The 111,751-nt window shown below is 72.9% G+C and carries 107 protein-coding genes, 1 tRNA gene, 1 other RNA gene and 1 pseudogene (2 of these 110 only partly in view); 61 read left to right on the top strand and 49 right to left on the bottom strand.

Annotated elements, in window-relative coordinates; genetic code table 11:
* A protein-coding gene (locus ACZ6JS_RS06635) for an endonuclease/exonuclease/phosphatase family protein (protein WP_469296227.1) crosses the window boundary here: on the bottom strand, positions 1-947 show its 5' portion. 82 nt of this gene lie to the left of the window's left edge; only the first 947 of its 1,029 coding nucleotides appear in the window; its start codon is at positions 945-947; the stop codon falls past the left edge of the window.
* Positions 948-1,234: 287 nt separating this feature from the next.
* Here ACZ6JS_RS06635 and panB point away from each other — a divergent pair, with 287 nt between their 5' ends.
* The 3 genes from panB (at position 1,235) to ACZ6JS_RS06620 (ending at position 4,111) form a co-directional block, all read left to right on the top strand.
* Positions 1,235-2,104, top strand: a complete 870-nt coding sequence (gene panB / locus ACZ6JS_RS06630) for a 3-methyl-2-oxobutanoate hydroxymethyltransferase (protein WP_469296226.1) — start codon at positions 1,235-1,237, stop codon at positions 2,102-2,104.
* A gap of 136 nt (positions 2,105-2,240) precedes the next feature.
* Positions 2,241-3,263: an ATP-binding cassette domain-containing protein gene (locus tag ACZ6JS_RS06625; RefSeq protein ID WP_469296225.1), complete on the top strand. Its 1,023-nt coding sequence runs from the start codon at positions 2,241-2,243 to the stop codon at positions 3,261-3,263.
* Positions 3,260-4,111, top strand: a complete 852-nt coding sequence (locus ACZ6JS_RS06620) for an ABC transporter permease (protein ID WP_469296223.1) — start codon at positions 3,260-3,262, stop codon at positions 4,109-4,111. Before ACZ6JS_RS06625 ends, ACZ6JS_RS06620 begins: the two co-directional genes overlap by 4 nt.
* 57 nt (positions 4,112-4,168) lie before the next feature.
* Here the strand turns inward: ACZ6JS_RS06620 and ACZ6JS_RS06615 are convergent, their stop codons facing one another.
* On the bottom strand, positions 4,169-7,837 hold the full coding sequence (locus tag ACZ6JS_RS06615) for an AfsR/SARP family transcriptional regulator (RefSeq protein ID WP_469296221.1): 3,669 nt from the start codon (positions 7,835-7,837) through the stop codon (positions 4,169-4,171).
* Between the two features lie 73 nt (positions 7,838-7,910).
* Between ACZ6JS_RS06615 and ACZ6JS_RS06610 the strand changes: the two genes are divergently transcribed.
* Both ACZ6JS_RS06610 and ACZ6JS_RS06605 read left to right on the top strand, forming a co-directional pair.
* On the top strand, positions 7,911-8,711 hold the full coding sequence (locus ACZ6JS_RS06610) for a site-2 protease family protein (protein ID WP_469296220.1): 801 nt from the start codon (positions 7,911-7,913) through the stop codon (positions 8,709-8,711).
* A gap of 72 nt (positions 8,712-8,783) precedes the next feature.
* Positions 8,784-9,677, top strand: coding sequence for a S41 family peptidase (locus ACZ6JS_RS06605; protein WP_469296219.1), 894 nt, complete (start codon positions 8,784-8,786; stop codon positions 9,675-9,677).
* Positions 9,678-9,681: 4 nt separating this feature from the next.
* Here the strand turns inward: ACZ6JS_RS06605 and ACZ6JS_RS06600 are convergent, their stop codons facing one another.
* Both ACZ6JS_RS06600 and npdG read right to left on the bottom strand, forming a co-directional pair.
* Positions 9,682-9,870 (bottom strand): hypothetical protein, encoded by a 189-nt coding sequence (locus tag ACZ6JS_RS06600; RefSeq protein WP_030849047.1) that lies wholly within the window; start codon positions 9,868-9,870, stop codon positions 9,682-9,684.
* Positions 9,871-9,969: 99 nt separating this feature from the next.
* Entirely contained in the window at positions 9,970-10,674 is a 705-nt protein-coding gene (gene npdG, locus ACZ6JS_RS06595) for an NADPH-dependent F420 reductase (RefSeq protein ID WP_469296217.1), read from the bottom strand.
* 84 nt (positions 10,675-10,758) lie between these two features.
* Between npdG and ACZ6JS_RS06590 the strand changes: the two genes are divergently transcribed.
* The gene (locus ACZ6JS_RS06590) at positions 10,759-11,367 is read left to right on the top strand and encodes a hypothetical protein (protein ID WP_469296216.1); all 609 of its coding nucleotides are present in this window, start codon (positions 10,759-10,761) and stop codon (positions 11,365-11,367) included.
* Positions 11,368-11,385: 18 nt separating this feature from the next.
* On the opposite strand, the gene ACZ6JS_RS06585 is transcribed toward ACZ6JS_RS06590, so the two are convergent.
* On the bottom strand, positions 11,386-11,637 hold the full coding sequence (locus ACZ6JS_RS06585; protein WP_469296215.1) for a hypothetical protein: 252 nt from the start codon (positions 11,635-11,637) through the stop codon (positions 11,386-11,388).
* Between the two features lie 93 nt (positions 11,638-11,730).
* On the opposite strand from ACZ6JS_RS06585, the gene map reads away from it, so the two are divergent.
* Both map and ACZ6JS_RS06575 read left to right on the top strand, forming a co-directional pair.
* Complete coding sequence (map, locus tag ACZ6JS_RS06580; RefSeq protein WP_469296213.1) at positions 11,731-12,588, top strand: type I methionyl aminopeptidase; 858 nt, start codon at positions 11,731-11,733, stop codon at positions 12,586-12,588.
* 127 nt (positions 12,589-12,715) lie between these two features.
* Entirely contained in the window at positions 12,716-13,363 is a 648-nt protein-coding gene (locus tag ACZ6JS_RS06575; RefSeq protein ID WP_469296211.1) for a biliverdin-producing heme oxygenase, read from the top strand.
* A gap of 115 nt (positions 13,364-13,478) precedes the next feature.
* Here the strand turns inward: ACZ6JS_RS06575 and ACZ6JS_RS06570 are convergent, their stop codons facing one another.
* From ACZ6JS_RS06570 to ACZ6JS_RS06560, 3 genes and pseudogenes are all read right to left on the bottom strand, one after another.
* Positions 13,479-14,144 (bottom strand): PhzF family phenazine biosynthesis protein, encoded by a 666-nt coding sequence (locus ACZ6JS_RS06570; RefSeq protein ID WP_469296210.1) that lies wholly within the window; start codon positions 14,142-14,144, stop codon positions 13,479-13,481.
* Positions 14,145-14,163: 19 nt separating this feature from the next.
* The gene (locus tag ACZ6JS_RS06565) at positions 14,164-15,600 is read right to left on the bottom strand and encodes an HtaA domain-containing protein (RefSeq protein ID WP_469296209.1); all 1,437 of its coding nucleotides are present in this window, start codon (positions 15,598-15,600) and stop codon (positions 14,164-14,166) included.
* 317 nt (positions 15,601-15,917) lie between these two features.
* Positions 15,918-17,324: pseudogene (locus tag ACZ6JS_RS06560) on the bottom strand (HtaA domain-containing protein); the annotation flags it as partial.
* Between the two features lie 115 nt (positions 17,325-17,439).
* On the opposite strand from ACZ6JS_RS06560, the gene ACZ6JS_RS06555 reads away from it, so the two are divergent.
* From ACZ6JS_RS06555 to efeU, 6 genes are all read left to right on the top strand, one after another.
* A complete protein-coding gene (locus ACZ6JS_RS06555) occupies positions 17,440-18,456 on the top strand; it encodes a heme/hemin ABC transporter substrate-binding protein (RefSeq protein WP_469296208.1) in 1,017 nt (338 codons plus the stop codon).
* Between the two features lie 112 nt (positions 18,457-18,568).
* Entirely contained in the window at positions 18,569-19,828 is a 1,260-nt protein-coding gene (locus ACZ6JS_RS06550) for a FecCD family ABC transporter permease (protein ID WP_469296438.1), read from the top strand.
* A gap of 80 nt (positions 19,829-19,908) precedes the next feature.
* Positions 19,909-20,808 carry a heme ABC transporter ATP-binding protein gene (locus ACZ6JS_RS06545; RefSeq protein ID WP_469296437.1) on the top strand — a complete coding sequence of 300 codons (900 nt, stop codon included), beginning with the start codon at positions 19,909-19,911 and terminating at the stop codon, positions 20,806-20,808.
* 186 nt (positions 20,809-20,994) lie between these two features.
* A complete protein-coding gene (efeO, locus tag ACZ6JS_RS06540) occupies positions 20,995-22,146 on the top strand; it encodes an iron uptake system protein EfeO (protein WP_469296206.1) in 1,152 nt (383 codons plus the stop codon).
* Positions 22,147-22,177: 31 nt separating this feature from the next.
* Complete coding sequence (efeB, locus tag ACZ6JS_RS06535) at positions 22,178-23,467, top strand: iron uptake transporter deferrochelatase/peroxidase subunit (protein WP_469296205.1); 1,290 nt, start codon at positions 22,178-22,180, stop codon at positions 23,465-23,467.
* A gap of 23 nt (positions 23,468-23,490) precedes the next feature.
* Entirely contained in the window at positions 23,491-24,354 is an 864-nt protein-coding gene (efeU, locus tag ACZ6JS_RS06530; RefSeq protein WP_469296204.1) for an iron uptake transporter permease EfeU, read from the top strand.
* A gap of 3 nt (positions 24,355-24,357) precedes the next feature.
* Here efeU and ACZ6JS_RS06525 read toward each other — a convergent pair whose 3' ends face one another.
* The 3 genes from ACZ6JS_RS06525 to ACZ6JS_RS06515 all read right to left on the bottom strand — a co-directional run bounded on the left by ACZ6JS_RS06525 (position 24,358) and on the right by ACZ6JS_RS06515 (position 26,834).
* On the bottom strand, positions 24,358-24,933 hold the full coding sequence (locus ACZ6JS_RS06525) for a GNAT family N-acetyltransferase (protein WP_469296202.1): 576 nt from the start codon (positions 24,931-24,933) through the stop codon (positions 24,358-24,360).
* A gap of 220 nt (positions 24,934-25,153) precedes the next feature.
* On the bottom strand, positions 25,154-26,017 hold the full coding sequence (locus ACZ6JS_RS06520; RefSeq protein ID WP_469296199.1) for a PhzF family phenazine biosynthesis protein: 864 nt from the start codon (positions 26,015-26,017) through the stop codon (positions 25,154-25,156).
* 55 nt (positions 26,018-26,072) lie between these two features.
* Positions 26,073-26,834, bottom strand: coding sequence for an SDR family oxidoreductase (locus ACZ6JS_RS06515; RefSeq protein WP_469296198.1), 762 nt, complete (start codon positions 26,832-26,834; stop codon positions 26,073-26,075).
* Between the two features lie 109 nt (positions 26,835-26,943).
* Between ACZ6JS_RS06515 and ACZ6JS_RS06510 the strand changes: the two genes are divergently transcribed.
* On the top strand, positions 26,944-28,263 hold the full coding sequence (locus tag ACZ6JS_RS06510) for a Bcr/CflA family multidrug efflux MFS transporter (RefSeq protein WP_469296197.1): 1,320 nt from the start codon (positions 26,944-26,946) through the stop codon (positions 28,261-28,263).
* Between the two features lie 92 nt (positions 28,264-28,355).
* Positions 28,356-29,432: a small ribosomal subunit Rsm22 family protein gene (locus ACZ6JS_RS06505; RefSeq protein ID WP_469296195.1), complete on the top strand. Its 1,077-nt coding sequence runs from the start codon at positions 28,356-28,358 to the stop codon at positions 29,430-29,432.
* Here the strand turns inward: ACZ6JS_RS06505 and ddaH are convergent.
* Entirely contained in the window at positions 29,383-30,192 is an 810-nt protein-coding gene (ddaH, locus tag ACZ6JS_RS06500; RefSeq protein ID WP_469296194.1) for a dimethylargininase, read from the bottom strand. The genes ACZ6JS_RS06505 and ddaH overlap by 50 nt on opposite strands.
* A 150-nt stretch (positions 30,193-30,342) precedes the next feature.
* Here ddaH and ACZ6JS_RS06495 point away from each other — a divergent pair, with 150 nt between their 5' ends.
* Positions 30,343-30,954: a TetR/AcrR family transcriptional regulator gene (locus tag ACZ6JS_RS06495; protein ID WP_469296192.1), complete on the top strand. Its 612-nt coding sequence runs from the start codon at positions 30,343-30,345 to the stop codon at positions 30,952-30,954.
* Between the two features lie 170 nt (positions 30,955-31,124).
* Positions 31,125-31,874, top strand: a complete 750-nt coding sequence (locus ACZ6JS_RS06490; protein ID WP_469296191.1) for a bifunctional DNA primase/polymerase — start codon at positions 31,125-31,127, stop codon at positions 31,872-31,874.
* 40 nt (positions 31,875-31,914) lie between these two features.
* Here the strand turns inward: ACZ6JS_RS06490 and yaaA are convergent, their stop codons facing one another.
* From yaaA to ACZ6JS_RS06475, 3 genes are all read right to left on the bottom strand, one after another.
* On the bottom strand, positions 31,915-32,718 hold the full coding sequence (gene yaaA, locus ACZ6JS_RS06485; protein WP_469296190.1) for a peroxide stress protein YaaA: 804 nt from the start codon (positions 32,716-32,718) through the stop codon (positions 31,915-31,917).
* 99 nt (positions 32,719-32,817) lie between these two features.
* Complete coding sequence (locus ACZ6JS_RS06480) at positions 32,818-33,648, bottom strand: hypothetical protein (protein WP_469296188.1); 831 nt, start codon at positions 33,646-33,648, stop codon at positions 32,818-32,820.
* A complete protein-coding gene (locus tag ACZ6JS_RS06475) occupies positions 33,645-34,379 on the bottom strand; it encodes a MerR family transcriptional regulator (RefSeq protein ID WP_469296187.1) in 735 nt (244 codons plus the stop codon). Before ACZ6JS_RS06475 ends, ACZ6JS_RS06480 begins: the two co-directional genes overlap by 4 nt.
* 77 nt (positions 34,380-34,456) lie before the next feature.
* Here ACZ6JS_RS06475 and rnpB point away from each other — a divergent pair.
* Positions 34,457-34,858: RNase P RNA component class A (gene rnpB, locus ACZ6JS_RS06470), an RNA gene on the top strand.
* 279 nt (positions 34,859-35,137) lie between these two features.
* The gene (locus tag ACZ6JS_RS06465) at positions 35,138-35,485 is read left to right on the top strand and encodes a hypothetical protein (RefSeq protein WP_469296185.1); all 348 of its coding nucleotides are present in this window, start codon (positions 35,138-35,140) and stop codon (positions 35,483-35,485) included.
* A 60-nt stretch (positions 35,486-35,545) separates the two neighbouring features.
* Here ACZ6JS_RS06465 and ACZ6JS_RS06460 read toward each other — a convergent pair whose 3' ends face one another.
* The 3 genes from ACZ6JS_RS06460 to ACZ6JS_RS06450 are packed head-to-tail and all read right to left on the bottom strand — an operon-like array spanning position 35,546 to position 38,579.
* Entirely contained in the window at positions 35,546-36,973 is a 1,428-nt protein-coding gene (locus tag ACZ6JS_RS06460) for a bifunctional RNase H/acid phosphatase (RefSeq protein WP_469296184.1), read from the bottom strand.
* Positions 36,973-37,716, bottom strand: a complete 744-nt coding sequence (locus ACZ6JS_RS06455; RefSeq protein WP_469296435.1) for a zinc ribbon domain-containing protein — start codon at positions 37,714-37,716, stop codon at positions 36,973-36,975. Before ACZ6JS_RS06455 ends, ACZ6JS_RS06460 begins: the two co-directional genes overlap by 1 nt.
* Positions 37,713-38,579 carry a Nif3-like dinuclear metal center hexameric protein gene (locus ACZ6JS_RS06450; protein WP_469296182.1) on the bottom strand — a complete coding sequence of 289 codons (867 nt, stop codon included), beginning with the start codon at positions 38,577-38,579 and terminating at the stop codon, positions 37,713-37,715. The genes ACZ6JS_RS06455 and ACZ6JS_RS06450 overlap by 4 nt, the downstream gene beginning before the upstream one ends.
* Before the next feature lie 224 nt (positions 38,580-38,803).
* Between ACZ6JS_RS06450 and ACZ6JS_RS06445 the strand changes: the two genes are divergently transcribed.
* Positions 38,804-39,880 (top strand): hypothetical protein, encoded by a 1,077-nt coding sequence (locus tag ACZ6JS_RS06445; RefSeq protein WP_469296180.1) that lies wholly within the window; start codon positions 38,804-38,806, stop codon positions 39,878-39,880.
* 15 nt (positions 39,881-39,895) lie between these two features.
* Here the strand turns inward: ACZ6JS_RS06445 and ACZ6JS_RS06440 are convergent, their stop codons facing one another.
* The 3 genes from ACZ6JS_RS06440 to ACZ6JS_RS06430 form a co-directional block, all read right to left on the bottom strand.
* Complete coding sequence (locus tag ACZ6JS_RS06440) at positions 39,896-40,837, bottom strand: 3-oxoacyl-ACP reductase (protein WP_469296178.1); 942 nt, start codon at positions 40,835-40,837, stop codon at positions 39,896-39,898.
* Between the two features lie 80 nt (positions 40,838-40,917).
* Positions 40,918-41,994, bottom strand: a complete 1,077-nt coding sequence (locus tag ACZ6JS_RS06435) for a Zn-dependent alcohol dehydrogenase (RefSeq protein WP_469296177.1) — start codon at positions 41,992-41,994, stop codon at positions 40,918-40,920.
* Positions 41,995-42,026: 32 nt separating this feature from the next.
* A complete protein-coding gene (locus tag ACZ6JS_RS06430; RefSeq protein WP_469296176.1) occupies positions 42,027-42,881 on the bottom strand; it encodes a MaoC/PaaZ C-terminal domain-containing protein in 855 nt (284 codons plus the stop codon).
* 218 nt (positions 42,882-43,099) lie between these two features.
* Here ACZ6JS_RS06430 and ACZ6JS_RS06425 point away from each other — a divergent pair, with 218 nt between their 5' ends.
* The 4 genes from ACZ6JS_RS06425 (at position 43,100) to ACZ6JS_RS06410 (ending at position 44,980) form a co-directional block, all read left to right on the top strand.
* A complete protein-coding gene (locus tag ACZ6JS_RS06425; protein ID WP_469296434.1) occupies positions 43,100-43,453 on the top strand; it encodes a response regulator in 354 nt (117 codons plus the stop codon).
* 157 nt (positions 43,454-43,610) lie between these two features.
* Entirely contained in the window at positions 43,611-44,156 is a 546-nt protein-coding gene (locus tag ACZ6JS_RS06420) for an RNA polymerase sigma factor (RefSeq protein WP_136234515.1), read from the top strand.
* Positions 44,143-44,427 (top strand): hypothetical protein, encoded by a 285-nt coding sequence (locus tag ACZ6JS_RS06415; protein WP_469296175.1) that lies wholly within the window; start codon positions 44,143-44,145, stop codon positions 44,425-44,427. Before ACZ6JS_RS06420 ends, ACZ6JS_RS06415 begins: the two co-directional genes overlap by 14 nt.
* Before the next feature lie 124 nt (positions 44,428-44,551).
* Positions 44,552-44,980 carry a hypothetical protein gene (locus tag ACZ6JS_RS06410; RefSeq protein WP_469296174.1) on the top strand — a complete coding sequence of 143 codons (429 nt, stop codon included), beginning with the start codon at positions 44,552-44,554 and terminating at the stop codon, positions 44,978-44,980.
* Between the two features lie 217 nt (positions 44,981-45,197).
* On the opposite strand, the gene ACZ6JS_RS06405 is transcribed toward ACZ6JS_RS06410, so the two are convergent.
* The 5 genes from ACZ6JS_RS06405 to ACZ6JS_RS06385 all read right to left on the bottom strand — a co-directional run bounded on the left by ACZ6JS_RS06405 (position 45,198) and on the right by ACZ6JS_RS06385 (position 51,318).
* Positions 45,198-46,385 (bottom strand): lipid-transfer protein, encoded by a 1,188-nt coding sequence (locus ACZ6JS_RS06405; RefSeq protein WP_469296172.1) that lies wholly within the window; start codon positions 46,383-46,385, stop codon positions 45,198-45,200.
* Between the two features lie 15 nt (positions 46,386-46,400).
* Positions 46,401-48,533: an acyl-CoA dehydrogenase gene (locus tag ACZ6JS_RS06400; protein ID WP_469296170.1), complete on the bottom strand. Its 2,133-nt coding sequence runs from the start codon at positions 48,531-48,533 to the stop codon at positions 46,401-46,403.
* A 91-nt stretch (positions 48,534-48,624) separates the two neighbouring features.
* Positions 48,625-50,214, bottom strand: coding sequence for a serine/threonine-protein kinase (locus ACZ6JS_RS06395; protein WP_469296169.1), 1,590 nt, complete (start codon positions 50,212-50,214; stop codon positions 48,625-48,627).
* Positions 50,215-50,249: 35 nt separating this feature from the next.
* Positions 50,250-50,510, bottom strand: a complete 261-nt coding sequence (locus ACZ6JS_RS06390; protein ID WP_469296167.1) for a DUF397 domain-containing protein — start codon at positions 50,508-50,510, stop codon at positions 50,250-50,252.
* Complete coding sequence (locus tag ACZ6JS_RS06385; protein WP_469296166.1) at positions 50,470-51,318, bottom strand: helix-turn-helix domain-containing protein; 849 nt, start codon at positions 51,316-51,318, stop codon at positions 50,470-50,472. The genes ACZ6JS_RS06390 and ACZ6JS_RS06385 overlap by 41 nt, the downstream gene beginning before the upstream one ends.
* Before the next feature lie 200 nt (positions 51,319-51,518).
* Here ACZ6JS_RS06385 and ACZ6JS_RS06380 point away from each other — a divergent pair, with 200 nt between their 5' ends.
* The 5 genes from ACZ6JS_RS06380 (at position 51,519) to ACZ6JS_RS06360 (ending at position 58,081) form a co-directional block, all read left to right on the top strand.
* Positions 51,519-52,160, top strand: coding sequence for a class I SAM-dependent methyltransferase (locus tag ACZ6JS_RS06380; protein ID WP_469296164.1), 642 nt, complete (start codon positions 51,519-51,521; stop codon positions 52,158-52,160).
* Between the two features lie 83 nt (positions 52,161-52,243).
* Positions 52,244-53,245, top strand: a complete 1,002-nt coding sequence (locus ACZ6JS_RS06375; RefSeq protein ID WP_469296162.1) for an N-acetylmuramoyl-L-alanine amidase — start codon at positions 52,244-52,246, stop codon at positions 53,243-53,245.
* Between the two features lie 155 nt (positions 53,246-53,400).
* Positions 53,401-54,222, top strand: a complete 822-nt coding sequence (locus ACZ6JS_RS06370) for a hypothetical protein (protein ID WP_469296161.1) — start codon at positions 53,401-53,403, stop codon at positions 54,220-54,222.
* Positions 54,223-54,381: 159 nt separating this feature from the next.
* Positions 54,382-56,973: a peptidoglycan recognition protein family protein gene (locus ACZ6JS_RS06365; protein WP_469296159.1), complete on the top strand. Its 2,592-nt coding sequence runs from the start codon at positions 54,382-54,384 to the stop codon at positions 56,971-56,973.
* Between the two features lie 97 nt (positions 56,974-57,070).
* Positions 57,071-58,081 carry an LLM class F420-dependent oxidoreductase gene (locus tag ACZ6JS_RS06360; RefSeq protein WP_469296157.1) on the top strand — a complete coding sequence of 337 codons (1,011 nt, stop codon included), beginning with the start codon at positions 57,071-57,073 and terminating at the stop codon, positions 58,079-58,081.
* Between the two features lie 38 nt (positions 58,082-58,119).
* On the opposite strand, the gene ACZ6JS_RS06355 is transcribed toward ACZ6JS_RS06360, so the two are convergent.
* The 3 genes from ACZ6JS_RS06355 to ACZ6JS_RS06345 all read right to left on the bottom strand — a co-directional run bounded on the left by ACZ6JS_RS06355 (position 58,120) and on the right by ACZ6JS_RS06345 (position 59,769).
* The gene (locus tag ACZ6JS_RS06355; protein WP_469296155.1) at positions 58,120-58,557 is read right to left on the bottom strand and encodes a hypothetical protein; all 438 of its coding nucleotides are present in this window, start codon (positions 58,555-58,557) and stop codon (positions 58,120-58,122) included.
* A 141-nt stretch (positions 58,558-58,698) separates the two neighbouring features.
* On the bottom strand, positions 58,699-59,082 hold the full coding sequence (locus ACZ6JS_RS06350; protein ID WP_469296154.1) for a hypothetical protein: 384 nt from the start codon (positions 59,080-59,082) through the stop codon (positions 58,699-58,701).
* 57 nt (positions 59,083-59,139) lie between these two features.
* Positions 59,140-59,769: a hypothetical protein gene (locus ACZ6JS_RS06345; protein WP_469296153.1), complete on the bottom strand. Its 630-nt coding sequence runs from the start codon at positions 59,767-59,769 to the stop codon at positions 59,140-59,142.
* A gap of 118 nt (positions 59,770-59,887) precedes the next feature.
* Here ACZ6JS_RS06345 and ACZ6JS_RS06340 point away from each other — a divergent pair, with 118 nt between their 5' ends.
* Positions 59,888-60,190, top strand: coding sequence for a hypothetical protein (locus tag ACZ6JS_RS06340; protein ID WP_469296152.1), 303 nt, complete (start codon positions 59,888-59,890; stop codon positions 60,188-60,190).
* 106 nt (positions 60,191-60,296) lie between these two features.
* On the opposite strand, the gene ACZ6JS_RS06335 is transcribed toward ACZ6JS_RS06340, so the two are convergent.
* From ACZ6JS_RS06335 to ACZ6JS_RS06325, 3 genes are all read right to left on the bottom strand, one after another.
* Positions 60,297-61,379, bottom strand: coding sequence for a prenyltransferase/squalene oxidase repeat-containing protein (locus ACZ6JS_RS06335; protein ID WP_469296150.1), 1,083 nt, complete (start codon positions 61,377-61,379; stop codon positions 60,297-60,299).
* Positions 61,376-62,110, bottom strand: a complete 735-nt coding sequence (locus ACZ6JS_RS06330; protein WP_030852354.1) for a class I SAM-dependent methyltransferase — start codon at positions 62,108-62,110, stop codon at positions 61,376-61,378. The genes ACZ6JS_RS06335 and ACZ6JS_RS06330 overlap by 4 nt, the downstream gene beginning before the upstream one ends.
* Positions 62,111-62,174: 64 nt before the next feature.
* The gene (locus ACZ6JS_RS06325; RefSeq protein ID WP_469296149.1) at positions 62,175-63,494 is read right to left on the bottom strand and encodes a glycosyltransferase family 4 protein; all 1,320 of its coding nucleotides are present in this window, start codon (positions 63,492-63,494) and stop codon (positions 62,175-62,177) included.
* A gap of 217 nt (positions 63,495-63,711) precedes the next feature.
* Between ACZ6JS_RS06325 and ACZ6JS_RS06320 the strand changes: the two genes are divergently transcribed.
* Entirely contained in the window at positions 63,712-64,335 is a 624-nt protein-coding gene (locus tag ACZ6JS_RS06320) for a TetR family transcriptional regulator (RefSeq protein ID WP_030852348.1), read from the top strand.
* Between the two features lie 15 nt (positions 64,336-64,350).
* On the opposite strand, the gene ACZ6JS_RS06315 is transcribed toward ACZ6JS_RS06320, so the two are convergent.
* Both ACZ6JS_RS06315 and ACZ6JS_RS06310 read right to left on the bottom strand, forming a co-directional pair.
* Positions 64,351-65,574, bottom strand: a complete 1,224-nt coding sequence (locus ACZ6JS_RS06315) for an AfsR/SARP family transcriptional regulator (protein ID WP_469296147.1) — start codon at positions 65,572-65,574, stop codon at positions 64,351-64,353.
* Between the two features lie 408 nt (positions 65,575-65,982).
* A complete protein-coding gene (locus ACZ6JS_RS06310) occupies positions 65,983-66,396 on the bottom strand; it encodes a MarR family winged helix-turn-helix transcriptional regulator (RefSeq protein WP_158714688.1) in 414 nt (137 codons plus the stop codon).
* Positions 66,397-66,510: 114 nt separating this feature from the next.
* Between ACZ6JS_RS06310 and ACZ6JS_RS06305 the strand changes: the two genes are divergently transcribed.
* The 7 genes from ACZ6JS_RS06305 to ACZ6JS_RS06275 all read left to right on the top strand — a co-directional run bounded on the left by ACZ6JS_RS06305 (position 66,511) and on the right by ACZ6JS_RS06275 (position 73,453).
* Positions 66,511-67,971, top strand: coding sequence for an MFS transporter (locus ACZ6JS_RS06305; protein ID WP_469296146.1), 1,461 nt, complete (start codon positions 66,511-66,513; stop codon positions 67,969-67,971).
* A 471-nt stretch (positions 67,972-68,442) separates the two neighbouring features.
* A complete protein-coding gene (locus tag ACZ6JS_RS06300; RefSeq protein WP_031146072.1) occupies positions 68,443-68,763 on the top strand; it encodes a hypothetical protein in 321 nt (106 codons plus the stop codon).
* Between the two features lie 22 nt (positions 68,764-68,785).
* Complete coding sequence (locus ACZ6JS_RS06295; RefSeq protein WP_051892551.1) at positions 68,786-69,997, top strand: acyl-CoA dehydrogenase family protein; 1,212 nt, start codon at positions 68,786-68,788, stop codon at positions 69,995-69,997.
* Entirely contained in the window at positions 69,994-70,893 is a 900-nt protein-coding gene (locus ACZ6JS_RS06290) for a hypothetical protein (RefSeq protein ID WP_469296144.1), read from the top strand. The genes ACZ6JS_RS06295 and ACZ6JS_RS06290 overlap by 4 nt, the downstream gene beginning before the upstream one ends.
* Positions 70,890-71,891, top strand: a complete 1,002-nt coding sequence (locus tag ACZ6JS_RS06285) for a HesA/MoeB/ThiF family protein (protein WP_469296143.1) — start codon at positions 70,890-70,892, stop codon at positions 71,889-71,891. The genes ACZ6JS_RS06290 and ACZ6JS_RS06285 overlap by 4 nt, the downstream gene beginning before the upstream one ends.
* A gap of 30 nt (positions 71,892-71,921) precedes the next feature.
* The gene (locus ACZ6JS_RS06280) at positions 71,922-72,968 is read left to right on the top strand and encodes a TauD/TfdA family dioxygenase (RefSeq protein WP_469296142.1); all 1,047 of its coding nucleotides are present in this window, start codon (positions 71,922-71,924) and stop codon (positions 72,966-72,968) included.
* A 113-nt stretch (positions 72,969-73,081) separates the two neighbouring features.
* Positions 73,082-73,453 (top strand): VOC family protein, encoded by a 372-nt coding sequence (locus ACZ6JS_RS06275; protein WP_469296140.1) that lies wholly within the window; start codon positions 73,082-73,084, stop codon positions 73,451-73,453.
* A 49-nt stretch (positions 73,454-73,502) separates the two neighbouring features.
* Here ACZ6JS_RS06275 and ACZ6JS_RS06270 read toward each other — a convergent pair whose 3' ends face one another.
* Both ACZ6JS_RS06270 and ACZ6JS_RS06265 read right to left on the bottom strand, forming a co-directional pair.
* Positions 73,503-73,736, bottom strand: coding sequence for a ferredoxin (locus ACZ6JS_RS06270; protein WP_469296139.1), 234 nt, complete (start codon positions 73,734-73,736; stop codon positions 73,503-73,505).
* A complete protein-coding gene (locus ACZ6JS_RS06265; protein WP_469296137.1) occupies positions 73,736-75,199 on the bottom strand; it encodes an aldehyde dehydrogenase in 1,464 nt (487 codons plus the stop codon). Before ACZ6JS_RS06265 ends, ACZ6JS_RS06270 begins: the two co-directional genes overlap by 1 nt.
* A gap of 181 nt (positions 75,200-75,380) precedes the next feature.
* On the opposite strand from ACZ6JS_RS06265, the gene ACZ6JS_RS06260 reads away from it, so the two are divergent.
* The 7 genes from ACZ6JS_RS06260 to ACZ6JS_RS06230 all read left to right on the top strand — a co-directional run bounded on the left by ACZ6JS_RS06260 (position 75,381) and on the right by ACZ6JS_RS06230 (position 83,481).
* Complete coding sequence (locus tag ACZ6JS_RS06260) at positions 75,381-76,430, top strand: MBL fold metallo-hydrolase (RefSeq protein WP_469296136.1); 1,050 nt, start codon at positions 75,381-75,383, stop codon at positions 76,428-76,430.
* Between the two features lie 367 nt (positions 76,431-76,797).
* Positions 76,798-78,072 carry a prenyltransferase/squalene oxidase repeat-containing protein gene (locus ACZ6JS_RS06255; protein WP_469296135.1) on the top strand — a complete coding sequence of 425 codons (1,275 nt, stop codon included), beginning with the start codon at positions 76,798-76,800 and terminating at the stop codon, positions 78,070-78,072.
* A complete protein-coding gene (locus ACZ6JS_RS06250; protein WP_469296134.1) occupies positions 78,072-78,728 on the top strand; it encodes an SCO2322 family protein in 657 nt (218 codons plus the stop codon). Before ACZ6JS_RS06255 ends, ACZ6JS_RS06250 begins: the two co-directional genes overlap by 1 nt.
* A 50-nt stretch (positions 78,729-78,778) precedes the next feature.
* Positions 78,779-79,969, top strand: a complete 1,191-nt coding sequence (locus ACZ6JS_RS06245) for an energy-coupling factor transporter transmembrane component T (RefSeq protein ID WP_469296133.1) — start codon at positions 78,779-78,781, stop codon at positions 79,967-79,969.
* Positions 79,966-81,888 (top strand): ABC transporter ATP-binding protein, encoded by a 1,923-nt coding sequence (locus tag ACZ6JS_RS06240; RefSeq protein WP_469296131.1) that lies wholly within the window; start codon positions 79,966-79,968, stop codon positions 81,886-81,888. The genes ACZ6JS_RS06245 and ACZ6JS_RS06240 overlap by 4 nt, the downstream gene beginning before the upstream one ends.
* The gene (locus tag ACZ6JS_RS06235) at positions 81,885-82,760 is read left to right on the top strand and encodes an ECF transporter S component (RefSeq protein WP_469296130.1); all 876 of its coding nucleotides are present in this window, start codon (positions 81,885-81,887) and stop codon (positions 82,758-82,760) included. Before ACZ6JS_RS06240 ends, ACZ6JS_RS06235 begins: the two co-directional genes overlap by 4 nt.
* A gap of 316 nt (positions 82,761-83,076) precedes the next feature.
* Positions 83,077-83,481 carry an aggregation-promoting factor C-terminal-like domain-containing protein gene (locus ACZ6JS_RS06230; protein ID WP_469296129.1) on the top strand — a complete coding sequence of 135 codons (405 nt, stop codon included), beginning with the start codon at positions 83,077-83,079 and terminating at the stop codon, positions 83,479-83,481.
* A gap of 142 nt (positions 83,482-83,623) precedes the next feature.
* On the opposite strand, the gene ACZ6JS_RS06225 is transcribed toward ACZ6JS_RS06230, so the two are convergent.
* Positions 83,624-84,793 (bottom strand): steroid 3-ketoacyl-CoA thiolase, encoded by a 1,170-nt coding sequence (locus tag ACZ6JS_RS06225; protein WP_469296128.1) that lies wholly within the window; start codon positions 84,791-84,793, stop codon positions 83,624-83,626.
* Positions 84,794-85,034: 241 nt separating this feature from the next.
* Here ACZ6JS_RS06225 and ACZ6JS_RS06220 point away from each other — a divergent pair, with 241 nt between their 5' ends.
* Positions 85,035-86,279 carry a cytochrome P450 gene (locus tag ACZ6JS_RS06220; protein WP_469296127.1) on the top strand — a complete coding sequence of 415 codons (1,245 nt, stop codon included), beginning with the start codon at positions 85,035-85,037 and terminating at the stop codon, positions 86,277-86,279.
* A 206-nt stretch (positions 86,280-86,485) separates the two neighbouring features.
* Here the strand turns inward: ACZ6JS_RS06220 and ACZ6JS_RS06215 are convergent, their stop codons facing one another.
* Positions 86,486-87,070 (bottom strand): PaaI family thioesterase, encoded by a 585-nt coding sequence (locus ACZ6JS_RS06215; protein ID WP_469296126.1) that lies wholly within the window; start codon positions 87,068-87,070, stop codon positions 86,486-86,488.
* 107 nt (positions 87,071-87,177) lie between these two features.
* Between ACZ6JS_RS06215 and ACZ6JS_RS06210 the strand changes: the two genes are divergently transcribed.
* Positions 87,178-88,119 carry a GlxA family transcriptional regulator gene (locus tag ACZ6JS_RS06210; RefSeq protein ID WP_469296124.1) on the top strand — a complete coding sequence of 314 codons (942 nt, stop codon included), beginning with the start codon at positions 87,178-87,180 and terminating at the stop codon, positions 88,117-88,119.
* Between the two features lie 14 nt (positions 88,120-88,133).
* On the opposite strand, the gene ACZ6JS_RS06205 is transcribed toward ACZ6JS_RS06210, so the two are convergent.
* On the bottom strand, positions 88,134-90,221 hold the full coding sequence (locus tag ACZ6JS_RS06205; protein ID WP_469296123.1) for a bifunctional glycosyltransferase 87/phosphatase PAP2 family protein: 2,088 nt from the start codon (positions 90,219-90,221) through the stop codon (positions 88,134-88,136).
* A gap of 744 nt (positions 90,222-90,965) precedes the next feature.
* Here ACZ6JS_RS06205 and ACZ6JS_RS06200 point away from each other — a divergent pair.
* The gene (locus ACZ6JS_RS06200) at positions 90,966-91,310 is read left to right on the top strand and encodes an antibiotic biosynthesis monooxygenase family protein (RefSeq protein WP_469296122.1); all 345 of its coding nucleotides are present in this window, start codon (positions 90,966-90,968) and stop codon (positions 91,308-91,310) included.
* Positions 91,311-91,449: 139 nt separating this feature from the next.
* On the opposite strand, the gene ACZ6JS_RS06195 is transcribed toward ACZ6JS_RS06200, so the two are convergent.
* On the bottom strand, positions 91,450-91,845 hold the full coding sequence (locus ACZ6JS_RS06195) for a nuclear transport factor 2 family protein (protein WP_469296121.1): 396 nt from the start codon (positions 91,843-91,845) through the stop codon (positions 91,450-91,452).
* 191 nt (positions 91,846-92,036) lie between these two features.
* On the opposite strand from ACZ6JS_RS06195, the gene ACZ6JS_RS06190 reads away from it, so the two are divergent.
* The gene (locus ACZ6JS_RS06190; RefSeq protein ID WP_469296432.1) at positions 92,037-92,516 is read left to right on the top strand and encodes a GNAT family N-acetyltransferase; all 480 of its coding nucleotides are present in this window, start codon (positions 92,037-92,039) and stop codon (positions 92,514-92,516) included.
* Positions 92,517-92,538: 22 nt separating this feature from the next.
* On the opposite strand, the gene ACZ6JS_RS06185 is transcribed toward ACZ6JS_RS06190, so the two are convergent.
* Positions 92,539-94,608: a DHA2 family efflux MFS transporter permease subunit gene (locus ACZ6JS_RS06185; protein WP_469296120.1), complete on the bottom strand. Its 2,070-nt coding sequence runs from the start codon at positions 94,606-94,608 to the stop codon at positions 92,539-92,541.
* Between the two features lie 190 nt (positions 94,609-94,798).
* Here ACZ6JS_RS06185 and ACZ6JS_RS06180 point away from each other — a divergent pair, with 190 nt between their 5' ends.
* The gene (locus ACZ6JS_RS06180) at positions 94,799-95,686 is read left to right on the top strand and encodes a peptidoglycan-binding domain-containing protein (RefSeq protein ID WP_469296118.1); all 888 of its coding nucleotides are present in this window, start codon (positions 94,799-94,801) and stop codon (positions 95,684-95,686) included.
* 259 nt (positions 95,687-95,945) lie between these two features.
* Positions 95,946-96,653, top strand: coding sequence for an HAD-IA family hydrolase (locus ACZ6JS_RS06175; protein WP_469296117.1), 708 nt, complete (start codon positions 95,946-95,948; stop codon positions 96,651-96,653).
* 185 nt (positions 96,654-96,838) lie between these two features.
* Here the strand turns inward: ACZ6JS_RS06175 and ACZ6JS_RS06170 are convergent, their stop codons facing one another.
* Positions 96,839-97,360 (bottom strand): DinB family protein, encoded by a 522-nt coding sequence (locus tag ACZ6JS_RS06170; protein WP_469296430.1) that lies wholly within the window; start codon positions 97,358-97,360, stop codon positions 96,839-96,841.
* Positions 97,361-97,556: 196 nt separating this feature from the next.
* The gene (locus ACZ6JS_RS06165) at positions 97,557-98,174 is read right to left on the bottom strand and encodes a TMEM165/GDT1 family protein (RefSeq protein ID WP_469296116.1); all 618 of its coding nucleotides are present in this window, start codon (positions 98,172-98,174) and stop codon (positions 97,557-97,559) included.
* A gap of 497 nt (positions 98,175-98,671) precedes the next feature.
* Here ACZ6JS_RS06165 and ACZ6JS_RS06160 point away from each other — a divergent pair, with 497 nt between their 5' ends.
* The 4 genes from ACZ6JS_RS06160 to ACZ6JS_RS06145 all read left to right on the top strand — a co-directional run bounded on the left by ACZ6JS_RS06160 (position 98,672) and on the right by ACZ6JS_RS06145 (position 102,767).
* Positions 98,672-99,316 carry an HNH endonuclease family protein gene (locus tag ACZ6JS_RS06160; protein ID WP_469296428.1) on the top strand — a complete coding sequence of 215 codons (645 nt, stop codon included), beginning with the start codon at positions 98,672-98,674 and terminating at the stop codon, positions 99,314-99,316.
* Positions 99,317-99,492: 176 nt separating this feature from the next.
* The gene (locus ACZ6JS_RS06155) at positions 99,493-101,151 is read left to right on the top strand and encodes an alkaline phosphatase D family protein (RefSeq protein WP_469296114.1); all 1,659 of its coding nucleotides are present in this window, start codon (positions 99,493-99,495) and stop codon (positions 101,149-101,151) included.
* A gap of 241 nt (positions 101,152-101,392) precedes the next feature.
* On the top strand, positions 101,393-102,034 hold the full coding sequence (locus ACZ6JS_RS06150) for a DedA family protein (protein WP_469296113.1): 642 nt from the start codon (positions 101,393-101,395) through the stop codon (positions 102,032-102,034).
* A gap of 202 nt (positions 102,035-102,236) precedes the next feature.
* Positions 102,237-102,767, top strand: a complete 531-nt coding sequence (locus ACZ6JS_RS06145; RefSeq protein WP_469296112.1) for a hypothetical protein — start codon at positions 102,237-102,239, stop codon at positions 102,765-102,767.
* 28 nt (positions 102,768-102,795) lie between these two features.
* Here ACZ6JS_RS06145 and ACZ6JS_RS06140 read toward each other — a convergent pair whose 3' ends face one another.
* Both ACZ6JS_RS06140 and ACZ6JS_RS06135 read right to left on the bottom strand, forming a co-directional pair.
* Complete coding sequence (locus ACZ6JS_RS06140) at positions 102,796-103,020, bottom strand: DUF2277 domain-containing protein (protein WP_400744692.1); 225 nt, start codon at positions 103,018-103,020, stop codon at positions 102,796-102,798.
* Between the two features lie 16 nt (positions 103,021-103,036).
* The gene (locus ACZ6JS_RS06135; protein ID WP_469296111.1) at positions 103,037-103,693 is read right to left on the bottom strand and encodes a TRADD-N-associated membrane domain-containing protein; all 657 of its coding nucleotides are present in this window, start codon (positions 103,691-103,693) and stop codon (positions 103,037-103,039) included.
* A 124-nt stretch (positions 103,694-103,817) separates the two neighbouring features.
* On the opposite strand from ACZ6JS_RS06135, the gene ACZ6JS_RS06130 reads away from it, so the two are divergent.
* Both ACZ6JS_RS06130 and ACZ6JS_RS06125 read left to right on the top strand, forming a co-directional pair.
* Positions 103,818-103,892 (top strand): 50S ribosomal protein bL37, encoded by a 75-nt coding sequence (locus tag ACZ6JS_RS06130; protein WP_099895366.1) that lies wholly within the window; start codon positions 103,818-103,820, stop codon positions 103,890-103,892.
* Positions 103,893-104,089: 197 nt separating this feature from the next.
* Positions 104,090-104,752 (top strand): DUF4389 domain-containing protein, encoded by a 663-nt coding sequence (locus ACZ6JS_RS06125; RefSeq protein WP_469296110.1) that lies wholly within the window; start codon positions 104,090-104,092, stop codon positions 104,750-104,752.
* Positions 104,753-105,455: 703 nt separating this feature from the next.
* On the opposite strand, the gene ACZ6JS_RS06120 is transcribed toward ACZ6JS_RS06125, so the two are convergent.
* Positions 105,456-105,530, bottom strand: a tRNA-Val gene (locus ACZ6JS_RS06120).
* 65 nt (positions 105,531-105,595) lie between these two features.
* Here ACZ6JS_RS06120 and ACZ6JS_RS06115 point away from each other — a divergent pair.
* From ACZ6JS_RS06115 to ACZ6JS_RS06105, 3 genes are all read left to right on the top strand, one after another.
* Positions 105,596-106,879 (top strand): hypothetical protein, encoded by a 1,284-nt coding sequence (locus tag ACZ6JS_RS06115; RefSeq protein WP_469296109.1) that lies wholly within the window; start codon positions 105,596-105,598, stop codon positions 106,877-106,879.
* A gap of 196 nt (positions 106,880-107,075) precedes the next feature.
* A complete protein-coding gene (locus ACZ6JS_RS06110; protein ID WP_469296108.1) occupies positions 107,076-107,807 on the top strand; it encodes a DUF4383 domain-containing protein in 732 nt (243 codons plus the stop codon).
* A 53-nt stretch (positions 107,808-107,860) separates the two neighbouring features.
* A complete protein-coding gene (locus ACZ6JS_RS06105; RefSeq protein ID WP_031145967.1) occupies positions 107,861-108,085 on the top strand; it encodes an FmdB family zinc ribbon protein in 225 nt (74 codons plus the stop codon).
* A gap of 45 nt (positions 108,086-108,130) precedes the next feature.
* Here the strand turns inward: ACZ6JS_RS06105 and ACZ6JS_RS06100 are convergent, their stop codons facing one another.
* The 3 genes in view from ACZ6JS_RS06100 to ACZ6JS_RS06090 are tightly spaced (each overlapping or abutting the next) and all read right to left on the bottom strand, a layout consistent with a single transcriptional unit that may run on beyond the window.
* On the bottom strand, positions 108,131-108,790 hold the full coding sequence (locus tag ACZ6JS_RS06100) for an O-methyltransferase (protein WP_469296107.1): 660 nt from the start codon (positions 108,788-108,790) through the stop codon (positions 108,131-108,133).
* Positions 108,787-109,617 (bottom strand): HAD family hydrolase, encoded by an 831-nt coding sequence (locus ACZ6JS_RS06095; RefSeq protein WP_469296106.1) that lies wholly within the window; start codon positions 109,615-109,617, stop codon positions 108,787-108,789. Before ACZ6JS_RS06095 ends, ACZ6JS_RS06100 begins: the two co-directional genes overlap by 4 nt.
* Positions 109,614-111,751, bottom strand: the 3' portion of a protein-coding gene (locus ACZ6JS_RS06090) for a phosphoribosyltransferase (protein WP_469296104.1). Its footprint extends 397 nt past the window's final position; 2,138 of the gene's 2,535 nt are visible here — the last part of the coding sequence; its start codon lies off the right edge, out of view; it ends in the stop codon at positions 109,614-109,616. The genes ACZ6JS_RS06095 and ACZ6JS_RS06090 overlap by 4 nt, the downstream gene beginning before the upstream one ends.

The raw sequence follows: 111,751 nt of genomic DNA, 5'->3' as shown, positions 1-111,751 counted from the left end.
ATCCCGCGGACCATGATCTGGTCGATGCGGGCCATCGGGAACTGCGCCGGCCAGCTGAAGCCGAAGCCGTCGCCCGCCGCGCCCTGGGTGGAGCGCATCTGCGAGGTGACCTCGGACAGGGCGCGGTCGTTCATGGTGCCGTTCAGGTCGCCGAGGAGGACGACCTTCTTCAGGGGTTCGGCGGCGAGTGCGGCGCCCAGCGCGTCGGCGCTGTCGTCGCGCTGGTTGGCGGTGAAGCCCGCGTTCAGCTTGACCCGGACCGAGGGCAGGTGGGCGACGAAGGCCGCGACCTCGCCCTGCGGAGTGGCGACGGTGGCCCGCATGGCCCGGGTCCAGCCCATCCTGATGTCGACGGGCGCGCTGCCGCTCAGCGGGTACCTGCTCCACAGGCCGACGGTGCCCTCGACCGAGTGGTACTTGTACGTGCCCGCCAGGGCCTTCTCGTAGACGGGGACGGCACTGCCCTTGAGCTCGGTGAGGGCCAGGACGTCGGCCCCGGAGCGGGCGACCGACGCGGCGGTGCCGCGCGGGTCGGGGTTGTCGGCGTCGACGTTGTGGGTGGCGACGACGAGGTCGCCGCCGGTGCCGGACTTGTCGAAGACCAGGCCGCCGAAGAGGTTCAGCCACACCACCGCGGGCACCAGGACCGCGACCAGCGCGGTCGCGGACCGGCGCAGGACCGCGCCGGCCGCCAGAAGCGGAACGGCCAGGCCCAGCCAGGGCAGGAAGGTCTCGGTGAGGCTGCCGAGGTTGCCCACGTCGTTGGGCAGCTCGGCGTGGAGGATCATGACGAGCGACAGCAGTACGGCGATCGCGGCCAGGACCAGGCCCCGCCGCCAGATCCCCGGGTCCCTGCTCAGTTCGGCCAGCCGGCGCCGGAAGCGGGACTGGGAGGGCTCGGGCTCCGAGCCGCCGTTCCCCGGTTCCGTCCTGTACGCCTGTGCCATACCCTGCCCTCACTGCCGTGCTCGCGCTCCGTCCCCGCCCCTTGACCCTAGGCGATGAAACGGAGCCTTCCGTGCCGTACGTCACGACCGTCCGTCACGGTCGCATGTCCGGAAGGACGAACGCCCGTACGCGGGGGGTTCCGCTTGTCACGAAACGCGCACATTGGCGTGCCCGGTGCGGCGGGCCCCCCGCACCACTTCCGCCCACGGCCCCGGGGATGCCACCATGGTGGGTGAGTCCGGGGACACCGTGAGGGTGCCTCGAGATGACACAAGGAGCAGTTGCAATGACGCACGCCGTTTCGCCTGCCCGCGAACCCGCAGCCGCCGCCTCCCCCACCCTGTACGGAGGCACGGGCACCCGGCGCATCACCGTCCGCGACCTGACCCTCGCCAAGGAACGCGGCGAGAAGTGGCCCATGCTCACCGCCTACGACGCGATGACCGCTTCCGTCTTCGACGAGTCCGGCATCCCGGTCATCCTCGTCGGCGACTCGATGGGCAATTGCCACCTCGGTTTCGACTCCACCGTCCCGGTGACGATGGACCACATGACCATGCTGTCGGCAGCCGTCGTGCGCGGCACCAGCCGTGCGCTGGTCATCGGCGACATGCCGTTCGGCTCCTACCAGGAAGGCGCCGTGCAGGCTCTGCGCAGCGCGACCCGCCTGGTCAAGGAGGCCGGAGTGGGCGCCGTGAAGCTGGAGGGCGGCGAGCGTTCGCTGGCCCAGACGGAGCTGATCGTGCAGTCGGGCATCCCCGTGATGTCCCACCTGGGTCTGACCCCGCAGTCGGTCAACGCCATGGGCTACCGGGTCCAGGGCCGCGGCGACGAGGCAGCGCACCAGCTGCTGCGCGACGCGAAGGCCGCGCAGGACGCGGGCGCGTTCGCGGTGGTGCTGGAGCTCGTTCCCGCCGAGCTGGCTGCCGAGGTCACCCGGTCCCTGCACATCCCGACGGTCGGTATCGGGGCGGGCGCGGAGTGCGACGCGCAGGTGCTGGTGTGGACCGACATGATGGGTCTGACCGGCGGGAAGATGCCGAAGTTCGTCAAGCAGTACGCGAAACTCCGCGAGACCATGACGGACGCGGCGAAGGCCTTCGCCGAGGACGTCGTCGGCGGCACGTTCCCCCAGGAGCAGCACGCCTTCCACTGACCCCGGGCGGGCGCGCCCCGCTGATGTGAGGTGAGCCACTCCGACGGCCCGCCGACCCGCGCGTCGGCGGGCTGTCGTATGTCTGTCGTACCTTTGTCGGTCGGCTGTCGGTGCTTTGTCAGTGGCGGCTGGTCCCATGGTGGGCATGACGCGAAACGACAAGAACCCCAACGCCGTGGAGGTGCGGGGGCTGGTCAAGCACTACGGCGAGACCAAGGCCCTCGACGGTGTCGACCTGGATGTCCGTGAGGGCACGGTCCTCGGGGTCCTCGGGCCCAACGGCGCCGGCAAGACCACGCTGGTGCGCTGCCTCTCCACCCTGATCGTCCCGGACGCCGGGACGGCGACCGTCGCCGGCTTCGACGTGGTCCGCCAGCCGCGGCAGCTGCGCCGCACCATCGGCCTGACCGGCCAGTACGCCTCGGTCGACGAGAAGCTCTCCGGCTGGGAGAACCTCTACATGATCGGGCGGCTGCTCGACCTCTCCCGCAAGGACGCCCGAAGCCGCGCGGACGAGATGCTGGAGCGCTTCTCCCTGACCGAGGCGGCGAAGAAGGCCGCCATGAACTACTCCGGCGGCATGCGGCGCCGGCTCGACCTGGCCGCCTCGCTCATCGGCCGGCCGGCCGTGATCTACCTGGACGAGCCGACCACCGGGCTCGACCCGCGCACCCGCAACGAGGTGTGGGACGAGGTCCAGCGCCTGGTCGCGGAGGGCGCCACCGTGCTGCTCACCACGCAGTACATGGAGGAGGCCGAGCAGCTCGCGAGCGAGCTGACCGTCATCGACCGCGGCAAGGTCATCGCCAAGGGCAAGGTCGACGAGCTGAAGGCCCGCGTCGGCGGCCGCACCCTGAAGATCCGTCCCGTGTCCCCCGCGGACCTGCCGGGCATGGCCCGCGCGCTGGCCGAGGCCGGACTGGACGGCGTGGCCGGCTCCCAGGCCGTGCCGGACGAGGGCGTGCTCCTCGTCCCGATCCTGAGCGACGAGCAGCTGACCGCCGTGGTCGGCCTGCTGGCCGCCCGCGGGTACGCGATCGCCGACCTCGGCACCTACCTGCCCAGCCTCGACGAGGTGTTCCTGGCCATCACCGGCCAGCGGCCCACGCTCGTCGAGGACTCCGTCCCCACCGAGAAGACCGAGGAGGTCGCGGCATGAGCACCGTAACCACGACGAAGCCCGCTCCCGCCGCGTCCGGTCCGGCCCCGGTGGCCGCCGCCCGCGGTGAGGGACGGATCGGCCTGCGGGCCAACCTGCGGCACATCGGCGCCCTGGTGCGCCGCAACGCCCTGCAGATCAAGCAGGACCCGGAGTCGATGTTCGACGTCCTGTTCATGCCGATCATCTTCACGCTGCTGTTCGTGTTCGTCTTCGGCGGCGCGATCTCCGGCAAGGGCAACCAGGCGGACTACGTGAACTACGTGGTCCCGGGCCTCATGGCCATGATGGGCATGAACATCGCGATGGCGGTGGGCACCGGCGTCAACGACGACTTCAAGAAGGGCGTGATGGACCGGTTCCGGTCCATGCCGATCGCCCGGTCGTCCGTGCTCCTCGCCAAGATCGTCGTCGAGCTCGGCCGGATGATGGTGGCCATCGCGATCCTGCTGGGCGTGGGCTTCCTGCTCGGCCTGTCGATCAAGTCCTCGGTGCTGGACCTGTTCCTCGCCATCGGACTGTCGGCCGTCTTCGGCAGCGCACTGATGTGGATCTTCATCCTGCTCGGTCTCACCATGAAGACCGCCCAGGCCGTCCAGGGCATGGCGATGCTGGTCCTGATGCCGCTGCAGTTCGGCAGCTCGATCTTCGCCCCGCCGTCCACGATGCCGGGCTGGCTGCAGTCCTTCACGGACTACAACCCGCTGTCGAACCTGGCGGACGCCGCCCGTGCCCTGATCAACGGCACCCCCGTCGGCGACTCCGTGTGGATGACGCTGGTCTGGTCGCTGGCCATCACGGCAGTCACCATGCCCCTCGCGGTCCGCAAGTTCCGCCAGAAGACCTGACCCGCGGACCGGTCCACTCCGGATCGCGTCCCGGACGGACACCGGCCGGGGGCCGGGTCAGACCAGGGCGGTGGCCTCCTCCAGGGTGAGGCCGCCGCCCTCGGCGTACGCCGCCTCGTAGGCGGTGTCACCCAGCACCGATCGCGCCTGCTTCTCGGCGAAGGCGAAGTCCTCGCGCTCCGTGGTCACCGGGAAGTGGGCGGGCGGCAGCAGAGCGCGATAGGCGCCGAGCAGCCGGGCGCCGTCGTACTCCCGCTGCGGCCCGCCCGGCGACACCAGGGAGACGGCTGCCGTCAGCAGGAACGTGGCGGGCAGGTGCGGGGCGACCATCAGCGCCAGCGGGTGCCGGAAGGCGGCCGCCGCGTCGCGGATCCCCTGCAGGGCGTCCTCGTAGCGGCCGTCCCGGTTGTCCAGCCAGGCCGTCGTGGCCAGCAGGAACACGTCGAAGATGGCGTACGCCCCGAAGGCGAACTCCTCGCGCAGCACCCGGATCTGGACGCGGGCCTCGTCGATCCGCCCGGTACGGCCGAGGATGCCGGCAAGGAACATCCGGGCGGCGGGCATCGCCTCGTTGCCGAAGCGCTGCACCGTGGCGGTGATTGCCGTCAGGATCCGCTCGGCCTCCGCGATCTCGCCGTTCTCGGTGAGCGTGCCGGCCATCCGCACGCGCAACACCGTCACCTGCGCCTTCGCGCCGAGACGTTCGGCGTACGCGATCGCCTCGCGGTAGTCGCAAGCGGCCAGGGCGTGCTCGCCCCGCCGCTCCCGGGACTCGGCGCGGGCGGAGAGGGCCTCCGCGCAGCCCCAGTCGTCCCCGAGTTCGCGGAAGAGCTCCAGGCTCTCGTCGGCGTCGCGGGAGGCGTCGCCCGCCCAGTCGGCGCGGTTGGCGAGGATGTTGGCGCGCAGTTGGAGGGCGGAGGCCAGCTCCCAGCGGTGGCCGAGCGCACGGGCGGTGGCCACGGTGGCGTCGACGACCCGTTTGAGCAGCCCGGCGTCGCCCGCGATCATGACGGCGTAGATCCACAGGGAAGCCGGTGTGCGGCAGGTCTGCGGGAGTCCGGGCCTGTAGGTCGCGATCACCCCGTCGACCAGGGCGCGGACCTCGGGGTCGTCCCAGTCCTTGTTCGTCTGGTCCCGGGCCGCCAGCCGGACCAGGTGCAGGGCGCGCCAGGCCTCGGCGAGCACCTCGCCCCCGTAGGGCGGCGGGGAGTCCACGAGCTGCCCGTACACCGGCTCCGCCGGGACCACGGGCGCGACGAAGGGGTTGGGGCCGAGCGCCGCGACCGCCTCCGCCCAGTGCCGGGACTCGGCCCGCTGGTCGAGCAGGTGCCAGTACCAGCCCAGGGCGTGGACCAGGCAGAGCGCCTCGTCCGCGTCGCGGGTGGTGACGGCCCGGCGCAGGGCCGTACGGATGTTCTCGTACTCGGTGGCGAGCCGCTGCGCCGTCTCGCGCTGTCGCCGGCCTCGGAGCAGGGGGTCGCTGGTCCGGGCGAGCTCTCGGTAGTGGACGAGGTGGCGGCGGGCGGTGTCCTCGCGGTCGCCGCCGGCCTCGGTGAGGCGCTCGGCGGCGTATTCGCCGACCGTCTCCAGGAGGCGGTAGCGCATGCCGGAGCCGTCGGGTGCGGGAGCGGCGACGACGAGGGACTTGTCGACGAGGGAGCCGAGGGTGTCGGCGACGTCCCGGACGGCGTCGCCGGACGGGTCGGCGCAGACGGCTTCGGCGGCGGCGAGGTCGCAGCCGCCCGCGAAGACGGACATCCGGCGCAGGACGGTGCGCTCGGCCTCGTCGAGGAGGTCCCAGGACCAGTCGACGACCGCCCGCAGGGTCTGCTGTCGCGGCAGGACGGTACGGGCACCGCTGGTCAGCAGCCGGAAGCGGTCGTCCAGCCGGTCCGCGATCTGCCGCGGAGTCAGCAGCCTCAGCCGCGCCGCCGCCAGCTCGATCGCGAGCGGCAGCCCGTCGAGACGGCGGCAGATCTCCGCTGCGGCGCCCGGGTCCTCCTCGACGGTGAACCCGGCGCGGGCGGCCGCCCCGCGGTCGCCGAGCAGCCGCAGCGCGATCGGGTCGGGCAGGGGGTCGACGGGGCGGACGGTCTCCCCGGGCACGCCGAGGGGTTCGCGGCTGGTGGCCAGGATCTGGACGCCGGGGCAGTGGGTGAGGAGGCGCTCGGCGAGTTCGGCGGCGGCTTCGACGACGTGCTCGCAGTTGTCGAGGACCAGCAGCAGGCGGCGGTGGGCGCAGTGCTCGGTGAGCCGGTCGAGGGGGTCGTCGCCGTTGCGGTCGGTCAGCGCCCGCAGTTCCTCGGCGGCGGCGCCGCGCAGCTTTGTCTCCCGTGCGCCGACGGCGGCGAGGGTGGCTTCGGCGACGTCCTCCGGGTCGTCGACGGGAGCCAGCTCGACGAGCCACACGCCGTCGGGCCATCCGCCGCGGGGCTCGTGCGCCTCCGCGGCCTCCTGCGAGAGCCGGGTCTTGCCGGCCCCGCCGGGCCCGAGGAGCGTGACGAGCCGGGCCCGCGCGAGATCGTCGCCGATGACGCGGATGTCGTCCTCCCGGCCGACGAAGGTGGTCAGCCGTGCCCGCAGGTTGCCGCTGCCCGGGCCGGGCGGGGCCTGGACCGGGGCCTGTGCCGGAGCCCGCGCCGGGGCAGGGGCCGGAGCGGCCGGCGGCGAGAAGCCGGGGACGGACCCGCCCGCGCCGTGGCCATGGGCCGGGACCTGGCCATGCACCGGGGCGCCGGCACCGGCCGCGGACACGGCCTGCGCGTGGCCTGCGGCCGGGGCCGGGGCGTGGCCTGAGGCCGGGGCGTCGCCGTGGCCCGGGGACGAGCCGGGGGCCGGGGCCGGGGCGTGACCTGCGGGCATGGCCCGGGCGTGGCCTGCGGGCATGGCCTGGGCTTGGTCCGGGGACGAGCCGCGGGTCGGGGCGTGGCCCGGGCCGCCGGCCGGGTGTGCCCGGCCGCCGGGGGGCGAGAACCTCGGCCCGGCGGCCGCGGCCCGCGTTCCCGGACCGGAGTCCGCCGGGGCCAGGAGTTCGGCGTGCAGGGCGCGCAGGGTCGGGCCGGGGTCCGTGCCGAGCCGGTCGGCGAGGTCCCGCCGTACGCCGTCGTAGGCGGCCAGCGCCTCCGCCTGACGGCCCGCGTCGCGCAGGGCCCGGATCCGCAGCGCCTGGAGCGGCTCGTCCAGCGGCTGCTGCGCGCACAGGGCGGTCAGCTCGGGCAGGGCCTGCTCGGCCTCGCCCAGGGCGAGCGCCGCCGTGAGCCGGCCCCGGCGCGCGTCCATCCGTACGGCGTCCCAGCGCGCGGCCTCCGCGGCGGGGTCGGGCAGGTCCGCGAGGGCCGGGCCGCGCCACAGGGCGAGGGCCTCCTCGTACAGGGCGGCGGCCTCGGCCGGGTCCCGCGCCTCGGCAGCGGCCCGGGCCAGCCGTTCGAAGCGGTACAGGTCGACGTCCTCACGCTCGGCGGCCAGCCGGTACCCGCCGTCGGCGGACAGCACGGCGGTGTGCCCCAGCGCCCGGCGCAGCCGGGCCACCAGGGCCTGCAGTGCGGCCACCGCGTCGGCCGGCGGGGCGCCGTCCCACACCTCGTCGACCAGCAGACGGGCCGGCACCACCCGCCCCGGGCGCAGCGCGAGCGCCGTCAGGAGCGCGCGCAGGCGCGCCCCGCCGACGGCCACGGGGGTCCCGTCGTCGCGGAGGGCCTGGACGGAGCCGAGAATCGCGTAACGCACCGGCCCATTGTCCCCGGACCCCGGCGCGGACCCGAACCGTTTTCCCCGCGCGGCCCGGGATAGGTTTCCCCGCATGGGTCATCAGGGCACCCGCCACGAGCGGCGGATCAGTTCGGTATTCCTCGGCATCTTCGCCGTCATGGCCGTCACGGGATGGGCGGTGTGGACGGGGTACTCGACGAGCACCGGGCTCGCCGTGTTCCTCTTCGTGACGTCCGCGTGGATCGTCTCCCTGTGCCTCCACGAGTACGCGCACGCCCGCACCGCCCTGCACGGCGGCGACCTCACGGTCGGCGCCAAGGGCTACCTCACGCTGAACCCCCTCAAGTACACGCACGCGCTGCTCAGCATCGTCCTGCCGGTGGTCTTCGTGATCCTGGGCGGGATCGGCCTGCCCGGCGGTGCGGTCTTCATCGAGCGCGACCGGATCCGGGGCCGCTGGAAGCACAGCCTGATCTCGGCGGCCGGGCCGCTGACGAACGTGGCCTTCGCGATCGTCTGCACGGCCCCGTTCTGGCTGGACGCCCTGGAAGGGGTGCCGCTCGCCTTCCGCTATGCGCTCGGCTTCCTCGCGATGCTCCAGGTGACGGCTGCGATCCTGAACTCCCTGCCGGTACCGGGCCTCGACGGCTACGGGGTCGTCGAGCCGTGGCTGTCGTACCGGGTGCGTCGCGAGGTGGAGCCGCTGGCGCCGTTCGGCCTGATCGCCGTCTTCGCGCTGCTGTGGATCCCGTCGGTCAACGTCGTCTTCTTCGACGCGGTGTACGGCGTGCTCTCGGCGCTCGGCGTGTCCGGCCTGGAGACGGACTGCGGCCGCGAGCTGTACCGCTTCTGGCAGGAGGGCAGCGGCATCTGCGAGGTCCCGCAGGAGTAGGCCGTCCCCTCCCGACCGACCCGCGGGTAAAACGCTCGCCGGACGCCGTCCGCCCGCCTAGCATGGCCCGCCGTGCCTACACACGAAAAGATCATCGAGCGGGCCCTGGAGCGGATCGGCGCAGGGTACGTCTTCCCCGAGAAGGTCGTGGACATCGACGCCGCGCTCCGGCGCCGGCTCGCGGCCGGCGAGTACGACGGCCTGGACGAGCGGGCGCTGTGCGAGGCGGTCACGGCGCACGTCCAGGAGGTCTGCCCGGACAAGCACCTGCGGCTGCTGTGGGTCGAGGAGCCGCAGTCGCTGGAACCGGAGGACCAGGACGCCGGACGGGCCGCGTTCCTCGCACTGCTACGGGCCGAGAACCAGGGCGTGCGGCGCGTGGAGCGGCTGGACGGCGGCGTCACGCTCGTCGACGTCCGCCTGATAGCGACGGCCGACGAGGGCGCCGCCGTGATAGGCGCCGCCATGCAGCTGGCCGCACACGGCTCGGCACTCGTCCTGGACCTGCGCGAATGCCGCGGCGGCTCGCCCGAGGGGGCCGCCATGTGGTGCAGCTATTTCTTCCCCGACGACCAGGTGCACCTGAACGACATCTACGAACGCTCCACCGGCACCACCCGCCAGTACTGGACGTCGGCACACCTGCCCGCGCCCCGCTACCTCGACCGCCCCGTGTACGTGCTCACCAGCGCGCTCACCTTCTCCGGGGGCGAGGACGTCGCCTACACCCTCCAGGCGCACGGCCGGGCCGTCCTCGTCGGCGAGACCACGCGGGGCGGCGCGCACCCCACGGACCGGCACACGGTGAGCGAGCACGTCCTGGTGGCGGTGCCGGCGGCCCGGACGATCAACACGGTGACGGGCGGCAACTGGGAGGGCGTCGGTGTCGTCCCCGACGTGCCGGTCCCGGCCGATCAGGCGCTCGACACGGCACTCAAGGCCGCCAGGGCAGCGGTCGCAGGCTGATCCCTCAGGCGTTCCGGGCGGTCGCCGCCTTCTCGGCCTTGGCCTTGCGCATGTAGTACCAGGCCATGTTGGACGTGAGACCCGCCAGCAGCACCCACACGATCCCGAGGAAGCTGCCCTCCACGAAGGCGACGACGGCCGCGGCCACGGCTAGGACGCACACGACAACGGCGAAGACGGCAAGGCGGGGCATGGGAAGGGCTCCTCGGGGACATGGAAGGGGGTCGAGCCCCTCCAGTGTCCCCCATGCCCCGCAGTGCTGCCGTAAGGGACTCCGGCCGGGCGGGGGTGGTCAGACGTCCGTGGTGCGCAGGCCCGCGTGGGCCTTGTAGCGGCGGTTGGTGGAGATCAGGTTCGCGACGAGGGCCTCGACCTGGTGGGCGTTGCGCAGGCGGCCCGCGAAGATGCCGCGCATGCCCGGGATGCGGGCGGCCAGGGCCTGGACGATGTCGGTGTCGGCGCGGGATTCGCCGAGGACCATGACGTCGGTGTCGATCTCGTCGATCGACTCGTCCTGGAGGAGGACCGCCGAGAGGTGGTGGAAGGCGGCCGTGACGCGGGAGTCCGGGAGCAGGGCGGCGGCCTGCTGGGCGGCGCTGCCCTCTTCCACCCGGAGGGCGTAGGCGCCCTGCTTGTCGAAGCCGAGGGGGTTGACGCAGTCGACGACGAGCTTGCCCGCGAGGTCCTCGCGCAGCGCTTCGAGGGTCTTGGCGTGGCCCTCCCACGGCACCGCGATGATGACGATGTCGCTGCGGCGGGCGCACTCGGCGTTGTCCGCGCCCTCCACGCCGAGCCCCAGTTCGTCGGCGGCGGTGCGCGCGCGGTCGGCGGCACGGGAGCCGATGATCACCTTCTGGCCGGCGCGGGCGAGCCGGTAGGCGAGGCCCCGGCCCTGGTCGCCGGTGCCGCCGAGGACGCCGACGACGAGGCCGGACACGTCCGGCAGGTCCCAGGGGTCCTTGGCCGGCGGCTTCTGCGTGCTGTCTGAGGAAGTCATGGGGGCGAGGGTACTGCCGGGTAGCCCCCAGTCGAAGAGCCGGGAAGCGCCCCCCGTGTCGCCCCGATGCGGCAGGATGCGGGCATGGATGCCGTCAGGGTCGCCCTGCTGCGCGAGGTGCTCGCCGGTACGCAGTGGCCGGGCGACGCGCGCCGCTTCGCCGGCTCGCTGCGCCGGTCCGTCGCTCCGGCCGGCGGGAAGCTTCTCCTGGTGGGGACCGAGGGGTACGAGCCCTGGCACATGGCGGCCCACCTCGTGGACGAGGCAGCCTGGTCGGGCCAGCCGGAGCTGGCGCCGACACTCGTGCGCCACCGGGTGCAGCCCGGGGCGCCGCCGCACCTGTCGGTGGGGCTGGGCCGGCTGGCGGCGGCCGGGCGCGGGCACACGGTGCTGGTGGTGGCGCCCCGGGAGCCCGACGAGGGACTGCTGGAGCGGGTGCACGACGCCCGGCGGGCGGGGGCGACCGTACTGTCCCTGGACGGCGGGGACCGGGACCTGGGCGCGCTCGCGCACGACGCGCTGTCGGTGCCGGACGGCGGCGCCGAGCTGGATCTGGACACCGTGCAGCACCTGGTCAGCGCGGCGGCCGGGGAGAACGGTCCGCCGGCTCAGCGCGGGTCCCGCCGGCGGTTGCGGGACCTGCTGGCGGGGTTGGCCGACCGGCTGACCGCTCCGCCGCCCAGCCGCTGGTAGTGCGCGCCCACCGGCCCGTCAGCCGGCCGCGCCCGTGCCCGACGTGCCCTCTTCCTCCTCGCGGGTCTTGTCGTTCCACTTCGGGTCGTTCTGCCACTCGAGGTTGCGCTCCTGCGCCGTCTCCATGGCGTGGGCGGCCTCCTCGGGCGTTCCGTAGGGACCGAACCGGTCCTTCGCCGGGCACTCGGGGCCTTCCTCGACCTTGTGGTGGACCAGGCAGTAGTACCACTCGCCGGGTTTGCCCACTTGGCGCTTCTTGAACAGGGCCATCGTCGTCCGGGCTCCTCTCGATGCCTCCGCAAGCCGCTGTGTGCCGCTCTGTCCCGCCATGCTGCCCCATCCCCGCTGGATACACTCGCTTGCATGTCCGGTCAGTCGCTGCTCGTACCAGGCGAGCTCTCTCCCGCCCGTTCCGTTCCCGGAAACATCCGCCGGCCCGAGTACGTCGGCAAGCCCGCGCCCGCTCCGTACACCGGACCGGAGGTGCAGTCGGCCGAGACCATCGAGGCCATGCGCATCGCCGGCCGGATCGCCGCCCAGGCGATGGAAGAGGCCGCCAAGCTGATCGCGCCGGGGGTGACCACCGACGAGCTCGACCGTGTCGCCCACGAGTACATGTGCGACCACGGCGCCTACCCCTCGACGCTCGGCTACCGCGGCTACCCGAAGTCGCTGTGCTCCTCGGTCAACGAGGTCATCTGCCACGGCATCCCCGACTCCACCGTCCTGCGCGACGGCGACATCGTGAACCTCGACGTGACGGCGTACATCGGCGGGGTGCACGGCGACAACAACGCCACCTACCTGTGCGGGGACGTGGACGAGGAGTCGCGGCTGCTGGTGGAACGCACCCGTGAGGCGCTGAACCGGGCGATCAAGGCCGTGAAGCCGGGCCGCCAGATCAACGTGATCGGCCGGGTCATCGAGTCGTACGCCAAGCGCTTCGGCTACGGAGTGGTCCGGGACTTCACCGGCCACGGCATCAACTCGTCCTTCCACTCCGGCCTGATCATCCCGCACTACGACAGCCCGCACGCGACCACCGTCATCGAGCCGGGGATGACCTTCACGATCGAGCCGATGCTGACCCTGGGCACCCACGACTACGACATGTGGGACGACGGCTGGACGGTCGTCACGAAGGACCGCAAGCGCACCGCGCAGTTCGAGCACACGCTGGTGGTGACGGACTCCGGGGCGGACATCCTGACGCTCCCCTAGCCGGTCCCCGACCGGGTTCTTTTACCGACAGAGCGTCGGGAACGCATTGACTTAGGCAAGCCTAAGTAGGAGTATCGGGCGTGGCGGCAATGCCGCCACGCCCGTTTCCTCTTCCTGGAGGTCCGCCTTGGACGCCTTCTCTACGGTCATCCGCGTCGCGTCGCACGAGCAGCACACCGAGGCCGAGACGTCGACCTTCATGAGCGACCTGCTGGGCGGCCGGCTGGGGGTGGACGCGTACACGCGCTACACGGAACAGCTGTGGTTCGTGTACCGGGCCCTGGAGGAGGCGGCCGAATCCCTCAAGGACGACCCGGTGGCGGGACCGTTCATCCGGCCCGAGCTGATGCGCGTCGCGGAGATCGAGCGGGACCTCGCGCACCTGCTGGGCCCGCAGTGGCGCGAGACCGTGGTGGCGCTGCCCTCGACCGAGGCCTACGCCGCACGGGTGGCCCAGTGTGCGGCCGAGTGGCCTGGCGGGTACGTCGCGCACCACTACACCCGCTACCTGGGCGACCTCTCCGGCGGGCAGATCATCCGCGACAAGGCGGAGCGCACGTGGGGCTTCGAGCGCAAGGGCGACGGCGTCCGCTTCTACGTCTTCGCGGACATCTCCAACCCCGCGGCCTTCAAGCGGACCTACCGCGAGCTGCTGGACGCGATCGACGCGGACGACCTGGAGAAGCAGCGCATCATCGACGAGTGCAAGCGCGCCTTCGACTTCAACGGCGCGGTCTTCCGCGAGCTGGGCGAGGAGTTCCGCCTCAGCGCGTGACCGCGTGCCACGGCAGAGTACGGGGCCGGGCCCGGGTGCACAGTGCACCCGGACCCGGCCCCCGGCCGTTTCGGCAGGCCGTGGGCACGGGGCCGGTCGGGGAACTGCGACACACCTACGCCGGAGCCGTGGGCGGGGCGAAGCGGACGCGGCCGCCGACCTCGATCGTGCCGTCGGCGCCGGGGGCGGTGAGGATCTGGGAGCCGGCGCCCTGGGTGATGTTCAGTGCGCGGTCCAGCTGGGCCGTCAGCAGGATCGCCGCCGATCCGGTGGCCTCGTCCTCGGCGATGACGCCGTCGGGGCGGCGCGGGAAGCCCCGGGCCCGGACGCGGCCTGCGGCCTCGTCCTCCCACGCCCAGGCGTACAGCCAGCCCTCCCCGGGCGGCGGCGCCGGGAGCGCCTCGACCTCGGCGACGCTCTCGTACTGCTGGGTGCGCTTGCCCTCGACCCACTCGGGCCGGGCCGTGATCCAGGTGAACTCCCCGTCGTCACGGGCCCATACGGATCCGACAGGCGGCTGGAGCTCCTCGACGTCCAGCAACCACGCGACCCCGACCAGCGGGTGTCCCGCGAAGGACATCCGCGTGCCGGGGGTGCGGATGTCGACGACCCCGCGCTCGGGGTCGTCGACGAACACCGTCTCGCTGTAGCCGAGTTCGGCGGCCAGCGCCTGCCGCGACGCGTCGTCGGGGCAGGTCCGGCCGTCGCGCACGACACCGAGCAGGTTGCCGTACCGGCCGTCACCCGCGCAGAAGACCTTCAGGACATCGAGATCGTTCACGCGGGAATTCAAGCACGGTTCAGACCTGGGCCGTACGGCGCCTGCGCGCCAGGCAGACGGCGCCGACGCCGGCCGCGATGACGACACCGGAGGTGGTGAGCAGCGCCCCGGCCGGTATCTCGGCGCCGGTGTTGGCGAGGTTGCCGCCGACGGAGCCGCCGCCGACCGAACCGCCGCCCGAACCGCCGCCCGCAGTGCCGCCCGTACCGCCGGTGGTTGCGCCCGTCGACCCGCCGGTGGTGGTACCGCCCGTGGAGGGCGGCAGGGTGGCGTCCTTGTCCACCGCCACGGAGAAGGTGAGCGGGTCGATCGGATCGCCCGCCCGGTACATGGAGCCGGTCGTGTCGTTGGCGAAGGCGGCCGCGCCGTCGGCGGTGAAGGCCGCCGGCACGCCGTTCAGCGCCAGCACGCCGTTCTTGGTCCTGTAGTCGGTCTTCGACAGGTCGAGCGTGGCGAAGGCGACGCCCGTCTTGCCGCCGGCGGCGTTCTTGACGTCGACGTACAGGGTGCCGGTCTTGCCGGTGGCGTCGATACGGGGGTTGCCGAAGGTCATGTCGATGCCGTGAGCCGCGTACTGGAAGCGGAGATTGCCCTCGAAGGAGGCGTTCAGCTTCTGCTTCTTCACGTCCAGCTCACCCTTGCCGAAGGCGAAGTCGAAGAGTTCGCCGTTCTTGGCGGCACCGCCGGCCGGGGTGATCGAGCCCGCGCCCAGCACGTACCGGCGGAAGGACTCCTTCACGCCCCACGTCAGCTTGCCGTTCAGGACCTTCTGCGCTCCGTCGGCCGGAGCGGTGGGGCTGGGGTCCTTGGTGGGGCTGGGGTCCTTGGTGGGGGTCGGCTTCGTCGGGGTCGGCTCGGGGGCCGGCTCCTCGAACTTCAGGTTCGCGGTGAACGGGTCGCCGGCCTTGTTCTCGTAGCCGGCGGAACCGAGCGCCTCCGCGGCCTCCTTGGTGAGGGTCGTCGCCAGGCCGGTCATCGACTGGCCGGCGAAGGCGACGGTGGCCAGCGGAACGTCCTGGGCGGTGGCACCGGACTTGGTGACGTCCGCGGTCAGCTTCTTGGTGCCGGTGTCGATACGGATGTCCGAGAGCTTGACCTCGAAGCCGTGGCCGGTCGGCGGGGCGGGCGAGGAGAAGGTGACGCTGCCCTTGAAGGCCGCCTTCACCACGTGGCCGCCGGCCGGGTCGTACTGGCCGGTCGCCTCGACGAACCGCAGGGTGCCGTCGGCGTTCTGCTGGGCGCCGTCGGCGACGGTGATGGTGCCCTTGGCCATGCCGGTCACATAGGCGCGGTAGCTTGCGAGGACGCCCCAGTCGAGGGTACCGCCGACGATCTTCACGGGCCCGGTCGGCGGGCCCCCCGCGGCGATGGCCGGCAGGGAGAAGGCGGTGGTGCCGAAAGCGGCGGCGGTCAGGACGGCGGCCGCGAGGGAGATCGGGCGGCGGAGGGACGACATGGCGGGGAACTCCTGGGAGACGGAAGGGGAAAGGGGACGGGGGTGGGGCACTACTTCGACCCGTCGGCATCCGCCGCGGGCCCGGCCGTGTCGGCGGACGCCTCCGCCGCCGAGCCCGACTCCTCACCCGGAGCCGGCTCCACGGTCGCCGGCGCGGCGGAAGGCCGGGCCGCGGCCGAAGCCGAGGCCTGGGCCTGGGCCAGGCCCGAGGCCGTAGCGGGCTCCGGAGCGGTGTCCGCAACAACCGGGGCGCCCGCCCTCACGGAAGACGGTGCCGCCTGCGCGGCAGCGGCCTGAGCTGACGCCCGGGCCGGGGCCGGGGCGGGCGCCGAGGCCGCGGCGGCGGTCGCATCCGTGCGCCGTCTGCGCACCGCAAGGAAGGCTCCGCCGCCGGCCAGGAGCAGGACGGCCGCGGCAAGGCCCGCGTAGAGCTTGGTGTTCGAGGACTTCCCTGATTCCGCGGCGGGGGCGGCTTCACCCGCCGACGGGGCGGGAGCGGGAGCCGCCGACGGCGGAGCCGTGGAGCCCAGGTCGGGCAGGGCCGGCAGCTTCGCGCCGGCGTCGAGGGCAACGGCCAGCGAGACGGGATCCATCTCGGTGCCGGCCTTGTACATGGAGTTGAAAGCCTGGGAACCGCCCTCGGTGAGGGTGGCCGGGGCCTCGGTCAGGGTGACCAGCGCACCCTCGGTCTTCAGGGCCTTGGCGTCGAACTCGACCAGCGGGACGGCGTTCTTCGTCGTGCCCGCCGCGGTGACGTCCGCGGACAGCACGCCTTTGCCGTTCTCCACCTTCACGCCCACTTTGCCGAGCGTCAGGTCCAGGTGCGCTCCGGTGAACTGCACGGTGCCGGCGAAGGCCGCGTCAAGTGTGCCTTTCCGGCCGTCGTACGCGCCCTTGCCCTGCGAGAAGCGGAACAGCGCGCCACCGTCCTGGGCGCCTTCGGCCAGGGTCCACTTGCCCTGGCCGATCGAACCGGTGACGTACTCGCGGAACGTGCGGCGCACCCCCCAGTCGACGGCTGCGTCGGCGAACGCGCCGGGCGCCTGCGGCGCCTCGGCCGTGGCGCTCGGCTGTGCGGTCGCCGGCTGCGAGGCCCCCGCGGCCGGGGCGGTCTTCACGTCGGCCGAGAGCGAGAGCGGGTCGAGCTGCGTGCCGGCCGGGTAGTAGCCGGCGAACGCCTGGGCCCCCTGAGAGGTGAGGGTGGCCGGGATGTTCGTGAGGGTCAGCGGGGTGGCGCCGCCCTTCATCTCGATCCCGCCGACACCGAGCGTCGCGAAGGGCACCTGGCTCTGGTTGCTGACCGTTCCGGTGTCCTTGGCCTTGCTGGAGACGTCCACGTACAGCGTCCCACGACCGCCGCTGATCCTGACGGTGGGGCGGCTGACGGTCATGTCCAACTCGTGGACGCCGTCGGGCTTCTGGTGGCCCTGGAAGGTCACGCCGCCGGAGTAGGAGGCCTCGAAGGCGCCCGTCCCCGGGTCGTAGGAGCCGGTCGCCGAGTGGAAGCGAAACAGGCTTCCGCCGGCCGTGGCCGCTCCGCTCTTCAGCTTGAATCCGCCTTTTGCCACCGGACCGGTGACATAACTCTGGAAGGACGATTTGATGCCCCAGTCGAGCCGGCCCCCCTGCACGGTCCCCGCGTGAGCGGCGGTCGCCGGAAGCAGAGCCCCCAGCAGGCCGGCCAACAGGGCGATGGCGAGCGTACGGATGGGTCTCGCGGGCATGAATGCCCCCTCCAGGGTCTAGCAAGCAAGGTTAGGCTAACCTAAGCTACATCCAGGCCGGATGGAAACCCCCCGGTCCCCAGAACCTCAGTCGGACGATCAGGACGGTGCCTTCGTGCCTACGCCCGCCGCGTCACACCGCTTTCCCCGTCTCGCAGTCGCCGTGGCAGCACTGGCACTCGCGCTGACGGGCTGCGGAGGTACGGCCACCCCTCCGGGCTCATCCGCCCCCGCCGCGGCCGCTGTTCCGGACCGGGTGGAGCCGCTCGCCGCGAGGCCGCAGCCCGCCCTGCCGGTGACCGTGCCCTCGGCCGACGGCACCCGGGTGACCGTCACCTCGACCGACCGGGTGATCCCGCTGACCGGCAGCCTCAACGAGATCGTCCACACACTGGGGCTCGGCGGGCAGGTCGTCGCCCGCGACATCACGGCCACCTTCGAACAGGCCGCCCGACTGCCGGTGGTGACACGTGGCCACGACGTCTCGGCCGAGAGCGTGCTGTCCCTGCGCCCCACGCTGGTGCTCGCGGAGACCACCACCGGTCCCGCCGAAGCGGTCCAGCAGATCCGCGACGCCGGCATCCCGGTCCTCGTCGTCGCTCCCGCCAAAGGGCTGGACGACGTTCCGAAGCGGATCGACGCCGTCGCCGCCGCGCTGGGCGTCACGGACGCCGGCGCACTGTTGAACCAGCGCACGGCCGATCGGATCGCCGCCGCCCGCAAGAACGTTCCTGCGGCCGGGGGCAAGCAGCCCCGGGTCGCCTTCCTCTACCTGCGGGGCACCGCCTCCGTCTATCTGCTGGGCGGTTCGGACTCCGGCGCCGCCTCGCTGCTGGAAGCGGCCGGCGCGATCGACACCGGCAAGGAGTCCGGCCTCGGCAAGGACTTCACCCCGATCACCAGCGAGGCACTGGCGGCGGCCGCCCCCGACGCGATCCTGGTCATGTCCAAGGGTCTCGAATCGGTCGGCGGCATCGACGGCCTGGTGAAGATCCCGGGCGTCGCCCAGACCCCGGCCGGCATGGACCGCCGCGTGGTCACGGTCGACGACGGCGTCCTGCTCAACTACGGCCCCCGCACGGACCAGGTCCTGTCCTCACTGATCACCCAGCTCTACGGCAAGGGAGCCTGAGGTGGCCCTCTCCTACGACTCCGCCGCGGACGGCGGTGTCCTTTCCGACCCCGCCGGGGAGGGGTGTGTGACGGGCCGCTCCCCGCAGGGCGCCGAACGCACCGCCGCCTCACTGTCCGACACCGTGAACCGTTCGGCGCCCGAGGAGACTCCCCGGCGCGCACCCGACCCCACCGAAGCCCCCGCCCCCGGCGAGACCCCCGGCACGGCAGCCGCCGCCCCGGGCAGCGAAGCCCCCGGCACGGAAGGCGCAGCCCCCGGCACGGAAGGCGCAGCCCCCGGCACGGAAGGCGCAGCCCCCACAAGCGCACCCGACCCCGCCAAGCCCGCCGCAGGCGAACGGCGCGGCCGAAGGGCCCTGCTCCTCACCATCGCCCTGGTCGCGACCCTGCTCCTCCTCGCCCTGATCTCCGCCGGCACCGGCGCCTACCGCATCCCCACGGCGGACGTGCTCGCCTCCGTCCAGCACCGCCTGGGTCTCGGCGGTGCACCGCTGGACCGGGTCGGCGAGAGCGTGCTGTGGAACGTACGCCTCCCCCGCGTCGTGCTCGCCCTGCTCGTCGGCGCCGGCCTCGGCTGCGCGGGCGCGCTCATGCAGGGCGTCTTCGGCAACCCGCTCGCCGAGCCGGGAGTCATCGGCATCTCGGCGGGCGCCGCCGTCGGCGCGGTCGCCGCCATCGGCCTCGGGCTCAGCTTCTTCGGCAACTGGACCATCACCGTCTGCGCGTTCCTCGCGGGACTGGCCACCGTCAGCGCCGTCTACCTCCTCTCCCGCAACGGCGGGAAGACGGAGGTCGTCACGCTCATCCTCACCGGCATCGCGGTCAACGCCTTCGCCGGCGCCCTCATCGGCCTGTTCGTGTTCTTCGCGGACAGCGGCCAGGTCAACCAGATCACCTTCTGGCAGCTGGGTTCCCTCGCCCAGGCCACCTGGCCCAAGGTGCTCGCGGTCCTGCCCTGCGCCCTCGTCGGCCTGCTCATCGCCCCCTTCTACGCCCGCCGGCTCGACCTGCTCTCGCTCGGCGAGCGGCCCGCCCGCCACCTCGGCATCGACGTCGAACGGCTGCGCCTGGCCCTCATCCTGGTCGTCGCGCTGCTCACCGCGGCCGCCGTGGCCGTCGCCGGCATCATCACCTTCGTCGGCCTGCTCGTCCCGCACCTGCTGCGCATGGCCAATGGCCCCGGCCACCGCTTCCTGGTGCCGGGCAGCGCCCTGGCCGGCGCCGTGGTTCTGGTCGCCGGGGACCTCGCCGCCCGGACCCTCGCCCAGCCGGCCGAACTGCCGCTCGGCGTCCTGACCGCCCTGATCGGCAGCCCCTTCTTCTTCTGGCTGCTGCGTCGCACCCGCCGCAAGCAAGGAGGCTGGGCGTGACCCGCGCAACCACCGCCACGACCACCGGCACCACCGCCACCGGCACCGGCACCGGCACCGGCACGACAAGACCCGGCGCGCTGTCCCGGCTGTTCGCCCGCGGCCGCCGCGCCGTCCCGGCCCGGCCGGCCCCCGGCACGGCCCTCGCCGAAGCCGTGGACCTGCACGTCCGGCTCGGGCAGCGCGAGGTGCTCGCCGGCATCGAACTGTCCGCACGGGCCGGGGAGGTGCTGGCCCTGGTCGGCCCGAACGGCGCGGGCAAATCCACCCTCCTCGGCGCCCTCGCCGCGGACCTGCCCGCCGCCTCCGGCGAAGTCCGCATCCACGGCCGTCCGGTGGGCGACTGGAGCGCTCCGGACCTCGCGATGCGCCGCTCGGTGCTGCCCCAGTCGGCCGCGCTGTCCTTCCCCTTCCCGGTGGAGGACGTCGTACGGATGGGCCGCGCGCCGTGGGCCGGCACCCCCTTCGCCGAAGCGGACGAGGAGGCCGTCGCCACCGCGATGGCCGCCGCCGAGGTCGGCGAATTCGCCGCGCGCCCCTTCTCAGCTCTCTCCGGCGGCGAGCGGGCCCGGGTCGCGCTGGCCCGCGTACTGGCCCAGCGGGCCCCGCTGCTGCTGCTCGACGAGCCCACGGCCGCCCTCGACCTGCGCCACCAGGAACTGGTGCTGCGCATCTGCCGGGAGCGGGCCGCGGCCGGTGACGCGGTCGTCGTCGTCCTGCACGACCTGGGGCTGGCCGCCGCCTATGCGGACCGGGCCGCCGTGCTGCACGACGGGCGGATCGCCGCGGCCGGCCCGCCGGCGGAGGTGTTCGAGGCCGCTCTCCTCAGCCGCGTGTACCGGCAGCCCGTCGAGGTGCTCCCGCACCCCCGCACGGGAGCCCCGCTGGTGGTCCCCGTACGAGCCGCGCGACGAGCCGCGCAGCGAGCCGCGGAACGTCCCGCCGAGGGCCCCGACATACCGCGCGGTACGCCTTCTTGACCCCTGCTTGACCGGGCCATGGGCTTGCCATGGAGGGCCCGTGACGACCCCGTGTCCCAGGCCGGAAACGTGAGAGCCGAATCACTGCACGACGGGGTATGGGCGAAGTAAGGCTCGGTTAAGTTAGGTCCGCCTCACTGGCCTCTCCCCCTCGGGACGGCCCTCGCCCGACGCCCAGGAGCCCCTATGCGCCCCGCCCGCCTCACCGTCGCCGCCGCCTCCGTGGCGGCCGCCCTGACCGTCGCCACCGGGTGCTCCCAGAAGGGCGACGCGGGCGACGACGCGATCCGCGTGGCGGCCTCCGACAGCGCCTGCGACGTGTCGAGGACGGAGTTCCCGGCGGGCAAGGTGCAGATCGACGTCGAGAACAAGGGCTCCAAGGTCACCGAGGTCTACGTCCTCTTCCCGGACGCCCGCATCGTCACCGAGCGCGAGAACATCGGCCCGGGTACCAAGGCGTCCATCACCGCCGAGATCAAGGCGGGCGACTACGAGATCGTCTGCAAGCCCGGCATGAAGGGCGACGGCATCGCCCAGAAGGTCAAGGCGACCGGCGCCGAGGGCGCCGCCGAGGAGAAGCGCAGCCCGGAGGCCGACGCCGCCGTCGCCGCGTACCGCGCCTACGTGGTCGCGCAGGCCGAGGAGACCCTCCCCAAGGCGCAGGCCTTCGCGGACGCGGTCAAGGCCGGTGACGTCGAGGCCGCCAAGAAGGCGTACGCGCCCTCCCGCATCGGCTGGGAGCGCACCGAGCCGGTCGCCGAGTCCTTCGGCGACATCGACCCGAAGGTCGACGTGCGCGAGGACGGTCTGGAGGCCGGCCAGGACCCGGCGAAGGACTGGACGGGCTGGCACCGCCTGGAGAAGTCCCTGTGGGCCGAGAACAAGATCGACGACAACGACAAGAAGCTCGCCGACACCCTGATCGCTGACCTGACCGACTGGCAGAAGAAGGTCGGTCAGGCGGAGATAACCCCCACCTCGATCGCCAACGGTGCCAAGGAGCTCCTCGACGAGGTCGCCACGGGCAAGGTCACGGGTGAGGAGGAGCGCTACTCCCACACCGACCTCGTCGACTTCAAGGCCAACGTCGAGGGCGCGCAGAAGGCGTACGAGCTGCTCAAGCCGATCGCCGAGAAGAACGACCCTGAGCTGTCCAAGCAGCTCGACGCCCAGTTCGCAGCCCTGAACACCCTTCTGGACAAGTACCGGGCCGACAAGGCCTCCTACGAGTTCACCTCCTACGACAAGGTCGGCGAGGCGGAGCGCAAGGAGCTCTCGGACGGTGTGAACGCGCTCGCCGAGCCGCTGTCCAAGCTCGCCGCCGCGGTCGCGAAGTAACGGACGGAACGGAAGCGGAGAGGAGCCGGCGATGACCGAGTCCCAAGGGGCAGCGGAGCAGCCGAAGCAGGAAGCCGACGGCGCGACCGCCCCTGGGGCCGCGCCCTCCCGTCGCGCGGTGCTCGGCTGGGGCGGGGCCGGGCTCGCGCTCGGCGCCGCCGCGGCCGGCGGTGCGGCCGTGGCGTTCGGCGGCGGCTCGGACATGGTCTCGGCGGCGGCCGCCGGCGCGGCCGTGCCCTTCCACGGCGAGCACCAGGCCGGGATCGCGAGCGCCGTGCAGGACCGCCTGCACTTCGCGGCCTTCGACGTGAAGACGAAGGACCGCGCCGAGCTGGTCGGGCTCCTGAAGGAGTGGACCGCGGCGGCGCGTCTGATGACGGCGGGCCTGCCGGTCGGCGACGTGTACGAGGGCCGGCCGGAGGCGCCGCCGACCGACACCGGCGAGGCACTGGGCCTGAAGGCCTCCCGGCTGACCCTGACCATCGGTTTCGGTCCGGGCCTGTTCGCCAGGGACCGGTTCGGGTTGGAGGGCAGGCGCCCCGAAGCGCTGGTGGACCTGGAGCTGTTCCCCGGCGACAACCTGGATCCGGCCCGCTCCGGCGGCGACCTCTGCGTCCAGGCGTGCGCCGACGATCCGCAGGTCGCCGTGCACGCCATCCGGCAGCTGGCCCGGATCGGCTTCGGCCGGGTCGCGGTGCGCTGGTCGCAGCTCGGCTTCGGCAAGACGTCCTCGACGACGCCCGACGAGCAGACGCCGCGCAACATGATGGGCTTCAAGGACGGCACCCGGAACATCTCGGGCACCGACAAGGCGGCCCTGGACAAGCACGTGTGGGTCGGCGCGGGCGACGGCAGCGACTGGCTGACGGGCGGCTCGTACCTGGTGGCGCGCCGGATCCGGATGAACATCGAGACCTGGGACCGGACCCCGCTCCAGGAGCAGGAGGACATCTTCGGCCGCGACAAGGGCGAGGGTGCCCCCGTGGGCAGGTCCAGGGAACGGGACGAGCCCTTCCTGAAGGCGATGAAGCCGCAGGCGCACGTGCGTCTCGCGCACCCGGACACCAACAGCGGTGCGACGATCCTGCGGCGCGGCTACTCCTTCACCGACGGCACGGACGGCCTGGGCCGCCTCGACGCCGGCCTGTTCTTCCTCGCCTACCAGCGCGACGTCCGCACGGGCTTCGTCCCGATCCAGCGCAGCCTGGCGAAGTCCGACGTCCTCAACGAATACATCCAGCACGTGGGTTCGGCCGTCTTCGCCGTCCCGCCGGGCGTCCGCGACAAGGACGACTGGTGGGGCCGGACGCTGTTCGCGTAGTCCCCGCCGGAGAGGAAGAGCCCGTGTTCGGCAACTATCTGATCGGCCTGCGCGAGGGGCTGGAGGCCAGCCTGGTCGTGTGCATCCTCGTCGCGTACCTGGTGAAGACGGACCGCCGGGACGCCCTGCGTCCGGTGTGGCTCGGCATCGGGATCGCCTGCGCGCTCTCGCTCGCCTTCGGTGCGCTCCTCGAATTCGGCTCCCAGGAGCTGACCTTCGAGGCGCAGGAGCTGCTGGGCGGCAGCCTGTCGATCATCTCGGTGGGTCTGGTGACGTGGATGGTCTTCTGGATGAAGCGCACCGCGCGGCACCTGAGGGCCGAGCTGCACGGCCGGCTCGACTCGGCGCTCGCCATGGGCACCGGAGCGCTGGTCGCGACCGCTTTCCTGGCGGTCGGCCGGGAGGGCCTGGAGACCGCGCTGTTCGTGTGGGCGTCGGTACGGGCCAGCGGCGAGGGCTCCTCGGCGCCGCTGGCCGGTGTGCTGCTGGGCATCGCGACGGCGATCGTGCTCGGGTACCTCTTCTACCGGGGCGCCGTGCGGATCAACCTGGCGAGGTTCTTCCGGTGGACCGGCGCGATGCTGGTGGTCGTGGCCGCGGGCGTGCTCGCGTACGGGGTCCACGATCTGCAGGAAGCCCGCTTCCTGGGCGGTCTGAACGACAAGGCCTTCGACGTCGGCTCGGCCGTCCCGCCGGACAGCTGGTACGGGACCCTGCTCAAGGGCGTCTTCAACTTCCAGCCGGACCCGACCGTCATCCAGCTGACGGTGTGGGTGCTGTACCTGGTCCCCGTGCTGGTGCTGTTCTTCGCCGAACGCGGGCGCGGCGGGGCGGCGGGCACCCCGGCACGGACCTCCGGCGCTTCGCAGACCACGTCCGCCGGCTGACGGTCACCAGAGCCTGTCGACGCTGCCGGGGTAGAGCGGGACGCGCACGGCGGTGAAGGCCGCCCGGTCCGCGTCCGGGGTGTCGGTGAAGAAGGCGGCCGGCACCACCTTGTCGAAGCCCGGGGCGTCGGTGGCCAGCGGCTCCCCGGGGGTGCCGCCCACGAGGACCGTGCCGGGCAGCGCTGCGAAGCCGGCCGCCTCGTAGAACGGCGCGAGGGCCCGGTCGCAGCTGAACAGCGCCAGGTCCACGGCCGGGTCCGCGGCGAGTTCCGCGCGGGCGGCCGCCACCAGCCGCCCGCCGAACCCCTGCCCGCGCAGCGCGCTCCGCGTCACGACGGAGCTCAGCCCGGCCGCCCGGTACGTGCGCCCCGCGAGCGGGATCGCCTTGTACAGCAGCGCCAGCGCGGCGGCCACCGCCCCCTCGTCGTCGACGAGCAGGAGGGTGCGCGGCGCCAGCGCCGGGTCGTGCCCCGGGGTGGAACCGGGCCAGGCCTCTCCTTCCAGGTCGGCCACCTGCCGGGCCAGCCACCCGGGTACCTGCGGCTCGGCAAAGCCCAGCACCCGCGGAGCCGCGCTCACCGGGCGGCCCCCCGCACGACCGGCGGGCGCTCCGCCCCCGTCGGGGCTCCTCCCCGGACCCCGCTCCCCGAGCGCCGGTGGGGCCGGGGAGGGCGGGCGACCGCCTCGCGGCGGTTCCAGCCCCGCCAGGGGGCACCTCCCAGCAGTGGCCTCGGGAGCCCGGGGCTCGGGGATGCGGGGCTCGGGGATGCGGGGGCAGCGACCCCCGCAGCGGTGCCGCTCACGCGATGCGGACCCCCGCGCCGCCGACGCGGACGCGGGGGTCGCCCTCGCGCAGTTCGACCGTGAGCACACCGGGGCGGCCCATGTCCGCGCCCTGGTGGAGGGTCAGCACGGCGTCCGGCGGGACCAGGCCGAGTTCGCGGGCGTACGCGCCGAACGCGGCCGCCGCGGCCCCGGTCGCCGGGTCCTCGACGACGCCGCCGACCGGGAAGGGGTCGCGTACGTGGAACTCGCGCGGGCCGGCCCGGTACACCAGCTGGAGCGTGATGACGTCCAGGCGCCGCATCAGGGCCTCGAGCCGGGCGAAGTCGTAGTCGAGGTCCGCGAGCCGGGCCCGGGTGGCGGCGCCGATCACCAGGTGGCGGGCTCCGGCGTAGGCGATCCTCGGGGGGAACGCCGGGTCGAGGTCGGCCTGCGGCCAGTCCAGCGCGGCGAGCGCCTCGGCGAGGTCGGCGGCGGCGATCTCCTCGGTGTGCGGCTCGACGCTGGTCAGAGTGGCCCGCAGGCGGCCGTCCTCGGCGGTGACGGACACCGGGACGGTTCCCGCGCGGGTGGCGAGGAGGAGCTCACCGGGTCCGATCCGCTCCGCGAGCGCGACGGCCGTGGCGACCGTGGCGTGGCCGCAGAAGGGGACCTCCGCCTTCGGGCTGAAGTAGCGCACGGTGAAGGAGCGGCCCTCCTGGCCGCCGAGCCCCTCGGGCGGGTCGGTGAGGAAGGCCGTCTCGCTGTAGCCCAGCCCCGCGGCGATCTCCAGCATCGCGTTCTCGTCCAGCCCGGAGGCGTTCAGCACGACCCCGGCGGGGTTGCCGCCCTCCGGGTCGTCGGAGAACGCGGTGTAGCGCAGTACCTCGGTATCGGTCATGCGTTCATGATCGGCGCCGTCGGCGCGACGTGGCAATGGGGGCCGGGCGGGCGGTTCAGCCGCGGCCGATGTACGGCATGGAGGTCGCCATCACCGTCGCGAACTGCACGTTCGCCTCCAGCGGGAGCTCGGCCATGTGCAGGACCGTGCGGGCCACGTCGGCGGCGTCCATGACGGGTTCGACGGCCAGCTGTCCGTTGGCCTGGAGGATGCCGTTCTGCATCCGCTCGGTCATCTCGGTCGCCGCGTTTCCGATGTCGATCTGGCCGCAGGCGATCCGGTACGGCCGCCCGTCGAGCGACAGGGACTTCGTCAGGCCGGTCATGGCGTGCTTGGTCGCCGTGTAGGCGATCGAGTTCGGACGGGGTACATGGGCGGAGATGGAGCCGTTGTTGACGATGCGGCCGCCCTGCGGGTCCTGCCCCTTCATCTGCCGGAAGGCGGCCTGCGCGCAGAGGAAGGCACCGGTGAGGTTGACGTCGACGACCGAGCGCCAGGCCTCGTAGGTGATGTCCTCCAGCGGGACTCCGGCGGGCCCGAAGGTGCCCGCGTTGTTGAAGAGCAGGTCGAGGCGCCCGTAGCGGGCCCGCACCGACTCGAACAGCCGATTCACCTCGTCCGGGTCGCTGACGTCGGCCGGCACGCACAGCACGTCGGCGTCGGCCCCGGCCGCGGCGGCGGTCTCCTCCAGTGGTTCGGCACGGCGGCCGGCCAGGGCCACGGCCCATCCCGCCGCGGCCAGGGTCAGGGCCACCGAGCGGCCGATGCCGGAGCCGGCGCCGGTCACCACGGCGATCTTCTTCGTAGGTTCGTCCATGGGCCCGCAGGCTACGTCACAGCACGCTCCGGTCCCGGGACGTTCCGATTGCTGAGAGCATGGGTCGGTCAGGGGTGCATGAAAGCTGATGAGAAGACTGGAGTTCTGCATGTCGGAGAGAGGCCCCGCGACGGCACCCTCGCACGACTCGTCGCCCGAATCGCCCTCCGCTCCCAGCACCACCGCGTCCCTGACGCGCGCCCGCCGCACGAGCCTGCTCGTCACCTTCATCCTCGGTGGGCTCACCGCCCTCCCCCCGCTGTCCATGGACATGTACCTGCCGGCCCTGCCGCAGGTCACCGATGCCCTGAACAGCCCCGCCGCGACCATTCAGCTGACCCTCACCGCCTGCCTCGCGGGCATGGCCCTGGGCCAGCTCGTCATCGGGCCGATGAGCGACAAGTGGGGCCGCCGCCGGCCGCTGCTCGTCGGCATGGTGGTGTACGTCCTGGCCACGGCGATCTGCGCCCTCGCCCCGACCGCCGAGCTGCTGATCTCCTTCCGGCTGCTCCAGGGCCTGGCCGGGGCCGCCGGCGTCGTCATCGCGCGCGCCGTCGTGCGCGACCTGTACGACGGTGACGAGATGGCCCGCTTCTTCTCCACCCTGATGCTCATATCCGGGGCCGCCCCGATCGTCGCGCCGCTCATCGGCGGCCAGGTGCTGCGCTTCGCCGACTGGCGGGGCGTCTTCGTCGTGCTCACCGGTGTCGGCACGGTCCTCACCCTGATGGTCTGGCGCGGCCTCGGCGAGACCCTGCCGCCCGAACGCCGGCACACCGGCGGCGTCGGCTCCGCCCTGCGGACCATGCGCGGTCTGCTCGGCGACCGGGTCTTCACCGGCTACACCCTGACCGGCGGCTTCGCCTTCGCCGTCCTCTTCTCCTACATCTCCGCCTCCCCCTTCGTGGTGCAGGAGATCTACGGGGCCTCGCCCCAGACCTTCTCCCTCCTCTTCGGGCTGAACTCGGTCGGCCTCATCCTCGTCGGGCAGGTCAACGGCAAACTGCTGGTCGGCCGGGTGCGCCTGGACAAGGTGCTGGCCGTCGGCCTCGCGGTCGTCCTGGCCTCCGCGGTGTCCCTGCTGCTGATGGCGACGGGCGTCTTCGGCGAGGTCGGGCTGACCCCCATCGCCACGGCGCTGTTCGTCCTCATGTCGGCGATGGGCATCGTGCTGCCGAACACCAACGCGCAGGCGCTGATGCGGACCCCGCACGCGGCCGGATCGGCCTCCGCGCTGCTCGGGACCTCCTCCTTCCTGGTCGGCGCGATCGCGTCGCCGCTGGTGGGCATCGCGGGCGAGGACACGGCGGTTCCGATGGCACTGGTCCAGCTGGTGTGCGCGGTACTTTCGGCGAGCTGCTTCCTGGCCCTGTGCCGGCCCTGGCGGAAGCGGGAGGCCCAGACCGCGCCCGCCTCGGCCCAGGACTGAGCCGACCCGGCGGGACGGGGGCCGGGACGAGCCGGGACGCGGGCCGGGGGCTCGCGGACGGCCGCGGCCCCGGCTCGCCGTAAACTCGGCAGGTGAACGTCTCCGCCCCCACCACCGCCGAGACCCTCCGCAGCACGCTCGGCGGGCTGCTCGACGGTCTTCCGCCCAAGCAGGCCTCGGCCGCCGTCGAGCGGCTCATCGCCAACTACCGCGGGCGGACCCCCACCGACGCACCCGTACTGCGCGACCGCTCGGACGTCGCGGCGTACGCGGCGTACCGCATGCCCGCCACCTTCGAGGCCGTACGGTCCGCCCTGGACGCTCTGGCCGAGGCGGCGCCCGACTGGGCGCCCGCCTCGCACGTGGACGTGGGCGGCGGCACGGGGGCGGCGACCTGGGCGGTGGACGCCACCTGGGACGGCCCGCGGCAGACCACCGTGCTGGACTGGGCCGAGCCCGCGCTGGCCCTCGGCCGGGAACTCGCGGCGGCCTCGGGCTCACAGGTGCTGCGCGGCGCCGAGTGGCGGCGGGCCGTCATCGGCGCCGGACTGGCGATCCCCGACGCCGACCTGGTGACGGTGTCGTACGTGCTCGGTGAACTGACCCCGCAGGCCCGCACGGCCGTCGTCGCCGAGGCGGCGCGGGCCGGCCGGGCGGTGGTGCTGATCGAGCCGGGCACGCCCGAGGGGTACCTGCGCGTCCGAGAGGCCCGCGACCAGCTGATCGCGGCGGGGCTGCGGGTCGCCGCGCCGTGCCCGCACGACGGGACCTGCCCCATCGAGGTCGGCAAGGACTGGTGCCACTTCTCGGCGCGGGTCAGCCGCTCCTCCCTGCACCGACAGGTCAAGGGCGGCTCGCTCCCGTACGAGGACGAAAAATTCAGCTACGTCGCAGCGACCCGCTTCCCGGTGGAGCCGGCCGCCTCCCGGATCACGCGCAAGCCGCAGATCCGCAAGGGGCTCGTCCTGCTGGAGCTCTGCGGCCCCGAGGAGGGCGACGGCGCGGGCCTGACCCGGGTCAACGTGACCAAGCGCCACGGCGACCTCTACAAGGCCGCGCGGGACACCGAATGGGGCCGGGCCTGGCCGCCGCCCTCCGAGGACCAGGCGGCGCCGAGCCCTACGGACGCAGCTCCTGGGTGCAGCACTTCACGCTGCCGCCGCCCTTGAGCAGTTCCCCGAGGTCCATCGGGATCGGTTCGAATCCCCGCTCGCGCAGCGGGCCGAACAGCCCGGTCGCCGCCTGCGGGAGCAGCACGTGCCGGCCGTCGGACACCGCGTTCAGGCCGAGGGCGGCGGCGTCCCGGCCGTCGGCGATCAGCGCGTCGGGGAAGAGCCGCCTGAGCACGCCCCGGCTCCCGGGTGAGAAGGCCTCCGGGTAGTACATGACCTCGTCGCCGTCGAGGACGCTGAGCGCCGTGTCCAGGTGGTAGTAGCGCGGGTCCACCAGGTCGAGCCCGATGACGGGCCGGCCGAAGAACTCCTGGGCCTCGTCGTGCGAGAGCGGGCTGGAGCGGAAGCCGCGACCGGCGAGGATGAAGCTCGCCGTGACGGCGAAGTCGCCCTCGCCCTCGTTGACGTGGGAGGGCTCGCGGATGTCCCGGTAGCCGTGGCCGCGGAACCAGTCGAGGTGGATCCCGGCCTCGGGACCCCGTTCCGGATGGGCGAACCGGGCCCCGAGGACCCGGCCGTCGACCACCAGGGCACCGTTCGCCGCGAACACCATGTCGGGCAGCTCGGGATCCGGTACCAGGGTCTCGACGGTGTGGCCCAGGGACAGGTACCGGTCCCTGAGGTCCTCCCACTGGGTCTGGGCGAGGGGCAGGTCCACCGGTTTCGTGGGATCCATCCACGGATTGATGGAGTACGTGACCTTGAAGTGTGCGGGTGGGCACATCAGATAGCGCCGGGGTGTGGCGTCTCTGCGCAAAGAAGGCTCCTCACGGCTTTCACGACTCGGGACGAGTGCTGGAGAGCATCGTCCCTCCTGGACCGGGACGACGCAGTGGACCGATGGGGTGGTTTACCGAAATAATGAGAGACGAAGAGACGAGACGTCTCGCTTTGATAGTTTCGGGGCATGACCAAGACCCCTGACGCCACACGCCGCAGCGACCGCTCCCGGCGCGCCATCCTCGACGCCGCGCTCGCCCTGGTCGGGGAGGTCGGCTACAACAAGCTGACCATCGAGGCCATCGCCGCCCGCGCCGGCGTCGGCAAGCAGACCATCTACCGCTGGTGGCCCTCGAAGGCCGACGTCCTCCTGGAGGCCTCCCTCGCCCTCGCCGGGGACGCGGAGGCGGACGCCGAGTGGGCCGGCTTCCCCGACACCGGGGACCTCGCCGCCGACCTGAAGTTCGTACTGCGGGCGACCGTCGACGAGTTCAACGACGAGAGGTACGAGGCCCCCGCGCGCGCCCTGACGGCGGCCGGAGCCACCGACCCCGAGCTCGGCGCCCGGTTCACCGAGCAGTTGCTGGAGCCGCAGCTCGCCCTCTACGAGGCCCGGTTGCGCACGGCCCGCGAGGCCGGCCAGCTCGCACCCGACACGGACCTGCGGCTGACGGTGGAGATGCTGCTCGGGCCGCTGACGTACCGCTGGCTGCTGCGCACCGCGCCGCTCACGCACGCGTACACCGACGCGCTGGTGGACAGGGTGCTCGGCGGGGTGGCAAACGTCACCGCCCGCTAGGCGCCCGACAACCTGCGTTCACCCGGGAATGTCTGCCCTGATTCTGTGGGTATGTTGGGGTTGGCGCTCACCCGTCCCCGGCCCCCCGGTCTCACAGAGCGGTCACCCGGGGCGCAGGATGGTGGGACCATGTGAAGGTCTGCCGGGGCAACGGTGAGGTGAGGGGATAGATGGGGTCTGAGTCCGGCCGCGTCAAACGCGGCGAGCAGAGCAGGATTTCCCAGTGGCTGCGCCGGCGGCAGAAACCCACCGCCGAGGACCCCGCACGCGAGCGCGAGGCGCTCCTCCTGGCCGTCGCCGCCGCCGGTCTCCCCCTCGCCCCCGCCGCGCATCCCGTCGGCTATCGATGTTCGTGCGACCGCATCGGCTGCCCGACCCCCGCACGACATCCCGTCTCCTTCGCCTGGCAGACCCAGTCGACCACCGACCGCGCCCAGATCGAGCGGTGGGCACGCAACCAGCCCCAGGCCAACTTCATCACCGCGACCGGCATGGTCCACGACGTGCTCGACGTGCCGTTGGAAGCCGGCGCCGCCGCCCTGACGCGGCTCCTGGAGGCCGGCATCAGGGTCGGCCCGGTCGCCGAATCGGCCGGCACCGGCGACCAGGCCCGGATGCTCTTCTTCACCGCCACCCGCGGCACCCCCGAGGACGAGGACGAGTGGTGGCCGTGCGCGCTGGACTGCCACCCCGAGACCATGGACGAACACCCGGGCCTGCGCTGGCACTGCCGCGGCAGCTACGTCCTGGTCCCGCCGGCGGCCCTCCCCGGCGACCAGGCGGTGTCCTGGGTCCGCGGCATGGAGCACCCCCTCCCGGACCCGCTCACCCTCCTGGAAACCCTGACGGACGCCTGCGCCGCGTACGCCGACACCTCCGACCGCACCCCGGCGACGGTGGCCTGGCCGCTCGGCCGTTGAGACGTGGAGCGCCGGGGGCGGCGCCCCCGGCCACGGCGCGTCAGTGGTGGATCTGCGTCACGACCACGTCGAGGGACCAGGCCCGGCCCGCCTTCGCGGGAGCCTGCGTCTCGACCACGTAGCCGAGGTCCCGCAGGGCCGTCACCAACTCGGCGGGCGAGCCGGGCACCGCGCCGGCCACCAGCAGGTCCCGGACCAGCCGGCCCTTCGTCGCCTTGTTGAAGTGGCTCACCACGGACCGCTTCTCCACACCGTCGACGATCTGCGAGTGCAGCACCCGCACGGTCGCGGTCCGGTCCGCGACCTCGCCCTTGGGCTTCCACGCGGTCGCGTACGCCGCCGAACGAAGGTCCAGCACCAGCCCGTCGCCGGCCGCCGCGGGCAGCACCTCGGCCAGCGGGGCGCGCCAGTACGCGCCGAGCGCGCCCAGCCCCGGCAGCTTCACGCCCATCGAGCAGCGGTAGGAGGGGATGCGGTCGGTGACGCGCACCGCGCCCCACAGCCCCGAGAAGACGAGCAGCGTCTCCTCGGCGATGGCCCGCGCCGACGCGGGCAGGTCGGCCAGGCCCAGCGCGTCGTAGAGCACGCCGGTGTAGACCTCCCCCGCCGGGCGGGCCGCCGCCGAGCGCAGCTCCGCGTTCTTCGTGACCTCGCCCCGCAGGCCCTCGCTCAGGCCCAGCACCTCACGGGCCTTCAGCTCGTCGCCCGTACACAGGTCGACCAGTTCCTCCAGGACCGCCGCCCGGGCCTGCGCCAGGCCGGGCAGCGACAGCTCCTGCGGCTCCAGCGGTGCGCCGGAGCCGCCGGCGGCCTTTCCCTCGGAGGGCGGCAGCAGCACGAGCACGGTGGTTCTCCTTCAGTACGACACGTCGCAGGGGATGCGGCCCCCCGGCCAGGGTAGACGCCCCGCCGGACCCGCCCGGCCCCACCGGCGTCGCACCCCCTATGCCGGCCGGCGCAGGGCCGAGACCAGGGCGCGGGGGTCGTCGGCGTGGAAGCGGATGGTGCGGGCCGACGCGCGGGCGCCGAGCGGACGGACGAAGGCGAGCGGGCGGTTCAGCTCCAGGGTCACCGTGGTCTGGCTGCCGACGGCGAGGTCGAGCACCCCGTCCTCGGAGAGCGTGACCAGCCGCCCTTCGGGACAGCGGCGGTCCACCCGTACGGAGGCCACCGCGTCCGGCGGGACGGCGAGGTCGAAGAGGGCGCCGTAGCGGATCCGCAGCGAGCCGTCGGCGCCGACCACGTGCGGCCTGGTGACACAGGCGGCGTGCAGGGCGATCACCAGCACGATCCCGTACACGTCCAGCACGAGCACCACCCGGTGGACGGCCGGCCAGGGGATGAGGAGGGCGAGCGCGACGGTCTCGATCACCGACACGAAGACCATCCCGTACATCATGGCCGTCTGCGGTCCGGTGTACGCGGCGGCGAGGTCGCCGGGGCGCACCCCGTGCTTGCGACGCAGCACCCACCAGCCGAGGGAGGCACCGGCGCGCAGCTCGTGCCGCAGCAGCCGCCGGACCCGGACCGGGACCACGGCACGGACCGCCGTCCGCAGGGCGGCCCGGGGTCCCTCGCCGGCCGTGCGGGCGGCGGCGTACAGCCGGTGCAGCACCCACGCCTCCAGCACGAGCACCCCGAACACCACGGCCTCGGCTGCGGCCAGGGCCGCCGCGGGCGGCCGTACCCCGGCCGCGGCGCACACCACGAGCGCCAGTTCCGCCGGCAGCACCGCGGCCACCCCGATCCGTGCCGCCCGCACTCCGCGGGTCATCGCCGCCCCCTCTCCATGAAGGCCTCCATCACGCGGCGGACGACCTCCGCCTGCGCGGGCGCGTACTCGGCGAGCAGCGCCTCCCTGAACCCGGGTACGACCGCCCCGTCCCGGGGGATCGCGGCGAACACCTCGTCGGGGACCGCCGCCACCAGCTCCGCGGCCAGGCCCGGGATCCTCGGGTCGTCCGCGGGGGCGTCCGCGAGTTCGTCCAGCCGCTCGTACAGGGCGAGCACGCCCGGGTCGGCGGCCAGCGGTCCGAGCGCGGCGTAGACCTCCTCGCCGCCCGCGCCCGAGGCGTCGAGGAGCGTCAGGTGCTCGCGGTCCTTCGCCGCGGTCGGGGAGGTGGTGCGCGGCGCCTTCGCCAGGAGCTCGGCGAGCGCGGGCGAGATCGGCTCGCCCTCCCCGGGCTCTGCGGCCAGGAGCACGCCGAGCCGTCGCCGCCGCTCCTTGATCTCGGCCTCCTGCCGGGCGAGGTCGGCGTCGAGCTCCTCCAGTACGTCGGCCAGGTCGCGCCCGGCGTCGTCCGCGAGGACGTCGCGCACCTCGTCGAGGCTGAGCCCGAGCTCGGTGAGCCGCCGTACGCGGGCCAGCAGGACGGCGTCCCGGACGGTGTAGGCCCGGTATCCGTTGGGGCGCCGCTCCGGTTCCGGGAGCAGCCCGACATGGTGGTAGTGCCGGATCGCCCGGGTGGTGACCCCGACGACCGCGGCGATCTCTCCGATCCGCATGCCCCCAGTAGAGACCCTGCCGTTGCGGCAAGGTCAAGCGCCGACGGCACAGCCGGTAACATGGTCGCCACGGCAGACGAGTCGGCCGGGCGGCCGCGTCGGGATCCTCGGATCCCGCCGAGGAACGTCCGGGCTCCACAGGGCAGGGTGGTGGGTAACGCCCACCCGGGGTGACCCGCGGGACAGTGCCACAGAAAACAGACCGCCGGGGGCTTCGGCCCTCGGTAAGGGTGAAACGGTGGTGTAAGAGACCACCAGCGCCTGGGGCGACCCAGGCGGCTAGGTAAACCCCACCTGGAGCAAGGTCAAGAGGATCCGTCCCCGGACGGGTCTGCGCGAACGCTTGAGGGCTGCCCGCCCGAGTTCGCGGGTAGACCGCACGAGGCCGGCGGCAACGCCGGTCCTAGATGGATGGCCGTCTCCCCGGCGACCGCGAGGTCACCGGGCGACAGAACCCGGCGTACAGGCCGGCTCGTCTGCCGCTTCCACTCCCGTTCGGGGAAGCGGTTCTCCCTCCCGGTCCGGGGTGTTCTGCCCTGCGACGGCGCCCTCGGCCTCCCCGCCGGGGGTGGACTGCCGGCCGGCGGTGCCGGGGCTCCGCCCGGGCCCCGCCCCTCGATCGCCGGCGAGACCGGGTTCCGCTGCGCGCGCCAGGTGGCTGCGTCAGGCCCCAGGCAGATCCCGCCACCCCCGCCAGAGGCACGGGCGGTCGGTGCCGACGTCTATCGGTGGTCGGGAAGGTGCGGCACTCTCGGGTCATGAGCGACCACCCTGCCCGCGCGGCCGCGGCCGCCGAGCACATACGCGACCTCGCCGCAGCGACCACCGATCCCCACAACGCCTATGCGAGCCCCGCCGAGATCACCGCCGTGACCGGGAACCTGCGCGAACTCGCCCGCCATCTCGAAGACGCCCTGCGCCAGCTGGAGGTCCACGTCGGACGGCGCGACGACGGCGACTGGGCCGCGCCGGGGACGGGACGGCCCCGCCCGAATCCGCGACAGGTACGCGGCGCCGTCCAGTCCGCCCAGGCCGACGCCCGGAACATGGTCCGCGCCCTCGACCGGGCACTGGAGGCCCTCGGCCGCCCCGATCCCGCGCGGTAGCAGTGGCGGTCCGCCCCCGCCGACGCGTGGCGGTGGGCGGGGGCGGACCGCCGGCAGGGCCTACCGCAGGTGCGAGGTGTCGTTCAGGAGCCGCACGGAGGCGTTGCCGTCGGCGTAGTAGGCCACCGCCGAGAGGGAAGCCGCGGAGAGCTCCATCCGGAACAGGGATTCCGGCGGGGCGCCGAGGGCGAGGCGGACCAGGATCTTGACCGGGGTCACGTGGGTGACGATCAGGACGGTGCGGCCCGCGTGCGCGGCCAGCAGCCGGTCACGGGTGGCCGAGATCCGGCGGGTGGCGGCCGCGAAGCTCTCCCCGCCGCCGGTGGGGGCGGCCTTCGGGGAGTCCAGCCACGCCTGGAGGTCGTCCGGGAAGCGCTCCTGCACCTCGGCGAAGGTCAGGCCCTCCCAGGCGCCGAAGTCCACCTCGCGCAGGCCTTCTTCGACGATCACGCCGAGGCCGAGGCGGTCCGCGACGGCCCGGGCGGTCTCGCGGCAGCGGAGCAGCGGGGAGCTGACGACCGTCTGGACGGTGCCGCGGGCGGCGAGCGCCTCCGCGGCGGCCGCCGCCTGGCGGCGGCCGGCCGGGGACAGCTCGGGGTCGCTCCCCCCGCTCCCGGAGAACCGCTTCTGCGGGGTGAGCGCGGTCTCGCCGTGGCGCAGCAGCACGAAGGTGGCCGGGGCGCCTATGTCGGGACCCCAGCCCTGGCCCGCTGCGGGGGACTCCGTCGTCGCGTGACCGGCCCGGTCGGGCGCCGGTGCCGCGGACGGGATCGATCCGCCCCTGTCGGAGCCGGGCTCAGCCCAGAGCGTGCCGGCCCCTGCCTCCGCGGGCGCCGGCGCGGGGGCCGACGTACGGGACGTCGCGGGGGCCGCGGCCCAGGCCTCCGCGGCCCCTGCAGAGGGCGCGCCGAACAGCGTGTCGGGGTCGGCGGCGATGCCGCGGGCGGCCGCGGTGTCCGCGGCGCCGCGGGCCGCGGCCAGGGCCGCTCGCGCCGCCGCCGCGCCGGCGGCGGCGTCCCCGGGCGGACCCGACGGGGGCGTGAAGACGGCGGAGGAGGCCGACGGCTCCCACTGCCCGCCACGCCTGCCCGCGTCCATCGCCTCGTTGGCGAGCCGGTCCGCGTGCTTGTTGCGCTCGCGCGGGATCCACTCGTACGTCACCTGTGCGCGCGGCAGGATCCGCGCGGCCTCGGCCGCGAGCGGCTTCATGTCCGGGTGCTTGATCTTCCAGCGGCCCGACATCTGCTCGACGACGAGCTTGGAGTCCATCCGGACCAGGACCTCGGCGTCCATCGCGAGGTCACGGGCCGCCGTGAGTCCGGCGATCAGGCCTCTGTACTCCGCCACGTTGTTCGTCGCGACGCCGATGAACTCGGCGCGCTCGGCCAGCGTCTCGCCCGAGGCCGGGTCGAGGACGACGGCGCCGTAGCCGGCCGGCCCCGGGTTGCCCCGGGACCCGCCGTCCGCCTCGACGACGAAACGCGGCATCAGATGCCCGAGTCGGCCGTACGGACGAGGATGCGGCCGCAGTTCTCGTGACGGACGACCTGGTCGCGGGCCGCGGCCTTGATCTCGTTGACCTCGGCCATGTCGAGCTCCAGTCGGCAGCCCTCGCAGCGGCGCTGGTAGAGCCGCGCGGCGCCGACCCCGCCCTGCTTGACGCGGATCTTCTCGTACAGGGCCATCAGGTCGGCCGGCATGGACGTGACGATCACCTCGCGGTCCTTGGTGACCTTGGCGACCTCGGCGTCGATCTCGGCGGTGGCCGCGTCACGGCGGGTGGTGGCGTCGGCCACCTTGGCCTCCAGGGCGGAGACCCGCTCGGTGAGCTCGGAGACGCGCTCCTGCGCGGCCTCGAGGCGCTCCATGACCTCCAGGACCACGTCCTCCAGGTCGCCCTGGCGCTTGGCGAGGGAGACGACCTCGCTCTGCAGGTTCGCCAGGTCCCGGGCCGAGATGCCCACGCCCGAGTCCAGCCGCTGCTGGTCGCGCACCGCGCGCTGGCGCACCTGGTCGACGTCCTGCTCCGCCTTGGTCTGCTCGCGCGCCGTGTCGCTGGCCTGGGTCTGGGCGGCGACCAGCAGGTCGCGCTGCTGCGTCAGGTCCTTGGTGAGCGTGTCGAGCTCGGCGTGCTCGGGCAGCGACTTGCGCTTGTGGGCGAGCTGAGACAGCCGGACGTCCAGCGCCTGGACATCGAGAAGTCGGATCTGGTCGGCGGGCTCGGCGTTCAGTTGGGGGCTCCTGAGATAGAAGAGGGAGTTGAAGAGACGGCGGACGGCGCGTGCACCGTCCACGGGTCGGTGACCGTGCGCGAGACGTGGGTGCGCAGACCCCATCCGTGACGCTCGGAGATCGCGTCGAGCTGCGCGGCGGCCTGCTCGCACCAGGGCCACTCGGTGGCCCAGTGGGCTGCGTCGACGAGAGCCAGCGGGCTCTGCTCGCGGGCCTCGGACACCGGGTGGTGACGCAGGTCGGAGGTCACGAAGGCGTCCACGCCCGCGGCGCGGACCTCGGCGAAGAGGCTGTCGCCGGAGCCGCCGCTGACGGCGACGCGCTCGATCATCGCGTCCGGGTCGCCGGCGACCCGGATGCCCTGGGCGGTCGGCGGCAGCCAGGCCGCGCAGCGGGCGGCGAACTCGCGCAGGGTCTCGGGACGGTCCAGTTCGCAGATCCGGCCGAGGCCTCGGCGGCCGGCCGGGTCGGTCGGGTCCGGGACCAGCGGACCGGTGATCCGAAGGTCCAGGGCGCCGGCGAGGGCGTCGGAGACGCCCGGGTCGGCGGTGTCTGCGTTGGTGTGGGCGACGTGCAGCGCGATGTCGTTCTTGATCAGGGTGTGCACGACGCGGCCCTTGAAGGTGCCGGCCTCGACCGTGGTGGTACCCCGCAGGTAGAGGGGGTGGTGGGTGACGATCAGGTCGACACCCAGGTCCACGGCTTCGTCGGCGATCTCCTGGACGGGGTCCACCGCGAACAGGACCCGGGTGACCTCGGCATCGGGTTCGCCGCACACGGTTCCGACCGCGTCCCACTGCTCGGCCCGCGAGGGGGGCCACAGAGCGTCCAGCGCGGCGATGACTTCAGAGAGACGGGGCACGGGCCAAGGCTACCGTCCGTGGCGGCCGGCCCGGTCAGCGCCGGTTCCGGCGGAGCTGCCCGCCGGACGCCCGCCGCGCCTGCCTTTCGATACCTCACAGCACAATTACACCGCCCATCACAGACGAATCGCCGCCCGGACACCCTTACGTGTGAAGCCGCCTTGGTCGTGTTGTTCGGCAGGAATCCCGAAAACTAGCTTCCTCACCGGAGGTGACGGCCCGGATGACTGTCTGTGCCATCGAGATGACGACCACGGCCCCGTTCACGATCTCCGCGGACGGGTCGTACGCCGCCCGGCTCGCCGGAGAAGGCGAGGCACGCTACGCGGAACGCTGGACCCTCGCCGGTCCCGAGCCGTACGCGGTGCCGCTGCCCCTCGCACAGCCCGAAGAAGCGGACAGCGAGCTCCTCCCGCTGGCCGACGGGCGCGTGCTGATCCACCGGCGGGTCGCGGACCGCCACGCCTTCGCCCTGCTCTACCCGACGGGCGCCGCGGCCGGGCCTCGCACCGGGGAGCTCCAGCTGGGCGGGGTGGAGGCGGAGGAGGGCGTACGGGTCTTCCTGCTCCCGCCGGCCCCGGACGGCTCCGGTGCCTTCGCCGTGGCCGCGTCGGACACCGTGACCACGTTGTGGCAGGTGGCCGGGTGCTCGTTCGGGCCGCAGCGGGTCGCCCGGATCCCGGGGCGCTGTTCGGGCGGCGTGTGGCTGGACCGGACGGGCCGGCTGCTGGCCCTGGACCGCGAACTGGACGGCGCCGTCAAGGCCGTCGCGGTGGACCTGGGGCGCGACGGCGAGGTCTCCCCGCTGCTCCAGATCACCGAGGACAGCGACGACAGGCTGCTGCTGGCCGAGCCGGACAGCGGGCTGCTGCTGATCCGCTCCGACGCCCCGGGCGAACCGCGCCTGGGCTGGGGGGTGCTGGGCAGCTCGCGGCCGGTCCGCTTCCCGGAGTGCCTGCGGCTCGGGGAGGCACTGCCCTTCGCTGTCCAGCCGGGCCAGGCCCTGATGCCGGAGACCTGCGGGGTGGCGTTGTGGCTGCCCGAGGGGGACATCGGCCTGTGGCGCCCGGCGGACCGCCACGTCTTCCGGCTGGCCGCCCCGGCGGGGTGGCTCGGCGGCGCGGGGATGTGGAGCCCGCAGGGCCGCCTGCACCTGCCGTGCACGACGGCTGAGATGCCCTGCGGGATCGTCGGGATGAACCTTCCTGCTCCGCCTCCCCCGCCGGTCCGCCTGGACCCGCCGCCGCCGTCGCCCCGCCCCGTCCCCCTCCAGCAGGCACCCCTGGCGGGGAGGCAGTAGCGGTGCGGCAGGGGCTCAGCCGTGCTTGAGGCCGAGGACCTCCGGTGCGGCGAAGGTCTCGTTCGCCGGGCGGGAGTCGTAGTGCGGGGTGAGGACCTCGTCGAGCTCCTCGTAGGAGAAGGACTCCTTGCCCGTGTCGAACTTGGCCGCCGCCTTGGGGCGTTCCATGATGACGACGATGCCGCCGTGCACGACGAAGAGCTGCCCGTTGGCCTTGGCGGAGGCGGGTGAGGCAAGGTAGCCGACGAGCGGGGCCACGTGCTCGGGGGCGAGGGCGTCCAGCTTGCCGTCCTCGGGGACCTCGAAGCCGGCGAAGACGTCCTCCGTCATCCGCGTGCGGGCGCGTGGGCAGATGGCGTTGGCCGTCACCCCGTACTTGGCCAGGGCCAGGGCCGTCGAGGTCGTGAGGCCCACGATGCCGCCCTTCGCCGCAGCGTAGTTCGGCTGGCCGGCCGAGCCGCCCAGGAAGGCCTCGGAGGAGGTGTTGACGATCCGCCCGTAGACCGGGCCGCCGGCGGCCTTGGAGCGTTCGCGCCAGTGGGCGGACGCGAAGCGGGTGGTGTTGAAGTGGCCCTTGAGGTGGACCCGGATCACCGAGTCCCATTCCTCCTCCGATATGGAGAAGATCATCCGGTCGCGGAGGATGCCCGCGTTGTTGACCAGGATGTCGAGCTTGCCGTACGTGCCCACGGCCAGCTCGACCAGTTCGCGCGCCTGCTCGAAGTCGGCCACGTCGCCGAGGTGGGCGACGGCCTGGCCGCCCGCGGCCCGGATCTCCTCGGCCACCTCCTGTGCCGGTGCGGCCGAGGCCTCCCCCGAGCCGTCGCGGCCGGGCTGGCCGAAGTCGTTGACGACCACGCTCGCGCCCAGCCGCGCGAGCTCGATCGCCTCGGCCCGGCCGAGCCCGCGGCCCGCCCCCGTGACGATGGCGGCGAGTCCCTCAAGTGGCAGTGACATCCGTACGGTTCCCCTCGGAGATCGGATCTGCGGAACGGGTCGGTGACCGGGTCGGCCGGTGAGCGGGTCGGCCGGTGAGGTCAGAGTTCGATGCAGGTGCGCAGGGCGACGCCGGTGCGCATCTGGTCGAGGGCGTCGTTGACCTCGGCCAGGCTCACCCGGTGCGTGATCAGGTTGGACAGGTCGATGCGGCCGGCCCGCCACAGGGCGATGGTGCGCTCGTAGGAGCGGAGCACGTCGCCGCCGCCGTACATGGACGGCAGGATCTTCTTCTCGTCGAAGAACAGCGAGAACATGTTGATCTGGAAGTTGTCGTCGAGGGCGCCGGCCCCGACCACGACGACGGAGCCGCCGCGACGCGTCATCTCGTACGCCTTCTGCGCGGTCGCGGACTTGCCGACGACCTCGAAGACGTAGTCGAAGCCCTCGCCGGCGGTGATCCGGTTCTTGGCGTCGGCGAACTCCTCCGGGGAGACCGCCTCGGTGGCCCCGAAGCGCAGGGCCGCCTCGCGGCGGGATTCGACCGGGTCGACGGCGACGATCTGGGCCGCGCCCTGCACCTTGGCGCCCTGGATGACGGATATGCCGACGCCGCCGCAGCCGATGACGGCCACCGAGGAACCGGCCTCCACCTGGGCGGTGTTGATGGCCGCGCCGAGGCCGGTGGTGACGCCGCAGCCGATCAGCGCCGCGATGTCGAAGGGCAGGTCGTCGGGGATCGGGACGGCGCAGGCGGCGGGGACGACCATCTCCTCGGAGAAGGTGCCCGTGCCGGCGAAGCCGAAGATGTCGCTCGACGCCCGTTTGAAGTTGGGGGTGGCGACGTTCCCGAACGCCTCCAGGCACAGGTGGCCCTGGCCGCGCCTGCAGGAGGGACAGTGGCCGCACGGCGGCAGCCAGCAGACGAGGACGCGGTCGCCGATCCTGTGGGTGGTCACTCCGTCGCCGACGTCGATGATCACGCCGGAGCCCTCGTGGCCGGGGACGAAGGGGGCGGGCTGCGGCAGGACGCCGCTCATCGCGGAGAGGTCCGAGTGGCACAGGCCGGTGGCCTTGACGCGGATCCTGACCTTGCCGGGGCCGAAGCCCACGGCCTCCATGTCGTCGACGACCTCCAGCTTGTCCTGGCCGATCTCGCTCTGCAGTGCTGCGCGCACGGTGCGGCTCCTTAGGGGGTGTCCTGCGGGTGCTACGAGTGTTCGACGACGGTGTCGGCGAGGACCGGCGCATCGTCCCGTTCGGCGGCGGTCACCGAAACCAGGACGCGGCCGGGCTCCTGCCACATCCGGATGCGCAGCGTCTCGCCCGGGAAGACGATCCCGGCGAAGCGCGTGCGGTAGGCGCGGACTCGGGAGACGTCCCCGCCGAGGGCCGTGTCGACGACGGCCTTGAGCGTCATGCCGTACGAGCACAGGCCGTGCAGGATCGGCTTGTCGAAGCCGGCCAGTTTGGCGAACTCGGGGTCGGCATGCAGCGGGTTCCAGTCGCCGGAGAGGCGGTAGAGGAGCCCCTGGTCCTCGCGGATGTGCCGCTCCTCGACCCGGTCGGGGCCGCGCCCGGGCAGCTCCTCCTTGGCGGAGGGGCCGCGCTCGCCGCCGAAGCCGCCCTCTCCCCGTACGAAGATCTGCGCGTCGCTCGTCCACAGCGGCCCGTCGGCGTCGCAGACCTCGGAGCGCAGCACGATCACGGCCGCCTTGCCCTTGTCGTAGACGGCGGCGACCTTGGAACTGGAGGTGGCCCGCCCCTTGACGGGGATGGGCCGGTGCAGCTCGATGGAGTGGCCGCCGTGCAGGACGTGGGCGAGGTCGACCTCGATGCCGGGGGCGGCCAGGCCGCCCAGCATGGCCATGCCCGCTCCGGCGACGGTCGCGAAGCTGGGCAGGACGTGGAGCTTGGATTCGAGGGTGTAGCGCAGCTCGTCCGGGTCGGTGGCCGGCAGGCCCGCGCCGAGGCCGAGGTGGTAGAGCTGGATGTCCTTGTGGTCCCAGCCGATGTCCCCCTGGCGGGGGTCTGCGGCGAGGGCCCTGGCGGCATCGATCGGCATGAGGATGCGGCTCCCTGTCGTCGGTGTGGCGGGAAAATCGCGGTCCTGGAAGACCTCGGCGCGGCCGTCCGCACCGTCGGCCGCACCGAGGTCGTATGCGGGGCCGGCCGGTTCTAGAACGCGTTCTAGGCTCGGCCGGTGAGGGAATGTATAACGCACGCCCCCGCACTTGGGAAGACTCTTGACTGCCCGTCAGATACGCTTCTCAGGTGGACGAAATGCCCGTGGAACACCGTCGGACCCGCACCCTGCGGGTCCTCCTGGAGCCGCAGAATCCGGCCCTGGCTCTCCAGCTCGGCCTCCAGCCGGACATCGACGTCGTGCGGGATGCGGCAGCCCGCCCGGAGGTTGCCCTGGTGGAGGATCTCGCGGCGGTGACCGCCCTGCTGGAGGACGATCCGGAGTGCCGGATCCTGGTCCTGACGGGCTCGGCCCGCCCGGGTCTGCGGGAGGCCGTGCTCGCCGCCGGCGCGGCGGGCCTGGTCGTCCGGGACGACCCGGTCGAGGACCTGGCGGACGCGATCCGCCGGGCCTCGACGGGCGAGACGGTGATCGATCCGGCCCTGGGGTGAATCCTTTCGGGGGGCCCGTGCCTCTTGTGTATGTTGCCGACGCCGAGGTCGGCACCTGACCTGGAGGTTGACGTGATCACTGTTGTCGTCGTTGCCGGCGCCGCCGTCCTGCTCTGCGCGTGCACCGTCGCCGTCCTGCGCAAGCGGGGCCGGGCCCGTGGCTGACCGTACGGACTGGCCCGGCGAGGCCCTGGTCGTCGCCGCGCAGGCCGGTGACCTCGATTCGCTCACCGCGCTGGTCGCCGGATCGCACCCGAACGTACGGCGCTTCGCGCACTCCCTGTGCGCCTCGCGCGAGGACGCCGAGGACGCGGCCCAGGAGGCACTGATCATCCTGTACCGCAGGATCGGGATGCTCAGGGCGTCCGGGGCCCTGGCGTCGTGGATGTTCCGCATCGTGCGCAACGAGTGCCTGCGCCGCGCCCGCCTGGTGCCGAGGGAGCGGGCGCCGCTGCCGGACACGGCCGTCATGTCCGCCGAGGACGAGGTACTGCGGCGCCTGGAGGCGGGACGGGTGGCGGAGGCCATTGCCGCGCTGCCGGCGGACCAGCGGCGCGTGCTGATCATGCGGGACGTCCAGGGCCACAGCGGGCGGACCGCCGCCGAGGCCCTCGGCCTGAGCACCGCCGCGATGAAGTCGCGGCTCCACCGCGCCCGCGCGGCGCTCCAGCACACCCTGGGAGACACCCGTGCCCACCACTGACACCGCGGCTACCTCCGGATCCGGCTTCGCCAGCACGTCCGTGCCCCGGCACCTGGCGCGCGGCGCGGTGGGCTTCGGCGCGCTGATCGCGGCCTTCGCCCTCATACCGGCCTTCGGCCCGGCCACCCTGCTCCTGGCACCGGTCGGTGTCGTCGCTCTGCGCGGCTGCCCCATGTGCTGGGCGATCGGCCTGGCCGAGACCGTCTCCCGGGGCCGGCTCCGAAAGGAGTGCACGAACGGCAGCTGCGAACTGAAGCCGGCGCCCCGCTGACCCCGGTCCGGCAGGGCCGCCCAACCGTTCGTTCCGGGCCACCGATTGACGGATTCCGGGGCAGCGCCCGCCCGCGTACTGGACCAGGATGAGGCCCTCAACCCGGTTCGTGGAAAGGTCGATCATGCGCTTGTCCGCCCTGCCCGCCGCCGCCGCGCTCGTGGCCGCGACCCTTGCCTCAGGCGCGGCCCCGGCCGCCGCCGACACCCCGGCCGGCCCGGTCCTCCAGGCCGACCTGGAGGCCGGCAAGGGCCGCCACCACAACACCGGAACGGTGCTCTACGAGCGCGTCGACGGCGCGGTGAACTCGGTCAGGATCAAGTCGGTGACGATCCACAGCGGCGAGCTCGACTGTGCCTGGGTGGCGTGGAACGATCCGCACGGCGCGGACGGCTGGTCCAATCTGACCACCGAGCCCTCCTGCCACGGCACCGGCCTGGGCGAGCACCCCGACATCATCATCAAGGCACCGGCAGGGCACCCCCTCAAGGTGCGCCTGGCCGCCGACCACCCCGGCTCCGACGTCGTGCACAAGGACATCCAGAAGCTCTGACCGGCCCGCGCGACCCGCTCACGGGGGCGGAGTCCGGCCCCCCGCCGCCGTGAGCCGGGCGTCGCCCCCGGCGCGGCGTCTTCCGGCGGCGAGCGCCGGCCGCGGGCTGCGGCCCCCGCGGCCGGGACGCGGGGCCGGGGCAGCGCCCCCGCAGCCCGGCACACGCCGGCGGACGGCCCCGGCACGGCAGCAGAGCCCAGGGCGGCAGGCCGCGCGGTCAACGGTGGAGCATCGTCACGACCGCCGCGCCGCCCAGGCCGATGTTGTGGGCCAGGCCGACCCTGGCCCCCGCGACCTGCCGCGCCCCCGCCTCGCCCCGCAACTGCCAGACCAGTTCGGCCGTCTGCGCCAGCCCGGTCGCGCCGAGCGGGTGGCCCTTGGATATGAGCCCGCCCGAGGGGTTGACCACCCACCGGCCCCCGTACGTCGTCGCCCCGCTCTCCACCAGCTTGCCCGCGGCGCCGTCCTCGCACATGCCCAGCGCCTCGTAGGTCAGCAGCTCGTTGATCGAGAAACAGTCGTGCAGCTCCACCACGTCCACGTCCTCGATGCCGAGCCCGGAGGCCTCGTACACCTGCCGGGCCGCCGCCGCGCTCATCGGCTTGCCGACCACGTCGATGCAGGAGCCCGACGCGAACGACTCCTCCGTGTCCGTCGTCATCGCCTGCCCGACGATCTCCACCGCCTTGTCGTGCAGCCCGTTCGCGACCAGGAACCGCTCGGACACCACCAGCGCCGCCGCCGCGCCGTCCGAGGTCGGCGAGCACTGGAGCTTCGTCAGCGGTGCGTGGATCTCCTTCGCCGCCAGGATCTCCTCCACCGAGTACACGTCCTGGAACTGCGCGTTCGGGTTGTTCACCGAGTGCCGGTGGTTCTTCGCGCCGACCGCCGCCAGTTGCGCGGGCGTGGTCCCGTGGCGCTCCATGTGCTCCCGCGCCGCGTTGCCGAAGATCTGCGCCGTGGGCGGGGACATCTCGAAGCCGTGCCCCGCCGCCATGATCCCGTAGTGCCGGGCCACCGGGGACGTCTTGAAGTCGCCGCCGTCCGCCCCACCGCCCAGCGCGCCCCGCTTCATCTTCTCGAAGCCCAGCGCCAGCACGCAGTCCGCGAGGCTGCCCTCCACGAACTGCCGCGCCATCATCAGCGCCGTCGCGCCGGTCGCGCAGTTGTTGTTGACGTTGTAGACCGGCACCCCGCTCAGCCCCAGCTCGTACGCCGCGCGCTGGCCGGCGGTGGAGGCCTGGAAGCAGTAGCCCACCGGCACCTGCTGCACCAGCCCGTAGTCCACGCCCGCGTCCGCGAGCGCCGCGGACCCGGCCTCCTTCGCCATGTCCCAGTACTGCCAGTCCCGCGACTCGGGCTTCTCGAACTTCGTCATGCCGACGCCCACGATGTACGACTTCATGCCCCTGGTGTCCCTTCAGTCCCTCGGGAGGCCGAGAATCCGCTCGGCGACGACGTTGAGCTGGACCTGCGTGGTGCCCCCGGCGATGGTCAGGCAGCGGGACATGAGCATCCCGTGGACCGCCCGCTCCCCCGCCCCCTCCCGCACCGCGCCCGCCGGCCCCAGCAGTTCGAGCGCCAGCTCGGCGGTCCGCTGCTGGTGCGGGGTCTGGACGAGTTTGCGTACGGACGCCCCCGCGCCCGGCTCCAGCCCCGACACCTGCTGCAGGGTGGTGCGCAGCCCGATGCAGGCCAGGGCGTGCGCCTCGGCGGCCAGTGCGCCGATCCGGGCCCGGTGGGCACCGTCGAGGTCGGCGGCGCGTGCGAGGAGGGCCTCCAGGCCGGTGTCGAAGGTCATCTGGTCGGCCATGTGCACCCGTTCGTTGCCGAGGGTGTTGCGGGCCACCTTCCAGCCGTCGTCGGCGGCGCCGACCAGCGCGTCCGCCGGGAGCTCGACGTCATCGAGGTACACCTCGTTGAAGAGGGCCTCGCCGGTGATCTCCTTCAGCGGCCGGACGTCGATGCCGGGGGTGTTCTTCATGTCGACGACGAAGTAGCCGAGCCCCTTGTGCTTGGGCGCGTCCGGGTCGGTGCGGGCCAGCAGGATCCCGAAGTCGGCGCTGTGCGCGGAACTCGTCCACACCTTCTGCCCGTTGACCAGCCAGGAGCCGTCCTCCCGCCGCTCGGCCCGGGTCCGCAGCGAGGCCAGGTCGGAGCCGGCGCCCGGCTCCGAGAAGAGCTGGCACCAGGTGATCTCCCCGCGCAGGGTGGGGAGCACGTAGGCGTCGCGCTGCGCCTGCGTGCCGTAGGCCAGCAGCGAGGGCACGATCCAGGTGGCGATGCCGAGGTCGGCGACCTTGACCCCGGCGGCAGCGAGCTCCTGCTGGACGACGAGCTGCTCGACGGGCCCGGCGCCGAGTCCGTAGGGCGGTGGCAGGTAGGGGGCGGCGTAGCCGGTGGGGGCCAGGATCCGCCGGGCGGCGGCCGGGTCGAGCCCGCGCGCGTCCTCGATGGCCGCGCGCGCCTTCGCCCGGTACGCCTCGGCCCGCGCGGGCAGCTCCAGGCGAAGCTCGCGCCGCGCCCCGCCCGCCGCGCACCGCACGGCCCGTACGCGGTGCCCGTCGCCAGGTCCGAGCAGTTGGCGGGCGACGACCGCCCGCCGCAGGTGGATGTGGGCGTCGTGCTCCCAGGTGAAGCCGATCCCGCCGAGGACCTGGATGCAGTCCTTGGCGCAGGAGTACGCCGCGTCCAGGGCGGTCCCGGCGGCGAGGGCCGCCACGAGCGAGCGGACGTCGGCGGGCTCGTCCATGGCCTGAGCTGCGTCCCAGGCCAGCGCCCGGGCCTGTTCCAGCCGGACGAGCATGTCGGCGCACAGGTGCTTGACGCCCTGGAACCGCCCGATGGGCCGGCCGAACTGCTCGCGCACCTTGGCGTACTCGGCGGCCGTGTGCAGCGCCCGGGCAGCGGTGCCGCACGCGTCTGCGGCGAACAGCGTGCAGGCGAGGTCGCGGACGAGGGCCGCGTCGAGCTCCAGCAGCCGCCCGGCGGGGACGACCACGCCGCGCGCCCGCACCTCGGCGGTGGGGCGGGTCGGGTCGGCGCTCTCGTGCGTACGGATGTCCAGCGCGACGGCGTCCACGGCGAACCAGCGGGTCCCGTGCGCGACCTCCGCGGCGAGGAGCACGAGGTCGGCCTCGCCCGCGCCGAGCACGGGCGGCGCAAGCCCGTCGAGCAGGTGCCCGCCGCCTTCGGTGGCCACTGCGGTCAGGGTCCCCGGCCCCAGTGCGACCGCCCCGACCCGGCCGGAGAGCGGCTCGGCCGCGGCCCGGTCCAGCAGTACGGAGGCCAGCACGCTCGGCAGGTACGCGCCCGGCAGCGCCCCCCGGGCCGCCTCCTCGACGACGACGGCCAGATCGAGCAGGGTCCCGCCCTCCAGGTGCGGCTCCAGGAGCCCCGACTCCACGAGCGCGTCCCAGTAACCGGGCCGCACCCCGGTCCGCGGAGGGGAGTCGAGCAGCTTGCGCACCTCTTCGGGAGGCACGACACGCGCCACCCAGCCGCGCACCGCCTCGGCCAACTCCCGCTGCTCCTGCGTGATTCCGATGCCCATGCGCGGCAGACTAGAACACGTTCCAATCTGACGGAAGGTCAGATGCAGGCGTTCTTCCCGGGCGGCCGGTCGGCGCGGCCGGTGTGACGGGTCAGCGTCGCGGGGCGGCCTTCAGTGCCGCCCGGGCGGCGTCCTTCGCCTTGGTCTCGCAGGCGCCCTTGGTGTACGGCTTGGCCCGGAGGCTCACCCAGACCGAGAGGTTGCCCTCTCTCACGCCGAGGACGCAGGTCCAGCCGGCACCGGCCGACCCCCAGTAGGCCTCGGTGCCGAACCCCAGACGGGACGCCGTGCGCTGACCGGCCCCCTCCGACTGGAACAGCCGTTTCTGCGCGACCGCGTTGGCGTCCGCGTCACCGCCCAGGCTCAGGTTCCACCGGACCAGGGCGGTCGGCGACACAGCGGTGTCGCCGCCGCCGTTGCAGCCCGCCTGCACGCCGTCGGCCGTCTCGGACCGGGTGTCCGCCGTCGACGGCCGCAGGTCCAGCGGCAGTTTCTCGCGCGCCTCCTGGCAGCGGGGGACGGCCGTGTAGGCGATGGGCGTGTTCATCCGGTCCCGTACGTACAGCGCGGTACCGGTACCGGCCACGAGGAGCGCGCCGGCCGCCACCAGCGCCGCGACCCTGCGCCGGCCCCGCCACGTACGGTCGGGGCGACTGGCATCGGGCGGCACGGTCGGCAGCGCAGGTGCCTGCGGGACGGGCATCGGGGTGCCCTGCGTCGCCGTCGCGGGCCGGGCCACGGGCCGCGATGCCGATACGGGCTCCGACTCCGGTTGCGGGGCGGCGGCCGCCGAGCGGTGCTCCAGCAGCCCGTCGATCCGGGTCCGCTGCGCGCCGAGCACCTCGTACACGGCCGACGGCCACTGACGGCCCGACGGGGTCACCGGACCGATCAGCTCGCGCAGCTCCGCCGGGGTCGGCCTGGCCTCGGGGTCCTTGGCCAGGCAGCGCGCCACCAGGCCGCGCAGCCCTGCCGGAACCCCGCTGAGGTCCGGCTCGCCGTGCGCCACCTCGTACAACGTCTTGAGCGTGGAGGTGCCGGCGAAGGGGCTGCTGCCCGTCAGCGCCATGACCAGCACCGAACCGAGGGAGAAGACGTCGCTGGCGGGCGTGAGCGGATGCCCCTCCGCCTGCTCGGGCGACATGTACGCGGGCGATCCGACGACGAACCCCGTACGCGTCAGCCCGGCCTCCCCCTCCGCGGCCCGCGCGATGCCGAGGTCGATGACGCGGACGCCGTCCTCGGCGAGGAGCACGTTGTCGGGCTTGAGGTCCCGGTGGACGAGTCCGGCCCGGTGGATCTCGGCCAGGGCGGAGGTGAGGCCCGCGGCGAGGCGGCGTACGGCGTCCTCCGGCAGCACCCCGACCGCCTTGACCACGTCCCCGAGGGAGGGCCCGGGGACGAAGACCGAGGCCAGCCAGGGCGTGGGCGCGTCCGGGTCGGCGTCGATCACGGCGGCCGTGTAGGCGCCGGACACCTTGCGCGAGGCGGTGACCTCACGGCGGAACCGCGCCCGGAAGCCCTCGTCGTCGGCGAAGTGCGCAAGGACCTGCTTGACGGCGACGAGCCGCCCGTCCGGGCCGGCCGCCAGCAGCACCCGGCCCATCCCGCCCTGCCCGAGCACGCCGAGGACCTCGAACGGCCCCACGTGCGTCGGGCCCCCCGGCCCCAGCTGCTCCATGCCCCTGCCCCTTCATCCCCCGAGTCGGGAGCGGATCATACAGAGGCGGCCCTCACGAACGCGGCGAAAGCCGTGGGGCGAACGGTGAGCACGGGCCCCCCGGGGTTCTTGGAGTCCCGCACGGCGACGAGGCAGGGCTGCGCGGCCACCTCGACGCACTCCCCGCCGGTGGTACCGCTGTACGAGGACTTGCGCCAGGCCAGGGTCCCGAGCGGGGCGCACTCGACGCAGTTGCCTTCTGCGCTGTACGAGGACCTACGCCACCGCGTGCCCGTCAGGTTCTGGATGGTGTCCATAACGCTCCTCCATTACTCGGGCGATCAGCGCCGCCGAGTCCTCCAAAGAGAGCGCAGCAGCCTGCAAATGATCGTATCGGAGCGAACCCTCCCTGAAAGCTTGCGGATTGGCCGTCAAATGGCCCTGCACAAAGTCTTCGGTGTAAACGAGGTCCGGGTTGTCGTCAAAGCGCAGGAGGTTGAACTCGCCAGGCAGTCCCGCGTGGGCGCCCGCCGCGTAGGGCAGGACCTGCACCTGTACCCACTCCCGCCTCCGCAGCGCCGCCAGGTGCGCGAGCTGGTCTCGCATGACCTCACGGCCACCGATCTCCTGGTGCAGTACGGCCTCGCTCCTCACCACCCACATCAGTGGCGGGTTCTGACGGTCGAGGATGCGTTGGCGCTCCAACCGAGCAGCCACCTTGGCGTCGAGACCATCCTCGATCCACACGCCCAGGACCGCACGGGCGTAGGCTTCTGTCTGTAGCAGACCATGCACCAACTGCGGCTGGAATGAGGAGATGTACGCCGCCCGCGCCTCCATCTCCGCATACGCCTGGAACCACGTCGGCAGCTGATGCCGCAGCACCAGCCCCACCAGCCGCGAGAACACCCCGCCCGTCCCCAGCGCCGCGTCCACCCGCTCCGAGAAGTCCCGCGTCGGGACCCGCCGCGTGGTCTCGACCTGGCCGATCAGCGAGCCCGTGCAGAAGACGATGCTGCCGAGCTGCGCCTGGTTGAGGCCGGCCTCCTCCCTCAGGCGACGCAGTTCGGATCCGTAGTAGTCCAGCGGTGAGGCACTGGGATCGAGATCACGCACGCCGACCATGGACGGTCACCCCCAAGCCAGTTGCCGGTCCCGTAGCCGAGCGTAGTCATCCGACTCCGCAAAGGTGCCGGAACGGAGCAATCGGTCCGTGCGACGGACCGGCCGGGACGGGGCGGCCCGGTCACCCGGCCCCGGCATGGACCCCTACCCGGCGGTAGGGCAGCATGGGCCGCCACACGCAGCTCAGCAGGAGGAACAGCATGGCCACGCCCAAGCCGGAGACCCTCGCCGCCTTCGAGGCCGCCAAGGGGTTCATGCCCGTACGGGAGGGCCTGGCCCTGTACGAGGCCGCCGCCGCGGCCGGGGCGCTCGGTCTGCCGCTGCTGGAGGTCGGCACGTACTGCGGGCGGTCGACGATCCTGCTGGCGGACGCCGCCCGCGGGGCCGGCGTGGCCGCGATCACCGTGGACCACCACCGGGGCAGCGAGGAGCAGCAGCCGGGCTGGGAGTACCACGACCCGACGGTCGTGGACCCGGAGGTCGGCCTGATGGACACCCTGCCGACCTTCCGCCGCACCCTCCACAGGGCCGGGCTGGAGGAGCACGTGATCGCGATCGTCGGCCGCTCCCCGCAGGTCGCGGCGGCGTGGGGCGGCAAGCTCGGCTTCGTCTTCATCGACGGCGGCCACACCGACGAGCACGCGACCGGCGACTACGAGGGCTGGGCCCCGCACGTGGCCGAGGGCGGCACGCTCGTCATCCACGACGTGTTCCCGGACCCGGCCGACGGCGGCCAGGCCCCGTACCGGATCTACCTGCGGGCCCTGGCCTCCGGGGCCTTCGAGGAGGTGTCCGTCACGGACTCCCTGCGCGTGCTGCGCCGTACCGGGCCGGGCATCTGACACCGCCGTTCATATAAGCGCACCACGCCCCCGGATGGCCCAGTACCGGCCGGGCCGGCGGGCAGCCGTCTAGCATCGCGGACGTGCGCTACGACGACAGCCCCCCGCCCCCCGAGTCCGGCTCCTCGGCGAATCCGGACCGGCACTGGTTCACCCGACGCTCCACGCTCGTGGTCGGGATCGCCGCCCTCGCGCCGGCCTGCCTGGCGGGCTGGGTCCTGACCCAGGCACTGTCCGGGGCCGGGCCGGACGAGAGCCGGTCCGGCTCGGCGCCGCAGCCCGCCTCGCACTCGTCCCTGTCACCGGGCCAGCGGGACGCGAAGCCGGGCTCCACCCCGAGCGGAAGCACGAGCCCGACCCCGAGCCCGACCACGTCCGCGGCGGCCCCCGTACCGGCGCCCGCCAAGGGCCCGCTCACCGGCAAGACCGTGGTCGTGGACCCCGGGCACAACACCGGCAACTTCAAGCACACCGACGAGATCGACCAGCAGGTCGACATCGGCACCAACCGCAAGGAGTGCGACACCACCGGCACGACCACCAACTCCGGCTACATGGAAGCCGAGTTCACGATGGACGTGTCGAAGCGCCTGCGGACCGCGCTGGAGGCCCAGGGCGCGAAGGTGGTCCTCACGCACGAGACGGGCGGCCGCGCCTGGGGGCCGTGCATCACCGAGCGCGCCCGGATCGGCAACGAGGCGAACGCCGACGCGGTCGTGTCCGTCCACGCCGACGGCGTCTCGGCCGGCAACCGCGGCTTCCACATCATCCTTCCGGCGAAGGTCAAGAGCGGGGCCGCCGACACCGCGAAGATCGTCGGACCCTCGCGCGAGCTGGGCGAACGGATCGCCGGGAACTTCGCCCGCACCACCGGCTCGGCGCCCGCCAACTACCTGGGCGGCGGGACCGGCTTGGTGGTGCGCGACGATCTGGGCGGACTGAACCTGTCAACTCGGCCCAAGGTGTTCATCGAATGCGGCAACATGCGTGACGCCAAGGACGCGGCGCAGCTGACGAGTCCGCAGTGGCGGCAGAAGGCGGCCCAGGGCATCGCCGACGGCATCGTCGGCTTCCTCGGCGGGTAGTCCCTCTCGGGTGTCCCGCCGGGAGGCCCGCCGCCCCGATCCTCTCGGTTGCGGGATACATCCGTACCATGGTGCCGCCCGCCCTGCTGCAGGCACGATCTGCGCTGCGACCGCGGCACCACGAGACGACCGAGACCGAGAAGGACACCTAAGACGTGAACATCCGCTCCCTCACTCGAGGCGACGGCGTGGTGATCGGAGCAGCGGTGCTGCTGTTCATCGCCTCGTTCCTCGATTTCTACTCCACCACCGGTGGCGACCTGCCGAGCGCGTGGGACACCGATGCCTACCGCCTGGTGCTGCCCAGCGTCTTCCTGCTCGGCTTCATCGCCGCCGGTCTGCTGATCGCGGGCCGCTTCCAGCCGGAGAGCCGCAAGGTGCTCGGCATGCCGCTGTCGGCGTGGGGTACGGTCCTCGCCGTCTCGGCCGCCTGGTCCGCGCTGTGGGCGCTGATCACCTGCCCGAGCACGCTCGACCTGGGCGCGGGCGCCGTCATCGCCTTCCTCGCCACCCTGGCCCTGGCCGGTGTGGCCCTCTTCGGCGCGAAGGTCCCGGCGCTCGCCGGTGCGCTGGTGCCGGAGGCGCGTCCCGCCGCCCCGCAGCCGTACGGCGGCCAGCCGCAGCCGGGTGCCGGGTACGGCTACCCGGGCGGGCAGCAGCCCTACGGTTCCACCCCGCAGCCGGTCCCGCCGTACGGCGGCACGCCGACTCCGGCGCCGGGCCAGCACGACTCCGGTGCCGGCCACCAGGCGGCCCCGGCGCCCGCTCCGGCGGCGGACTTCAGCCCGTTCTGGTTCGCGGTGCCGGTGGCCCGTCCCCTCTTCGCGGAGGACGGGTCGTCCGCGCAGATCGCCGAACTCGCACCGGGCACCTGGTACCTGGCGGTCGAGCAGCGCGGTGCCTCCGCCCTGGTCGCGCAGACCCAGGACGGCCGTCGCGGCATCCTGAGCGACACCTCGGGCATCCAGCGCGGCTGATCCGCGGACGCGTTCACGGCTCCACCACGCGCCCCACCGTTCTCCGGTGGGGCGTCGTGCGTTTGCCGCCCTGTCGGTACGCGTCAGTAGCATCGACTCAACCAGTACTCATATTCGATGAGTTGAAAACGGGCGGGGAACTACGTGATAGCAAGTCGCATGCGCGGTACGGCTTTTGCCGCCGCGTTCGGCGTCGTGACGACGCTGTGCCTGCCGGGGGTGGCCGTGGCCGCCGGACCCGGTCCGGACCGGGCGGGCAGCAGTGCTTCCGCCGGGGCGGGCGGCCCGGTGCAGGGCACGGTCCGCAGGCTCGCGCTGGAGCCGAGGAGCGCCACGGAGGCGGCCGTCTCCGCGCGGGGCACCGAGCGCTTCGGGCTCATGGGCGTGTCCTGGAAGGACGCCTCCGCCGAGGTGCAGGGGAAGATCGAGGCCCGCAGCCGCAACGCCGTGACCGGGGCGTGGACGCCGTGGGTGGCGCTGGAGCCGCTCAAGGCCGGTCTCGACGGCGTCCGCCCGGGCGCGCGCGGTGCCACGGAGCCGGTGTGGGTCGGCTCCGCCGACGGGGCCGAGGTGCGGGTGAGCGGCGGCTCTGCCGCGCTGCCCGCGGGCCTGGAGCTGGACCTGGTGGACCCGGGCGAGGCCGGGCGCAGCAGTGCCGCGAAGTCCGCGCCGGCCTCGGGCGCGACGGCGGCCGCTGCCGCGGCGGCCCCGGGTCCGGAGTCGACGGCGCCGCGCCCGGACGTCGTCTCGCGCGCCCAGTGGGGTGCCGACGAGTCCCTGAACAACGAGGGCCCGATCTACCTCGCCGGCGGCAGGATCAAGGCCCTCTTCGTGCACCACACGGCGGCCACCGCCCCGTACGAGTGCACCGATTCCGCGGCCATCGTCCGCGGTCTGCACGTCTACCACGTGAAGACCAACGGCTGGCGCGACCTCGGCTACAACTTCCTCGTCGACAAGTGCGGCACCCTCTTCGAGGGCCGCCAGGGCGGCGTGGACCAGCCGGTGATGGGCGCCCACACCTATGGCTTCAACTCCGAGTCGACGAGCGTCGCGGTCCTCGGCGACCACACGACCGCCGGTGCCTCGCCCGCCGCGCTCGAGGGCATCTCCAGGATGGCCGCGTACAAGCTGGGCCAGTACGACGTCGACATGAACGGCTCGACGACGCTGACCGCGGGCGCCACGCAGAAGAACTACGCCGGTACCAGCTTCACCGCCGGGCAGCAGTACCCGTTCAGGACCGTCTCCGGTCACCGCGACGGCTTCAACACCGAGTGCCCGGGCCATCAGCTGTACCCGCAGCTGGACACGATCCGCACGTCGGGCCCGGCGGCCAGGCTGAAGATCGGCGCCGTGAACGGGCAGGCCGTCGTGCCGGGCGGCACCGCGAAGACGCCGGGGCCGCTGGTGGTCGACTTCTCCACCAGCACGGCCGCCTCACTGGTGAGCTCGTTCGAGCTGCTGGTCGACGGCACGCCGGTGGCCTCGGTCGCCGGTGACGCCACGCGTGTCGCCACCATGTTGAGCCTGGGCAGCCACCGGGTCCAGATCCGGGCGACCGCCAAGAACGGCAAGGTGTCCACGAGCCTCCCGGTCACCGTCGAGGCGGACGTCTCGGACGTCAAGTACGTGCCGGTCCTGCCCAAGCGTCTGATGGACACGCGTGAGGGGGTGGGCGTGCCGAAGGCGAAGGTCGGACCGGGCGAAGTGGCGACCCTGAAGGTCGCGGGCGTCCAGGGCATCCCCGCCTACGGTGTGACGTCGGTGGCGCTGAACGTGACGGCGACCAACCCGACGGAGGCCGGCCACGTGTCGGTCTACCCGAACGGCGTGGCCCGCCCCAGCACCTCCAACCTCAACTTCACCGCCGGACAGACCATCCCGAACCTGGTCGTCGTCCCCGTCCAGGACGGCATCATCCAGTTCTACAACAGCGCCGGCACCGTCGACCTGATCGCCGACATCAACGGCTACTTCCTCGCGAGCGGCGAGGGCGGCACGCACATGAACCTCGGTCCGAAGCGGATCCTGGACACCCGGGACGGCACGGGCGGCGCTCCCGTCGCCCCGGTGGGCCAGGGCCAGGTCCTGGACCTCCAGGTCTCGGGCCCCACGGGCGTAGAGGGCGTGCCGGCCGAGGGCGTCACCGCGGTGGTCCTCAACGTGACGGCGACCAACCCGACGACATCCAGCCACGTGTCGGTGTACCCGCACGGCACGACCCGCACGAGCGCCTCGAACCTCAACTTCACCGCCGGACAGACCATCCCCAACCTGGTCATCGTCCCGGTCGTGGACGGCAAGGTCAGCTTCTACAACAACGCCGGCACCGTCGACCTCATCGCCGACATCACCGGCTACTTCACCACGACCGGCGAGGGCGCCAAGCACTCCAACCTCGGCCCGAAGCGGCTGATGGACACCCGCTCCGGGCTCGGCGTCGCCAAGGCCCCCGTCGGTGCGGGCGGTGTCGTCACCCTGACCGTCGCGGGCGTCGCGGGTGTGCCGGCCGAGGGCGTCACCGCGGTGGTCCTCAACGTGACGGCGACCAACCCGACCACGGCCGGCCACGTGTCGGTCTATCCGAGCGGCACGACCCGCACGAGCGCCTCGAACCTCAACTTCACCGCCGGACAGACCATCCCCAACCTGGTCATCGTCCCGGTCGTGGACGGCAGGGTCAGCTTCTACAACAGCGCCGGCAGCGTCGACCTCATCGCCGACATCACCGGCTACTTCAGCAAGTAGCCCGGTCCGGCGCGACGGCCCCCCGCACTTCCGGGCCGGGGGGCCGTTGCCCTACAGTCACCTGACGCTTCGTCAGTTCCGGCTGGAGGGACCGCCCATGCGCCTCGGACTCGCACTCGGCTACTGGGGCCGCGGCCCCGACCCCGCCCACCTCGACCTCGCCACCGAGGCCGAAACCCTCGGCTACGACTCGGTGTGGACCGCCGAAGCCTGGGGCTCCGACGCCTTCACCCCCCTGACCTGGATCGCCGCACACACCTCGCGGATCCGCCTGGGCACCGCCATCGCGCAGATGGCCGCCCGCACCCCGACCGCCACCGCCATGCACGCCCTCACCCTGGACCACCTCTCCGGCGGCCGGATGATGCTGGGCCTGGGCCTGTCCGGCCCGCAGGTGGTCGAGGGCTGGTACGGCCGCCCGTTCCCCGCGAGCCCGCTGACCGCGACCCGCGAGTACGTCGACGTCGTCCGCCAGGTCCTGCGCCGCGAAGGGCCCGTCGCACTGGACGGCCGCTTCCACAGCCACCCGTACCGCGGCGAGGACGGGACCGGGATCGGCAAGCCCCTCAAGCCCATCACCCACCCACTGCGCGCCGGCCTGCCGCTCCTGCTGGGCGCCGAAGGCCCGAAGAACATCGCCCAGACCACCCGGATCGCGGACGGCTGGCTGCCCTTGTACTGGTCGCCGACCCGCACCGACGCCTACCGGGCCTCGCTGGCCGACCTCCCCGAAGACTTCATGATCGCGCCGATGGCGCGGGCCCACGTCTGCGACGACGTCGCCGAAGGACTGCTCCCGGTCAAGGCCATGCTCGGCTTCTACATCGGCGGCATGGGACACGCCGCCCGCAACTTCCACGCCGACCTCATGGCCCGCATGGGCTACGAGGAGGAAGCCCGCCGCATCCAGGAGCTCTTCCTCGCCGGCCGCAAGGAAGAGGCGGTACTCGCCGTCCCGGACACGTTCGCCGACGAGATCTCCCTGATCGGGCCGCGCGAGCGGATCGCGGAGCGGTTGGAGCTGTGGCGCAAGGGCCCGGTGACGGACCTCCTGGTGACGGCCCCGGACCCGCACACCCTGCGCGTACTGGCGGAGCTCAACGGCTGAGTACGGCGGGCGGGCGGGCCGCACAGCGTCGCGGGGGGTCAGCTGTAGCGGTGGAGCGGGGCCGGCCCCGCCATCCTGGTGCAGCCGCCGCCCGGGGAGTCGGCGCCCAGGTAGAGGGCGGCGTTGACCGCCGGCCCCTCGTAGTGAACGGGAGCGGTTCCGGGCCCGCATATCGTCCCCGCGCCGTGCACGGCGCTGAGGAAACCGAACACGAACTCCGCGACCACCGCGCCGCAACAGCCGGAGCCGGTGCCGGACAGGGTGCCGTCGACGGTGAGGGTCCGCGAGAGGATACAGCCGTCCTCCCGGGTGACGGTGGCCCAATGGCCGGCCCCGCTGCCGCTCGCGGTCCGGAGGTTCAGCGACCAGGGCAGAGGCGTGGTGGTGGTCACCGTGTCGGCGGCGGCCGAGGGGGCCAGTCCGTCGGCGGCGGCCGCGACGGCGGCGGGGGCGAGCGCCATGGTATGGATGCGCACGGGCGTACTCCTCCAGGCTCGGGGTGCGTTGCTCGGGCGACCATCGTGGGGCGGACACCCCACCCCCTCAAGGAAATCCCGGGCATCCACCCCCACAAGCACGGAATTCCGGCGTCCGGTGGACGGGACGCCGGAATTCGGTTATTCCGCCTGCGGCAGGGCCTCCAGCAGCTCGCGCACGTCCAGCGGCATCACGGCGATCTCGATGCTCCCGCCGCCGTCGTAGGCGCAGGTCACGATCCGCGAGCCGGGATTGATGGAGATCCCCTCCTTCAACGAAGGCACCCGCAGCCCGCTCGCCCGCCCCCCGGGCAGCGCCACGGCCTCCCCGCGCTCGGGAACCCAACGGGCCGCGCCCGCGTCGGCGTACAACCGCCCCGGCCGCCAGCGCCCCGCCCCGGCCGGCTGCCGCGCCATCCCGGGAATCCCCGGCACGGGCGCGGCGGCGCCCCGCGCCCGGTGCTTGCGCCGCACCAGCCACCCGACCCCGACGACCCCGCCGGCAAGCAACACGTACTCGATCACCCGCCCATTCAAACAGCCCCGCGGCCCAGGGGCGGTGCCGCACCGCGGTGGTGGCGGCTAGCCGCCGAGCTGGGAAGTGCTCGGAACCTTGTTGGTCACCTCGGCGCCCACGCTCCTGCCGGCTTCCTTCACACCGTTGATCACGTTGTCGAAGGACGAGATGTCGGCGTCACCCGCCTGGCCCTTGCGCAGCTTGCTGCCGAGACCCTTGAGCGACTCGATGCCCGCCGTCAGCGGGGCGATCGCCTTCGACAGCAGCGGGTCGCCCTTGGCGTTGTCGGCCGCCGCCTTGAGCCGGTTGTACGCGAACGCGCCCGCCAGGCCCGCCTTGATCAGTGCGAACGTCCGTCCCTTCGCGCCCTTCTTGAACTTCCCCTCGCGGTACGGCTTGACGATCCACTGGTACGTGGCGCCCGCCGCGAGCGACGCGTTGGCGACGAACCGCGTCTTCGCGAACTTCTGCTTCTCGGCGGACGTGCTCGGCGAAGGCGTCACCGCCGCCCGCTCGTCGGCCTCCGCCGCCGCCGGCTCCGCGGCGGCGAGCGCGGCCAGCTCACCCATCGAGGCGGCGGACAGCTCCTCCCGCGGGGCACTGCCGCCGCTGCCGCAGGCGGTGGCACCGGCGAGCAGCGCGGTCGACAGGACCACCGCCGTGAGGGCGCGACGGAATCGGACGGTCGTGGGCACGGACACGGTTTCCTCCGGGGACTCAGGCGTCTCCCGCAGCCTCACCCCGCCCCCGGGAACCCGCCACCCGGCGGACCCGTTCGGGTTTGCGACGCGCCCGGGCGGCAACACGCGCAGCATGACCTCACACACGCGAGTACGCAGCCGAGGAAGCAGTCAGGCAGGCCGGGCCGTCGCGCTGGTGGCGGACGTGCTTGCCTTCGTGATCGTCCTGTGGATCCTGCTCTGGTTCCTGGACGCCAACCAGGGCAACGAACTGGTCAACTTCATCCATGACACGGCCAGTTGGCTGGCCGGCTGGTCCTACGACCTGTTCACCTTCAGCCGCGAATGGGTCCAGGTCGTCATCGGCTACGGCCTGGCCGCCGTCGTCTACGTCCTGGTCGGCCATGCCATCGCCGGCTGGCTCTACCGCCGCTGACGCCGTGCCCCGGCGCCGCCCGCGCCTCCCGCGCAGCACGCGCGCACGCGAAGGGGCCCTCCCCGCCGACGGGCGGGAAGGGCCCCTGTTCGTCCGTCAGGCCGGCTCAGCCGCAGCAGTCCGGCTCCAGGCCGGCCGGCAGCGAACCCCCGCCGAACACCTCGGTGGTCGCCTCGTCGCCGCCCAGCGCCGCCACGGCCAGCAGCAGCGACCCGGCGGTCCACGTCGTCTGCTCCACCGGCCACACCGCCTCGTCCTGGAAGACGTACCCCGTCCAGTACATGCCGTTGTCCGCGCGCAGGTGCCCGATCGACCGCAGGATCTCCAGCGCCCGGTCCGACTCCCCCGTCGCCCACAGCGCGAGCGCCAGCTCGCAGGACTCGCCGCCCGTCACCCACGGGTTCGGCAGGACGCACCGCACCCCCAGCTCCGGGACCACGAACTCCTCCCAGCGCCCCTCGATCCGCGCCTTCGCCTCCGCGCCCGTCAGAGCGCCCCCCAGGACCGGGTAGTACCAGTCCATCGAGTAGTGGTCCTTGTCCAGGAACCGCTCGGGGTGCCGGCGTATCGCATGCCGCAGCGCGCCCGCCGCCAGCTCCCAGTCCGGCTGCGGCTCCTCGCGGTGCTCGGCGATGGCCAGCGCGCAGCGCAGCGCCTGGTGGATGGACGACGACCCGGTCAGCAGCGCGTCCGTGACCGGCGTGCCGTCCGCCTCCCGCTTCCAGCCGATCTCGCCACCCGGCTGCTGGAGGGTCAGGACGCACTCCACGGCCGAGTGGACGGCCGGCCACATACGATCGAGGAAGGTGTCGTCGCCGGTCGACAGGTAGTGGTGCCAGACACCGACGGCTATGTAGGCGGTGAAGTTGCTCTCGCGGCTCGCGTCCTGCGGCTCCGCGGTGTCCACCCCGTCGGGCCGGTCGGCGTAGGCCGCGTACCAGGAACCGTCCTGGTTCTGGTGCCGGGCCAGCCACGCGTACGCCCGCTCGGCGGCCTCGTGCTCACCGGCCGCGTCCAGCGCCATCGCCGCCTCGGTGTGGTCCCACGGGTCGAGGTGGTGACCGCGGAACCACGGGATGGCGCCGTCGGCGCGCTGCACGGCGAGGATGCCGGCGACCGTCTCGGCGGCCTGCTCCGCGGTCAGTACGCCGTCCAGGACGAGGTGCTCGGTACGGCCGGGCGAGCTCACTGGGCCGCGCCGACGGGAAGGTGCGGCTTGGTCGCGTAGGCCACGAAGCTCTTGCCGATGAGCGGGTTGAGCGCCTGCTCGGCGAGCCGCGTCGCGAGCGGCTTCTTCATGATGTCCCAGACCAGCAGCTTGTGGTACGCCTTCACCGGCAGCGCCTTGTCGTTGTCCACGCCGAAGGCGCACTTGAGCCACCAGTACGGGGAGTGCAGCCCGTGCGCGTGGTGCGTGCCGTACGGCTTGAGGCCCGCGGCCCGCATCTTGCCGAGCAGCTCGTCCGCCTTGTAGATGCGGATGTGGCCGCCCTCGACCTCGTGGTAGGCGTCGGACAGCGCCCAGCAGATCTTCTCCGGGCCGTAGCGCGGGACGGTTATGGCGATGCGCCCGCCGGGCTTGAGCACGCGGACCATCTCCGCGAGCACGCCCTTGTCGTCGTGGATGTGCTCCATCACCTCGGAGATGATCACGACGTCGAAGGAGTCGTCGGGGAAGGGCAGGGCCAGGGCGTCGCCCTCCATCGCGGTGGCGGTGGCACCGGCCGGCGCCTCACCGGCCTCCTTCATCGCGGCGAACCACTTGGCGACCTCGCGGATCTCCTCGCCGTTGCGGTCGACGGCGACCACCTGGGCGCCTCTCCGGTAGCACTCGAAGGCGTGACGGCCTGCGCCGCAGCCAAGGTCGAGCACGCGATCGCCTGCGGCGAGCGGGAACCGGGAGAAATCGACGGTCAGCACGGGGTCCTGCCTTCGCGGTCGCGGGGGTGTACGGGGGTGGGGACGGTGTGGATGAGGCGGAAGGTCACCGCGCGCGGCGGCTGCGGGCGACCCGCGACGCCTCGATGGCGGCACGGTAGTGCGCGGCGGTTCCCTCGGCGGCCGCGGCCCAGGTGAAACGGGTCAGGACCCGTTCACGTCCGGCCGCACCGAGGCGGGCCCGCAGCTGCGGGTCGCCCAGCACCCGGCCCAGCGCGGCGGCCAGCGCCCCGGCGTCGCCGGGCGGCACGGCGAGGCAGGTCTCGCCGTCGGGGCCGGCGACCTCGGGAATCGCACCGCCGGTGGTGGCGACGAGCGGGGTCCCGGTGGCCATGGCCTCGGCCGCCGGGAGCGAGAAGCCCTCGTACAGCGACGGCACGCACGCCACCTCGGCGCTGCGCACCAGGTCGACGAGCTCTGCGTCCGTGATGCCCTTCACGAAGCGGACGGCGTCCTGGAGGCCGTACGTCTCGATGGCGCGGGCCACGGGGCCCTGCTCGGCGCGCTTGCCGACCACCACCAGGTGGGCGTCGGGCTGCTCGGTGCGCAGCTTCGCGAGCGCCTCGACGAGGAACACGAGGCCCTTGAGCGGCACGTCGGCGCTGGAGGTCGTGACGATACGGCCGGGCACCTCGGCCACGGACGCGTCCGGCGACCACAGGTCGGTGTCGGCGCCGATGTGCACGACGTGGATGCGCTCGTCCCGGACACCGAGGTGGTCGGCGATCTCCTGCCGGGAGGACCCCGAGACGGTCAGCACGGACGGCAGCTTGCGGGCCACGCGGCCCTGCATGCGGGTGAAGGCGTACCAGCGGCGCACGGAGGCCCGCTTCACGCGGCCCTGCGCGGCATCGAGGTCGAGCTTGCGGTCGACGGTGATGGGGTGGTGGATCGTCGTCACGAGCGGAGCGCCGAGGTCGCCGAGCAGACCGTAGCCGAGGGTCTGGTTGTCGTGGATGACGTCGAACTCGCCCGCCCGCTTGCGCAGATGACGGCGGGCGCGCAGCGAGAACGTCAGCGGCTCGGGAAAGCCGCCGGTCCACATCGTCGCGACCTCGAGGGCGTCGATCCAGTCCCGGTACTCGTCACGCCCCGGCGTACGGAAGGGGTCGGGGCTGCGGTACAGGTCGAGGCTCGGGAGTTCGGTGAGCGTGGCACCCGTGTCGAGCACCGGGTAGGGCTGCGCGCCGATGACCTCGACGGAGTGCCCGAGGCGGACCAGCTCGCGCGAGAGGTGACGGACGTAGACGCCCTGACCGCCGCAGAACGGGTTCCCTTTATAGGTGAGGAGGGCGATGCGCAGCGGACGCTCGCCGTCGTCGGCGGGACCCGCGAAAGGGCTCGTCGCCACGGCCTCAGCGGTCACTCTCGGCCCCCTTCTCACTGCACTTCCGCCGGAGCGTAACCGCTCGGATAATGTAGAACAAGTTTCAGACTTGATCCGTCTAAGAGCATTGAATCTACCGGCCGGAAACCCCACCGTAAGAGGTGGAGCAGGTGATTCGCGCCACGACAGCGGCGCCTGAGATGCTGGCTGCGGCTCAGCCCCGGGCCAGCCCGCGCAACGACACGGAACGGGACACATGAGTGCGGAAGTGAAGGCCGTCACCACACCGGCGTCGCCTCCCCTGACGGAGCGCCAGGAGGCACGCCGCCGCCGGATCCTGCACGCGAGCGCCCAGTTGGCCAGCAGGGGCGGCTTCGACGCCGTCCAGATGCGCGAGGTCGCCGAGGCGGCCGGCGTGGCCCTGGGCACGCTCTACCGGTACTTCCCGTCCAAGGTGCACCTGCTGGTCGCCACCATGCAGGACCAGCTCCAGCACATGCACACCACGCTGCGCAAGCGGCCGCCCGCCGGGGACGAGCCGGCGGCCCGGGTCGCGGAGACCCTGATGCGCGCCTTCCGCGCCCTCCAGCGGGAGCCGCAGCTGGCCGACGCGATGGTGCGGGCGCTGACCTTCGCGGACCGCAGCGTGAGCCCCGAGGTCGACACCGTGTCCCGCCTGACCACGGCGATCATCCTGGACGCGATGGGCCTGGAGCACCCGCCGACCGCGGAACAGCTGTCGGCCGTCCGGGTCATCGAGCACACCTGGCACTCGGCACTGATCACCTGGCTGTCGGGCCGCGCCTCGATCGCCCAGGTGAAGATCGACATCGAAACGGTCTGCCGCCTGATCGACCTGACGTCGCCGGAAAAGTCCTGAACCGGACGGTTGGCGTCAGACCATGATGGTGGTCGACCAGGGGACGGCCGCGTTCCATCCGGGCCAGAGGCTCTCGGGTTCGGCTCGGGCGGTCAGCACCACGAGCAGGGGTGTGCGGCCCGCTGTACGGATCACCTCGCCGACGCATTCCGGCACGCCGCCGCCCACGTCGTGCAGGTTTTCGGCTACCACCACCAGCGGGCGGTACGGGGTGGCGCGGCGCAGGGCGGCGCGCAGGTCGTCGCCGAGCGCGGCGCCGTCCGGACCGGTGCGCACGTGCCAGACGGTGACCTGGCCGTCCTGGCGCAGCGTGCTCGCCAGTTCGGAGAGGAGCCAGCCCTGGCCTCCCCCCGGACCGCCGGCGAGGGTGACCACGTGCGGGCGCCGCTGGCGCTGCACCAGTGCCAGCAGGGCGAACAGCAGGTCCAGTTCGGGGTCGGACTGGGAGCTGAAGTCGAGGTCCGGGCCGCCGGACGGGAGCAGGGCGGGGTCCTGGTTGATGATCGCCTGGTGGAGGTCGCGCACCTCGCGACCGGGCTGGACGCCGAAGTCCTTGCTCAACTGCTGGTGGAGCCGCTCGTACGCCCGCAGGGCTTCGGCCTGGTGGCCGGCCCGGTAGAGGGCGAGCATGAGGAGGTGGCAGGAGCGCTCTCGGGAGGGCTCGGCGGCCGCCCCGGCCTCCAGGCCGCCGATCACCTCGTGGTGGCGCCCGTTGCGCAGTTCCGCGTCGCAGTAGTCCTCGAACGCCGCGGTGCGGGCGCTGTCCACCACGCCCAGCTGCGGCCACTCGACGCCGGATTCGGCGAGTTCCTGCGCAGCCCGGCCCCGCCACAGCCCCAGCGCGGCACGCAGCAGGCGGGCGGCGCTCTCCGGCTGCCCGGCAGCCAGCGCGTCGCGGCCCTGGTCCGCGAGGACCCGGAAGCGTTCGAGGTCGAGGACTCCCGGCGCCATCCGCAGCATGTAACCGGGAGCCTGGCTGACCAGTGAGGCGGCGTGGGCCGGTACGGCCCCCCGGGCGAGTACGCCGCGCAGCGCCGAGATGGTGTTCTGCAGCACCTTGCGCGCGGTGGCCGGGGCGTCCCCGTTCGGCCAGAGGACCTGCATGAGGTCGCCGGTGGCGACCACCTGGTTGGCGTGGAGCAGCAGGAAGGCGAGGATGGCGCGCTGGTTCATCCCCCGCAGCGGGAGCGGTCCGGCACCGGTGGTGATCTCCAGCGGTCCGAGGAGCCGGAAGGACACCCCCGGGTCCGCGGGGGCCGCAGCCCGGGGCCCGGGCCCGCCGGACGGATTCGATCGGACACCTGACAGTCCCGCGCCCCGGGACCCGGACTGCGGCGCCACGGGGCCGCGGGCCGCCGGAACGCGGCCGAGTGTTCGCGACATCGTCTGATTGAGCATGTCTCCCCCGAATTCAGCTGCCGTCGGCGAAGGCATCGTCGGCCGTTCACGGCTGAACGCCTCCGCCTTGTGTGGGGGAGTTTTGAAACGGGCCCGGCGTGACCACACGCCGGGCCCGTTCCCGTTGGCGCGATCGCGTGGCCTCCCCCCGGTAAGCCTTCTCCGCCGCCGTGAACGAATGCCCAGGCGGCTCGGAACTGCGATTGACCTGGGACGTTAGCAGACAGGTCAAAGGCGCGGACGATTACCCTACTCGCGAGTAACGGTTAGCCCCATAACGTCCCTCACCTCTGCGCTGTTTTCAGCCACCTCTCGCAGCACCGTTTCCATGGTGACGACGGACTGCGAGAAGAGCTCGCGGCCGGACGGCGTGAGCCGGACGTCGAACCCCCTCCGGTCACTCGTACACGGCTTGCGCTCGGCATATCCCGCGCCGACCATCTGGGCCAGCAGGCGCGAGACCTGCGGCTGGCTGCGGGAGGCGCGGGAGCTGAGCTCCCCCGCCCGGATCCAGCCATCCGCGTGTGCCATCACGTCCATGATCTCGAAGGCGCTGGCACACAGGCCGTGGCGCTCGGACAGGACGCGCTCGGCGGCCTGGTTGATCTGCGCACAGGCGCGGGTCACGGCCACCCAGCGGTCGGTGAGAGCTGTTTCAGTCACGGTGCTCATCGTAGGTTCACTACCTCCTCTTGTCGATGCATACGCATGCATGTACTGTGCGGCATCAAGATCGATGCATTCACATAGATCGTTAGCACAAACGAAGGAGACGTGGTGACCGAGCAGACGCTGGCACCCCAGACAGCCGAGCAAGACGCGCCAGGAACACCCGCACCGGCCCCCGGCAAGGCCCCCTGGACCACTCTGGTGGTGGTCGGCGTCGCCCAGCTGATGGTCATGCTGGACTCGACGGTCGTGAACGTGGCCCTTCCCTCCATCGGCGCCCAGCTGCCCGCGGATCAGACCGCCCTGCAGTGGACGATCAGCGGGTACGTCCTGATGCTCGGCAGCCTGCTGCTCTTCGGCGGCCGCGTCTCCGACGTCTTCGGACGCCGCCGCACCTTCCTCACCGGCCTCGGCGCCTTCGCCGTGGCCTCCGTGCTCTGCGGTATCGCGGGCAACCAGGAACTGCTCGTCGCGGGCCGCGCGGTGCAGGGCGCCGGCGCCGCACTGCTCTCCGCGGCCGCCCTGTCGATCATCCTGGAGGTCTACCAGGACGAGGAGCAGCGCAAGATCGCGCTGACCGCCTGGAGCGGCCTCGGTGTGATCGGCGCGACCATCGGCGTGGTGCTCGGCGGCCTGATCGTCACGGCGATCAGCTGGCGCTGGGCCTTCCTGATCAACATCCCGGTCAGCATCGCCGCCGGCTTCGGCGCCCTGCGCAGCATGCCCGCCCTCAACACGAGCAGCGGCCGAAAGCTGCGGCTGCCGTCGGCGATCGTGTCCACCGCCGGACTCGCCGCCCTGTCCTTCGGCCTCATCCGGCTGCACGAGGGGTTCGGCGACCCGACGGCCTGGATCAGCATCGGCGCCGCCGCCGTCCTGCTCGCCGCGGTCACGTTCATGGAGATCGGCCAGGCCGACCCGCTGCTCCCGCTCCACCTGCTGCGCAAGCCCACCTACTGGCTGTCCAGCGTCGGCCTGCTCCTGGTGGCCAGCGTGATGATCAGCAGCTCCTTCCTGGCCAGCATGTACTTCCAGCGGGTCCACGAGATGAGCGCCTTCGCCACCGGACTCTCCCTGCTCCCCATGGGCCTGGCCGCCCTCGTCGTCGCGCTGGTCGCCCCGTCGCTGGCGAACGCCCTGGGCCTGGGCGGGATGTACGCGGCCGGAGCCGCCCTCCAGCTGGTCGGCACGGGCATCCTGGCGACCGGTACCGACAGCGTCGCGCTCACCGTCGTCGCGCTGGCCGTGATCGGCGCCGGGCTGCCCGCCTGCTTCGTTCCGCTCTTCGGCATCGGCACCTCGCACGTCAAGGTGGAGGAGTCGGGCGTCGGCTCCGGCCTGCTCAACACCTTCAACGAGACCGGCGCCGCCCTCGGCATCGCCGTCATCGGCACCATCCTCGCGACCTCGGTCGACAGCCGGCTCGACGGCGGCGGCTCGGTCGCGGACGCGACCACCGAGGGCGTCGCCAACGGATTCCTGGCCCTGGCCGTCTGCTCCGGCGTCGCCATCGTGATCGCGCTCGCGCTGCGGTCGCTGACCCGCGCCCCGGCGGGCGCCGAGGCCTGACCGCCCCCGCGGGAACCGGCCTACGCACCCCGGTTCCCGCCGCGTACAACCACACATCCCCCCTGAACGTGGGCTTGCAGACACCTCGACTGCAAGCCCACTTCGCGTTTCCGGAAACCGTGCGGCACGACACCCCACGGTGGCCGCGCATTCCGCTCCACCAGCCGTTTCAAGCCTCCGATGGACGGCCGATTACCGCCCGCTGGACCGCCCGTTCCATTCACATGGAGCGGCAATTGAATTCTTGGACAAGGCGTCAGGCATATCTGTAGCTTGATGATCACCGAACGGCCGGCGCCGCGAACGAAGAAGCCCGAGCCGAATCCACTCGGCTCCCCTCCGGAAACACTTTCATCCCCTATGGATCAGGTTTCCGACGGTAACCCCGCGGATTCGCCGCACATTGCGCTCACCGGCCCGCCGTCCGGCACTCACACATCATTTCGACCCCGAACGCGAAGGAAATTCCGCATGGCCCTCTCGTCCGAAGAAATCCCGAACGCGCTGGCCGCCGCCGCGCAGGCCGCCCCCGCCTGGGAGGCCGCGGGTGCCACCGTCCGCTTCGTGGTCACCGAGCCCGCGGCCGAATTCACGCTGGACCCCCGGGGCGCCCTCACCGACGCGGAGCCCACCCACGTGTTCCGCATCGCCTCCGCGGACCTCGACGCCCTGACCGCGGGACGCCGCACCTTCCTGCGGACCGTCACCAGCCGCCGCGTCGCCGCCCATGGCCCGGTCATGCAGACGTTCGCCGTCGGGCAGGCCCTGACGACCTTCGCCATCCAGCACTGACCCCACCGGACAAGGAACCACCATGACGTACGCGCACAACCCCGCCGCCCACCCGCTGCTCGACTCCGTCGAGGCCGCCTTCCTGGAACAGGTCGTCGCCTTCGCCCGCGAGGAGATCGCCCCCGGTGCCGCCGAACGCGACCGCATCGAGAAGGGCCACGTCGACTGGGACACCGTCCGCAAGGGCCACGCGCTCGGCCTGCTGCGGATGGCCATCCCGCGCGACTTCGGCGGCCTCGGACTGAGCCAGCTCGCCATCGCACTGACCCTGGAGGAGCTGGCCTCCGCCGACCCGGGCATGGCGCTGGTCTTCGGTGCCACCGGCCTGTTCCAGACCCCGCTGCTGATCTGCGAGAACCCGCGCCTCCAGGAGAAGTACCTCCCCGCCTTCCTCGGCCCGGAGCCGGTCCTCGCCTGCAACGCGGTCGCCGAGGAGCGCAATGGCACCGACCTGGTCCTGCCGCAGCAGGCGGCCCACGCACAGGACATGACGGTCGCCCGCCGGTCCGGCGGCGAGTACCTGCTGACCGGCACCAAGCGCTACATCACCAACGCCCCCGTCGCCACGTACGCCACCGTCATGGCGAACCTGGACGGCGCCCCCGGTTCGACCGGACTGACCTGCTTCGTCACCGAGCTCGAACAGGACGGCGTCACCCGCGGCGAGATCCACGACAAGGTGGGCTACCGCACCGCCCCCGCCGGCGAACTGATCCTCGACAACGCCCGCGTGCCCGAAGAGAACGTCATAGGCGACGAGAACGGCGGCTGGGACCTCAACGTCGCCATCGGCAACCTCACCCGCGTCACCTGCGCCGCGGTCGCCACCGGCATCGCGCGCCACGCCCTCGACCGCGCCGTCGCGTGGGCGGGCACCCGCCGACAGGGCGGCCGGCTGCTCTTCGAGCACCAGATGTCCGCCCGCAAGCTCGCGGACATGTCCGCGCGGGTGTCCGCCGCGCGCGCCCTGTACCTGGACGCGGTGCTGAAGGCCGACACCGTCATCCCGACCCCTGCCTACGAACCCGCCGTCGCGAAGCTGGTGGCCGACCGCGCCGCGATCGACAACGCCGACGCCGCCATGAGCCTCATCGGCGCCGCGGCCTTCCAGCGGGAGGACGGGATGGACCGCGTCCTGCGCGACGCCTACGGCCCCCGCATCTACGAAGGAAGCCCGGAAGCGCTCGCGCTGGTCATCACCGGCGAGCTGTTCGGCGTCCCGGAGGTCCGGTGACCACCGCCACCCCCACGGGGTACGCCACCGCCTCCTATCGGGAGCGAGTCCTGCGGGACACCGCCGCGGTCCGGCTGCCCGACCTCGACAGCCGTGTGGACGGCGAACCGCTGTTCCGCTCCGCCAGCCCCGAGGGCCTGCTGACCCTCACCGTGCGGGGGGCGCAGCTGCCCCCCGCGTACCTCGACGACATCTACCGGTTCCGGCTGGCCCAGTACCTCAAGCGGGGCTGGCTCAACGAGGGGCTCGCCGCCGCCGCGGACCTCGCCGCCGAGCCGTACGACGCCCACGCCCTCCAGGACCAGCACACCCTGGTGGTGGAGGAGGACACCTGGCGGCTGCGCGGCTACGGCACCCTGGCCTGCACCCGCAGCCCCGAGCACACCCTCCTCGGTGACGACGCCCACCGGCCGTTCGTCGTGGAGCGCGACTACGGCCTGCGGCTCGCCGACGAACTCGGCCCGGCCACCCCGGCGGACCGGGTCTGGGAGGGCAAGCGGCTCATGCGCGACTACGCCATGGACCGTTCGCAGGCCGCCGTGTCCGTCCCCTGGTGGGTCTACCGGGGCTGGGCCGAGGGCTGTCTGCAGGCCCTGGCCGTTGACGGGGCGGCGATCGTCGGCGACGGCAAGCCGAACGGGGCCGTCCTGCAGTTGGCGATGCTCGGCTTCCGCACGCGGACCCTCGACGTACCCGCACTGCCGACCGACCCCACCGACCTGTTCGCACCCATGTGGGACCAGCAGCAGCGCTCATACCCCTTCATCCTCACCCACGGGGACGCGCTGCGCCCCACCATGAACCACCTCGACGCGATCCTCGCCTCCGGGGAGACCGGATCGGTCGCTGCCCGGCTGAGGGCGTTCCAGGAAGCACGGAAGGAGGCACGGACATGAGCACGGACCCGAGCACGAGCACGGACCCGAGCAGCCCGCCCGACGTGGGCACCCCCTCGGGAGCGCGCGAACTGGACGAGGAGCTCTTCTACGCCTCCCTCACCCAGCGCAACCGCGGCCTGATCACCGCGGCGCTCCAGGAGCAGATCCGGCACACCCCCCTGCTCATCGCGGGGTGCGGCTCCATCGGCGGCGCCACCGTGCAGCCCCTCGGCCGCATGGGGTACCGGGACTTCGTCCTCGCGGACGTCGGCACCTACGAGCTGAACAACCTCAACCGGCAGAACGCCACCGTCGACGACCTCGGCCGCAACAAGGCCGAGGTGGGCGCCGACGCCCTGCGCGCCATCAACCCGCACGTCCGGGCCGAGGTGGTGCCCGTCGGCATCACCCGGGACAACGTCCGGGAACTGGTCCGCCGGGCCGAGGTCGTCATCGACGGGGTCGACGTGACCACCCCGGCGGGGCTGCGCGCGAAGATCGCCCTGCACCAGGAGGCGTGCCGCCAGCGCAAGCCCCTGGTCACCGGCTGGGACATGGCCGGCATGCTGGCCGCCCAGTGCTTCGACTACCGGCTGGTCCGCAGGATCTTCGACGGCCAGCTGCTGGCCGAGGATGCCGACGTGCTGAGCACCTGGGAAGTGATCTTCCGCATCGCCCCCAGGTCGCACATCCCGGGCGAGATGTACCGCGAACTCCGCAGGGGTCTCGGACGTCCCGACTACAGCGTCCCGCAACTCACCGAGGCGGCGACCCAGTTCGGCTCACTCGCGGTCCACATGGTCAACCAGCTGGTGGCGGGCGAGGACGTGCCGCGCACCGTCGCCGTCGACGTCCACCACATCGCCCTGAAGCCGGGGCGCCGGGTCGTGGACCGGGTCGCCCGGCACTGGGAGCGGGCCCGCTTCCTGAACCACCTCCCGCGCGAACAGGCCTGGCGCGGCTTCAGCCCCGCCGCCGTCTACCGCCTCGGCCGCCGTTCCGCACCGGCCGCATAGCCGAGCCGACCCGCAGAAAGGAAAGCCCTCATGAGAAAAGAATTCTCGTACGCCGACGCACGCCCGTCCGGGATCGTGCTGAGCGAGACCGAGTCCGACATCATCGAGGCCGCCGCACTGAAGCTGGCCGCCCAGTACGCGGACTACTCACTGCACAGCACCGACCTCCTCCACGCCGTGGAACTCGCCGCCGCGGCCCTGCCCAGCCGGGTCCGGCGCGCGCTGATCGCCTTCCGCGACGAGAGCAACGCCGCCGGCACCCTCCTGCTGCGAGGCCTCCCGCTGGGCAGCCTGCCGGCCACCCCGGACCGCGTGGAGGACGAGCCGGCCTGGACCGAGGTCGCGGTGGCGACGCTCGGCCAGCTGATGGTGATGTCGGTCCTGGGCCGGTCGATCTCGTACAGCGACGAGAAGAGCGGCAACCTGGTGCAGGACGTCAGCCCCAAGCGCGGGGCCGAGAAACGCCAGGAGAACAGCGGCTCCATCCTGCTGGAACTCCACACGGAGGACGGCTTCCACCCGGCCGCCCCGCACTTCCTGAGCCTGATCTGCCTGCGCGGCGACCGCGACGGACGCGCCGCCACCGTGACCGGCGGGATCGGGGACGTGCTGCCGCACCTGGCCGGGGAAACCGTCGCCGCCCTGCGCCGACCGGAGTTCAGGACCAGGTTCAGCACCTCCTTCGTCCACGACACGGACGAGGAGGTACTGACCCCGCCCGTGCCGGTGCTCTCCGGCCCGGAGGGCCGGCCCGACCTCCGGGTGGACTTCCACGGCACGGTCGGCACCACCCCGGCGGCCCGGGCCGCGCTCTCCGAGCTGGAGGACGCCGTACTCGGATCCCTGCGCGGCATCGTGCTGCGACCCGGTGAACTGATCATCCTCGACAACCGCCGTACGGTGCACGGGCGGACGGGCTTCACCCCGCGCTACGACGGCGCGGACCGCTGGCTGCGCCGCTCCTTCGCCCTGGCCGACCTGCGCCCGGTCCTCGACGACCTCGGCGAGGGCCGCAGCCACAACGCGATCACCGCGCACCGGCCCGCCCGCGGGCTGGCAGCGGCGGCCGCGGCCTGACGGACGCCCGGGCTCCGGCCCGGCCTCCCCGGCCGGCCGGACCCGGACCGCCCTGCGGTCCGGACCCCGTTTTCGGTGGACAGCGGTCACCACCGCGTCCGATAGTGCGCCCCATGGCATCTCTCGTGCGACACATCACAGTTGACTGTTCCGACGCCTACCTGCTCGGCCAGTTCTGGGCCGCCGTCCTGGACGGCTCGCTCGCCGACGACGACTTCCCCGGGGACCCCGAGGCGCTGGTCACGGCGCCCGGTTCGGCGCTGCTCTTCGTGACCGTTCCCGACGCCAAGAGCGTCAAGAACCGTGTGCACGTGGACCTTCAGCCGCAGGACCGCACCCGCGACGAGGAGGTGGAGCGCATCCTCGCCCTGGGGGCGACCCTCGTCGGCGACCACCGCCGGCCCGACGGCACCGGGTGGGTGACGCTCGCCGACCCGGAGGGCAACGAGTTCTGTGTCGAGCGGAGCGCCGCCGAGCGGAAGTGACCCGTCGCGGCGGAGGGGCGGGGCGTCGGCACCGCCCCAGCGCGCTCCGCTACTCCTCCGGCGGGAAGACCGGTTCGCCGGTGCCGGCCAGGGTGATCATGATGGCTTCGACCGGGCAGCCCTCGGCCGCCGTGAGGACCGGTTCGCTCGCGTCCGACTGCGGGCTGCGGGGGTGGGCCTGGCGCGCCGCGTCCAGGACGAAGCTGTCCGGGGCATGGTTCACGCACATGCCCGAGCCGATGCAGACCCCCCGGTCCACCTCGACCAGCCAGCGGTCTCCCATCAGGCGCCCGCCTCGTAGCCCGCCGGCAGGTGGATCATCTTGTGCTCCAGGTACTCCCCCAGGCCCTCCGGGCCGAACTCCCGCCCGAAACCGCTGTTCTTGTAGCCGCCGAACGGCCCCAGCATGTCCAGGCTGAAGGTGTTCACGTTGAAGGTGCCGGTGCGGATCCGCCGGGCGAAGTCGATGCCGTGCTCGACGTCGCCGGTCCAGACGCTGCCGCTGAGGCCGAACTCGGAGTCGTTGGCGACCCGTACGGCCTCCGCCTCGTCCGCGTAGGGGATCAGGCAGACGACCGGGCCGAAGATCTCCTCGCGGGCGATCCGCATGGAGTTGTCGACGTCGCCGAAGAGCGTGGGCTCGACGTACCAGCCCCGGTCGAGGCCGGTCGGGCGGCCGCCACCCGCCAGGACCTTCGCGCCCTCCTCCTGGCCGAGCCGGATGTAGTCCAGGGAGCGCTGCTGCTGGCGGCGGGCGACGAGCGGGCCGATCTGCGTCGCAGGGTCGAGCGGGTCGCCGACGACCAGCGCGCCGGCCGCCGCCGCGAGTGCCTCGGCGACCTCCTCGTACCGGCTGCGGGGTGCGAGGATCCGGGTCTGGGCCACGCAGGCCTGGCCGTTGTTCATCCAGGCGGCGGGCACGATCCCGGCGACCGCGGTCTCCAGATCGGCGTCCGGGAGGACGACGGCGGCGGACTTGCCGCCGAGTTCGAGGGTGACGCGGGTGAGGTGGCGCGCGGCGACCTCCATCACGCGCTTGCCGGCGGCGACGGAGCCGGTGAAGGCCACCTTGTCGATGCCGGGGTGGCCGACGAGGTACTCGCTGACCTCGCGGTCGGCGGGCAGGATCGACAGCACGCCTTCCGGCACCCCGGCCTCGCGCGCGATGTCGGCGAGGATGTAGGAGTCCAGCGGCGCTTCCGGGGAGGGCTTGAGGATCACGGTGGAGCCGGACAGCAGGGCCGGGGCCAGCTTGGCGGCCGCTACGAACTGCGGGACGTTCCACGGGATGACGGCGGCGACGACCCCGACGGCCTCGCGGCGCACCAGGATCGGGCCGAGCACGCCCTGCCGGTGCTCCTCGTACGGGTACGCGCGGGCGACGGTGATCGCGGCGTCGTAGACCATCATCGGGCCGAGCGCCTGGGCCAGGACGCTCCAGGAGTACGGGGAGCCGTTCTGGGAGCTGATCGAGCGGGCGATCTCCTCATGGCGGACGGCGATGGCGTCCTTGATGCGGGAGACGACCGCGATGCGCTCCTCCAGCGCCATCCGGGGCCAGGGGCCTTCGTCGAAGGCCTTGCGCGCGAGCGCGACGGCGCGGTCGACGTCGGCTCGGGAGGCGTGCGGGACGGAGCCGATGACCTGCTCGGTGTGGGGGGAGACGATCCGGATGGTGTCGGTGCCCAGCGGATCCGTCCACTCTCCGCCGATGAACAGCTTTCCGTGTTCCACGAGCTCCGTCATGGCTGAGGCCTCCTGCGGCTTGGCGTTCCCGAACTGATACCAGTTCTAGTTCTAGGAGTCCACGGGCAGGACGGAAGAGGGGAGAAGATCCAACGGCTAGCCAGAAAGCCGCCCAGATGGTCGACTTGGGCGACTACTGGAACGCGTTCTCGTCCGAGGACGGCCGACAGGCGGAGGGCTCATGCCGCAGGACACGTCACAGGTCACCGATCACGGCGGAGGCGTGTGGGGGATCAAGGTGCCCATCCCCGACAACCCCCTCGGGCACACCCTCGTCCACGTCCTCGACACCGGCCGCGGCCCGGTCCTCGTCGACACCGGTTGGGACGACCCCGGGTCCTGGGACGCCCTCGTCGCAGGCCTCGCGGTACTCGGCATCGCGATCACCGACGTCCACGGCGTGGTCATCACCCACCACCACCCCGACCACCACGGACTGTCCGGCCGGGTCCGCGAGGCGTCGGGCGCGTGGATCGCCATGCACGCCGCCGACACCGAGGTCGTCGTACGCACCCGCTCCTCCGAGCCCGGCGTGTGGTTCGACTACATGAGCGCGAAGCTCGCCGCGGCCGGAGCCCCCGAGGAGCACATCGCCCCGCTGCGCGCCGCCCGCGCGAGCGGCCGTACGCGGACCCTGCCCGGGCTTCGCGCCGCCGTCCCCGACCGGGAGATCGTCCCCGGCGAGCTGCTCCCCCTCGCCGGACGCCGGCTGCGGGCGATCTGGACCCCCGGCCATACCCCCGGCCACGTCTGCCTCCACCTGGAGGAACAGCACCCGGCGAACCTCCCCGGCAACGGCCGTCTCTTCTCCGGCGACCACCTGCTGCCCGGGATCTCCCCGCACATCGGCCTCTACGAGGCCCCCGAGGACACCCGCGTCACCGACCCCCTCGGCGACTACCTCGACTCCCTCGAACGCATCGCACGCCTGGCGCCGGCCGAGGTGCTCCCGGCCCACCAGCACGCCTTCACCGACGCAGGCGCCCGCGTACGGGAGCTCCTGGACCACCACGAGGAGCGCCTGTCGGGGCTGTGGGCGCTGCTGGCGGAGCCGCTGACCCCGTGGGGTCTGGCCGAGCGGATGGAGTGGAACCGGCCCTGGGAGCAGATCCCGTACGGATCCCGCAACATCGCCGTCTCCGAGGCGGAAGCGCATCTGCGGCGGCTGGTGAAGCAGGGCCGCGCCGAGGCGGTGCCGGGCACCGACCCGGTGGCGTACCGGGCGCGGTGAGGCGGGCGTGTGAGGCGGGCGTGTGAGGCGTGGCGCGGTTGGGCGGGCGCGGTGAGGCGGGCACGGCGCCGTACGGGCCCCTGCGCCGTCAGCCACCGGACACCCCCGGGCCCAGGAGCTACGGGCCGGTAGAGTGAGGCGGTCGTCCACACCCGTACAGGGGGAAGCCGGTGCGATTCCGGCGCTGACCCGCAACCGTGACCCGCCCCGGCACCACCCGGGCGGGAAGCCGGAATGCCCTGTACGTAAGTGCGCGGCTCGTGCCGCCGGTCCTTCCGGCGGCCGGCACCGTCGAGGAAAACGGAGCCGGAGCCCGGTGCCCGTGCGTGCCTGCCCCGGTTCCCCAGCAGGAGAGGCACCCTCCCCCATGACCGTCCGCCGCAGCGCCGCCGCGCTCGCCGCCTCCGCCGTGCTCTGCGTGGGTGTCGCCCCCGCAGCCCTCGCCGACACCGCGCCGCCCTCCCCCTCCGCGCCCCCAGTCATCCCCTCCGGGCTCTACGGCAAGAACGACCCCACCTACGACGGCGTGTGGCGGCAGTCCTTCGCGCTGCTCGCCCAGGACACCGTCGGCGTCAAGCCCGCTGCGCAGGCCGTGGACTGGCTGGTCGGCCAGCAGTGCGCGAACGGTTCCTTCCCCGCCTTCCGCGCGGACGCCGGGAAGGACTGTGACGCGACGGCTTACATCGACTCGAACGCGACGGCCGCGGCCGTGCAGGCGCTGACCGCGCTCGGCGGCCACGACGACACCGTCAAGAAGGCCGTGGGCTGGCTGAAGTCCGTACAGAACGAGGACGGCGGCTGGAGCTCGAACCCCGGCGGCGCCATGGACGGCGGCACCGACGCCAACTCGACCGCCATCGTGATCAGCGCCCTGACCTCGGCGGGCGAGAAGCCGGCCGAGACGAAGTCGAAGGCGGGCAAGTCCCCGTACGAGGCGCTGCTCTCCTTCCAGCTGGGCTGCGCCGCCGAGCCGGCCGCGGACCGGGGCGCCTTCGCGTTCCAGCCGGTCGGCGGCAAGCTGGCCGCCAACGCCGACGCCACGGCCGCCGCGACGCTGGCCGGCCTGGGCAAGGGCACGGCCGTTGTCCCGTCCGGTACGGACACCCCCGCGGCCGCGCTGACCTGCCCGGCTCCGGCCGCCGCCGACCCGGCGGCCGGTGCCGCGGCCGCCGCCCAGGGCGGCGCCGGCTATCTGGCCGAGGCCCTCAAGAAGGACGGCCACCTCACCGCCCTCACCCCCGGGGCGGACCAGCCGACCCCGGACACCGGCAACACCGCCGACGCGGTGATCGCGCTCGCCGCGGCCGGGCACAAGCAGTCGGCGGCGGGGGCGCTGGAGTGGCTCAAGGGCAACTCCGCCGAGTGGGCCAAGGGCTCCCCGGCCGCCCTGGGCACCCTGGTCCTCGCCGCGCACGCCACGGGCACCGACCCGAAGTCCTTCGGCGGCACCGACCTCGTGGCCGCGCTGAACGCGACGGGCCCGGCCCCGCAGGGCTCGGACACCGGCGCGACCGAGGTGGAGGGCGAGAAGAAGGAGCCCTCCGGCGGCCAGAACCTCTGGTGGATCATCGGCGCGGGCGCCGCGGCCGGTATGGGCATCGGCATCCTGCTGAGCGGCCGCCGGAAGAAGAACCAGCTCTGATGCGCCGCCGCCTGCCCGCCGCGGCCCTCGCCCTCGGCATCGTCCTGGCCCTGCTGGCCGCCGCTCCGGCGCTGGCGGCCGGCTACCGCTACTGGTCGTTCTGGGACGGCGCGGCCGGCGGCCAGTGGTCGTACGCCACGCAGGGGCCGTCGCTGGCCCGCCCCGCGGACGGCTCCGTCCAGGGCTTCCGCTTCGCGGTGAGCAAGGACGCGGCGACGGAGGCGGCCAAGCCGCGGGCCGCGGCCGACTTCGAGGCCGTGTGTCGGACGACCGCCCCGGCCGAGGGCCGCAAGCGGGTGGCCCTCGTCATCGACTTCGGTGTGCAGGCGGACGCCCCGACGGGCGAGGTGGTGCCGCAGGAGGCCCCGCGCACGGCCTGTGCGCAGGTGGCGCCCGAGGCGACGACCGCCGACGCGCTGGCGGCGGTCGCGAAGCCGCTGCGCTACAACAGCGCGGCGCTGCTGTGCGCCATCTCCGGTTATCCGCAGCACGGTTGTGGCGAGCAGATCGCGGAGACAGGCGCGGCACAGGGGTCTTCCGAACCGTCCGGGTCCGGCCCGGGCGGCGGCCCGTCCGCCGGTCTGCTGGTGGGCATCGCCGCGGTCGCCGCGCTGGTCGCCGCGGGCGTGTGGCAGTCCCGCCGCCGGGGCCGATGACCCGCCCCTCCTCCCGTCCCACTGGAGCGCCCGCCGGAGCACACACGGGAGTGCCCATCCCCGCAGCCGCACCCGGCCACGTTCCCCCGGCCCGCCGGAGCGCGCCCGCGGCGGAGGACTCCCCGCGCCGGTCGGCGTACGAACGCTTCAGGCCCCCGCAGGCCGGCCGGGCCACCGCCCTGCACGCGGGGGCCTGGTGGCTTTGGGCCCTGGGTCTGGCCGCCGCCGCCTCCCGCACGAACAATCCGCTCCTCCTCGGACTGATCGTCGGCGTCGCCGGGTTCGTGGTGTCGGCGCGCCGCACGGACGCGCCCTGGGCCCGCTCCTACGGGGCCTTCCTCAAGCTCGGCCTCGTCGTCATCGGCCTGCGCCTGGTCTTCTCGATGCTCCTGGGCTCGCCCATCCCCGGCTCGCACACCCTCTTCGTCCTCCCCGAGGTTCCGCTGCCGGCGTGGGCGCAGGGCATCCGGTTCGGCGGGCGGGTGACCGCCGAACAGCTCGTCTTCGCCTTCTACGACGGTGCGAAGCTGGCCGCGCTCCTGGTGTGCGTGGGCGCCGCGAACGCCCTCGCCAATCCGGCACGCCTGCTGAAGTCCCTGCCCGCCGCCCTGTACGAGGCCGGGGTGGCCGTCGTCGTCGCCATGACGTTCGCGCCGAACATGGTCGCCGACGTCGTGCGCCTGCGCACGGCCCGCCGGCTGCGCGGCCGCCCCACCGGCGGGATCAAGGCCGTCCTGCAGATCGGCCTGCCGGTGCTGGAGGGCGCCCTCGAGCGCTCGGTCGCGGTCGCCGCGTCGATGGACGCTCGCGGCTACGGCCGCACGGCCGAGGTCCCGCCTGCCGTGAGACACACCACCACCGTCCTCACCCTCGGCGGCCTGCTCGGCATGTGCGCGGGCACGTACGGGCTGCTGGCCGCGCAGGGCGCCGCGTACGGGCTGCCCGTGCTCGGCATCGGTGCGGCCCTGGCCCTCGCGGGTCTGCGGCTCGGCGGGCGCCGTTCGGTACGCACCCGCTACCGGCCCGACCGGTGGGGTGTGCGCGCCTGGCTGGTCGCCGGTTCCGGGGCGGCCGTCGCCGGCCTGCTCATTTACGCCGGCGGTGTCGATCCGGCCGGTCTGCATCCCGGTGTGGTGCCGCTGGTGGCCCCCTCGCTGCCGTTGTGGCCGGCGGCAGCGGTGCTGTTCGGCCTGTTGCCCGCCTTCGTGGCACCCCTACCGCCCGAGGAGGCGTCGCAGTGATCCGCTTCGAGCAGGTGTCGGTCACCTACGACGGCGCCTCCGCCCCCTCGGTCCGGGGTGTGGACCTGGAGATCCCGGAGGGCGAGCTGACGCTGCTGGTCGGCCCGTCCGGGGTGGGCAAGTCCACGCTGCTGGGGACGGTGAGTGGGCTGGTCCCGCACTTCACGGGCGGCACCCTGCGCGGCCGGGTCACGGTCGCGGGCCGTGACACGCGTACGCACCGGCCGCGGGAGCTCGCGGACGTGGTGGGCACGGTGGGCCAGGACCCCTTGGCGCACTTCGTGACGGACGTGGTGGAGGACGAGCTGGCCTACGGGATGGAGTCCCTCGGCCTGCCGCCCGCGGTGATGCGCCGCCGGGTGGAGGAGACCCTCGACCTGCTGGGCCTCAACGAGCTGCGCGACCGGCCGATCGCGACGCTGTCCGGCGGCCAGCAGCAGCGGGTGGCGATCGGCTCGGTGCTGACCACGCACCCGAAGGTGCTGGTGCTGGACGAGCCGACGTCCGCGCTGGACCCGGCGGCGGCCGAGGAGGTCCTGGCAGTCCTCCAACGGCTGGTCCACGACCTGGGCACCACCGTGCTGATGGCGGAGCACCGGCTGGAGCGGGTGGTGCAGTACGCCGACCGCGTCCTGCTGCTGCCCGCCCGCGGCGCGGCGCCGGTCCTGGGCTCCCCGGCCGAGGTGATGGCCGTCTCCCCGGTCTGCCCGCCCGTGGTCTCCCTCGGCCGCCTCGCGGGCTGGTCCCCGCTGCCCCTCTCCGTCCGCGACGCCCGCCGCCGGGCCGCCCCGCTGCGCAGCCGCCTCTCGCGTGCGGCGCGCTCCGCGACGGCCGACCCCGCCCACCCGCTGCCCGAGCCCGCCCGCGGCGCCGCTTCCCGGGCCCTGCCCGGACCCGCGCCTCAGACGCCGGCGGGGCTGAAACACCCAGCCCCGCCCGCCCCCGAAGCGCAGGCTCCGGGGCGGGGCCCCCGCATTCCAGCCCCGCCGGCGTCTGAGGCGCAGGCTCCGGGGCGGGGCCCCCGCATTCCAGCCCCGCCGGCGTTTGAGGCGCGGGGGTCCGGGGGCGGCGCCCCCGGCAGCGGTGCCGCAGCCGGGCTGCTCAGGCGCCTGCTGGGCCGCGGCACCCCGCAACCCGCGGAGCCCGCCGCAGGCGACACGGCTCGGGCCCGGAACCTCGGCCTGCGCCGCGCCCGCACCGAGGTCCTGCGCGGCATCGACCTCGCGGTGGCGCCGGGCGAGACCGTCGCCCTGATGGGCCGCAACGGCGCAGGCAAGTCCACCCTGCTCTCCACCCTCGTCGGTACCCTCGCCCCCACCACCGGCGAGGTGACCGTCGGCGGCCGGACCCCGCACCGCACGCCGCCTCCGGAGATGGTGCGCCATGTCGGCCTCGTCCCTCAGGAGCCCCGCGACCTGCTCTACGCCGACACGGTCGCAGCCGAGTGCGCCGCCGCCGACTCCGACGCCGGGGCGGCCCCCGGCACCTGCCGTGCTCTGGTGTCCGGCCTGCTGCCGGGCGTCCTCGACGACACGCATCCCCGTGACCTGTCCGAGGGCCAGCGGCTGGCCCTGGCGCTGGCGCTGGTCCTCACGGGCCGGCCCGCCCTTCTGCTGCTCGACGAGCCGACCCGCGGTCTGGACTACGCCGCCAAGGCCCGCCTGATAGAGATCCTGCGGGGCCTGGCCGCCGACGGGCACGCCGTCGTCCTGGCCACCCACGACGTGGAGCTGGCCGCCGAACTGGCCGACCGGGTGGTGATCCTGGCGGGCGGGGAGATCGTGGCGGACGGCCCGACGGCGGAGGTGGTGGTCTCCTCCCCGGCCTTCGCGCCGCAGGTGGCGAAGGTCCTGGCGCCGGGCCACTGGCTCACCGTGGGGCAGGTCGCCGAGGCCCTCGAGGCGGCGGAGGCCCGATGAGACGCTCGGCGGCTCGCCCGCAGAACCGCCCGGTCCGGATCGGCCCCCGGGCCGCCGCCGCCCTGGCGCTGGTCACCCTCATCGGCATCGGGGCCTTCGGCTGGCCTCTCCTCGCCGACCGGCATTCGGGGCTGCTCGCGCACTCGCAGGACGCCCCGTGGCTGTTCGCGGCGCTGCTGCCCCTCCTGGTCGCCGTCGTCGTGGCGACGATCGCCGACAACGGGATGGACGCGAAGGCGGTGGCGATGCTCGGCGTGCTCGCGGCCGTCGGGGCGGCGCTGAGGCCGCTGGGCGCGGGCACGGCCGGGCTGGAGCCGATGTTCTTCCTGATGGTGCTGGCCGGGCGGGTGCTCGGCCCGGGATTCGGCTTCGTGCTGGGCTCGGTGACGATGTTCGCCTCCGCTCTGCTGACGGGCGGGGTCGGGCCGTGGATGCCGTTCCAGATGCTGACGATGGGCTGGTTCGCGTTGGGGGCGGGGCTGCTGCCGGGCCCGGAGCGGATCCGGGGCCGGGCGGAGCTGCTGGTGCTGGCCGCGTACGGCTTCGCGGGCGCCTTCGTGTACGGCGCGGTCATGAACCTGCAGGGATGGACGATCATCCCGGGGATGAGCGACGGCATCTCCTTCCATGCGGGGGAGCCGCTGGCCGCGAACCTGGCGAGATTCGTCGCGTACTACCTGGCGACGTCGCTGGGCTGGGACCTGGGCCGGGCGGTGCTGACGGTCGTCCTGACGCTCACGTTGGGCGGGACGCTGCTGAGGGCGTTGCGGCGGGCGACGCGCAAAGCTGCGTTCGATGCGCCCGTCTCCTTCGATTCCGGGGGCGCAGACGTGCACAGGCCTTCCGCGGACGGGTGCGCGTCCGGTCGCTGACGGTGAGTTCGAGGCCCGCGCCGGTGAGGCGGCCCACAGGACGCAGGTCACATACGAGGCCCGGTAGTAGACCATCGGATGGCCAATGCGGCCCCATTTGCCCCTTTTAGGTGCAGGTCGGCCGCCCCGGGTGTGCGAGGCAGGCTAGTAGACGGGGCCTTTGCCAGGGCGTCGGGGCGTCTGTAGAACTGAACGTGTCGCAAGGCGGCAGGGGTGCTCCACCCCCCGCCGACGAACCCCTCTCCTTCGCGTGAGTGGCTCACGCATGTCTTCGGCATGCGTGCGACCGCCCTTGTCCCCTTCGGAAGGTTCCTCCGTGTCCAACGCTGTCATCCGCCGCATCGCCGCCTCCAGGAAGACCCTCGTCGGTTCCGTCCTCGCCCTGGGCGTCGCCGGTTCCATGCTGGCCGCGGTTCCCGCGCAGGCCGCTCCGACGAGCGCGAAGGCGATCGCGCAGCAGATGATCAAGGACCCGGCGCAGTTCGCGGCCTTCGACAAGATCGTCTCGCACGAGAGCGGCTGGAACCCCACCGCCACGAACGCCTCCTCCGGCGCGTACGGCCTGGTCCAGGCCCTGCCCGCCTCGAAGATGGCCTCCGCGGGTGCCGACTGGAAGACCAACCCGGCCACCCAGATCAAGTGGGGCCTGAACTACATGAACGAGCGCTACGGCAGCCCGGTCCAGGCCTGGAACTTCTGGCAGGCCAACCACTGGTACTGAGCCGCAGCAGTGGCAGTAGCAGGAGCAGGACATTCGAAGGCCCCGGCGGCCGGCCTCCCCAGGTCCGGCCACCGGGGCCTTCTGCATCCCATCCCACGGGATCACGGGCGCTCTGCGCGCGGGGGTGTGCGCGCGGGCGCGGTCAGAGGCGCTGGATGATCGTCCCGGTCGCCAGGGCGCCGCCGGCGCACATGGTGATCAGGGCGAACTCCCTGTCGCGGCGTTCCAGCTCGTGCAGTGCGGTGGTGATCAGGCGGGCGCCGGTGGCGCCGACGGGGTGGCCGAGGGCGATGCCGCCGCCGTTGACGTTGACCTTCTCCAGGTCCTGGTCGAAGATCTTCGCCCAGCTGAGGACGACGGAGGCGAAGGCCTCGTTGATCTCGACGAGGTCGATGTCCTTGAGGGACATGCCGGCCTTGCCGAGCACGGCCCTCGTCGCGTCGATCGGCCCGTCGAGGTGGTAGTGGGGGTCGGCGCCGACGAGCGCCTGGGCGACGAGCCGGGCGCGCGGCCTGAGCTTGAGGGCGCGGGCCATCTTGCGCGAGGCCCACATCACGGCGGCGGCGCCGTCGGATATCTGCGAGGAGTTGCCCGCGGTGTGCACGGCGGTGGGCATGACCGGCTTGAGCCGGGCCAGGGCCTCCATGCTGGTGTCGCGCAGGCCCTCGTCCCGGTCGACCAGGCGCCACATGCCCTGGCCGGCGACCTGCTCCTCCTCCGTGGTCGGTACCTGCACGGCGAAGGTCTCACGCTTGAAGCGCTCCTCGGCCCATGCGGCCTGGGCCCGCTCCTGGGAAAGAAGCCCCAGGCGGTCGACGTCCTCGCGGGTCAGGCCCCGGTTGCGGGCGATGCGTTCGGCGGCCTCGAACTGGTTGGGGAGGTCGACGTTCCACTCGTCCGGGAAGGGCTTGCCCGGACCGTGCTTGGAGCCCGAACCCAGCGGCACGCGGCTCATGGCCTCGACCCCGCAGGCGATGCCGATGTCCATGACCCCGCCGGAGATCATGTTGGCGACCATGTGGTTGGCCTGCTGCGAGCTGCCGCACTGGCAGTCCACGGTCGTCGCGGCGGTCTCGTACGGCAACCCCATGGCGAGCCAGGCGTTGCGGGCGGGGTTCATGGACTGCTCGCCGGCGTGGGTGACGGTGCCGCCGACGATCTGTTCGACGCAGTCCGGCTGGATTCCGGTACGGGCGAGGAGTTCGCGGTAGGTCTCACCGAGCAGGTAGGCGGGATGGAGGTTGGCGAGCGCGCCTCCGCGCTTGCCGATGGGGGTGCGTACGGCTTCGACGATGACGGGTTCCGCGGCCATGAGCTCGTCCTCTCCTGCACAGCGCCAGCGCGGCGGGCCGTCCCGGCGCCCCGCCCTGAACTAGTACGCGTTCTAGTTCTACCCGCAGTCTTATGACCTGGGGCCCGGCACGCAAGGGTCTTGCACGCGCCCTGCACGGATTCCACACGCAACAGTTGGCGCGCCGACCCTTGTCACTTCTGGAACTCGTTACTACCTTCGAGCCAACTTCTGATGGTCCGTCAGACTTTGGAGTTGCCCGATGTCCTGCCCCGCGCTCCCCGACGGCTTCGACGCCACCGACCCCGACCTCCTCCAGAGCCGGGTGCCCTACCCGGAGTTCGCACAACTGCGGCAGACCGCTCCCGTGTGGTGGTGCCCGCAGCGGCGGGGGGTCACCGGTTTCGACGACGAGGGCTACTGGGCCGTGACCCGGCACACGGACGTCAAGTACGTCTCCACGCACCCCGAGCTGTTCTCCTCCACCACCAACACCGCGATCATCCGCTTCAACGAGCACATCCAGCGTGATGCGATCGATGCCCAGCGGCTGATCATGCTGAACATGGATCCGCCGGAACACTCCCGCGTCCGCCAGATCGTGCAGCGGGGTTTCACCCCGCGGGCCATCCGGGGGCTGGAGGAGGCCCTGCGCGACCGGGCCCGGAAGATCGTCGAGGAGGCCTCGGCGGCAGCGGCCGACGGGAGCTTCGACTTCGTGACGCAGGTGGCGTGCGAGCTCCCGCTCCAGGCCATCGCCGAGCTGATCGGCGTACCGCAGAAGGACCGCTCCAAGATCTTCGACTGGTCGAACAAGATGATCGCCTACGACGACCCCGAGTACGCCATCACGGCCGAGGTCGGCTCCAACGCCGCCATGGAGCTCATCGGCTACGCGATGAACCTCTCGGCCCAGCGCAAGGAGTGCCCGGCCCAGGACATCGTCACCCAGCTGGTGGCCGCCGAGGGCCAGGGCAACCTGGGCTCCGACGAGTTCGGCTTCTTCGTGCTGCTGCTGGCGGTCGCGGGCAACGAGACCACGCGCAACGCCATCAGCCACGGCATGCACGCCTTCCTGACGCACCCGGAGCAGTGGGAGCTCTACAAGGCGACCCGGCCGTCCACCGCCGCGGAGGAGATCGTCCGCTGGGCCACCCCGGTGGTGTCCTTCCAGCGCACCGCCACCCAGGACACCGAGCTCGGAGGCCAGAAGATCAAGGCGGGAGACCGGGTGGGGATGTTCTACTCCTCCGCCAACCACGACCCCGAGGTCTTCGCGAACCCGGACGTCTTCGACATCACCCGCGACCCGAACCCGCACCTGGGCTTCGGCGGCGGCGGTCCGCACTTCTGCCTCGGCAAGTCCCTGGCCGTCATGGAGATCGACCTGATCTTCAACGCCCTGGCCGACGCGCTGCCCGACCTGCGGCTGGCCGGCGAGGGCCCGCGGCGGCTGCGGGCCGCCTGGCTCAACGGCATCAAGGAGCTCCGGGTCAGCCACGGCTGACCCGCGACCGGCGGACGGCAGGGGCCGCTCCTCCCACGCCCCGGCCCCTGCCCTCTGCCGGTCGCTTGCGACCCGCCGTTCGAGTGGCGGGCCCACCCCCGACGGGGTGATCCTTGCTCACAGCGGCGATCCGGCCGGAGGGGCGCCGGGGCGGTCTGCGCCCCGGCGCCCCTCCGGCCCGCGCGGTCCGTGGCGGGCCACCCGCGTCAGCCCGTGCGCAGGATCGCGCATGTCGTGGTGGCGTGGGCGTAGAGCTTGCCGTCGTGGGTACCGGTCACCCTGGCCTCCGCGGTGGCGGTGGTCCGGCCCACGTGCAGCGCGGTGCCCTCGCAGCGCAGGGTGGGAGTGTCCGCCATGACCGGCCGGATCATGTGCACCCCGAGCTGCACCGTGGTGTAGGCGGTGCCGGCCGGCAGCATGGTCATCACGGACGAGCCGAGCGCCGAGTCGAGCAGGGTGGCCAGGAAGCCGCCGTGCACCGTCCCCATGGGGTTGAGCAGGTGATCGCCCGGATCGCCCTCGAAGACGGCGACGCCCTCGGAGGCCTCGGTGAGCCGGAAGCCCAGGGTGCTCATCATGGACGCGCCGGGCAGTTCGCCCTCGAGGCTCGCCCGGAGGATCTCCAGTCCGCTCATGCCGAGGATCTCCGGGGTCATCTCCGGCCGCGGCTGCCAGGTGTGCGTACGGCTGCGGCGCGGGGCGCCCGCCCCGGGGGCGTCGGTTGCGAGCGTGGTGCCGGTTGCGAGCGTGGTGCCGGTTGCGAGCGTGGTGCCGGTCTCATACGTGGTCATGGCAACGACCCTAGACACGGACGGGGCCGCATCGGGAGTGTCGGATCCGGCAGCTTCCGCATGGATTCCGACACCATCCCCGGGCGGTGCGGGGCTACCGTGGAGCGGTGAAAATCGCCGTACTGGCCCTCGACGGGGTCTTCGACTCGGGCATCTCGGCCGTTCTGGACGTGCTGCACACCGCCGACGTACTGCGGGGGCGGGTGGCCGGTGCCCCGCCGCCCGCCTTCGACATCCGTACGGTCGGCGTCCGGAGGCGGATCCGTACCGGGCTCGGCCACCGCATCGACACCGAGCCGGTCTCCGTGGCCGAGGGCGCCGACCTGATGGTGGTGCCCGCCCTGATGGAGCGTCGACCGGAGGCCCTGGTCGAGGCCGTCTCCTCGGCGGCGACCCGGCCGGCCCGCCGGGTCCTGTGCGAGGCCCGCGAGCGCGGGACCCCGCTCGCCACCTCCTGCACGGGCACGTTCCTGCTGGCCGAGGCCGGGGTGTTGGACGGCCGGCGGGCGACGACCAGCTGGTGGCTGGCCCCCTTCTTCCGGGACCGCTACCGGCGGGTCACGCTCGACGAGACCCGGATGGTCGTCAGCTCAGGCGGGGTCACCACGGCGGGCGCCGCGTTCGGCCATCTCGACCTGGCCCTGTCGATCGTCGGCACGCGCAGCCCCGCCCTCGCGGACCTGGTCCGGCACTACCTCGTCGTGGACGACCGGGCCTCACAGGCGGCGTACGCCATTCCCAGCGCCCTGGCCCGCCACGACCCGCTCGTCGCCGCTTTCGAGCAGTGGGCGCGGACCCGGCTCGCGGAGCCGGCGCCGATCGCGGACGCGGCCCGGGAACTCGGCGTCAGCGAGCGCACCCTCCAGCGCGCGGTCGCCCGTACCCTCGGCCGCACGCCCGTCGGACTGGTCCAGGACCTGCGGGTGGAGCAGGCCGAACACCTGCTGCGCACCACGGACCTGCCGCTGGCGGCGGTCGCCCGGCGCGTCGGGTACGAGAGCCCGGGGCCGTTGCGGACGCTGCTGCGCAGGCGGCGCGGCGGGAGCTGACGGGGGCCGGGGGCTCAGGGGCGCGAGCCTGCGACGGGCTCGGCCGCCGCCGTCGCCGTGGTCGTCGTCGCCGTCCCGGGTGCGGTGTCCGCGTTCCGCGGCGCGCCGTCCCCGCTCTGCCGCGCCGGGAGGTTCACGTGCAGGCCGCGCGGCCCGGACAGGACGTGGACGAGCCCGAAGCCGGCGGTCACGACGACCGCACCGCCGACCGCGTCCAGCACCCAGTGGTTGGCGGTGGCGACGATCGCGCACACCGTGATCAGCGGGTGCAGCGCCCCCAGCAGCTTCTGCCAGCCCTTCGGGGCCAGCATCACGATCACGATCCCGCACCACAGCGACCAGCCGAAGTGCAGCGAGGGCATCGCCGCGTACTGGTTGGAGATCGCGGTCATGGCCCCGTACGAAGGGTTGGCCAGGTCCTGCGGGCCGTGCACGGTGTCGACGAAGCCGAGGCCGGGCATCAGGCGCGGCGGTGCGAGCGGGTAGAGCCAGAAGCCGGCGAGGGCGAGGACGGTGGCCAGGCCCAGGGAGGCCCGGGCCCAGCGGTAGTCGCCGGGGCGCCGCCAGTACAGGACAGCCAGGATCGCCAGCGGGACCACGAAGTGGAAGGAGGTGTAGTAGAAGTTGAAGAAGGCCTCCAGCCAGGGCGTGTCCACCACGGCGTGGTTGACGGAGTGCTCGATGTCGAGTCCCAGCACCTTCTCGATCCCGAGGATCTGGCTGCCGTTGCCCTCGGCGAGGGTGCGGCTGGCGGGGGCGGCCGCCCGGATGTGGGAGTAGAGCGAGTAGCCGACCCGTATCAGCAGGAGTTCCAGCAGCAGGTTCGGGCGGGACAGCACACGCCGCCAGAACGGCAGCAGCGGCACCCGCGACCAGCGGGCCGCCGCAGGCAGGCCGTAGTCGGTGGGTACGGGATCGCGCCAGTACGGGGACGAGCGGGGCAGGAATGGCACCGCGCAGGCCGCCGCCACCGCGGTGAGCAGCAGCACGTTGTCGCGTACGGGCGCCAGTGCGGTCAGGTTCGGCAGCAGTACCGTGCTCGGCAGGGTCATGGCGAGGACCACGGCCACCGGCCACACGCGCCGGTCGGCGGCGCGCCGGCCCACCTTGCCGGCGACGGCGAGCAGCACCCACAGCAGCTGGTGGCGCCAGCCGGTCGGGGACACTGCGACGGCCACGCAGCCCGTGACGGCGACGGCGAGCAGCAGTTGGCCGTCGCGGGCGTAGCGGACGGCGCGGCGCAGGCCGAACCAGACGATCGCGCCCGCGAGGGCGGCGTGGAGCAGGATCTCGGCCGGTCCGGTCAGGCCGAGGCGCAGCAGCGCGCCGTGCACGGACTGGTTGGCGAGGCCGTCGGGTGCGCCGCCGAGGCCGGTGCCGCCCAGGTGGTGCACCCAGTACGTCCAGGAGTCGCGCGGCAGGGCCGCCCAGGACAGGGCGGTGGCCGCGGCGAAGGTCACGGCGGCGGTCCGGGCGGCGGGGCGGCGTCCGGTCAGCCACAGCAGCGGCGCGAAGAGCAGCAGCGCCGGCTGGAGTGCGGCGCCGAGGCCGACGAGGAAGCCGGCGGGCCGGTCGCCGGGCACCCGGAAGACGGCGAGGAGCACCAAGAGGACGGGAACGACGGCGGTCCGGCCGGGTGAGGCGGCCTCGCGGACGGGCAGCGAGACCATCATCAGTGCGGTGAGGACGGGCGCGGCGAGCAGCGCGGTGCGGCGCGGCACCGGGTCGGGCAGACCACGGGCGGCGACCAGCCCGATCGCGGCGACGAACAGCAGCGTCACGCAGGTCCAGGCCACCTCCAGGGAGGGGGCCGCGAGACCGGCGAGCGGCTTGAGGACCAACCCGGCGAAGGGGGTGCCGGCGAACTGTCCGACGTCGTAGACCGAGCCGGCCGCCGCGCCTCCCGGGCCCGGGAGGCTGCCGGGGAGGTGGAAGCCGCCCAGCCACTCGGCCGGTGGCACGCGCAGCACCGCGACGGCCTGTCTGACGCCGAGGGCGCCGACCAGCGCCCACAGGAGGAGCCGCGCCGCGCCGAGCCTGCTGTTTCCGCCTATGACCCCGGCATGTCCGTCCGCTGTGCTGTGCTCCGCCGCGTTAGCCACGCCTCGCCGGCCTCCCGCCCTGTTGACCGCAACCCCGACTTCGCCTGGCTGCCGCGCTCCATTACCCGCACGACGATATCCCCCGCGGGATCCCTGGGCTGGCTCCCATGAGCATCGTCAGGTCGGCCGTCAGGCCGCTTCCGTGACGGACGCCTGCGCAGGAAGGCCCGGGCGGCGCCGAGCCGCTGCCCGGCCGTGCGTCGGCCCGTTGTCACGGCCAGCCGGCGCAGGCCGCCTGAGCCGGCAGAGGGGTTCCGGTGACGAGGCCACGTGGTTCGACCGGACCCAGTAGGCGGACGACCACGGCCCCGGAGCCGACGCCCTCTCAGCCGGGGGCTCTGTGGGTCGAGCAGCTGTTCGGCAGGTTCGACGGACGGGCTGCGCCGTTCCCGCCGAACAGCACGAGGCCGCAGGAGGAGTCGATCCGGGCCCCCCGTGGAGGGCTTGCCGCGGAACTCGCCGAGCCGGTAGCCGCACGCCGCCGTTGGTCGGTCCGGTGACCCATGCGTCGGCCTCGGACAGACCCGAAGGGGACCCCGCGGATGCCACCGGTCTGCTTGCCTGCGGTCCCGGCCGTCAGGGGCAGCGCGTCCGTGCCGTCGGGCTTACGGCCCGCGTCGGTCCAGCCGCGCCACGGGTGAAGCCCGTCGTCTCACCAGGCTTTGACCGGCGGATGTAGGAGACTGCACCACGTGATCAAAGGCTGGGTGCAGCGCCCGGCCTGTTCTTCCTGAGAGGTGTCAAGTGCCCAGCATTGTAAAGATCAACGCACTGACGGTTCCCGCCGAGCAGCGGGAGGTCCTGGAGCAGCGCTTCGCCTCGCGGGCGGGGGCGGTGGAGAGCTCGGACGGCTTCGAGTGGTTCGAGCTGCTGCGCCCGGTGGAGGGCACCGACCAGTACCTCGTCTACACGCGGTGGCGTTCGGAGGAGGACTTCCAGGCGTGGATGGAGGGGCCGATGAAGGCCGCTCACCAGGGTGGCGGCGGCGAGGGCGGCGCCGCCGGCTCGGAGCGGCCGAAGCCGGCGGCCTCGGCTTCGACGGTGTGGTCGTTCGAGGTCGTGCAGCAGGCGGCGCCGAAGAAGGGCTGAGCGATCAGGCCTCGGACCCCGGAGGGTGTCCCGGGGTCCGAGCGGTCGGGGTCGGTCGGATCGGTCAGGTCGGCCGGGGCGATCGGGTCGACCGGCTAGACCGGGTCGACCCGGTCAAGGGGCGGGTATCAGGGGCGGGTCAGCTCCAGAAGGCGTCTTCCTCGTCGATGTCCGCGGTGCACTGGTCGATATCGGTGATCTTGTGGCCGACGATCGTGAAGAAGAGGCCTTCGCGGATCTCGATGCCGCGGTCGCCGCGGTCGCCACGCGCCGTGTGGAAGCTCATCACGTGCCCCCGGCCGTCCGCCAGCACCGATTCCAGGTGCACCTGGAAGGTGCCCTTCGTCTCCTCGCCGAGGCGGCGGTAGAAGTCGAGGACGTGCTCCCGGCCCTTGTGGTGTCCGGACATGGGGTTGTTGCCGGGCACGTGGTGGATGACGTCGGCGGTCATGAGCGCGCCCAGCGCCTCCATGTCGCCCTTGCCGAAGGCCTCGTAGCCGCGGCGTACCAGGGCACAGTCCGGATGTTCTGCCATTGCGTTTCACACCCTCCGGGTAGGCGGAATGCTCGTTTTTCCTATCATCAGCCCGCCCATGTGGATATTCCACGCGGGAGATCCTGCGCGAACTCCACAATGACGCCATGACCACTCACAGCGAACACCGCACACCTCCGTCCACCCCCGCTCTTCCCGCTCCCTTTCCCGCTCCCGGCCACACGGTCACCGTGCCGTGGACCGTGTCCCCGGAACCGTTCACGACGGGCGACGCCACCCGGCTGCGCCGCGCCTACTACGCCGAAGTGGCCGGCAGGTACTGGAAACGCGGGGTCACCGAGGCGGAGATCGACCAAGGGCTGCTGGACTTCCCGGACGACGGCCTGGAACCGCCGACAGGGCAGTTCGTCGTCGGCCGTCTCGGCGGCGAGGCGCTGGCATGCGGCGGGGTCCGGCTGCTCGACACGACGACCGCCGAGCTCACCAGGGTGTACGTCGACCGGCGCGCCCGCGGCACCGGTGGCGGGGCGGCCCTGCTCCGGGCCCTGGAGGCGGAGAGCCGCGCGCTGGGCGCCGAGCGCGTCCGGCTGGACACCCGGTCGGATCTCGTGGAGGCCCGCGCGTTGTACGCGCGTCACGGCTACGCCGAGATACCGGCGTACAACTCCGGCCCGTATGCGGAGCACTGGTTCGAAAAGCGCCTGGTCTGACCACCCGGCGGACGGCAGGCGGCTAGGGCGCGGCGTGGTCGCGCCGCGGCTCGGCGTCGTAGGGCTCTTCGGAGTCCGATCCGCACAGCTCGGTGTTGATCTCCTCGACCAGCTTGATCAGATCGGTCGGCCGGTCGGGCCCCCACCAGTCGCCGAGCAGTTCGGCGAGGGACTCCTGTCGGGCAGCGCTGAGCTTCGCGGCGGCCTCGCTGCCCTGCTCGGTCAGCACCAGCGGCAGACCGTCCCGGACGGCGAGCCCGCGCTCCTCGACCTGGCGGGCGGCGTCCGTGATGACCTTCACCGGCACGTTGACGCGCTCGGCGAGCAGTGCCGGTTCTGCCGAGCCGTATTTGTTGATCCGCAGCAGCAGCCAGCTGGAGGCGGGCAGCAGGTCGTAGCCGGCTTTCTCGGTGATCTTCTCGTAGACGTGGCGTCGGCCCTCGCGGGTCCCGAGGACGGACAGCGCGCGGGCGACCTCGTCGCGGGAGGAGCGCTGCACGGGGTTGGAGGCCAGGGTCTCGGTCACATCGGGTGCGGTGACGGAGGCGCGGAGCTTGTCCTCCTTCAGGAAGCAGGCGAGGACGAAGGCGATGAGGACGATGGGGACGGCGTAGAGGAAGACGTCGGTGATGGCGGTGGCGTAGGCGTCGAGCACGCGGGGGCGGAGGTCCGCGGGGAGCGCGCTGATGGCCCGGGGGTCGGCCTCGAGCTGGGGGATGCCCGCGTCGGCGGGCAGGGTGACGCCCGTCAGGGAGGCGGCCAGGTTGTCGTCGAGCTGGTTGGTGAAGACCGTGCCGAAGATGGCGACGCCGAAGGAGGCGCCGATGGAGCGGAAGAAGGTGGCACCGGAGGTGGCGACGCCGAGGTCGGCGTAGCTGACGGCGTTCTGCACGACGAGCACGAGGACCTGCATGACCAGGCCGAGTCCGGCGCCGAAGACGAAGAAGTAGACGCTCATCTCCCAGGTGGAGCTGGTGCGGTGCAGCTGGTGGAGGAGGAGCAGGCCGATGGCGGTGACGGCGGTGCCGGCGATCGGGAAGACCTTCCAGCGGCCGGTGCGGCTGACGATCTGACCGGAGGCCGTGGAGGAGATCAGCATGCCGATGACCATCGGCAGCATGTGGACGCCGGACATGGTCGGTGAGACGCCCTGGACGATCTGCAGGAAGGTCGGCAGGTAGACCATCGCCCCGAACATCGCGAAGCCGACGACGAAGCTGATCGCCGAGCAGAGGGAGAAGGTGCGGATGCGGAAGAGCTTCAGCGGCAGGACGGGTTCGGCGGCCTTGCGCTCGACGAGGAGGAAGGCGGCGAGCAGCACGACGCCGAGGACGGCGACGCCGATGATCCGGGCCGAGCCCCAGCCCCAGGTGGCGCCGAGGGAGGCGACGAGGACGAGGCAGGTGGCGACGCTCGCGATGAGGAAGGTGCCGAGGTAGTCGATGGTGTGCTTCGAGGGGCGTGCCGGGATGTGGAGGGCGGCGGCGATGACGACGAGGGCGACGAGACCGATGGGGAGGTTGATGTAGAAGACCCAGCGCCAGGAGAGGTTGTCGACGAACACGCCGCCCAGGAGGGGGCCGAGCACGCTGGTCGCGCCGAAGACGCCGCCGAAGAGCCCCTGGTACCTGCCTCGTTCGCGGGGCGGGACGATGTCGCCGACGATCGCCATGGACAGCACGATCAGTCCGCCGCCGCCCAGGCCCTGGAGGGCACGGAAGCCGATGAGCTGGGGCATGTCCTGGGCCAGTCCGCACAGCGCCGACCCGATCAGGAAGAGGACGATGGCGTACTGGAAGAGCTTCTTGCGGCCGTACTGGTCGCCGAGCTTGCCCCACAGGGGCGTGGCTGCGGTGGCGGCGAGCATGTAGGCGGTGACGACCCAGGACAGGTGGGCCATGCCGCCGAGGTCGCTGACGATGGTCGGCAGGGCGGTGGAGACGATGGTCTGGTCGAGCGCCGCGATCAGCAGGCCCAGCAGCAGGGCGCCGATGGGGACGAGCACCTCGCGGGAGCTCTGCTCGCCCGACGGCCCGGGCTGCTGCGGGCCGCGAGCGGGGTCCACGGCACCTTTGGTCGCATCCTGAGCCATCGATTCCTCCTCCGGCCGGATCAACATTTCCATCCTGAGCGGTGTGTCCGGTTATGGCCTCTCGGGCGGTTGGGTGGGGCGCGGCGGGTCTGCATAATCGCAGGCAATAGCCAGGGAGGGAGTCCCAGTGAACGGTGAGCACTGTCCAAATTGCGACGCCGCCGGCGCCGCCTGCGGGTGTGCACCGGGTGTGGCCTTCAACCCTCTGCGCATCCGTCCGTACGTGACGTTGCCCGATCCGGGCGAGCTCGCCGGGGAGCCCGCGCCGCCGTCACCGCAGCCGGTGGCGGGGGTGGTGTCCCCGCCACCGGAGGCCTCGGCGCAGCCGATGCGAGCGGAGGACGACACCCCCGCTTACGGGATGCCCGTGGCACCCGCGGCCGGCCCGTGGCAGGACGGCCCGTGGCAGGCGGGGCCGGCGCCTGCGCCGCACCCGGCGGACACGGTCCAGCTCCACGCGGTCCCGGCGGCCGTTCCCGCAACCGGCGGAGGAGGGGGCGGGGGCCCGGAGGGGCGGTCCGGTTCCGCTTCCCGCCGCCGCCCGCTGGCGGTGCTGCTCGGAGCAGCGGCGGTGGTGGCCCTCAGCGGCACGGCGGTGGCGGTGTGGGGGCTGCCGTCCTCCTCGGAGAGCGATGCGGCCCTGCTGGACGCGAAGGCGTCGGCTCCCGCGGTGAGCGCGGCTCCGGTCGCGCCGTCGGGCAGCCCGAGCGGGAGCAGTGCGTCCCCGTCCGCTTCCGCGTCGCGGAGCGCCTCGAAGTCGGCGACGCCGTCCGCGTCCCGTTCTCCGAGCGCGTCCCGTTCTGCTCCGCCGTCGCCGAGCGCGTCGCCCAGCGCGAGCCGTTCCGCCGGCCCGACGCAGCCCGCGCAGGCCCCGGTCCTGCGCTACGGCGATTCGGGTCCGGAGGTGGAGAAGCTCCAGCGGCTGCTGGCGGCGGAGGGCCTGTACCGGGGCAGGTTCCACGGAAGGTTCGACTCGCGGGTCGAGGACGCCCTGTCGACGTTCCAGTACTACAACGGGATCGACCACCAGGAGTGGGGCGTCTACGGCCCCCTCACCCGCGCGGCACTGGAGGGCTAGGCGACGCGAGCTCGGGAGCGGGCAGGACGACGAGCCTCGGGACGACGGGCCTCGGGACGACAGGGATCGGGCGTCGGGGCGAGCCGACGGGTGCCGGGGCGAGCCGACGGGTGCCGGGGCGACAGGGGTCACACCTCCGCGAGTGGCGCAGTCCGCCCAAAGTTTTGTATCGTGATGGAACAAAGTGGTTCCGTCCTCACTCCCTGACCGGTGGACGGAACCACTTGTTCTCTTTTCCCGCCCGTCTGGAGCCCCGTCGATGCCGGCCAGCACCACCACGACCACCGCACCCGTAGCCCTCACCGCCAAGGCCTTGCTCCTTGACATGGACGGCACGATCGTCAACTCCGACGCGGTGGTCGAACGCTGCTGGCGCGACTGGGCCCTCTCCCACGGGCTGGACCCGCAGGAAGCGCTGAAGGTGGTCCACGGCCGGCAGGGCTACGCCACCATGGCCGTACTCCTGCCTGAGCGCCCCATGGCGATCAACCTCGCCGAGAACGCGGAGATGCTGGCGCGCGAGACGGCCGACACCGACGGTGTGGTCCCGGTCGCGGGCGCGCAGGCCTTCATGGCCGCGATCGGCGGCCTGCCGCACGCCCTGGTCACGTCCGCCGACGCCACCCTGGCCACCGCCCGGATGACGGCGGCCGCACTCCCGATGCCCGAGGTGCGGGTCACGGCCGAGTCCGTCGCGGCCAGCAAGCCGGACCCCGAGGGCTTCCTCAAGGGTGCCGCCGCGCTGGGAGCGGACCCGGCCGACTGCATCGTCTTCGAGGACTCGGCCGCGGGCATAGCCGCCGGCCGGGCTGCGGGCATGCGCGTGATCGGCGTGGGCCCCCGGGCCGCCGCGCACGGCCCGACGGTGCACGTCCCGGACCTCACGTCCCTCGACGTCACGGCCGAAGCCGACGGCTCGATCCGCATCACCCTGCGGCCGGAGCCCAAGGACATGCCCGCGCTGTAGCGCCGGCCCCGACGGCCGGGGGCCTGCTGGGCCCTGGAGCCCCTGGCTCGCATTTCCCCGGGTGGACGCCCGGCTCCAGCGCCCTTCGATCACCGCATCTGACGCCTCCCCGCCCACCTCGCGGCGGGGGCGCCTGAGATCGATGCGGCGAGGCCGCGAGGCCCACCGTTCCGACCCGGCCCGGCCTACTGCCCCACGCGCCCGTCGATACGTTCCCGCAGGAAGTCCGCGTGGCCGTTGTGGCGGGCGTACTCCTCGATCAGGTGGACCAGGACCTCGCGGAGTTCCATCGGCTCGCCGCCGCAGTCGCCCGTGACGTCCAGGCCGGGCGCCTGCGCGACGAACTGTTCCGCGAAGGCGACCTCGGCCCGCCAGGTCGCCCACGCCTCCACGACCAATTCCGGGTCGGCCGCCACAGCGGTGAACTCCCCGGCGGGTTCCTCCTGCGAGCGGTAGTGCCGGCGTACGTCCTGGCCCGCCATGACCTGCCGGAACCAGTACTGCTCGACCCCCGCGAGGTGGCGTACGAGTCCCAGGAGGGACAGGTCGGACGGCTCCACGGAGCGCCGTGCGAGGGCCTCTGCGTCGAGGCCCGCGCACTTGAGCTCCAGCGTCAGCCGCTGGTCGGTGAGGTAGCCGATGAGCACGTCCCGCTCGCCGCGGAAGCCCCCGTCGGTGCGCGGGTCCGCGTCGGGGTCGACGAACATGTTGGACCAGCCGAAACGGCGGTCCGGGGCGCGTTCGGGGCCGGGGACGGGGCCGGTGGAGGAGGTCGAGTCGATCACGCGCAGAGCGTGCCGCTCGGGCGCACCGTCCGCAACGGAGTTTCCGCCGCCGGAGCCCGGGCCGGTCCCGCCCCTCTCCCCCGCCGGTTCCCTCAGCCCGCGCAGGTGTCCAGCCCGCTCAGCCGGCGATGGCCTCGTACAGCGAGAACCCGGCCAGCGCCGCCATCACGGTGGCTGCGATCTTGGTGATGAGTCGCAGCGGCACGTACTTCATCAGGGTGCGGCCGCCCAGGATGCCGATGCCCGCGACCGCCCACAGCGCCAGCACTGCGCCGAGGCCTACGGAGACGGGGTCGTCGTACCGGGCCGCCAGGTTGGCGGTCATGATCTGGGTCAGGTCCCCGAACTCCGCCACCAGGATCAGCATGAAGCCGGCTCCCGAGACCTTCCAGAACGACTGGTCGGCGGGCGGCTTGATCTCTTCGTCCCCGTCGTCCTTCTTCAGGAGCAGCATGGCCGCGCCCAGGAGGAAGAGGATGCCGACGACGGCCTGGACGAGGCGGTGCGGGAGCAGGGTGAGCACGCTGCCGGCGGCGATGGCGAGCGCGACGTGCACGGCGAAGGCGGCGGCCACGCCCGCAAAGACGTAGGAGGCGCGGTAGCGCGTGCCGAGCATCAGGCCGGCGAGGGCCGTCTTGTCGGGGAGTTCGGCAAGGAAGACGACGCCGAAGGCGATCGCCGTGATGCTGAAGCTGAACACGGGGGTGGAACCTCGATCGGTCGGGCAGGGCGCCATCGGTACCGAGAGACCTGGGATGTGTCAGGGGTCGCTTCGGCTCGGCGGCGCCCTGGCTTGCGCGTGCGCGTACGGAACGCGCCCACGACGGGACAGGACACTGCGGCCGAAGGTCTCGCTGGCCTGCCGCTGCTGCTGTGCGGCCTGCCTCCGGGCGCCGGCTGGATGACCCAGCAGTATGTCGACGGTCCGGCGAAGAGCTACTCCCCTTCTGCTCCGGACAGATTACGCGACGTCGGCGGCCGGCCGGAATGGGTCTTTGGTCCCGCCCTGTGCCGCCCTGCCCCCGCCTCGCGTCCGCGTCAGCCGTCCGACGACTGCGGAATCTCAACTTCCATTTAAATCAGGGGCCTTGCGCGGCTTGATGTGACGTGCCCATGTCGCCACGCTGTCACCTGGCGCCCATCCCCTCGCAACCCGATGGCGCCAGCATGGCCACGCCCCGCCGGGGCGAATCGGCCTGACCCCCCGCACCCAGGGAGCCCCTCATGGCACTCATACCCAGCGTCTACGCGCGTCGCATTGGCGTGCTCGCGTCAGCAGCCTCGCTGGCCGCGCTCACCTCTCTCCTCAACGCCCCGACCGCCCAGGCCGCCCCGCCCGCCCCCATGAGCGCCTCGGCCGCCCGTGCGTACCTGGCGACGGTCACCCCGAAGGCGGAAGGATCCACCAGCGGGTACAGCCGCGACCTCTTCCCGCACTGGAGCACCGTCTCCGGCTCCTGCAACACCCGCGAGACCGTGCTGAAGCGGGACGGGGTGAACGTCGTCCAGGACTCCTCATGCGCCGCGGTGAGCGGGCGCTGGTACTCGGAGTACGACGGTGCCACCTGGACGGCCGCCTCGGACCTCGACATCGACCACGTCGTCGCGCTCGCCGAGGCCTGGCGTTCCGGCGCCTCCTCCTGGACCACGTCCAAGCGCCAGCAGTTCGCCAACGACCTCAGCCGCCCGCAGCTCATCGCGGTCACCGACAACGTCAACCAGGCCAAGGGCGACCTCGACCCCGGCAAGTGGCTGCCGCCGCGGGCCGCCTACCACTGCACGTACGCGCGCATGTGGGTCAACGTGAAGCAGTACTGGGGTCTGAGCATGGACTCGGGTGAGAAGACGGCCCTGGTCAACGTGCTGAACGGCTGCTGACCGACCTGACCGGCGGCCGACCGGCGACGGGCCGGAGCCGGACCGTCGCCTACCCGCCCGGCCGTCGGCCGGCCCCCGCCCGCCGCACCGGTCGATCTTTCCCCCGCCAGGGGGAGGCGTGGCTCCCCCTCCCCGTCGTAACGTGATCGAAGGGGCTACGGAGGAGGGGGAGTTGCATGGCCGGATTGCGTCTGGGGCCGCTGCTGCGCCACGTCGACTGGGAAACGGGTGGATCGGCCACCGTGTGGGTCGAGACGGACCGCCCGTGCACGGCCGAAGTGCGGTGCACGGGTGGGGCCGGCGGCAGCGCGCGGACGTTCCAGATAGCCGGCCACCACTACGCGCTGGTGCCGGTGACGGGCCTGGCCCCGGGCACCACGACGCCGTACGAGGTGCTGCTGGACGGCCGCCAGGTGTGGCCGCTGCCCGACAGCGGCTTCCCGCCGAGCACGATCACCACTCCGGCCGTGGCGGGCCCGGGCCGGCCCGGGCCCGGGCTGCGTGTCACCTTCGGCTCCTGTCGGCAGGCGGCGCCGCCCGCCGGCCGGCACGGGCCGCACGGGCCGGACGCGCTCGACACCCTCGCGGCGCGGCTGGCCGCCGACCCGGAGGCGGAGCGCCCGGACCTCCTGCTCCTGCTCGGTGACCAGGTGTACGCCGATGCCCTGTCGCAGGAGACCCGGCAGTGGCTGGCCGCCCGGCGGGATCTGCGGGAGCCGCCCGGCGCCCAGGTCGCGGACTACGAGGAGTACACCCGGCTGTACTACGAGTCCTGGCTCGACCCGGAGATCCGCTGGCTGCTGTCGACGGTGCCGAGCCTGCACATGTTCGACGACCACGACGTCATCGACGACTGGAACACGAGCGCGGCGTGGCTCGCGGAGATGCGGGCCACCCCGTGGTGGCGGGAGCGCGTGCTCAGCGGCCTGATGTCGTACTGGGTGTACCAGCACCTGGGCAATCTCTCGGCCGCGGAGCTGGCGGCGGACGGGCTGTACGAAGCGGTCCGCAAGGACCCCGACGGCACGGACGCGCTGCGGGCCTTCGCTTCGGCGGCGGATGCCGATCCGGCCACGGTGCGCTGGAGCTACCGGCGCGACTTCGGGCGCACCCGGCTGCTGATGGTGGACACGCGGGCCGCCCGGGTACTGGCCGAGGACGGGCGGGCGATGCTCGATCCGGCGGAGCAGCAGTGGCTTCGGGACAATGCCCTCGCCGGACACGGGGGCTACGACCACCTTCTGATCGGGTCCTCGCTGCCCTGGCTGATGCCGCCGCTGATCCATGATGCGGAGACGTGGAACGCGGCGCTGTGCCGCGGGGAGCGCGGGCCGCGGTGGGCTCGGATCGGTGAGGACCTGCGGCGGCGCAGCGATCTGGAGCACTGGGCGGCGTTCCCGGCGTCGTTCGCGGCGCTGACGGATCTGATCGAGGAGGTGGGTACGGGCCCCCGGGCGCCGGCGACGGTGTGCGTGCTGTCGGGGGACGTGCACCACGCCTATGTGGCCGAGCCTCGAATACCGAGTACGGCGCGGGTGTTCCAGCTGACGTGCTCGCCGGTTCACAATTCCATTCATACCGTGGTGAAGTGGGGTTTCCGGCTGGGCTGGTCGCGGACGGGCCGATGGCTGGGGCGCGGCTTCTCCCTGCACGGGCGGACGGGTCGGCCGCCGCTGAACTGGCGGCGTACGGGGGGGCCCTGGTTCGGTAACCAGCTGATGACGCTGGCGTTGTCCGGGCGGACGGCGCGGCTGCGACTGGACCAGGCGCGCAAGAAGCGTGGCCGGGCCGGGTTGGTGACGGTGCTGGACCGGGAGCTCACGGCGGCGGAGTAGCGGCGCGCCGGTCGCAGGGCCGCCGGGTCGGTGGCGTGGCCGGGGGCGGTGGCGTGGCCGGGCTAGGGGCCGGCCGGTGGGGCAGCGGCGGGTCGACCCACCGTGGTGTGCGTTCCGCCCCGGGCGCCCGGGGCGGGAGTGCCGGGCGTACGCTGTATGGCTGTCAGCCGCCCCTGCCGCTCCCCCGCGACGTCGCGGCGCTTCATGCCGCAGCACGTCAACCGGACTGGGGAGTCCCGCTTTGCTTGAGACGCTGGGGTCGCTGACCGCGAGCCCATGGATCTACGCCCTGGTGGCGGTGTCCATCCTGCTCGATGTCTTCCTTCCGGTGCTGCCGAGCGGGGTCCTGGTGATCACCGCCGCGGCGGCAGCGGCTGCCGCCGGGGCGGCGGGACCGGTGCAGGTGCCGGGGCCCGAGCAGGTGCCGGACATCCTGCTGCTGCTCGTGATCGCGACCACGGCATCGGTGCTGGGCGACATGGCCGCGTACCGGCTGGGCCGGCGCGGCGGGGCCCGGCTGGACCGGGCCATCGCCCGCTCCCGCCGGCTCACGCGCGCCCAGGAGCGCCTTGGCGCGGCCCTCGCGCGTGGCGGCGGCGCCCTCGTGGTGATCGCCCGCTTCGCCCCGGCGGGCCGCTCGGTGGTGTCCCTGGGCGCGGGCAAGACCCAGCGCAGGGTCGCGGAGTTCCTGCCCTGGTCTGTCCTGGCGGGCATGGCGTGGGCCGGCTACAGCGTGGCCCTCGGCTACTTCGGCACGCAGTGGCTCGGCACCCAGTGGCTCGGCACCGCGGTGTCGATCGTCGCGCTCTTCGCCGCGGGCGCACTCGCGGCCTTCCTCGTACGCCGCCCGACCCCGGCTCCGGCCGCGACGCCCGCGGCGTAGGGGCGGGCAGGGGCGTCTGCCGGATCCGGCAGGCAGCGAGCCCGGCGGGCTCCCCCGGGTGGAGCAGCGACTCACCCGTTCACCCGCCCCCGATCGCAGTGCGCGGGCATCGCTCCTAGCGTCCGGAGAACGGTGCGCAACCGAATCCGCGTCACATCCGTGGCCTGGCCGCGCCGTTTCGAGGAGCCGAGGAGTTCTCTCCATGCCCGCCACGCCGCTCGCCCAGCCGCCGGCCGCCGCACCCCACCCGCGGTCCGCCGCTCCGCGCCGTCTGATGACCGCCGCGGCCGCCACCCTCATCATCGCCGCTGCCACACCCCTCACGCTCGCCCACGCCGCGCCCTCCGCCAGCGTCTCCCCCACCACGGTCGCCCCGGGCGGCCGGGTCGCCCTGAACGTCGAGGGGTGCGGGACCAAGGTCGCCCGGGTCACGTCGACCGCGTTCAACGAGGTACGGCTGACCCCCGGCAACCTCGAGGCCACCAACCTGTTCGGCAGCGCCACCGTCTTCTCCAACGCCGGCCCCGGCGCGCACCGCGTCGTCTTCGAGTGCGGCGGCCCGGGCGGCCAGAGCGTCACCGTCTCCCTCCAGGTCACCCCCGGCGCCGCGCGCGGCGGAACGGGCGGCAGCGTCGGCTCGATGAGCAAGACCCAGATCGCCGTCGGCGGCACCCTCGCCGTCGCCGCCCTGGTCGGAGGGGTGTGGGTGCTGCGCCGGCGCGCGGCCGCGTAGGCGGGGCCCGGCCTGGCCCGGCCGGGGATCAAGCGGGGGCGGTCTGCCCCCGTACGTGCACTCCGTCGAGCAGGGCCGCCGTGGCCTCGGCGACGGCGTCCACCGCCGCGTCGAAGACCTCGCGATTGTGCGCGGCGGGCACCCGGAAGCCGGACACCTTCCGTACGTACTGCAGGGCGGCGGCCCGGATCTCCTCCTCGGTCGCCTTCTCGGGGATGGCGGGCGGACGAAGGGTCTTAATCGATCGGCACATGTCTCCACTATCCCGCTCACCGGGGCAGTTCGGCCCCGGAAAGCTTCATGATCAGACCGGCCTGAAGGCGGGCCCTCAGCTCCGGGTCGTCGACGGTCTCCAGCAGTCCGATGGCCTGCTGGGTCGTCTCGGCGGCCCGGCGGTCGTCGCGCAGCGCGGCGGTCTGGTCGGCCATGTGCTGCAGGGCGATGTCGGCCCGGCGGTGGAAGAGCTGCCCGACGAGGGTCGTGACCAGCCCGGTCGCGCTGGTGACGATGCCGAGGTACAGCTCCCCGCCGGCTTCTGCCTTCCGGACGGCGAGCCCGATGCCGAGGAGCAGGATCGCCGCGCCGGCGCCGGCGAAGCGCTGGCTCGTTCCGAAGCTGCTGCGCGCCTGCGTGAGCCCGTAGGCGTAGTACTCCACGAGGATCGGGGTGAAGTCGTCCCGCCGGTCGCCGAGTTCCGCCGGCGGGTGGCCCGTCCGGATGCCGCCGACGTCCTCGAACTTCCGGGGGCCGGGCAGGGCGGTGGCCGGCCCGGCGGTTTCGGTGGTGAGGTGGGCGAGCAGCCGCTCGCGCTCCTCGTTCCTCTTCCGCTCGAAGCCCCCGCCGAGGGAGCGCTCCGTAACCACCACCACCAGCACGGCCGCGACCGCCGCGGCGGCCACCGCACCCCATGCGAGCCAGTCGCCCATCCTCCGACGATCCCACGCCGCGGTGCGGCGGCCAAGAGGACGGGGCGGCGCTGATGCGGTTGCCTCCGCCCGCGCCTAGACTGGCGGCGTCATGAAGGTCACCGAGAGTAGGGAGACTGTCACCATGGCCAAGCGAGGCAACAAGAAGCGGGCCCGCAAGAAGAAGAAGGCCAACCACGGCAAGCGCCCCAACGCCTGAGCCGACCGAAAGACCCCCGACCCCACCGGGCCGGGGGTCTTCGCGCGCCGGGGAATCCGCGGCCGTCAAGTCACGGCTTTCCCTGTCACGCGATCCAGTGGCATGACCCACGTCTGCGTTCCGGGGCGTAATGGCGGAAACGCAATTCCGCCCGCACCACCTTGCCGGTGCGGCCCGCCAGAAATGATGTGACAGTCATGCTCGCAACCCCCTCCTACCCCCTGCGTGTCGAGGCGACGCTGGACCCGCGGCTCACGCGATGGATGTGGACGGTGAAGTGGATATTCGCCGTCCCGCACTACATCTGCCTGCTCTTCCTGCAGATCGCTTTCCTGCTGGTGAGCCTGGTCGCCTTCGTCAGCATCCTCGTCACCGGCCGCTATCCACGGCCGCTGTTCGATTTCAACGTCGGCGTCATACGTTGGCACACGCGCGTCCATTACTACTGTTCCATGGTGCTCGGCACCGACGAGTACCCGCCGTTCACCCTCAAGGACGTGCCCCGATACCCGGTACGCGTGGACGTCGCGTATCCCGAGCGGCTGTCCCGCGCCCTGGTCCTGGTGAAGTGGCTCCTGGTGGTCCCGCAACTGCTGGTCATCGGCGTGCTGGTCACCAGCGGCTGGACCACGTACCGGTACATCGACGAATACAGCCCGTTCTCCGGCCTCATCGGCCTGCTGTCCCTCGTCGCGGTGGTGAGCCTCTCCTTCACGGGGCGTTACCCGCGGGGCCTCTTCGACTTCCTCATGGGCCTGTTCCGCTGGACCCTGCGGGTGCTGGCCTACGCGTCGCTGATGACGGACAAGTACCCTCCGTTCCGCCTGGATGCGGGCGGCCCCGACCCCACCCCGGCCTGACGCCCCCCGAGGGCCACGCGAAGACGAGCGCAGCGCCGTCGGCAACGACCGTGATCCGACGCCCTGCTGAACCGCTCGGGGCTTCCTTCGTCAACGAGCGCCTTCGACGGCCCCCGAGGTGGCTCGGGAGGGCGCTCCACGGCGCGTCGCGCTCCAGAGGCGGCGGTTGCCTTCCGCCTCCAAGCACCACGACGCCCAGCACTACCGCACCTCTCCAACACGAGCCCATCGGGCGGCACATGGCCGCGGCAGGCGCGGCCAGCCTTTGGCTCATGCCCGACATCGAGCCGACGGCTCCCGAAGCCGAGCGGGCCGCAGGACGTGGCGCACTCCGGCTGGACCCCGAGGACCTGCGGCGGCTCGCATCCCACTGCTGCTGTTCCGACGACACCCCCGAGGAAGAGCGTGAGCAGTGTGGCCGCATCCGCTTCCGGGCGTCGGCTGCGCTCCACCAGCACGGTCCGAGCGGATGCCGATGATCCGCACCCTCGTATCCGGGATGCCGACCAGGCAGCCGTCCCCGACCCGCAGGTCCCACGGCCCGGCCCGTAGGACATCTCCGACCCGGAAGTCCCGAGGCGGCGCGTCCCCGCCCACGCTGCCGTCCCGTCCACCGCCGTGCCGCGCACTCGGTGAGCGGGCGGTTGCCGTCATCTGAAACCGCCAAAGGCCCCCAACCAAGATCGGTTGGGGGCCTTTTGACTGGTGGGCGCGGACGGTTTCGAACCGCCGACATCTGCTTTGTAAGAGCAGCGCTCTACCCCTGAGCTACGCACCCGTGGATGAGTGGACAGCCTACATGGCGGGCGCACCCCCCACGCAAACCGGTTCCCGTGGGAGAGAATGGACCGGGGCATGGCGGACACGTACGGGAGAGGGACTGTGACGACGGCATCCCGGCGATGGTTCGGTGGGCGGGACGAGAGTCGGCGGGCGGATGCTCAGGCTGCCAAGGACGCCGCCGCGGCCGCGTTCTACGAGCTGGACACGGCGCAGCGGGATCTGCGCATCTCGATCGAGACCATCGCCGCAGCGGACGGGTCGCCCGCGGCGCGGCAGGCGACCGAGGGGTTCGCCGCGCTCGGGCAGCGCATCGACCAGGTCAGCCACGTCTACATCGAGGCGGTCGACGCGCATGACCTGGACCGGGCGGAGTTGGAGGCCTCGGTGGCCACGCGCGCACGGGACGAGCTGATGCGCGCCCGGGACGAACTCGTGCGGGTCAAGGGGGAGCTGGAGCGGTTCGCGCAGAGCCTGCAGCCGTTGTTGGACAAGGCCGAGACGCAGCTCGCACGGGTCGCGCCGGCCCGGGAGCGGGCCAGGGCCGCGCTGATCGCGGCCAGCGACGCGCTGGACGCCGTACGGGCCAAGGGGATGCGGGCCGACGACCTGGCGGCGCGGCTGGCGGCGCTGGGGCCGGAGCTGACCAAGCTGAACCAGGGCGCGGCGCGGCACGGGGTGCAGGAGACGGTGCAGCGTGCCGACCGGATCCTGCGCGACGCGGAGGCCATACGGGCCGAGGCGGCGCGGCTGCCCGAGCGGGCGGCGGAGATCGACCGGCGGCTGGTGAGCCTGCGGACCCGGGCGCAGGCGTTGCGCAATCGGGCGGACCGGGTGGATCCGGTGCTGAGCGAGCTGCGGCGGCGGTTCACCGCGGCGTGCTGGCAGGATCTCCAGCACGTGCCGGACGAGGCGGTGCGGGACGTGTCGCGGGCCGAGGGGCAGCTGCGGGAGGCGGGCGTGGCCCGGGACGAGCAGCGCTGGGCGGATGTCGGGGCGCTGATCGAGGCGGTCCGTGGTGCGCTGGACGCGACGGACGAGGCGGTGTCGGCGGCGCAGGACCGGTTGACGCGGCTGGAGGCGGTGGCGCGGGACCCGCAGGCGGAGGTGGACCGGACCCGGTTCGCGATCCGGGACGCCCAGCGGCTGGCGATGGCGGGCCGCACTGTGCCGGATCCGCGGCATGCGCGGCCGTTGGACGATGCCGTGGCGCGGGTGGGCCGGGCGTTGGAAGGGCTGGAGGGCCTGCACCCTGACTACTGGGCGTTCCTCCAGGAGATGGAGGCGGTACGGGCGTCCGTGAACCGGGTGGTGACCGGGATCCGGGAGGAACTGGGCCACGGCTAGGCCATCGCCCTGCTCCGTCCCGGCCGCCCGCGCCTCTGCCGGTCTCCGCCTCTGCCTCCGCCTCTGCTTCTGCCTCTGCCTCTGCTTCTGCGGCCCTCGCCCTCTGCTTCTGCGGCCCTCGCCGGTCGTCGCTGGTTGTCGTGGGGCGTCCGGCGACGGATGCTGGAGGGTACGGGGCGGAGCAGAGGAGGCCTCCATGGCTGCCCACACCTTCCACAAGCCGCGTGCGTCGCGGGTACCCCCGGTGTCCCACGCCCCGTATGCGCCGCATGCGGCGTACGGGTGCACCGAGCCGCATGAGCATTACGCGCCGTACGTGGCCCACGAGCCCCACGAGCCTCGTGAGGGTGAGGACCCGCACCTGGTGGCGTGGCTCGTGCAGCACGCCCTGCATCCGGTCAATGCCCGGCTCGACGAGCATCTGCCCACCGATCACAAGCTCAGCCAGGTGTACCGGGTCGGGGCGGGGCTGACCGGTGTGCTGCTGGTGGTCTTCGGGATCCTGGGTCTGGTCGACCGGATCGGGTTCTTCGACACGGGTGGCGACACGGTGCTCGCGCTGAACACCAACGGTGCGCTGAGCGTCCTGTCGATCTGTATCGGGGGCCTGCTCATCGTCGGGATGGTGGTGGGCGGGACCTTCGCGTCGACGCTGAACATCGTGCTGGGCGTGTCGTTCATCGCGAGCGGGTTCGTGAACCTCGCGCTGCTGGACACGGGGCTGAACTTCCTGGCCTTCAAGATCCAGAACGTGTTGTTCAGCTTCGTCGTCGGCGTGATGCTGATGTGGTTCGGGATGTACGGGCGGGTGGGCAGCGCGCTGCCGCACGACAATCCGTACTGGCGCGCCCGCCACCCCGAGCAGGCGGCCCGGGAGGACCGTGCGCGGCTGGCGCGGACGCGGCTCGCGCGCCCCGACACCGTCTGAGGGCTGTCCGGGAGTCGTAGCGCGCAGGCGGCGGACGCGCTTAGCCTGTGCGCATGCCTCGTTACGAATTCCGCTGCCGGACCTGCGACGACACCTTTGAGGTCAGCCGCCCCATGGCCGAGTCCTCCGCCCCCGCCGACTGCCCGGCCGGGCACGCCGACACCGTCAAGCTGCTGTCCGCCGTGGCCGTGGGCGGGTCGAGCAGCGCCCCCGCGGCCGCGCGTCCCATGGGCGGCGCGGGCGGCGGGGGCTGCTGCGGTGGTGGCGGCTGCGGCTGACACTGCGGTTACGGCTGCGGCTGCGGCTGCGGCTGCGGTCCTGCGCTACCGCTTGCGCGAGAGTGTCAGGCCGTCCGAGATCGCCAGCAGGACGGAGTCCATGCGCGGGTCCGCCGCGACGTGGTCGTTGAAGGCGCGCACGCCCGCCGCCGAGCCGGTGGCCGATTCGTCGAGGACCGTGCCGTGGAACAGCGTGTTGTCCGTGACGATCAGTCCGCCGGTCCGGAGCCTCGGGACGAGCTCCTCCCAGTAGGAGATCTGGCTCTCCTTGTCGGCGTCCACGTAGGCCATGTCGATGTGGGGCTCGGCGGGCATCGCGCGCAGGGTCTCCAGGGCCGGCGCGATGCGCAGCTCGATGCGGTCGGCGACGCCGGCTTCCTCCCAGGCCTCCTTGCCGTACGCCGTCCACTCCTCGGAGACGTCGCAGGCGATGAGGCGGCCGTCGGGCGGCAGTGCCTGGGCCATCGACAGGGCCGAGAAACCGGTGAAGGTGCCGACCTCGACGATGTGGCGGGCGCCGGTCAGGCGGACGAGGAAGGCCAGCAGCGGCCCCTGCTCCTCCGCGGACTGCATCCCGGCGACGTCGGGGAACGTGGCGTACGTCCTCGCCACCAGCCCCCGCTGGACGGCGTCCAGCGGGGGGTTGTGGTCGAGCATGTACTGGTACAGCTCGTCCGTGATCTTCGTGCTGTTGCCTTTGCTCATGCGTCCAGTCTGCCGAGCCGCCCGGTCTCGCAGGCGAATGCGCGCACTATTTCCTCGCCGGCCAGGACCCCCGCCTCGGCGAGAGCGGTCACCGAGGGCGCCGTCCAGCGCGCGTCGGCCAGTTCGCCGTGGCCGGGGCGCCAGGCGGCGTCGGCGGCCAGCAGCAGGTCGGCGTCGAGGAGCGAGTCGCCGGCGGCCAGGGTCGTGGTCGCTCCGGTGCGGCGGGCGACCTCGCGCATCGCCGCGCTCTTGGTGAGCGGGCCGGGCACGGCGTAGATCTTCCGGCCCTGGAGGGAGACCGTCCAGCCGCGCGCGCCGGCCCACTCGGTCAGGGACTTGAGCCATTCGTCGGGGACCAGGGCGCGTTCGACGACGAGGTAGGCGAAGAGGTCCTCCGCCACCCGGGCCTTGCGCAGCCACGCCGGGTCGGCGGCGGACAGCAGGTGGTCGTGGACCTCCTCCAGCGGGGCGCACTCCTCGGCGAGGCGGGCCGCGACCTGCCGCCGCCAGTCGCGGTCCGGCATGCCGTCCACGAGGAGCTGCCCGCCGTTGGCGCAGATCGCGTACCGGGCTGGGCGGCCGGGGAAGCGGATGCGCTGGTACTGCTTGCGCGTGCGGGTGGTGGTGGGGACGAAGACGACGGACGGGTCCTCGGTGAGTTCCGCCAGCAGCGCCGCGGCCGTCTCCGTCATGTAGGACAGCGGCCTGCTCTCGTGGACCTCGACGCACAGCAGCCGCGGGGCCACCGGGTCCGGCATGGTCAGACCGAGGGCGGCCGTCGAGTAGATGAGCGTACGGTCGAGGTCACTGGCTACGAGGACAGTCACTTGGAGGCCACAGCCTTTCCGTCGGCGCCGGTGGCGCCGCGCGTGTATCGGGGGTGGATGAGCCCGACGCAGGTGTAGGGCAGCCCGTCGACCTCTTCCACCGGGACGCCGCGCTGCTCGGCGAGCAGCCGTACGTGGTCCAGGTCGGCCCCGGCGCCGCGTTGCGCCAGGATCTTCCACGGCACCCGGCGCAGCAGTACGCGGGTGGTCTCGCCGACGCCGGGCTTGACGAGATTCACGTCGTGGATGCCGTACTCCTCGCTGATCCGCTCGACGGCCGCCCAGCCCTCCCACGTCGGCGTGCGGTCGGCCGCGAGGAGCTCCTTGACCTCCTCGTCGACGGCGTCCGCCACGTCGTCGAAGTGGGCGGCGACGGCGTCGACGAATTCGACGGAGACATCGGCTCCGGCGAGCTCGCGGTAGAACTTCGCGCCGTGGAAGTCGGCGGGTCCGACCAGGTCGGACCTGAGAACCGTACGCGAGATGAGTCCGGACACGGTGGAATTGAGACAGGCGGAGGGGATCAGGAAGTCCTCCCGGGTGCCGTAGGTCGGCACGCAGGAGCCGGGGTCGGCGAGGACGACGATCTCCGGGTCGAAGCCCGGGAACTCCCTCAGGGCCTCCTTCAGCTCGCGGGTGATGGCCCCCTTGCCGGTCCAGCCGTCGACGAATACGACGTCGGCGGGGTCGTGGTGGGCGGCCAGCCAGCGCAGGGCGTTGGCGTCGATACCGCGGCCTCGCACGATGGAGACGGCGTAGTGCGGCAGGTCCAGGCCGTGCCGGGCGCGGGCCCAGCGGCGCATCAGGACGCCCACGGGGGTGCCGGCGCGGGCCAGGGAGACCAGGACCGGGGAGGGTGAGCGTTCGGCGAGGACGGTCTCGGTGACCGTGCCGACGGCGCGGGCCACGCGGGCGGCGGAGGCGGTCAGGGCGCTGCGGTAGAGCTCCTGGTACTGGGGCGAGGGCTGGTACTCGACGGGCAGGGACTCGGCGTAGTGGGCGCCGCCGGCCTGGATGGCCTCCTCGCGCTCCTCGGTCGGGGCTTCGAGCTGGACACCGGAGAGGTCCTGGAGCAGCCAGCCGACGTCCTCGGGGGCGTAGGAGGAGAAGGCGGGGCCGCGCAGGGGCTCGGTCATGATCGGCTCCTGCCGGTGGTCGGGGGTACCGGCGGACGTGCCGGACGGTGGGGAAGGTGTCCGCGGAACGTAGGAGGGGACGACGGCCAGCACGAGGCGGCCGGTGTGCGGGGCGAGGGCCGCGAGGAGTCCCGTGTGCAGTTCGGGCATGTCGCCGGCCGAGTCCACGACGGCGACGACGGTGTCGAAGCCGGCGGTGTCCGAGGCACGGGCCACGTTGTAGGCGTAGCGGTCGCCTGGGCCGTCGGCGGGGGTGTCGTGGGCCGGGAAGACGAGCCGGGTGCGGATGGCGTAGCCGGGGTCGTCCACGGCGAGCACCGGGGAGCGGGTGGTGGTGGAGAAGCGGACCTCGTCGGCCGCGCCCGTCGCCTCCAGCTCCTTGGCGAGGCGCAGCGGCACGTACATCAGCTCCTCGTTGCCGAGTACGAGGACGCGTCCGGGTGCGGTGCCGAGCGCGGCCGTGAGCCGGGCGGTGAGGTCCGGCAGGGCGGCCTCCAGGCGCTGCCGGTGCGCGGGGGTGAAGCCGTGGCGGCCGCCGTCCGGGAGGCCGTGCGGCCAGTGCAGGTCGACGCGCAGGACGGGTCGCGGGCCGCCCCCCGGCCCGGCCGTGTCCGTCGCGGCGGACGGTGCGTACTCCTCGACCAGCGCTCGTCCCTTGGCGAGGACGCCGTCCGGGAGGGTGACCGTGCCCGAGGCGAGGGCGATCAGGTCCACCCGGGCGCCCAGCTCGGCGGCGAAGGCCGTGAGGCGGTCGCGGTCGGCCGGGGAGCGCATGTCGACGAGGGCGACGACCACGTAGTGCGAGCGGGGGTGGCGGGCGTGCAGGTCGCGGATGGTGTTGAGGACCGTGTTGCCGGTGGAGAACTCGTCGTCGACGAGGACGAGCGGCCCGTCGCCGGCGAGGAGCGCGGGGTTCTCGGGCAGCAGCAGGTGGGAGGTGGCGTGCGAGTGCGCCTCCTCGAAGCCGCCGGCCGCCGCCACGCCCGGCACGGGCCGCC

The sequence above is a fragment of the Streptomyces sp. NPDC046349 genome (assembly GCF_055587885.1).
This window is presented reverse-complemented; position numbering and strand designations above follow the sequence as displayed.

Coding starts and splice junctions, on each gene's coding strand:
- efeO (WP_469296206.1), top strand. CDS start 20,995: ATGCGCCCCGCCCGCCTCACCGTCGCCGCCGCCTCCGTGGCGGCCGCC.
- ACZ6JS_RS06105 (WP_031145967.1), top strand. CDS start 107,861: ATGCCTCGTTACGAATTCCGCTGCCGGACCTGCGACGACACCTTTGAG.
- ACZ6JS_RS06495 (WP_469296192.1), top strand. CDS start 30,343: ATGACCAAGACCCCTGACGCCACACGCCGCAGCGACCGCTCCCGGCGC.
- ACZ6JS_RS06220 (WP_469296127.1), top strand. CDS start 85,035: ATGTCCTGCCCCGCGCTCCCCGACGGCTTCGACGCCACCGACCCCGAC.
- ACZ6JS_RS06585 (WP_469296215.1), bottom strand. CDS start 11,637: ATGGCCCTGTTCAAGAAGCGCCAAGTGGGCAAACCCGGCGAGTGGTAC.
- ACZ6JS_RS06115 (WP_469296109.1), top strand. CDS start 105,596: ATGGACCGGGGCATGGCGGACACGTACGGGAGAGGGACTGTGACGACG.
- panB (WP_469296226.1), top strand. CDS start 1,235: ATGACGCACGCCGTTTCGCCTGCCCGCGAACCCGCAGCCGCCGCCTCC.
- ACZ6JS_RS06260 (WP_469296136.1), top strand. CDS start 75,381: ATGCCGCAGGACACGTCACAGGTCACCGATCACGGCGGAGGCGTGTGG.
- ACZ6JS_RS06480 (WP_469296188.1), bottom strand. CDS start 33,648: ATGACCCGCGGAGTGCGGGCGGCACGGATCGGGGTGGCCGCGGTGCTG.
- ACZ6JS_RS06620 (WP_469296223.1), top strand. CDS start 3,260: ATGAGCACCGTAACCACGACGAAGCCCGCTCCCGCCGCGTCCGGTCCG.
- ACZ6JS_RS06145 (WP_469296112.1), top strand. CDS start 102,237: ATGCCCGCCACGCCGCTCGCCCAGCCGCCGGCCGCCGCACCCCACCCG.
- ACZ6JS_RS06390 (WP_469296167.1), bottom strand. CDS start 50,510: ATGGACACCATCCAGAACCTGACGGGCACGCGGTGGCGTAGGTCCTCG.
- ACZ6JS_RS06445 (WP_469296180.1), top strand. CDS start 38,804: ATGACTGTCTGTGCCATCGAGATGACGACCACGGCCCCGTTCACGATC.
- ACZ6JS_RS06430 (WP_469296176.1), bottom strand. CDS start 42,881: ATGCCGATCGATGCCGCCAGGGCCCTCGCCGCAGACCCCCGCCAGGGG.
- ACZ6JS_RS06175 (WP_469296117.1), top strand. CDS start 95,946: ATGCCGGCCAGCACCACCACGACCACCGCACCCGTAGCCCTCACCGCC.
- ACZ6JS_RS06520 (WP_469296199.1), bottom strand. CDS start 26,017: ATGACCGATACCGAGGTACTGCGCTACACCGCGTTCTCCGACGACCCG.
- ACZ6JS_RS06425 (WP_469296434.1), top strand. CDS start 43,100: ATGCCCGTGGAACACCGTCGGACCCGCACCCTGCGGGTCCTCCTGGAG.
- efeB (WP_469296205.1), top strand. CDS start 22,178: ATGACCGAGTCCCAAGGGGCAGCGGAGCAGCCGAAGCAGGAAGCCGAC.
- ACZ6JS_RS06360 (WP_469296157.1), top strand. CDS start 57,071: ATGCGCCTCGGACTCGCACTCGGCTACTGGGGCCGCGGCCCCGACCCC.
- ACZ6JS_RS06135 (WP_469296111.1), bottom strand. CDS start 103,693: ATGGGCGACTGGCTCGCATGGGGTGCGGTGGCCGCCGCGGCGGTCGCG.
- ACZ6JS_RS06405 (WP_469296172.1), bottom strand. CDS start 46,385: ATGAAGTCGTACATCGTGGGCGTCGGCATGACGAAGTTCGAGAAGCCC.
- ACZ6JS_RS06285 (WP_469296143.1), top strand. CDS start 70,890: ATGAGCACGGACCCGAGCACGAGCACGGACCCGAGCAGCCCGCCCGAC.
- ACZ6JS_RS06195 (WP_469296121.1), bottom strand. CDS start 91,845: ATGGCAGAACATCCGGACTGTGCCCTGGTACGCCGCGGCTACGAGGCC.
- ACZ6JS_RS06380 (WP_469296164.1), top strand. CDS start 51,519: ATGGCCACGCCCAAGCCGGAGACCCTCGCCGCCTTCGAGGCCGCCAAG.
- ACZ6JS_RS06250 (WP_469296134.1), top strand. CDS start 78,072: ATGCGCCGCCGCCTGCCCGCCGCGGCCCTCGCCCTCGGCATCGTCCTG.
- ACZ6JS_RS06610 (WP_469296220.1), top strand. CDS start 7,911: ATGGGTCATCAGGGCACCCGCCACGAGCGGCGGATCAGTTCGGTATTC.
- ACZ6JS_RS06490 (WP_469296191.1), top strand. CDS start 31,125: ATGGGGTCTGAGTCCGGCCGCGTCAAACGCGGCGAGCAGAGCAGGATT.
- ACZ6JS_RS06265 (WP_469296137.1), bottom strand. CDS start 75,199: ATGACGGAGCTCGTGGAACACGGAAAGCTGTTCATCGGCGGAGAGTGG.
- ACZ6JS_RS06235 (WP_469296130.1), top strand. CDS start 81,885: ATGAGACGCTCGGCGGCTCGCCCGCAGAACCGCCCGGTCCGGATCGGC.
- ACZ6JS_RS06385 (WP_469296166.1), bottom strand. CDS start 51,318: ATGGTCGGCGTGCGTGATCTCGATCCCAGTGCCTCACCGCTGGACTAC.
- ACZ6JS_RS06215 (WP_469296126.1), bottom strand. CDS start 87,070: ATGACCACGTATGAGACCGGCACCACGCTCGCAACCGGCACCACGCTC.
- ACZ6JS_RS06510 (WP_469296197.1), top strand. CDS start 26,944: ATGTCGGAGAGAGGCCCCGCGACGGCACCCTCGCACGACTCGTCGCCC.
- ACZ6JS_RS06515 (WP_469296198.1), bottom strand. CDS start 26,834: ATGGACGAACCTACGAAGAAGATCGCCGTGGTGACCGGCGCCGGCTCC.
- ACZ6JS_RS06185 (WP_469296120.1), bottom strand. CDS start 94,608: ATGGCTCAGGATGCGACCAAAGGTGCCGTGGACCCCGCTCGCGGCCCG.
- ACZ6JS_RS06600 (WP_030849047.1), bottom strand. CDS start 9,870: ATGCCCCGCCTTGCCGTCTTCGCCGTTGTCGTGTGCGTCCTAGCCGTG.
- ACZ6JS_RS06110 (WP_469296108.1), top strand. CDS start 107,076: ATGGCTGCCCACACCTTCCACAAGCCGCGTGCGTCGCGGGTACCCCCG.
- ACZ6JS_RS06320 (WP_030852348.1), top strand. CDS start 63,712: ATGAGTGCGGAAGTGAAGGCCGTCACCACACCGGCGTCGCCTCCCCTG.
- map (WP_469296213.1), top strand. CDS start 11,731: ATGTCCGGTCAGTCGCTGCTCGTACCAGGCGAGCTCTCTCCCGCCCGT.
- ACZ6JS_RS06165 (WP_469296116.1), bottom strand. CDS start 98,174: ATGGCGCCCTGCCCGACCGATCGAGGTTCCACCCCCGTGTTCAGCTTC.
- ACZ6JS_RS06365 (WP_469296159.1), top strand. CDS start 54,382: ATGCGCGGTACGGCTTTTGCCGCCGCGTTCGGCGTCGTGACGACGCTG.
- ACZ6JS_RS06295 (WP_051892551.1), top strand. CDS start 68,786: ATGACGTACGCGCACAACCCCGCCGCCCACCCGCTGCTCGACTCCGTC.
- ACZ6JS_RS06100 (WP_469296107.1), bottom strand. CDS start 108,790: ATGAGCAAAGGCAACAGCACGAAGATCACGGACGAGCTGTACCAGTAC.
- ACZ6JS_RS06140 (WP_400744692.1), bottom strand. CDS start 103,020: ATGTGCCGATCGATTAAGACCCTTCGTCCGCCCGCCATCCCCGAGAAG.
- ACZ6JS_RS06270 (WP_469296139.1), bottom strand. CDS start 73,736: ATGGGAGACCGCTGGCTGGTCGAGGTGGACCGGGGGGTCTGCATCGGC.
- ACZ6JS_RS06280 (WP_469296142.1), top strand. CDS start 71,922: ATGAGAAAAGAATTCTCGTACGCCGACGCACGCCCGTCCGGGATCGTG.
- ACZ6JS_RS06340 (WP_469296152.1), top strand. CDS start 59,888: ATGACCTCACACACGCGAGTACGCAGCCGAGGAAGCAGTCAGGCAGGC.
- ACZ6JS_RS06225 (WP_469296128.1), bottom strand. CDS start 84,793: ATGGCCGCGGAACCCGTCATCGTCGAAGCCGTACGCACCCCCATCGGC.
- ACZ6JS_RS06565 (WP_469296209.1), bottom strand. CDS start 15,600: ATGTCGTCCCTCCGCCGCCCGATCTCCCTCGCGGCCGCCGTCCTGACC.
- ACZ6JS_RS06460 (WP_469296184.1), bottom strand. CDS start 36,973: ATGCCGCGTTTCGTCGTCGAGGCGGACGGCGGGTCCCGGGGCAACCCG.
- ACZ6JS_RS06410 (WP_469296174.1), top strand. CDS start 44,552: ATGCGCTTGTCCGCCCTGCCCGCCGCCGCCGCGCTCGTGGCCGCGACC.
- ACZ6JS_RS06255 (WP_469296135.1), top strand. CDS start 76,798: ATGACCGTCCGCCGCAGCGCCGCCGCGCTCGCCGCCTCCGCCGTGCTC.
- ACZ6JS_RS06475 (WP_469296187.1), bottom strand. CDS start 34,379: ATGCGGATCGGAGAGATCGCCGCGGTCGTCGGGGTCACCACCCGGGCG.
- ACZ6JS_RS06590 (WP_469296216.1), top strand. CDS start 10,759: ATGGATGCCGTCAGGGTCGCCCTGCTGCGCGAGGTGCTCGCCGGTACG.
- npdG (WP_469296217.1), bottom strand. CDS start 10,674: ATGACTTCCTCAGACAGCACGCAGAAGCCGCCGGCCAAGGACCCCTGG.
- ACZ6JS_RS06170 (WP_469296430.1), bottom strand. CDS start 97,360: ATGTTCGTCGACCCCGACGCGGACCCGCGCACCGACGGGGGCTTCCGC.
- ACZ6JS_RS06300 (WP_031146072.1), top strand. CDS start 68,443: ATGGCCCTCTCGTCCGAAGAAATCCCGAACGCGCTGGCCGCCGCCGCG.
- ACZ6JS_RS06400 (WP_469296170.1), bottom strand. CDS start 48,533: ATGGGCATCGGAATCACGCAGGAGCAGCGGGAGTTGGCCGAGGCGGTG.
- ACZ6JS_RS06440 (WP_469296178.1), bottom strand. CDS start 40,837: ATGTCACTGCCACTTGAGGGACTCGCCGCCATCGTCACGGGGGCGGGC.
- ACZ6JS_RS06395 (WP_469296169.1), bottom strand. CDS start 50,214: ATGGAGCAGCTGGGGCCGGGGGGCCCGACGCACGTGGGGCCGTTCGAG.
- ACZ6JS_RS06275 (WP_469296140.1), top strand. CDS start 73,082: ATGGCATCTCTCGTGCGACACATCACAGTTGACTGTTCCGACGCCTAC.
- ACZ6JS_RS06125 (WP_469296110.1), top strand. CDS start 104,090: ATGCTCGCAACCCCCTCCTACCCCCTGCGTGTCGAGGCGACGCTGGAC.
- ACZ6JS_RS06465 (WP_469296185.1), top strand. CDS start 35,138: ATGAGCGACCACCCTGCCCGCGCGGCCGCGGCCGCCGAGCACATACGC.
- ACZ6JS_RS06625 (WP_469296225.1), top strand. CDS start 2,241: ATGGTGGGCATGACGCGAAACGACAAGAACCCCAACGCCGTGGAGGTG.
- ACZ6JS_RS06155 (WP_469296114.1), top strand. CDS start 99,493: ATGGCCGGATTGCGTCTGGGGCCGCTGCTGCGCCACGTCGACTGGGAA.